General features: G+C 54.2%; 84 protein-coding genes, 1 tRNA gene, 2 rRNA genes and 2 pseudogenes (1 of these 89 running past the window's edge). 41 read left to right on the forward strand and 48 right to left on the reverse strand.

The features are described from left to right. The 4 genes from ACHQGU_RS09395 to ACHQGU_RS09410 form a co-directional block, all read right to left on the reverse strand. On the reverse strand, positions 1-1031 hold the 5' portion of the coding sequence (locus ACHQGU_RS09395; RefSeq protein ID WP_253551108.1) for an acyl-CoA dehydrogenase family protein. Its footprint begins 112 nt before the window's first position; only the first 1031 of its 1143 coding nucleotides appear in the window; it begins with the start codon at positions 1029-1031; the stop codon falls past the left edge of the window. A gap of 95 nt (positions 1032-1126) precedes the next feature. Next, positions 1127-2698 (reverse strand): acyl CoA:acetate/3-ketoacid CoA transferase, encoded by a 1572-nt coding sequence (locus ACHQGU_RS09400; RefSeq protein ID WP_395494853.1) that lies wholly within the window; start codon positions 2696-2698, stop codon positions 1127-1129. 123 nt (positions 2699-2821) lie between these two features. Beyond that, on the reverse strand, positions 2822-4417 hold the full coding sequence (locus ACHQGU_RS09405; RefSeq protein WP_395494855.1) for a GMC family oxidoreductase: 1596 nt from the start codon (positions 4415-4417) through the stop codon (positions 2822-2824). After that, positions 4414-5913: an aldehyde dehydrogenase family protein gene (locus ACHQGU_RS09410; RefSeq protein WP_395494856.1), complete on the reverse strand. Its 1500-nt coding sequence runs from the start codon at positions 5911-5913 to the stop codon at positions 4414-4416. The genes ACHQGU_RS09405 and ACHQGU_RS09410 overlap by 4 nt, the downstream gene beginning before the upstream one ends. A 251-nt stretch (positions 5914-6164) precedes the next feature. Here ACHQGU_RS09410 and ACHQGU_RS09415 point away from each other — a divergent pair, with 251 nt between their 5' ends. Further along, a complete protein-coding gene (locus ACHQGU_RS09415; RefSeq protein WP_395494857.1) occupies positions 6165-6827 on the forward strand; it encodes a TetR/AcrR family transcriptional regulator in 663 nt (220 codons plus the stop codon). A 234-nt stretch (positions 6828-7061) separates the two neighbouring features. On the opposite strand, the gene ACHQGU_RS09420 is transcribed toward ACHQGU_RS09415, so the two are convergent. After that, on the reverse strand, positions 7062-7970 hold the full coding sequence (locus tag ACHQGU_RS09420) for a LysR family transcriptional regulator (RefSeq protein WP_395494858.1): 909 nt from the start codon (positions 7968-7970) through the stop codon (positions 7062-7064). 101 nt (positions 7971-8071) lie between these two features. Here ACHQGU_RS09420 and ACHQGU_RS09425 point away from each other — a divergent pair, with 101 nt between their 5' ends. Further along, complete coding sequence (locus tag ACHQGU_RS09425; protein ID WP_395494859.1) at positions 8072-8839, forward strand: SDR family NAD(P)-dependent oxidoreductase; 768 nt, start codon at positions 8072-8074, stop codon at positions 8837-8839. A 92-nt stretch (positions 8840-8931) separates the two neighbouring features. Here the strand turns inward: ACHQGU_RS09425 and ACHQGU_RS09430 are convergent, their stop codons facing one another. The 13 genes from ACHQGU_RS09430 to ACHQGU_RS09490 all read right to left on the reverse strand — a co-directional run bounded on the left by ACHQGU_RS09430 (position 8932) and on the right by ACHQGU_RS09490 (position 22774). Further along, positions 8932-10704 (reverse strand): AMP-binding protein, encoded by a 1773-nt coding sequence (locus tag ACHQGU_RS09430; protein WP_395494860.1) that lies wholly within the window; start codon positions 10702-10704, stop codon positions 8932-8934. 14 nt (positions 10705-10718) lie between these two features. After that, on the reverse strand, positions 10719-11966 hold the full coding sequence (locus tag ACHQGU_RS09435) for an MSMEG_0569 family flavin-dependent oxidoreductase (RefSeq protein WP_395494861.1): 1248 nt from the start codon (positions 11964-11966) through the stop codon (positions 10719-10721). A 16-nt stretch (positions 11967-11982) separates the two neighbouring features. Then, complete coding sequence (locus tag ACHQGU_RS09440; protein ID WP_253542221.1) at positions 11983-12270, reverse strand: MSMEG_0570 family nitrogen starvation response protein; 288 nt, start codon at positions 12268-12270, stop codon at positions 11983-11985. Beyond that, on the reverse strand, positions 12258-13436 hold the full coding sequence (locus tag ACHQGU_RS09445) for an MSMEG_0565 family glycosyltransferase (RefSeq protein WP_395494862.1): 1179 nt from the start codon (positions 13434-13436) through the stop codon (positions 12258-12260). Before ACHQGU_RS09445 ends, ACHQGU_RS09440 begins: the two co-directional genes overlap by 13 nt. Next, a complete protein-coding gene (locus ACHQGU_RS09450) occupies positions 13433-14407 on the reverse strand; it encodes a sll0787 family AIR synthase-like protein (RefSeq protein WP_395496413.1) in 975 nt (324 codons plus the stop codon). The genes ACHQGU_RS09445 and ACHQGU_RS09450 overlap by 4 nt, the downstream gene beginning before the upstream one ends. Beyond that, positions 14404-14967: an MSMEG_0567/Sll0786 family nitrogen starvation N-acetyltransferase gene (locus tag ACHQGU_RS09455; RefSeq protein WP_395494863.1), complete on the reverse strand. Its 564-nt coding sequence runs from the start codon at positions 14965-14967 to the stop codon at positions 14404-14406. Before ACHQGU_RS09455 ends, ACHQGU_RS09450 begins: the two co-directional genes overlap by 4 nt. Continuing rightward, a complete protein-coding gene (locus ACHQGU_RS09460) occupies positions 14964-16073 on the reverse strand; it encodes an MSMEG_0568 family radical SAM protein (protein WP_395494864.1) in 1110 nt (369 codons plus the stop codon). The genes ACHQGU_RS09455 and ACHQGU_RS09460 overlap by 4 nt, the downstream gene beginning before the upstream one ends. Further along, positions 16070-17053 (reverse strand): Nit6803 family nitrilase, encoded by a 984-nt coding sequence (locus tag ACHQGU_RS09465; RefSeq protein ID WP_395494865.1) that lies wholly within the window; start codon positions 17051-17053, stop codon positions 16070-16072. The genes ACHQGU_RS09460 and ACHQGU_RS09465 overlap by 4 nt, the downstream gene beginning before the upstream one ends. Before the next feature lie 23 nt (positions 17054-17076). Further along, complete coding sequence (locus tag ACHQGU_RS09470; protein ID WP_063908307.1) at positions 17077-17559, reverse strand: MSMEG_0572/Sll0783 family nitrogen starvation response protein; 483 nt, start codon at positions 17557-17559, stop codon at positions 17077-17079. A gap of 337 nt (positions 17560-17896) precedes the next feature. Then, a complete protein-coding gene (locus ACHQGU_RS09475; RefSeq protein WP_395494866.1) occupies positions 17897-19300 on the reverse strand; it encodes a PLP-dependent aminotransferase family protein in 1404 nt (467 codons plus the stop codon). A gap of 304 nt (positions 19301-19604) precedes the next feature. Next, a complete protein-coding gene (locus ACHQGU_RS09480) occupies positions 19605-20852 on the reverse strand; it encodes a M20 family metallo-hydrolase (protein ID WP_395496414.1) in 1248 nt (415 codons plus the stop codon). 34 nt (positions 20853-20886) lie between these two features. Next, positions 20887-21828 (reverse strand): 2-hydroxyacid dehydrogenase, encoded by a 942-nt coding sequence (locus ACHQGU_RS09485; protein ID WP_395494867.1) that lies wholly within the window; start codon positions 21826-21828, stop codon positions 20887-20889. 73 nt (positions 21829-21901) lie between these two features. Continuing rightward, complete coding sequence (locus ACHQGU_RS09490) at positions 21902-22774, reverse strand: dimethylarginine dimethylaminohydrolase family protein (protein ID WP_395494868.1); 873 nt, start codon at positions 22772-22774, stop codon at positions 21902-21904. Positions 22775-23162: 388 nt separating this feature from the next. Here ACHQGU_RS09490 and ACHQGU_RS09495 point away from each other — a divergent pair, with 388 nt between their 5' ends. The 9 genes from ACHQGU_RS09495 to iolG all read left to right on the forward strand — a co-directional run bounded on the left by ACHQGU_RS09495 (position 23163) and on the right by iolG (position 34879). Further along, the gene (locus ACHQGU_RS09495) at positions 23163-24143 is read left to right on the forward strand and encodes a LysR family transcriptional regulator (RefSeq protein ID WP_082779454.1); all 981 of its coding nucleotides are present in this window, start codon (positions 23163-23165) and stop codon (positions 24141-24143) included. 29 nt (positions 24144-24172) lie between these two features. Further along, the gene (locus ACHQGU_RS09500; protein WP_395496415.1) at positions 24173-25747 is read left to right on the forward strand and encodes an ABC transporter substrate-binding protein/permease; all 1575 of its coding nucleotides are present in this window, start codon (positions 24173-24175) and stop codon (positions 25745-25747) included. A gap of 43 nt (positions 25748-25790) precedes the next feature. Further along, a complete protein-coding gene (locus ACHQGU_RS09505) occupies positions 25791-26516 on the forward strand; it encodes an amino acid ABC transporter ATP-binding protein (RefSeq protein WP_156482817.1) in 726 nt (241 codons plus the stop codon). A gap of 238 nt (positions 26517-26754) precedes the next feature. Beyond that, on the forward strand, positions 26755-29088 hold the full coding sequence (locus ACHQGU_RS09510; protein ID WP_395494869.1) for a TonB-dependent receptor: 2334 nt from the start codon (positions 26755-26757) through the stop codon (positions 29086-29088). Between the two features lie 59 nt (positions 29089-29147). Next, a complete protein-coding gene (locus tag ACHQGU_RS09515; protein WP_395494870.1) occupies positions 29148-30011 on the forward strand; it encodes a sugar phosphate isomerase/epimerase family protein in 864 nt (287 codons plus the stop codon). Between the two features lie 2 nt (positions 30012-30013). Beyond that, positions 30014-31051: an isopenicillin N synthase family dioxygenase gene (locus ACHQGU_RS09520; protein WP_395494871.1), complete on the forward strand. Its 1038-nt coding sequence runs from the start codon at positions 30014-30016 to the stop codon at positions 31049-31051. Between the two features lie 15 nt (positions 31052-31066). After that, complete coding sequence (locus tag ACHQGU_RS09525) at positions 31067-31807, forward strand: class II aldolase/adducin family protein (protein ID WP_395496416.1); 741 nt, start codon at positions 31067-31069, stop codon at positions 31805-31807. Positions 31808-32106: 299 nt separating this feature from the next. Next, the gene (locus ACHQGU_RS09530) at positions 32107-33324 is read left to right on the forward strand and encodes an alpha/beta hydrolase family protein (protein ID WP_395494872.1); all 1218 of its coding nucleotides are present in this window, start codon (positions 32107-32109) and stop codon (positions 33322-33324) included. 547 nt (positions 33325-33871) lie between these two features. Beyond that, the gene (iolG, locus tag ACHQGU_RS09535) at positions 33872-34879 is read left to right on the forward strand and encodes an inositol 2-dehydrogenase (protein ID WP_395494873.1); all 1008 of its coding nucleotides are present in this window, start codon (positions 33872-33874) and stop codon (positions 34877-34879) included. A gap of 109 nt (positions 34880-34988) precedes the next feature. Here the strand turns inward: iolG and ACHQGU_RS09540 are convergent, their stop codons facing one another. The 7 genes from ACHQGU_RS09540 to ACHQGU_RS09570 all read right to left on the reverse strand — a co-directional run bounded on the left by ACHQGU_RS09540 (position 34989) and on the right by ACHQGU_RS09570 (position 42668). Further along, a complete protein-coding gene (locus ACHQGU_RS09540) occupies positions 34989-36446 on the reverse strand; it encodes a sugar porter family MFS transporter (protein ID WP_253559277.1) in 1458 nt (485 codons plus the stop codon). Positions 36447-36617: 171 nt separating this feature from the next. After that, positions 36618-37124 carry a VOC family protein gene (locus ACHQGU_RS09545; protein ID WP_253559275.1) on the reverse strand — a complete coding sequence of 169 codons (507 nt, stop codon included), beginning with the start codon at positions 37122-37124 and terminating at the stop codon, positions 36618-36620. Beyond that, entirely contained in the window at positions 37121-38245 is a 1125-nt protein-coding gene (locus ACHQGU_RS09550; RefSeq protein ID WP_395494874.1) for a Gfo/Idh/MocA family protein, read from the reverse strand. The genes ACHQGU_RS09545 and ACHQGU_RS09550 overlap by 4 nt, the downstream gene beginning before the upstream one ends. A 35-nt stretch (positions 38246-38280) precedes the next feature. After that, entirely contained in the window at positions 38281-39459 is a 1179-nt protein-coding gene (locus ACHQGU_RS09555) for a Gfo/Idh/MocA family protein (RefSeq protein WP_395494875.1), read from the reverse strand. Then, positions 39456-40418: a hydroxyacid dehydrogenase gene (locus ACHQGU_RS09560; protein WP_395494876.1), complete on the reverse strand. Its 963-nt coding sequence runs from the start codon at positions 40416-40418 to the stop codon at positions 39456-39458. The genes ACHQGU_RS09555 and ACHQGU_RS09560 overlap by 4 nt, the downstream gene beginning before the upstream one ends. Beyond that, the gene (locus ACHQGU_RS09565) at positions 40418-41230 is read right to left on the reverse strand and encodes an HpcH/HpaI aldolase/citrate lyase family protein (RefSeq protein WP_395494877.1); all 813 of its coding nucleotides are present in this window, start codon (positions 41228-41230) and stop codon (positions 40418-40420) included. Before ACHQGU_RS09565 ends, ACHQGU_RS09560 begins: the two co-directional genes overlap by 1 nt. 1 nt (position 41231) lies before the next feature. Continuing rightward, positions 41232-42668, reverse strand: coding sequence for an NAD-dependent succinate-semialdehyde dehydrogenase (locus tag ACHQGU_RS09570; RefSeq protein ID WP_395494878.1), 1437 nt, complete (start codon positions 42666-42668; stop codon positions 41232-41234). Between the two features lie 379 nt (positions 42669-43047). Between ACHQGU_RS09570 and iolD the strand changes: the two genes are divergently transcribed. Genes iolD through ACHQGU_RS09585 form a run of 3 tightly spaced genes read left to right on the forward strand, consistent with a single transcriptional unit; the run spans position 43048 to position 46654 of the window. Then, entirely contained in the window at positions 43048-44919 is a 1872-nt protein-coding gene (gene iolD, locus ACHQGU_RS09575) for a 3D-(3,5/4)-trihydroxycyclohexane-1,2-dione acylhydrolase (decyclizing) (RefSeq protein ID WP_395494879.1), read from the forward strand. Positions 44920-44924: 5 nt separating this feature from the next. Continuing rightward, positions 44925-45824 carry a myo-inosose-2 dehydratase gene (gene iolE, locus ACHQGU_RS09580; protein ID WP_395494880.1) on the forward strand — a complete coding sequence of 300 codons (900 nt, stop codon included), beginning with the start codon at positions 44925-44927 and terminating at the stop codon, positions 45822-45824. Beyond that, complete coding sequence (locus ACHQGU_RS09585; protein ID WP_395494881.1) at positions 45821-46654, forward strand: SDR family oxidoreductase; 834 nt, start codon at positions 45821-45823, stop codon at positions 46652-46654. Before iolE ends, ACHQGU_RS09585 begins: the two co-directional genes overlap by 4 nt. Before the next feature lie 29 nt (positions 46655-46683). On the opposite strand, the gene ACHQGU_RS09590 is transcribed toward ACHQGU_RS09585, so the two are convergent. The 5 genes from ACHQGU_RS09590 to ACHQGU_RS09610 all read right to left on the reverse strand — a co-directional run bounded on the left by ACHQGU_RS09590 (position 46684) and on the right by ACHQGU_RS09610 (position 52449). Beyond that, positions 46684-47583: a MurR/RpiR family transcriptional regulator gene (locus ACHQGU_RS09590; protein WP_253559069.1), complete on the reverse strand. Its 900-nt coding sequence runs from the start codon at positions 47581-47583 to the stop codon at positions 46684-46686. Between the two features lie 595 nt (positions 47584-48178). Beyond that, entirely contained in the window at positions 48179-48871 is a 693-nt protein-coding gene (locus tag ACHQGU_RS09595) for a fumarylacetoacetate hydrolase family protein (RefSeq protein WP_395494882.1), read from the reverse strand. Positions 48872-48959: 88 nt separating this feature from the next. Continuing rightward, on the reverse strand, positions 48960-50273 hold the full coding sequence (locus tag ACHQGU_RS09600) for a CapA family protein (RefSeq protein ID WP_395494883.1): 1314 nt from the start codon (positions 50271-50273) through the stop codon (positions 48960-48962). 3 nt (positions 50274-50276) lie between these two features. Next, on the reverse strand, positions 50277-51539 hold the full coding sequence (locus ACHQGU_RS09605) for a Zn-dependent hydrolase (protein WP_395494884.1): 1263 nt from the start codon (positions 51537-51539) through the stop codon (positions 50277-50279). 46 nt (positions 51540-51585) lie between these two features. Then, positions 51586-52449, reverse strand: coding sequence for a LysR family transcriptional regulator (locus ACHQGU_RS09610; protein WP_395494885.1), 864 nt, complete (start codon positions 52447-52449; stop codon positions 51586-51588). A gap of 315 nt (positions 52450-52764) precedes the next feature. Between ACHQGU_RS09610 and ACHQGU_RS09615 the strand changes: the two genes are divergently transcribed. The 18 genes from ACHQGU_RS09615 (at position 52765) to ACHQGU_RS09700 (ending at position 74567) form a co-directional block, all read left to right on the forward strand. After that, the gene (locus tag ACHQGU_RS09615; RefSeq protein ID WP_395494886.1) at positions 52765-54021 is read left to right on the forward strand and encodes an MFS transporter; all 1257 of its coding nucleotides are present in this window, start codon (positions 52765-52767) and stop codon (positions 54019-54021) included. A gap of 48 nt (positions 54022-54069) precedes the next feature. Continuing rightward, on the forward strand, positions 54070-54666 hold the full coding sequence (gene pxpB, locus ACHQGU_RS09620) for a 5-oxoprolinase subunit PxpB (protein ID WP_395496417.1): 597 nt from the start codon (positions 54070-54072) through the stop codon (positions 54664-54666). Continuing rightward, the gene (locus ACHQGU_RS09625; protein WP_395494887.1) at positions 54663-55640 is read left to right on the forward strand and encodes a biotin-dependent carboxyltransferase family protein; all 978 of its coding nucleotides are present in this window, start codon (positions 54663-54665) and stop codon (positions 55638-55640) included. The genes pxpB and ACHQGU_RS09625 overlap by 4 nt, the downstream gene beginning before the upstream one ends. Before the next feature lie 26 nt (positions 55641-55666). Further along, positions 55667-56431, forward strand: a complete 765-nt coding sequence (locus ACHQGU_RS09630; RefSeq protein WP_395494888.1) for a LamB/YcsF family protein — start codon at positions 55667-55669, stop codon at positions 56429-56431. Beyond that, on the forward strand, positions 56428-56886 hold the full coding sequence (locus ACHQGU_RS09635; RefSeq protein ID WP_395494889.1) for an acetyl-CoA carboxylase biotin carboxyl carrier protein: 459 nt from the start codon (positions 56428-56430) through the stop codon (positions 56884-56886). Before ACHQGU_RS09630 ends, ACHQGU_RS09635 begins: the two co-directional genes overlap by 4 nt. Next, entirely contained in the window at positions 56879-58225 is a 1347-nt protein-coding gene (accC, locus tag ACHQGU_RS09640) for an acetyl-CoA carboxylase biotin carboxylase subunit (RefSeq protein WP_395494890.1), read from the forward strand. Before ACHQGU_RS09635 ends, accC begins: the two co-directional genes overlap by 8 nt. After that, positions 58222-58629: a hypothetical protein gene (locus ACHQGU_RS09645; protein WP_395494891.1), complete on the forward strand. Its 408-nt coding sequence runs from the start codon at positions 58222-58224 to the stop codon at positions 58627-58629. The genes accC and ACHQGU_RS09645 overlap by 4 nt, the downstream gene beginning before the upstream one ends. Before the next feature lie 64 nt (positions 58630-58693). Then, positions 58694-59671, forward strand: a complete 978-nt coding sequence (locus tag ACHQGU_RS09650) for a hydroxyacid dehydrogenase (protein WP_395494892.1) — start codon at positions 58694-58696, stop codon at positions 59669-59671. 72 nt (positions 59672-59743) lie between these two features. Then, positions 59744-61048 (forward strand): MFS transporter, encoded by a 1305-nt coding sequence (locus ACHQGU_RS09655; RefSeq protein ID WP_253550678.1) that lies wholly within the window; start codon positions 59744-59746, stop codon positions 61046-61048. A gap of 209 nt (positions 61049-61257) precedes the next feature. Continuing rightward, positions 61258-61701, forward strand: coding sequence for a VOC family protein (locus ACHQGU_RS09660; protein ID WP_395494893.1), 444 nt, complete (start codon positions 61258-61260; stop codon positions 61699-61701). A 615-nt stretch (positions 61702-62316) separates the two neighbouring features. Further along, positions 62317-64884 (forward strand): TonB-dependent receptor plug domain-containing protein, encoded by a 2568-nt coding sequence (locus tag ACHQGU_RS09665; protein ID WP_395494894.1) that lies wholly within the window; start codon positions 62317-62319, stop codon positions 64882-64884. 568 nt (positions 64885-65452) lie between these two features. Then, positions 65453-66313, forward strand: a complete 861-nt coding sequence (locus tag ACHQGU_RS09670) for a LysR family transcriptional regulator (protein WP_062274457.1) — start codon at positions 65453-65455, stop codon at positions 66311-66313. A gap of 194 nt (positions 66314-66507) precedes the next feature. Next, positions 66508-67905: a carbohydrate porin gene (locus ACHQGU_RS09675; RefSeq protein ID WP_395494895.1), complete on the forward strand. Its 1398-nt coding sequence runs from the start codon at positions 66508-66510 to the stop codon at positions 67903-67905. A 47-nt stretch (positions 67906-67952) separates the two neighbouring features. Then, a complete protein-coding gene (gene oxlT / locus ACHQGU_RS09680) occupies positions 67953-69167 on the forward strand; it encodes an oxalate/formate MFS antiporter (protein ID WP_395494896.1) in 1215 nt (404 codons plus the stop codon). After that, complete coding sequence (locus tag ACHQGU_RS09685; protein WP_395494897.1) at positions 69167-70123, forward strand: bile acid:sodium symporter family protein; 957 nt, start codon at positions 69167-69169, stop codon at positions 70121-70123. The genes oxlT and ACHQGU_RS09685 overlap by 1 nt, the downstream gene beginning before the upstream one ends. Continuing rightward, complete coding sequence (locus tag ACHQGU_RS09690; RefSeq protein WP_395494898.1) at positions 70123-71715, forward strand: gamma-glutamyltransferase family protein; 1593 nt, start codon at positions 70123-70125, stop codon at positions 71713-71715. Before ACHQGU_RS09685 ends, ACHQGU_RS09690 begins: the two co-directional genes overlap by 1 nt. Positions 71716-71747: 32 nt before the next feature. Further along, entirely contained in the window at positions 71748-72953 is a 1206-nt protein-coding gene (locus ACHQGU_RS09695) for an OprO/OprP family phosphate-selective porin (protein ID WP_395496418.1), read from the forward strand. A gap of 270 nt (positions 72954-73223) precedes the next feature. Next, a complete protein-coding gene (locus tag ACHQGU_RS09700) occupies positions 73224-74567 on the forward strand; it encodes an IS1182 family transposase (RefSeq protein ID WP_395494532.1) in 1344 nt (447 codons plus the stop codon). Between the two features lie 295 nt (positions 74568-74862). Here ACHQGU_RS09700 and ACHQGU_RS09705 read toward each other — a convergent pair whose 3' ends face one another. The 7 genes from ACHQGU_RS09705 to ACHQGU_RS09735 all read right to left on the reverse strand — a co-directional run bounded on the left by ACHQGU_RS09705 (position 74863) and on the right by ACHQGU_RS09735 (position 84850). Continuing rightward, on the reverse strand, positions 74863-75810 hold the full coding sequence (locus tag ACHQGU_RS09705) for a LysR substrate-binding domain-containing protein (protein WP_395494899.1): 948 nt from the start codon (positions 75808-75810) through the stop codon (positions 74863-74865). A gap of 627 nt (positions 75811-76437) precedes the next feature. Beyond that, the gene (locus ACHQGU_RS09710) at positions 76438-78759 is read right to left on the reverse strand and encodes a TonB-dependent siderophore receptor (RefSeq protein ID WP_395494900.1); all 2322 of its coding nucleotides are present in this window, start codon (positions 78757-78759) and stop codon (positions 76438-76440) included. Positions 78760-78858: 99 nt separating this feature from the next. Further along, the gene (locus tag ACHQGU_RS09715; RefSeq protein ID WP_395494901.1) at positions 78859-79758 is read right to left on the reverse strand and encodes a hypothetical protein; all 900 of its coding nucleotides are present in this window, start codon (positions 79756-79758) and stop codon (positions 78859-78861) included. A 5-nt stretch (positions 79759-79763) separates the two neighbouring features. Continuing rightward, the gene (gene trxA, locus ACHQGU_RS09720; RefSeq protein ID WP_395494902.1) at positions 79764-80093 is read right to left on the reverse strand and encodes a thioredoxin; all 330 of its coding nucleotides are present in this window, start codon (positions 80091-80093) and stop codon (positions 79764-79766) included. Positions 80094-80150: 57 nt separating this feature from the next. Then, positions 80151-81602, reverse strand: a complete 1452-nt coding sequence (locus tag ACHQGU_RS09725; protein ID WP_395494903.1) for a metallopeptidase TldD-related protein — start codon at positions 81600-81602, stop codon at positions 80151-80153. Between the two features lie 25 nt (positions 81603-81627). Beyond that, positions 81628-82983, reverse strand: coding sequence for a TldD/PmbA family protein (locus ACHQGU_RS09730; RefSeq protein WP_395494904.1), 1356 nt, complete (start codon positions 82981-82983; stop codon positions 81628-81630). 1 nt (position 82984) lies between these two features. Next, positions 82985-84850 (reverse strand): ABC transporter ATP-binding protein/permease, encoded by a 1866-nt coding sequence (locus ACHQGU_RS09735; RefSeq protein WP_395494905.1) that lies wholly within the window; start codon positions 84848-84850, stop codon positions 82985-82987. Between the two features lie 458 nt (positions 84851-85308). Between ACHQGU_RS09735 and ACHQGU_RS09740 the strand changes: the two are divergent. Together ACHQGU_RS09740 and ACHQGU_RS09745 are read left to right on the forward strand one after the other, a co-directional pair. Further along, a pseudogene (locus ACHQGU_RS09740) lies at positions 85309-86066 on the forward strand (IS5 family transposase). A 414-nt stretch (positions 86067-86480) separates the two neighbouring features. Continuing rightward, positions 86481-87668: pseudogene (locus tag ACHQGU_RS09745) on the forward strand (OB-fold nucleic acid binding domain-containing protein); the annotation flags it as partial. On the opposite strand, the gene ACHQGU_RS09750 reads toward ACHQGU_RS09745, so the two are convergent. The 5 genes from ACHQGU_RS09750 to ACHQGU_RS09770 all read right to left on the reverse strand — a co-directional run bounded on the left by ACHQGU_RS09750 (position 87651) and on the right by ACHQGU_RS09770 (position 91838). Then, the gene (locus tag ACHQGU_RS09750; RefSeq protein ID WP_395494906.1) at positions 87651-88646 is read right to left on the reverse strand and encodes an LLM class flavin-dependent oxidoreductase; all 996 of its coding nucleotides are present in this window, start codon (positions 88644-88646) and stop codon (positions 87651-87653) included. The pseudogene ACHQGU_RS09745 and the gene ACHQGU_RS09750 overlap by 18 nt on opposite strands. 476 nt (positions 88647-89122) lie before the next feature. Continuing rightward, entirely contained in the window at positions 89123-89674 is a 552-nt protein-coding gene (locus tag ACHQGU_RS09755) for a hypothetical protein (RefSeq protein WP_395494907.1), read from the reverse strand. A 100-nt stretch (positions 89675-89774) separates the two neighbouring features. After that, the gene (locus ACHQGU_RS09760; RefSeq protein WP_395494908.1) at positions 89775-90731 is read right to left on the reverse strand and encodes a hypothetical protein; all 957 of its coding nucleotides are present in this window, start codon (positions 90729-90731) and stop codon (positions 89775-89777) included. A gap of 5 nt (positions 90732-90736) precedes the next feature. Then, complete coding sequence (locus tag ACHQGU_RS09765; protein ID WP_395494909.1) at positions 90737-91585, reverse strand: hypothetical protein; 849 nt, start codon at positions 91583-91585, stop codon at positions 90737-90739. 1 nt (position 91586) lies between these two features. Beyond that, positions 91587-91838, reverse strand: a complete 252-nt coding sequence (locus ACHQGU_RS09770) for a hypothetical protein (RefSeq protein WP_061506553.1) — start codon at positions 91836-91838, stop codon at positions 91587-91589. A gap of 157 nt (positions 91839-91995) precedes the next feature. Here ACHQGU_RS09770 and ACHQGU_RS09775 point away from each other — a divergent pair, with 157 nt between their 5' ends. The 3 genes from ACHQGU_RS09775 (at position 91996) to ACHQGU_RS09785 (ending at position 97034) form a co-directional block, all read left to right on the forward strand. Next, on the forward strand, positions 91996-92676 hold the full coding sequence (locus ACHQGU_RS09775; protein WP_395494910.1) for a helix-turn-helix transcriptional regulator: 681 nt from the start codon (positions 91996-91998) through the stop codon (positions 92674-92676). A gap of 137 nt (positions 92677-92813) precedes the next feature. Further along, positions 92814-96149 carry a Hint domain-containing protein gene (locus tag ACHQGU_RS09780; RefSeq protein WP_395494911.1) on the forward strand — a complete coding sequence of 1112 codons (3336 nt, stop codon included), beginning with the start codon at positions 92814-92816 and terminating at the stop codon, positions 96147-96149. Between the two features lie 342 nt (positions 96150-96491). Next, on the forward strand, positions 96492-97034 hold the full coding sequence (locus tag ACHQGU_RS09785) for a hypothetical protein (protein WP_395494912.1): 543 nt from the start codon (positions 96492-96494) through the stop codon (positions 97032-97034). A 442-nt stretch (positions 97035-97476) separates the two neighbouring features. On the opposite strand, the gene ACHQGU_RS09790 is transcribed toward ACHQGU_RS09785, so the two are convergent. After that, positions 97477-98292, reverse strand: coding sequence for an SDR family NAD(P)-dependent oxidoreductase (locus ACHQGU_RS09790; RefSeq protein ID WP_253542210.1), 816 nt, complete (start codon positions 98290-98292; stop codon positions 97477-97479). 102 nt (positions 98293-98394) lie between these two features. On the opposite strand from ACHQGU_RS09790, the gene ACHQGU_RS09795 reads away from it, so the two are divergent. Next, positions 98395-99288, forward strand: coding sequence for a LysR family transcriptional regulator (locus tag ACHQGU_RS09795; protein WP_395494913.1), 894 nt, complete (start codon positions 98395-98397; stop codon positions 99286-99288). 171 nt (positions 99289-99459) lie between these two features. Here the strand turns inward: ACHQGU_RS09795 and ACHQGU_RS09800 are convergent, their stop codons facing one another. Next, positions 99460-100323, reverse strand: a complete 864-nt coding sequence (locus tag ACHQGU_RS09800) for a LysR substrate-binding domain-containing protein (RefSeq protein ID WP_395494914.1) — start codon at positions 100321-100323, stop codon at positions 99460-99462. A 48-nt stretch (positions 100324-100371) separates the two neighbouring features. Between ACHQGU_RS09800 and pdxA the strand changes: the two genes are divergently transcribed. Genes pdxA through ACHQGU_RS09815 form a run of 3 tightly spaced genes read left to right on the forward strand, consistent with a single transcriptional unit; the run spans position 100372 to position 102458 of the window. Continuing rightward, positions 100372-101406 (forward strand): 4-hydroxythreonine-4-phosphate dehydrogenase PdxA, encoded by a 1035-nt coding sequence (pdxA, locus tag ACHQGU_RS09805; RefSeq protein ID WP_395494915.1) that lies wholly within the window; start codon positions 100372-100374, stop codon positions 101404-101406. Further along, positions 101403-102083, forward strand: coding sequence for a 4-hydroxythreonine-4-phosphate dehydrogenase (locus tag ACHQGU_RS09810; RefSeq protein ID WP_395494916.1), 681 nt, complete (start codon positions 101403-101405; stop codon positions 102081-102083). Before pdxA ends, ACHQGU_RS09810 begins: the two co-directional genes overlap by 4 nt. 12 nt (positions 102084-102095) lie before the next feature. Continuing rightward, positions 102096-102458: a cupin domain-containing protein gene (locus tag ACHQGU_RS09815; RefSeq protein WP_395494917.1), complete on the forward strand. Its 363-nt coding sequence runs from the start codon at positions 102096-102098 to the stop codon at positions 102456-102458. 183 nt (positions 102459-102641) lie between these two features. Here the strand turns inward: ACHQGU_RS09815 and ACHQGU_RS09820 are convergent, their stop codons facing one another. From ACHQGU_RS09820 to ACHQGU_RS09835, 4 genes are all read right to left on the reverse strand, one after another. Continuing rightward, positions 102642-103511: a hypothetical protein gene (locus tag ACHQGU_RS09820; RefSeq protein WP_395494918.1), complete on the reverse strand. Its 870-nt coding sequence runs from the start codon at positions 103509-103511 to the stop codon at positions 102642-102644. A 201-nt stretch (positions 103512-103712) separates the two neighbouring features. After that, positions 103713-103789, reverse strand: a tRNA-Met gene (locus tag ACHQGU_RS09825). Between the two features lie 27 nt (positions 103790-103816). After that, positions 103817-103932, reverse strand: a 5S ribosomal RNA gene (gene rrf / locus ACHQGU_RS09830). Positions 103933-104052: 120 nt separating this feature from the next. Continuing rightward, a 23S ribosomal RNA gene (locus ACHQGU_RS09835) occupies positions 104053-106794 on the reverse strand. Positions 106795-106815 lie beyond the last annotated feature (21 nt).

Genomic DNA, 106815 nt, shown 5'->3' on the forward strand with positions numbered 1-106815 from the left:
TCAAAACCACGAATGTAGCCGGAACCGCCGAACACCTGCACAGCATCGGCTGTACGGGCAACAGCAATATCCCCGGCAAAACATTTCGCCATGGAGCAGGCACGTGTGGCATCCAGCCCGCGATCAATTTTCATAGCGGCAGAGTAAACCAGAAGACGGGCGGCCTCGATGTCCTTCGCCATGTCAGCCAGCAGCCACTGCACACCCTGAAATTCAGAGATATGTTTGCCAAATTGCTTGCGCGTGCCCGCATAATCTACTGCGGCTTCAAGACCCGCTTGCGCAATCCCTACAGCCAGAGCGGCAATGCCGACGCGCCCTTTGTCCAGAACGCTCATCATCATATGAAAGCCGCGGTTCATCTCGCCCAGCAGGGCATCAGGGCCAAGACGCACATCCTGAAAATCCAGTGCGCCTACCTGACTGGCACGCTGCCCCATTTTGTGCTCCTTAGGCCCCCGTTCCACACCTTTGGCGTGCAGATCCACGATAAAAATGGACATCCCCCGATTACCGGCTTCTTTATCCGTACGGGCCAGCACAAACCCTGTGTCCGCCACGGGCGCATTATGGATCCAGATTTTGCCGCCATTCAGCACCCAGCCATCCCCATCTCTGACGGCGGTTGTGCGAATGCCAGACACATCCGTTCCAGCTTCCGGTTCGGTAATGCAATAGGCGACCTTCCGCTTCATGGACATGACATCAGGCAGCATTTTCTGCTGCTCCGGCGTTCCATGCCGGACGAGCAAAGTGGAAATAAGTTCCACTAACCCACACTGATCCGCCACACTGGCGTAACCACGGGAGAGTTCTTCCATCACCACAGCATAGGTCAGCGTATCAAAGCCAGGGCCGCCCAATTCTTCTGGTACAGCAATGCCGAACAGGCCGAGCTTGCCCATTTCATCATAAATTTCAGTCGGAAAGCGTTCTTCGCGGTCCAGAGCTTCTGCTGCCGGACGAACAACGTCATTCACAAAAGAACGTGTTGTTGAACGAACTTCTTCTTGTGTTTCGTTAAGGAACATGACTGCCTCCTTGTTTTATAACCATGCAGTTACTTGTGAGATAAACAAAACCAGCGCTTCTAAAGACGTTGGTTTTTTCTTGAATATTTATAAAATCAGAGTGACAGACCCACTGGAGAGTCTCTGAACAGAGCGGCATTCATTTCCTTAAGGTCGGGCGCAACATGCAGCGTGCCGGAAGCCTGAGAAAGAATATCTCGCTCTATATCAATTCCGGGAGCAATCTCCGTAACCGTCAGCTTTCCGTCCAGAAGCCTGATAACGCAGCGTTCGGTTACATAAGTAATGTCCTGCCCGTTCTCTGTCGCTTTACGACCGGAAAAACTAACCTGGGCAACTTCGGGAACAATTTTGGCGATCTTCCCCTCTTTATCGATGACCAGCCGGCCATCCTCTATGTGCATTTTGGCGCCTGCATTAAAATTTCCAGAAAAAATAATGCGCTTTGCCCTGCTGGTAATATCAACAAATCCTCCGGCCCCTGCTGTCCGATGGGGTGTTGCAGCCAGACGGCTGACATTCACAGAGCCATCTTCCCCTATTTCCAGAAAGGACAGTAAAGAACAGTCAAAGCCACCTGCCTGAAAATAAGAAAACTGATGCGGCGATGCGACGAAAGCTTCCGCATTGCTTGCACATCCGAATTTGAAATCAAGCAGAGGAACGCCCCCCACAGCACCCTGCTCAATCACCCAGGTGACGGCACCATGCTGCCCTTCTTCGAGTAAAATACGGGGAACATTAGCGGAAATTCCAAAACCGATATTAACGGCCCACCCTTTTTTCAGCTCCTGCGCAACACGGCGCGCCATAACCTTGGAGGGGCCAAAGGCGGGACACTCAAAACTGGAAAGAGGACGGAAAATTTCGCCGGAAATTGCAGGATCATACAGTGTTGCGGTTGTCTGCAACTGATCGGGAGCCTCGACCACAACATCCACCAGAATGCCAGGGACCTTTACATCATGCGGCTTCAGCGTCCCCTGAGCAGCAACACGACGCACCTGCGCAATAACCAGCCCACCGTTATTGTGCGCTGCCAATGCCATTTCCATGGCTCCCAGAGTCGCGCCCTCCTGCTCAAACGTCAGATTACCTTTTTCGTCGGCGGTGCTGGCGCGAATAATGGCCACATCTGGCTTCAATGCAGGAAAGTAGAGCCAGTCTTCCCCTTCAAACTGCATGACCCGAACAATGGACTGCTGCCGTGCCGTTCCATTCATGGCGCAGCCTTCGCGCCGCGGATCGGCAAAGGTGTCCATTCCGACTTTTGTCAGTACACCCGGCCTTAAGGCCGCTCCTTCCCGTAGCATGTCAAAGATGATGCCGGATGGCACATTATAGGCTGCCAGATCTTCACTCAGAATACGCTGCCAGATCAGCGGAGGCTCTGCATTGCTTGGGCCGGAGGGATAGGAGCCACCAATTATACGGCTGATCATCCCCGGTTGTGCAAGGTGGTCCACGCCCTTTGTGCCAAACATATCTCCCGCACAAATGGGATGGATGGTTGTCAGGCTGGCAGGGGCTCCCTCTGCGGCATAACGCTGCCCTAGCGCCTCCAGCACCGCATCTGGACACAGCAACCCAGAGGAGGAGTTGACCGCAATGGTAGCGCCGTTTTGTATGAGGCCTACAGCTTCCGCGGCGGTTCTGATTTTCGTCATGGAATCCGGTCCGTTTTTATTATTATCTAACCAGTTGGTTACTTAAGAAAGTGAATACGAGAATTTGTCTCCACGCAAGAGCCAGTTTCATGGTCTCGGTAACTTTCCGGGCATTAACCGGTATCAGTCTCCTGCCCGGATAAAATCAGCGGCTCTTTCGGCAATCATCACAGTTGCAGCATTGGTATTCGACCCGAGCAGAGACGGCATGGCAGAGCTATCGCAAATCCGCAGTCCGTCCACGCCATAGACCTTCAGAAACGGATCAACCACAGCGCCCTGCCCAGAGCCCATACGGCATGTGCAGGTAGGATGATAAGATGTGCGCCCATACTGCCGCGCATAAGCCTCACACTCCTGCAGAGACGGCGCTTTATCCTTGAAAAAACAAATCTCGCGGATGTGCTTTTGGAGGGAAGATTGAGAGAACATCTCGTAACTCAATTTGACCCCTTTTGCAGCCAACCGCAGGTCATCGGGATGAGACAGAAAATTTGGATCCACGAGCGGACTCACTCGTGCATCGGCAGAGTGAAGCCGCACTGTTCCGCGCGATTTTGGGCGCAAAAGATAACTGTTCAGGGTAATCCCTGACCGCCCTTTTGGAACGGTCATAACGCCGGCTTCCGCCCCTGCCCCTGCAAGAAAATGGAACTGGATATCAGGAATATCGACAGTCGGGCTTGTGCGCCAGAACGCCCCCGCTTCCACAATATTGGAGGCTGCGGCTCCAGTCCCAAACACTGCATATTGCAGGCCAGACCAAGCCATATTGTGCAGCTTGTTGTATTTATCCAGACTAATGTTCTTTTTTATTTCCGCAACAATATCAACGCCATAATGATCTTGTAAATTCTCGCCCACTCCGGGCAGATCCTGAACAACAGGAATGCCATGCTGTTGCAGATGGTCCGCTGGGCCAATACCCGAGAGCAACATGAGTTTAGGGGTTCCTATTGCCCCGGACGTGACAAGAATTTCGCGCTCAGCGGCAGCCGTGATAACTTTGCCACCGACGACATACTGCACACCTGCCGCACGCCGACCTTCAAAGAGGATGCGCAAAACAAGAGAATTTGTCACAACCGTCAGATTTTTACGGTCCAGAGCCGGTCGCAAATATCCAACGGCTGTAGAACAACGCCTCTGGTTCCGCACGGTCAGCTGATATAACCCTGCCCCTTCCTGCGTAGCGCCATTAAAATCACGATTATAAGGCAAGCCCATTTCCTGGCAGCTTTGCACAAAAGCCTGCGTGGTTACGTTGGGTGCAGTCACGTCCGAGACGCCCAGAGGCCCCGATGTGCCGTGCCAGGCCCCCGACAAAATAGTATTCCCCTCAGACTGCAGGAAATACTTCTGAACGTCCTTAAACGCCCAGCCAGTCGCCCCCTCCTGCTCCCATCTGTCAAAATCCGATGGGTGGCCACGCGTAAAAACCTCCGCGTTTATAGACGAACCGCCTCCAAGAACACGCCCCTGAACATAGGGAATTTTGCGGTTGTTCGCATGTTTCTGCGGAACGGTCTGTAATCCCCATGTCCAGGGGCCGCCCGTCATTTTCGCAAAGCCTGCCGGAATATGGATAAAGGGGTGGACATCCCGCTTCCCGGCCTCAATCAGGCAGACTTTTACCATCGGATCCTCGGAAAGGCGGCTTGCTAGAACACATCCCGCAGAGCCGCCCCCTACAACAATGTAGTCAAAGCGCGCTGTCATGATGCAATCCAGTGCGAACGTCTGTCCGTATCAATATGCACCGTTTTGAGCTGCGTATATTCTTCCACTCCGGCAAGGCCAGCTTCACGCCCCCAGCCAGACTGACGAAAACCTCCAATAGGCGTTTCCGGGCCACCCGTCATAATGGTATTGACCCAAAACCGCCCTGCTTTGACCCGCCGGGTCACAGTCAGAGCTTTGCTGATATCCTGCGTCCAGACGGAAGCGGCAAGCCCATACACGGTGTCATTCGCCAGCCGGATTGCATCTTCTACCGTTTCAAAACGGAAGGAAGACAAAACAGGACCAAAGATTTCATCACGCGCAATCGCCATGTCTGGCGTTACATGCGTAAAAAGAGTTGGCGCAATATAACGCCCTTTTGCACACGCGATTTCCATTCCGCCACATTGCAAAACAGCACCTTCCAATTTACCTTTTGCAATATAGTTAAGAATTGTCTCGTTTTGAGCATCCGTTGTAATGGCACCAACCTGCGTCTCAGGATCAAACGGATTGCCAACCCGAATTTTTGCCATTTTTTCAGCAACACGGCGCTCAAACTCATCCGCTACAGACTGTTCAACAATCAACCGGCTGGTCGAAACGCAGCACTGGCCAGTGTTAAAACTCACCCCAAAAGCGACTGCATCTGCGGCATCATCCAGGTTGCTATCTGCAAAAACAATAATCGGATTTTTGCCGCCCAGTTCCAGTCCCAGTTTTTTGAGGTTACTCTCAGCAGAAGCCTTAATGCAGGAGCGTCCAACTTTGGTTGAGCCTGTAAAAGACAGCATATCAATATCGGTATGCTCGGCCATAGCCTGCCCGATAACGCTGCCGGAGCCCGTCACAACATTATAGACACCTTTGGGCAGCCCTGCCTCGGCCAGAATGTCGGCCATAAGCAGGGTTGTGGCACTGGTCACCTCAGCAGGCTTAACCACCACAGTGCACCCGGACGCGAGAATAAACGGAAGCCTCTCGCACAAGATCATAAAAGGGAAATTCCAGGGCGTAATAAGCCCGACCACCCCGATGGGCTCCCGCAGAACCATTCCAAAAAGGGAGGAGCCCAGATTGTTAAATGTATTGCCATGCAACAAGCGGGCAGCACCGGCAGCCGTCTCAAAACAGGCAATCGCGTGGGTAATTTCTCCCTTAGCCTGAGTGAAAGGTTTTCCGTTCTCCAGCACCTCCCAGTAAGCAATGTCTTCCGCTCGTTCACGAAGGAGAGTAGCTGTGCGCAGAAGAACATCTGCACGCTCTGCCCCTGACTGTTGCGCCCACGGCCCCTCATCAAACGCTTTACGGGCCGCGGCCACGGCATCATCAAGGTCCTGTTTTGTACAGCAGGCTATACGCGTCACACTATGTTCATGAGAAGGAGAAAACCGTTCATACATCTCCCGTCCATGCCGCCATTCGCCATCTATAAAAAATCCAAAATCACGCGGCTTGGCAGGAGTAGAAAAACGATCTTTCGTCGCTGTCATCAAATTCAGCCTTCCATTCGTATCGCACTGAGTCCTTTCAAAAGGATGCTTTGCCTTAAGAAATGGTCGGCTCTGTGCGAGGGGGCATTCCGCCTCTCCGTTGTGGTCGCCTGGCTCAGAAGAGCAAAAAGCGTTCTCGACTTTAAACGAAGAAAGAACCAATTAGTTACTTAAATCTGTTGCAAAAAAGTTTGAACACCTTCACCTTCTGTTGAAGGCGTATGCCCTTTCCTTTTTGATTTAGCAGGCTGATGTCATTGACGCGCGCAATTCAAACCGCACGATCCCCTTCTACGCCACGTATTCGGGATGCTGAGGCAACAAAGCTTCGAATTCTGGAAGCCGCAAAGAAGGAATTTGCTCAGAATGGGCTGGAAGGCGCACGCGTTGATGCGATTGCACTTGAGGCTCAAGCCAACAAGCGTATGATTTACCACTATTTTGAAAGCAAAGAAAATCTCTTTAAAGTCATCATAGAACAGGCATATCTTGATATCCGTTCCGAAGAAGCGCGCCTGAAGTTAGAAACACTCCCCCCGAAAGAAGCGATTACAGAATTTGTACGCTTCACATGGGAATATTATCTTAAAAATCCGGAATTTATTACTCTGGTCAACAACGAAAACCTCAACAAAGCGCGTCACATCAAGAACTCTTCCACACTTCGTGAAGTCAGTAAAAAATTTGTTGCGCGTATTCAGGCTATTCTTGACCAGGGTGCACAAGAGGGCACATTTCGTCCAGGGCTGGATGCTGCGCAAGTCAACATTACCATTGCATCAATCGGCTATTATTACCTGACAAACAGCTATACTGGCTCAGTCATTTTCAATCGAGATTTTCTTTCAAAAAAAGCCCTGCAAGAACGACTGGCTTTTAACATAGACACAATCCTGAGGCTTCTCTGCGCTTAGGATTTGGACCACCCCTTGATCACAAAAATAAAAATGGCATAAATATATTTTTATACTAAAGGTTTTCTTCTTATTATTACGATATTTTGATTATTCATTTAAGGGAAAACACCGAATTACATTCCTTACTTGGATTAATTATTTTTAGAAACTTGATGAGTGGAGCAAGGCAGGCCTTACCAAACCTGTAATTCTCAATTCCGCTGATTACGCTCTACCCATCTTTGCATCGACTTAGGGATCATCGGCATTTTGATAAAACCTCGAACCAATACTCTCCACCAGCCAGTCCGCGAACACCCGCACACGTGGAGAAAGCTGCCGGTTGCTTGGATAAAGCACTGAGAGCGGGGTTGGCGTAGGTGGGAAATCGGGGAGGACTTCGATCAGTGTGCCCCTATCGAGGTCCTCCACAAAGCCATAACGCGGAACCTGCACGAGACCGAACCCCTGTCTGGCGGCTTCAGCGTAAGTATCCACACCTCCAACCAGCAGACGCGCCGGAAGCGAGACCTCAATTACCTCCTCTCCGCGCGTAAACTCCAATGGCAGGGACTGGCCGGTGCGTGAGGACACGAAGCCGATCATCTGATGCCCCCCAAGATCCTCAGGAGAGGCTGGCGTTCCATACCGCGCCAGATACGCTGGGCTGGCAACCGTCACCTCCTCCATAACGCCAAGTGGTCGGACAATCATATCGCTGTCCGGCAGTTTTCCGGCCCGCACAACGCAATCCACCCCCTCGCGCACCAGATCGACAAATCGCTCGCCTTCGCCAAGATGAACGGTCAGCGCTGGATGCCGGGCCAGAAAATCGGGCAGCGCGGGCAGCAGAAGCATCCGCGCCAGACGTCCGATAACATCAGCACGCAACAAACCCGCCACAACGCCACTCGCGCCACGATCCGCATCTTCAAGGTCCGCCAGGATCGCCACACAGCGGCGATAGTAAGCTGCGCCTTCCTCGGTTGGGCGCACGTGACGCGTCGAGCGGTGCAGTAGGCGCGTCCCTAGCCTTTGTTCCAATGCCTTGATCGCAGCGGTCGCAACCGGGCGGGAGACACCGCAAGCGGCTGCCGCGGCACTGAAGCTGCCGCGGTCTACAATGCGGATAAAGAGGTCGAGTGTCGCAAGTCTGTCCATAGGATTATTCCATTGCGCAAAACAATGCTGACGGAAAGAGCACTCTTATCGGAAGGATGACAGTGTGAGCAGAATTGCTCCTTCACCAGATGGAGAGTCCCATGCCTGCAACGACCCCGAATCCCATTGCCATCGTCACCGGCGGAAGCCGTGGACTGGGCCGCGCAACCGTTGAGGCTCTCGCCCGGCGCGGCGTTCCCTCAATCTTCACCTATCACACTAACAAATCTGCTGCTGATGAGGTGGTCGAGACTGTCGAACGCTACGGAGCTCGTGCGGTCGCTCTGCAACTCGACACTGGCGATACGCATGCCTTTCCAGCCTTCGCCGAGGAAATTCGGCGCGTGCTGGCCGCATGGGGTGCCGAGCGTTTCAATTATCTGGTCAACATGGCCGGCACCTCCCATGAGGGGCTATTTGGCGAAGTGACCGAAGAAGATTTCGACGCCGCTTATCGGATTCATGCCAAAGGTCCGTTTTTCCTGACGCAGACCTTGCTGCCGCTGATCGCGGATGGAGGCCGGATCGTCAATATTTCATCCGGCCTGACGCGTTTTGCCTACCCCGGACGAATTACCTACGCAGCCATGAAGGGCGCAGTAGAGGTGATGACGCATTATATGGCTAAGGAACTTGGCGCGCGCCGCATCGCCGTCAACACGGTGGCACCCGGTGCGATCCAGACGGATTTCTCCGGGGGCATAGTGCGGGACAACCCGGACGTCGCCCACCACATTGCAGAAACAACCGCGCTGGGACGCCCCGGACTACCAGACGACATCGGCCCGATGATCGCCTCGCTGCTGTCTGAGGACAATCGCTGGGTGAACGCGCAGCGGATCGAAGTCTCCGGCGGTCAGGTCATCTGAACGATGGCGATTACGGCACTCTCGCATACAGAGTGCCGCACGCCCCAGTGTTTGAGCGGGGCCATAAGAAGGACCCAATGCGACTGATACCATCAGGAGATCAGCAGGCGTTTCCGCGTAATCTTGCCTGATACGGTGGTCGGTAATTGCCTGACGAAGCGGATTTCCCTGAGGCCAATCCACCGACCAAGCACGTCATTCACCTGCCGGATAATCTCCTCGGACGAAGGCGGGCATTCCCTCCCCGCTTCAATCACCACATAGGCAACTGGTCGTTGCCCCCGCAGTTCGTCGGGGGTCGCGACCACAGCGCAGGCATGAACAGCAGGATGCGCCGCAATGATCTTTTCAATTTGCACGCCTGAAATGCGACGCCCAGCAACCTTGATGACGTCATCAGAACGCCCGAGCATATGCACAGCGTTCATCGGGTCGATCATGCCTTCATCGAAGGTACGATAATAGCTGCCTGTCTCATCAAGACAGGCCGTGGGAACATGGATCTTCCTATCCTTCCATACACCTGCCAGACAGCCCGGCGGCAACGGCAGGGACAGGACAATCTCTCCGCACCGTTCATCGGGCACGGATGGCACTATGGCCGGGCGGAACCCCGGCGCAGGTCGTCCGATGTCATTCATGAGGGAGACTGGCTCACGCTCAGGCAGGCCGAAGAAATGGGCGGTTATGCTCCACCCGGTTTCCGTCTGCCACCAGTGATTGACGACAGGTTTGCGGAAATATGATCGCGCCCAATCCAGTAAAGTTGGGTCCGCATATTCCCCGGCCACGAAGACGCCGGCGAGTGCGGGCAGGATAACCCCTGACAGGTTACGACTTTCCTGCCGCATGAGCCGCATCTGGGTTGGGGTGGTAAACAGGCATTTCACCGCGTGTTCGTGACAGAGCGCACGGATGGCGGAAGCAGATGCACCGCCTTCGACAATCACGCTGGTGCAGCCGCTGATCAGCGGCGCGTAGACCCCATAGGAATGGCCAACAACCCAGCCAAGGTCCGATGTGGTGAAGAAGGTATCACCGGGTTTGCACCCATATATCAGGTCCATAGACAGGGCGAGGGCTACGGCATGACCGCCATTGTCGCGCACAATGCCCTTCGCGCTTCCTGTCGTCCCAGATGTATGAAGAATATACAAGTGATCTTCGGAACGCAGCATGACCGGTTCTGCTGGCGCGGACTGTTCCAGCGTGCGAAAATCATGATCCCGCACTGGCAAAAGCGGGGCCGGAGAGGCTTCACGCTGCACAACCACACAGGCTTGTGGTCTGTGCGTCGCTGTGGCCAGTGCCTCGTTGAGGACGGATGCAGACGCGACCGGCTTCTGCCCCTGAAAGCTGCAACTCGCGATGATGACGACTTTCGGGGCCACATCATCAATCCGCCGCGCCAGTTCTGGCCCGGCATAACCGGCAAAAACCACGACATGCACGGCACCGATCCGCGCACAGGCCAGCATGGCGATGGCCGTCTCGACCATGGTCGGCATGGCGATCAGGACGCGGTCGCCTTTCTCCACCCCCAGCGAGCGCAGGCCACCGGCAAATCCGGCTACCCGGCCTTGCAACTCCCTATAGGTTACGACCTGATGTTCTCTGGTGGCGCAGGAATGCCAGATCAATGCTGCCTGCGCGCCACGCCCGTTTTCAACATGCCGGTCTACAGCATTGTAGCAGGTGTTGAGCGTGGCATCAGGAAACCAGTCATGCCAGCCATCCTCCCGCGTCCTGCATGCCGTCACAGGCGGCTGCTTCCATGTCACATGCTGCGCCGCAGCCAGCCAGAACGGCTCTGGCTGATTCAGCGCCGCATCGTACATCGCCTCGTATGTCGTCCATGGAAGCATGCCGTTTACTCCGTTCAGGCTACAGGCACGTCTTTGCCGGTGATCTGGCTGGCCAGCCACGCGGCATCGCGCGAAACGCCTGAGAACCGTCCCGATCCCCATGTGTGCAGCCATGGCAGGCCGAGGAAGTAGAAGCCCGGCGCATCCGTCACGCCCCGATGCCAGACCGGCTTGTTGGCCCCGTTGAAGACGGGCACGTCGATCCAGCGATAATTTGGTCGGAAGCCAATGCACCAGACGATTGATGTGATGCCGGCTGCCTTCAGGTCCAGCGGCGTATTACTGCCATCAGGTTCCCATACGGGCACATAAGGGGCTTCCGTCGGGACCGTAATCCCTTCACGGGCGATGTAGGCGTCGATGGATTTCTTGATGTCGGCATTCGTCTTGTCTGCATCATCAAGGTTTTCCTTCAGATCGGGCCTGAACGCCGCCACCTCATCCCGGATTGTCTCCAGCGTGCCGTGCAGGCCCACCCCTTCCTTTGCAAAAAGGCGCAGATCAAGATCATGCCCTCCGTTGCGGCCCGTGACGTAATGATTGGTCTTGTCACGGGCTCCGTCACGAAGAGGGTGATTATCCACCGTCAGGTCATAGAAGTGCATATCCGCCAGCCAGTCCACCACGTCGCGCCCGCGATAGAAACGCGAGACACGCGGGGCTGAACCAACGCAGAGATGGACCTTGCGTTTTTCAAGAAACAGGTCCTCGACAATCTGCGCGCCTGACTGACCACTCCCCACGACCAGAACCGCTCCCTCCGGTAACTGGGCCGCATTACGGTAATCCTGTGAATGCACCTGAAATATTGAGCGATCAATGGCGCTCGCATAGCCGGGGATCACCGCGTCCTGATACGCGCCCGAGGCGATGACCACATGCTTTGTGTGCCAGGTCTCACCGCCCGCCACTACACGATACCCACCGGCTTCGTGACGTGTGATGGAGGTAACCGCTGTGTGTTCGTGCAAAGGCGGGTTAAACGAATTAACAAAGCCTTTGACATAGTCTATTATTTCCTGCTTCACCATGAAGCCGTGCGGATCTTTTCCCTCATACGGATGGCCGGGGAGTTCGCATTGCCAGTTCGGTGTGACCAGGCAGAAATTGTCCCAGCGCTCATCGTCCCATGAGTGGCAGGCTGTCTTTGCCTCAAAGACAATGTGTTCCACCTTCTCGCGGCAGAGATACCAGCTCATGGAGAGTCCGGCCTGTCCGCCCCCTACGATGATGACGGGAATGCTTTTTTCGTTCTGTATCATGGTCGTTCTTTTCGTCTCAGGATCTGAAAGACAGGACGCGCACCTGCGCATCGGGATGTGTGAGGAACGGAACACTGGCCTGCCGGATGGCCTGAAGCTGGCCAAGGGCACGGCTGCACGGAAAGCCGTAGCGTGCACGCACGCGCTCACTAGCTTCCGTCAGGGCCGTATCCGCCTTTTCCAAAAACTCCCGGACCGGATAATCCTGACCGGGCGTGAAGTGGTCCCTTATGACCAGCGATGGGGAGTAACAGTCGGTCTCTTTCCCATCGGGCCAGCGCACGCGAAAGGTCATTTCGGGCATGGTGATGACGCTCCGGAATTATGGACATTGGCATGTGGCAGAGCCGCCAGACGCCGATATGCGGGCAGATGCCGACTAGCCACGCTGCGCCAGTCGAAACGGCGCCCCGTTGCTGGGCCGCTGACCTGAAAACGGTCGCGGGTTTGGGCGCTGAGGGCCTCACGCAATGTTAAAAGCAGAGAGTTGGGATTATCCGGACGGCACCACAGCGCATCCGCTCCCGAAAGGTGCTCCGTGAAAGGCGCAATCTCCGGCACTACGGCAGGCGTGCCACACGCCAGAGCCTCCAACGGACACAGACCAAACCCTTCCGTTGCGGACGGATAGGCCAGCACGGCCGCCTGCCGGTAGAAGGACGGCATGTCTTCATCCGCAACAGGCCCGGTCACGGTGACATGGTCGCCTTCCCCGCTTTCGCGCAGCCGCGTCGTAAACTGAGTGCGGTAGGACGAATGATCCAGTAGTGAAGCGCCGCCCACCACAAGCAGATGCACGTCAGGCTGCTCATGGCGCAGGGACAGAAAGGCTTCCAGAAGGTGCAGGGTATTTTTGCGACGCTCAATCCCACCTACGGCCAGGATCAGACGGCGGTCGGCTGGCAGATGATATCGCGCCCGCAGTGACGCATCCTGCATGGTTGGTACGGGCGAAAAGCGCAGCGGATCGACGCCATTGCCTACAACGGGGGCTTCACGCCTATGGTCGTCGCACAGGGTGCGTTCCCACAGCGCACTGACCGTGAACAGTTCAGTCGCAGCCATAAATCCCCTCTCCTGCCGTGCCGCAAGGACAGGATGGGAAAAACGATCAAGATGGTGGATGGTGCGCGCAAAGCCCGCTATCTGCCCTTCTTCCATCAGATCAGCCAGCGCATTGGCACTGATAGGGTCCTGCGCATGCAGCACATCAAAGTGCTCTCCACGCAGAGCGTCCCTGATCTCACCAATGCGGCGTTCCACCAGCGTCGGCAGATCCTGTTCGGGCAGAGCGGGAATGCAACGGGTGGTGCAACGCGGCGTGCGGAAGAAGCCGTTCCCTGTCGTGTCTGGCGCAATCAGAGTGGCAGTGTGCCCGGCGTCACACAGAGCTTCCGCCAGCGCCATACCATGCACCACGCCACCACGCGGGTTGGTGGAATGTGTCAGGATGCCGATGGAGAACGTCATGGCGCTACCCCCATGAGCGGCGTCCGTGCGAGATCCCAGAAGGTTTCCTGCTCGTCATCCCATGTGACATCAAGCAGCAGCGTGTCCGTCACCTGACCGATCACAGCCGCAGCAATCCCGCGCTCTTTGAACCGGTCCATAACGGCCCCCGCATTTTCGGGGCATGCCGTCAGCAAATAGCCATAGCTGGGGAAAGCCGACAGCCAGCGCTCCATCAGTGCACCCTCAGGACGCGGGATGTCGTCAAGCCTGATGGTCATACCCACGCCAGAACATTCGGCCAGCATAAGGGCAGTCCCCAACAGCCCGGCCATACTGATGTCCTTGGCAACACGGCTCAGACCGTCCTCAGCAATCGCTGGCAGAAGTTCGATATCGCCGCGCAGGCGCACCGCTTCATCAGTGCCACACAGGGCGGAACTGGCGTCCCAGAATGGATGCGGTTCATGCCAGCGGCCCCGCAGATCGATCGCGGCAATCAGAACCTCACCCGGTCGGGCATCAAAGCTGGTCAGCAAATGACGGGCACGGCCAAGGATCGCCACCGAGAGCGAATTATGGGTGCTCCGCATATTGGTATGTCCGCCAACAACCGGCACACCATAGGTATTGGCACCATCATGAAGGCCTGTCAGGATTGAGGCCGCAGCCTCAGACGTGTCACTCCACAGCGCATCGACCACCGCCAGCGGACGACCGCCCATAGCCGCAATATCACTGACATTGACCATCACGCCGCAATAGCCTGCAAACCACGGCATGGACCGCACAAAACTGTCCTGAAACCCCTCACTGGCCAGCAGGAGATAGCCCTCGCCATCCGGGATCGCGGCGCAGTCATCGCCAAGCCGGATACCCTCACAGGCATCACGCCCCAAAACCGCAACGGCTTCAGAAATATCCTGTTTGGCGGCAAGAGCCCGACCGTTACGGAGCGCACGCAGCAATGTGGCGAGTTCCCCAACCATCACGCCACCTGCCGTGTGCGTGGCTGCGGGCGCAGTAACCATGTCTGGTCCTGCCCGTGTGCCGGATAGCGCGAAAGGTCAGCCTGCATGTCATGATGCGGCAGGCCGTGCAGGGTTATGGTGCCTAGGCTTTTCCAGTACAGGCGGCGGAAAAACAGTACATTCTGTTCCTGCACCTGCGCCAGAAACCGGGTCGCCCCAAGCCCGTGCGCCGTGCTGACCGCCATGCGGATGAGTTCCGTCCCGATGCGCCCCAGCTTGCGATGCTCTGCATGCACAGCCAGACGAGATCCTCGCCAGACACCGGGTTCAGCTTCATGAATGCGTACTGCGCCCACAACCCTGTCCGGCATCCCGGCCATGCAGCAGGCCGCAATGATAGGAATGGCAACGTCGTCGATTGTATCGCGGTCATCCTCTACAAAAACATGCTGTTCTGTGCAGAACACTTCGCGGCGCAGTGCATGATAACCTGCCCGCTCCCACGGCGTGCGGGCAAGACGCACGACATATTCTGTAGGGATGAATGGCCGGTTTTCCAGGCCTTCGAAGATTTTACTCATTGTTCGTACGCCGAAAGCGAGGAACAGGCACCACACCGGCCACATCCTGCCCGGATATCGGTGGATTTCATGTTCGCTTCCCGCAGCATACGCCCAAGAGGAGCCAGAACGGACTTAATGAAATCAGCTGAAGGAGGCGCATGATTTTCCAGAGGCGTTCCGGAGATTGGCACAAATGGCACCACAAAGGGATAGACCCCAAGCGCAATCAGCCGCTCGGCCAGCGCCAGAATGTCTTCGGCACTGTCGCCAAGACCAGCCAGAATGTAGGTATTGACCTGCCCCCGCCCGAAAATGGGCACGGCACTGGCAAACGCGTCCATATAACGCTCAACGCTGACCGTGGCCTTGCCAGGCATGATCTTCTCACGCACAGCCTGCGTGGCGGCCTCAAGATGCATGCCCAGACTGTCTGCTCCGGCATCCCGCAGGCGCTGGAACCAGCCAGGGTCCCGTGGCGGCTCACACTGAACCTGAAGCGGCAGATCAACAGCCGCCCGGATAGCACGGGCTGATTCCGCCAGCACGGCAGCCCCCCGGTCCACCACATTTGGGGTGCCAGTTGTCAGCACCATATCCCGAACGCCATCCAGCTCCACAGCGGCTTTGGCAACTTCGGCAAGCTGTGCCGGGGTCTTGTAAGCGATCGTCCGATCGGCCTCTAGCGACTGGCCAATAGCGCAGAACTGGCAGGACGTGCGCCGATCAGCATAGCGGATGCAGGTCTGATGCACCGTGGTGGCCAGCGTATCTCGCCCATGCAGGAGGGCAATTTTCCAATAGGGAATGCCGTCCGCTGTGGTCAGACCATAAAAGCGCGGGGCGGCTGGAAAATGAATCGTGCCGAGTGTTTGCCCGTCCCGCTCCAGCGTGCTGGCCCCGTTCTGGTCCGGCGGACTTGCCTGAAACGGAGACTGACGCGCACCGGATGTATAGACCGGGACCATGACAGTCTGGCCCGCAATGGTAATTGTCTTGTGGTCAGAAGGACCAGCCCCGCCTTTACGGGAAATCCCGCCACTTTCCGTGCCAATCTGCAACCCGAATGACTGGAGATCGGTAACAAGCTTACGGCCGGAAAGCGTGCCGAGTGTTGGGACGGTCATGGCTTGGCCTCATCATTGGATGGACCAATCGGCTCAGCGGCTCCGTGCTCACCGACATAATGCACCGTGCGCGCCGGTCGCCGGTCCTGAAGCAGGCTCAGCAGTTCAGGGCGTGCGTAATGCCCCACGGAATCCATCATCCGCTTGCGCTTGGTGATCAGGGCGAAATCAAGATCGGCAATCACCATCCCCTCACCTTCCGTCAGAGGCGTGCCGAGCAGTTTCCCTTCGGGAGAAACGATGGCCGTAAAACAGCCGCCTCGCAGCGGCCCTTCCAGTGCGGGATCCCGCGCGATTTCCTTGATCTGGTCTTCCGTCAGCCACCCCGTGGCGTTCACGACAAAGCAACCGGATTCCAGTGCGTGATGCCGGATGGTCACTTCCATCTGATCGGCAAAAATCTGCCCGACCAGTGAGCCCGGAAACTGGGCGCAGTGGATTTCCTCATGCTGGGTCATCAGCGCGTAGCGGGCGAGCGGATTGTAATGCTCCCAGCAGGCGAGTGCGCCAATACGGCCAGCTGCACTCTCCACCACTTTAAGCCCTGCCCCGTCACCCTGCCCCCAGACCATACGCTCATGGTAGGTTGGTGTGATTTTGCGGCGCTTGAGCAGGATTTCTCCCGTGGCATCAAAAATAATCTGCGTGTTGTAGAGAGTGCCGAAATCCCGTTCATTCACGCCCAGCACCACAACCATACCGGTCTGGCGTGCGGCCTCCGCCACCATGTCCGTCACCGGACCGGGGATGACCACAGCGCGTTCGTAGAGTTCCAGATGCTCGCCGCCGAAGCGGAAAGCGGGCTGGATAAACGAGAAATAGGGGTAATAAGGCACAAAGGTTTCAGGAAAGACCGCAAGCGCAACACCTTTTTCGGCGGCATCGCGGATGGCCTGACAGACTTTCCGGGCAGTCCCCAGACCATCGTCACCAAGGACAGGGCTGATCTGAATGGCTGCGGCGCGAACGATACGAGGCATGGCTTGCGGTCTCACTTCCGGCTTCAGAGAGTCCAGGTATTGAGGATGAAGGCGTTATCGCGACGCGCCAGCAGAATGATGTCGAGCACATCCTGCGGATTGATGGGCGTAATACCCGGGATCAGGTTCTGCTCACCGTAGCCGTAAAGGGCCTGAAGCGCGAAGCGGCAGGCATAAACCTTTCCGCCTTCTTCAAGGATTTTCGCGATCTGCTTGTTGCAGTTCATGTGTCCCGGAAAGGCTTCATCCCCCAGACGGGGAAAACCGCGCTGCACGCCGAGGGTCACACCCGGACCATACAGAAGAACTGACGTTTCAAAGCCTTTGCGGATCAGACGCGTGGCCTGCAGCAGATTTACAAACCCGACAGACCCTTCATTGGCGACGGTATGAAAGGTAATGAGGGCTTTTTCTCCGGGATTAGCTTTAACGTCCTCGAAAACCTTGTTTTCATAATTGACGAAGCAATCACCATCTTTATGCGGAGCGTGTTCGACTTTCGGCATGGTATCTCTCCCGTGTGCTGCGGTCCCGGCGAGAAACCGGGGCTAACCGCGTTGCTGAAGCGAACGTGGCACGGGATGACGAACAGGCAAAATATTGTATGCTCATTAACGGCAATACAATCAGATCAAATTATGCCGTAAGGCACCTCTTAATGAGAGCAGTACCATACAAAAATATGGCTATCACCATACAATGATGAGTTGTTTTCATAACTCTCTGTTTTAATGGGCTTTATTTATCACGCATTCGTGAACTGATGGCCTTTTTGTTTTTCAGAGCATGCACCTGCCACTCCAGAGAATCAGGGTGCTCCATCGATTTCAGCCCCCACTCAGGTCATACAATATCGGCAAAACCGGGAGAGCGTTTGTGCTGCAGGACTGACAGAACTCCTTGCAGAGATTCCTCAAGGCTTGCGGCATCCGGTGCGCTACCCAGCGCAATCCGTGCCCGCTGAGGTGGCTCTCCACTAATGGTAAAAACAGTGCTGGGAACCAGTGCCAAACCACGCCTGCGGGCATAGGCCACAAAATCCGCACTCCCCCACCAGTCCGGCAATTTCAGCCAGACATGCGGGCCATCGGGGTTCATGCAGTGCCCCTCCCCCAGAACCTTGCGGGCGATAGACTGGCGCAGGCGCAGTTCCTTGCGGATGGCATGCAGGATTGTATGCGCCTGCTCCGTCTGCATCCACCGCGCCGTGAGCGCACTGAGCAGGCCGGCATTGGTCAGAGCAATCGCTCGGATAGCGGCAGTCACCCTTCGGGCCATGTCTGCATTAGGTAAGGCAACGTAAGCGGTACGCAGGCCCGGGCTGAGCGTTTTGGCGAGGGTGGCCACGTAGCTGACACGACTATGATCGAGAGCCGCCAAGGCAGGCAGCGGATCGTCCATCAACAGACTGTAAGGGTCATCCTCCACAATATGGAGATGGTGACGTTGCGCAACTGCCAGAATATCCTTTCGTCTTTGCAGGGACATCGTGGCGGTGGTGGGATTGTGAATGGTCGGAATGCAGTAGAGCAGCCGAGGATGGTGTTCAGCGCAGACCCGATCGAGCTGCTCAGGCATCATGCCTTCCACGTCGCTGTCCACCCCCACCAGAATAAGATCGAACTGCGCTGCTATGGTCCGGATGCCAGGATAGGCAATACGGTCGGTGACAATAACATCACCGGGCTGGGTGTGCGTGCTGACGATTGCCGCCAAAGCACTCTGGGCCCCCGGTGCAACAAGAATTTCGTCTGTTCGCCGCTGACCGATGACGGGAGCGATCCATTTCGCGCCAAGCTGACGCTCCTCCAATGTCCCACCCGTTACGCGGTAGGACATGAGGCTGTTCAGATCCTGCTGCTTCAGAATGGCCGTAATATCGTTCTGGATGATCCGCTGCAGCGGCGGATCCTGCGGGATGGGCGGCAGATTCATGGTCAGATCGACCACAGCCGGACCGGTATGACGCCAGTGACTTTCCCCCGCGCCGACACGGATAAAGGTGCCCCGCCCGACCGTCGCATCAATCAGGCCGCGCCGCCTTGCCTCGGTGAACGCGCGGGTGATTGTCGTTAAATTGGTACCAAGATACTCCGCAATCGTGCGCTGTGGTGGTAGCTTGTCCCCTTCCCGAAGGTCACCCTTGCGGATGGAAAGCGCCAGAGCATCGGCCACAGTCATGTAAAGCGCGTTCGGACTCCGGCTGATCTCTTCTTTCCAATGAGCCAGATAAGGATATGCGGACATGGGACGGAATTTCCATACATTCAACGAAATTCCATTAGACCATACGCCATACAATCAGCGCAATCTTAGTGCTTCTTAAAGAGACAGCAGTCGCCCTCTCTGCCCTCTACGACGTCCAGGCTCATCCATTTTCCTGCACTGACCGAAATTTAGCAGGAATCAGCTACAGAGTAGAAATTGCGGCCATCGGTCTCAACCGAGATATGAGACCTCCTACCAACACTCTTCTTGCCTGCGTCATAAGCATGCATTTTACGGAAAACGCCAGAATACCCGGACTGTCAATAATGCGCTGACCAGGTCATCATACCATTTCAGAATCAGCCTGCAACACGGCATGTAACAAGACATTCGCGCCCGCCGTAACGTCATGAGGCTCAGCACTTTCCGCTTCATTATGGCTGATACCTTTCCAGCACGGAACAAAAACCATCGCTGTCGGAACCACCCGCGCAACATAGACGGCATCGTGACCAGCACCCGACACAATTCTGCGGGCGCTATAGCCAAGATTTTGAGCACTTTTTTCAATAAAAGACACGCATAAGGGGGCAAAATGCACGGCGCCCGATGTCCATGTTGAAGAGGTGCTGAACTCCACCCCACAGGAAGCCGCAATCGCCTCCAGTGTCTGGTAAAATTCTTTCTCCATTATTTCCAGAGTGCCGTCCGATGGGTGCCGCAGATCTACTGTGAAATGAACACTCCCCGGCACAACGTTACTACTGCCGGGCAAGCATTCGATGATACCCACTGTACTTAAGCCATCAGGCGCGTGATTCATTGCCACCTGATGCACCCCATCAATCATACGAGCTGCTGTCCATAATGCATCAGACCGCATCGTCATGGGGGTCGTTCCAGCATGAGCGTCCTGGCCTGTTACCGTCACATCATACCAACGCATGGCCTGCACGCCCTGCACCACGCCTATGGTCTTTTCCTCAGCTTCCAGAACCGGGCCTTGTTCAATATGGAGCTCAAAATAGGCGGATGCAGGATGCTTCCCGCAGTCTTCCTCCCCGACAAACCCCGTTTGCTCCAATGCTTCCCCTAGCGTGATCCCATTTTTATCGGGCCGGCTGCGCGCAAACTCTTGAGTAAAGGCACCCCCAAAAACACCGGATGCCAGCATCGGTGGAGTGAAACGGGCCCCTTCCTCGTTGGTCCAGTTCACCACTTCTATGGGGTGACGCGTCGAGACATCAGCACTATGCAGCGCACGCAGCACAGCGACGCCGCCTAAAACCCCGAGAATGCCATCGAATTTCCCACCAGTAGGCTGGGTATCAAGGTGGCTGCCAATCATGATAGGCGGCAAAGTGTCACAAGTGCCGGCTCGTCGGGCAAATTGGTTGCCCATTGAATCATACGTTACAGTGCAACCCAAAGCTTCACATGTCTGCGCAAACCATGTTCGCACGCTTTTATCTTCATCAGACAAAGCAAGACGACAGATGCCCCCTTTAGGCGTCCCACCAAAACGGGCCGTTTCCATGAGATCGTTCCAAAGAGCAGGACCGTCGATGAGCATATTGCTTTGGGCAGACATTTTTCCGTCCTTGTTCTTAGATAGTGAGGAGAATTCAGTATCCTCTTTGAGGATCACACAATAACGCTGGCTTTTCGCCTCGTTCCATTTGCCCAATCACCTCTGCAACATACTGTGCCTGCATCAAAGGAGACGCTTCTGAAGCAACATGCGGCGTGATGATGATGGAAGGATGTGTCCATAATGGTGACGTGGCAGGCAAAGGTTCCGGCGTCACCACATCCAAAACGGCACCACACAAAATACCGGCATTCAGTGCATTGATAAGATCCGTTTGAACAACATGGCGGCCGCGACCAACATTGATAAACCCCGCTCCACGCGGAAGTCTTTTAAGGAACTCCTTCGAGATGATCCCATCTGTCTGAGGCGTGCTTGGCAGAAGATTAACCAGAATATCAGCGGTTTCTAAAAACGCCGGCAATGCCTCCTGCCCGGCATAAACCGTCACACCAGTCAGAGTTTCTGGAGACCGCTTCCAGCCCGAAACCCTGAACCCAACACGCGCCAGATGGGTCGCAACATATCCGCCTAAATGGCCCAGCCCCATAACACCAATACGCGTTGTATCTGTTGTACGTGCAATCGTATTGGAAGCCCATCGCTGTTCAGCTTGCTGAATCGCCCATGTTCTGGCCTGCCTCAAAAGAGCAATGGCTGCCCATGTGACATAATCAGCCATTAATTGGCCGGTCTGTTCTCCCCCCATGCGAACCAGAGGGATATGACGAGGAAAGCCGGGGGCATTCAAGAGATGATCGACCCCTGCCCCCGTGCATAAAATAGCCTTTGCGGTCGCCAATGCAGGATAATGGTCTGCCTCCGGCGACCAGACCAGCACATAGTCACTGGGTTGGAGCCGGGTTTGAGACTCATACCACGACAAAACTGACAGGTCCGGCGCAACTTCGGCAAAGGCTTTTTTCCAGATATCAAATTTTTCCGGGCCATCTGCACTGATAATAAGCCGCGCCATACTCTACCTTTCTTTCCTCACGTCATAATAGAAGAAAAACCCTATGATCTTGTAAAAATCATGGAAATTTTTCTTACGCTGACAGTAAAGATTTCCGACGCAGCGGCATAGTCATGCAATGAACGCTCCCACCACCGCGGGAAAACTGGTCCAGTTTCGGATCAAAAACTGTCAAACCCTCTGCTCGCAACATGCTGTTGATGCGCGTAGAATGGTGGGGACTAATGACACGATCCTTACCCAACGCCAGGACGTTACATCCCATGTCACGCATGGCTTCCTTGTACGTGACGGGAAGTAGACGAATACCATTCGTCTTGAACCAGTCCAGGTCTTCATCCGCCAGACAATCCACGGCTGCAATGGCCAGATTTTCCGCCACCATTGTGAAAATCACGTCAAGATGCAGAAAATGCTCCGGGAAGCGTATCATGCGGCACGTCCATCCAGCCTCTTCAAACCAGCTGATAAACTCCGCAGCCCCGGCTTCATCCGTGCGGCCACCACTCACACCTACGGCTAACAAACCGGGGCGAATGATATGAATATCCCCCCCTTCTATGTGCCCTTTCGTACAGCTTTTCCAGATTTCATCGGGCGCATAAAATGAGCGGATCTCACCTTCTTCCGCGACACGCTCCTTACGCATAAGCCGCGTTACAACGGTACCAAATGGCGTGGTTTGTGAACTATCGCGCGTATAAACCTGATACGGCATATCTGGATGCGGCTTCAGGAAATGGCATGAAACATCGGCGCCTTTCAAAGACGAAACCAACTCGCCAAATTGTTCGGTCAACGCCGTGCGATCAATGGTTCCACCGTTTGCCATCGTCTGAATGGCAATATCGTTACTCGGGATCCACTGATAGTACTCTGGAGGACAGAGGAGCACATCAGCCAATTCACCGGTCTCGCTATCAATAAACCAGCGGTTTGCTACCATTACCCGAAATCCTTGAGATTGCTACGTTCATCAAGACTGTAACGAATAAGGAATGAGAGCAAAATTAGAATAAACCGGAGTTCACTTTATAAAAACGTTAATTATCTAAATTTGCTACCAAACACGCTAACTGGACGGGATGCTCAAATCGATTTTCTCCGCAGAAAACCAAGGCATGAAACACTTTGATCGCCTATTAAGGCTCCCATCCTCAGAGAAATAAGGCACTGTTTGAACCGCCACCGCCTACTTCCCGACCTTCCCTTCTTACGATAGGGTAACAGACCCAAGCGGGTTACAATTGAGGTGAACACTTGCGCACAGCCTGCCCTGAGCACCAAACGTTTCACGCAACCTGGCCGACTGAGAGAGAGGTTAGACAGATCAGATGCCCCGATCAGCCAACCCCCAACCAGCCCCCCTGCTTCCCACATCTCGCAAAGCAAATGTGCGGCGATCAAAAGGTTTTCGAGGCCAGGTTTCAGAGGTCGACCTACGCTTATTGCGCGTTTTTCATACTGTTGCTGCACAGTCTGGTTTTGCTGCCGCCGAGATTGCATTAGGAAAAAGCAAGTCTTCCATTAGCCTTGATATCTCGGCCCTTGAAACGCGGCTGGGGCTCAAACTCTGCAAACGGGGACGCAGTGGCTTTTCTCTTACCAGTGAGGGTCAGGCTGTTCTGGATGCAACACTTACTCTCATGCAGGACCTCCAGCATTTTCAGCAACGGATCAACCAGATAAGTGGCATTTTATCCGGCACATTCCGGCTGTATGTACCAGATAATCTGCAAACCCATGGCGAGACACCCCTTATCCGCGCAATAGGAACGTTCACGAGCCTCCATCCTAACGTATTCATGACCGTCCATTCCGCGTCTACGCGGGATGTTGAGGTCGCCGTGACAAATGGACAAGCCACCGCGGGTATTGCGCTCTACCCTCAGCATATGCCCGGGATACAAAGCGTCCCGCTCGTAGCAGAGGCGCTTAACCTGTATTGTGGAGCCCGACATCCACTTTTTGAAATGCCGGAAGACGACATTACTCTGGACCTTCTGGCTGCCCAGCGCATAATTGCGGTCTCTGACGCCGCAACATCACCACGATGGAACGAAATACGCACCCACCTTTCTTTCCATGCCTCTGCAGAAAATGTTGATGCACGCGCTTTGCTTATTCTTTCTGGAAATTTCATTGGGTTTTTACCAGAAGCTTTTGCAAAGCCACTCGTTGATCGTCAGCTGCTCAGACGTATCAGTTTCGATGATCTGCAACTGATAACCTGCTTTCACTTTTTGGCCAGACTCTCTCCAGAAACAGAATTAATGGTTGAGACGTTTCGTGCCCTGCTGGAAGAATCCTACTAATGAGCGCCTTTTTCTCATTCATGAAGACTATGGTTTTTCTAGAAAAATATAAGCCTGCGCGACTTACCACTCTCTGTTTGCTCGGTATCGGTCTGGGATTGTCTTCCTACCACTTAGCGTCTGCCCAGACCTCTGGAGAAGAAACGCCCTCCTTTGTGCAAAACGGCACGCTGACGGTTTGCACAAACCCGACCCTGCCGCCCATGACATTCGTTCAGGGTTCAGACGCAAGTAAGCCGGAAGGCATAGATATTGATCTGGCACGAGCCCTGGCAAAATATTGGCATGCATCACTCAATCTGGTCACCATGGATTTCACTGGCCTTTTCCCAAGCCTTGCGGCACAGAGGTGTGGAATTGTATTAAGTGGCATCATACAATTACCGGACCGTGAGAAGAATTTTGATGCCGTTCCTTATCAAGAGACTGCCTTAACCGTCGTAGCACGCGCCAACACGCTTCCTATAAAAAGCATGGCGGAGCTATCTGGAAAAACCATCGCAGTTCAGTCCGGCACGAGCTACGCCGCGCGCATAGAGCGTGAAAATATTGCTCTGAGTGCCGCGGGCAAGCCTCCCATCACCATTCAACAATATCCGACTGAAGATCAGGTTGTACAGCAAGTGCTCATCGGGCGCGTTTTTGCGTTTGTCAGTCAGGACGTTGAGCTTTATTTCAGACAAAAGCAACTCCATGGCAAAGTCACGATTATTCTTAAGCCTGATTACTCCGATTATCGCCATTTTGCGGCCTATACACGCAAAAACCCACACGACCACGCCCTGATCGCACAAGCCATTTCTGAGCTGGAAAGCGACGGTAGCCTTGCTGGGTACAGACAAAAATGGTCCCTTTCAGCTCAAAGTGAACAAGCCCTTTCGACTGATGAGCGTGGGAGTGCCTTTAACTGGCAGGCTTTTTTTGCCGCGCTAACATCGCTAGCTTTCCTAAAGGGTGCAGCTATTACGCTGTCTGTCGCTCTGCTTTCTCATTTCATTGCAATTGTTATCTCCATTCCGATGGCGATAACGCTTAACAGCCACGGGAAGTCGGCTCTCAAAGTCGTGCTGAAGGCTTATGTGTCTGTTTTCCGAGGTGCCCCGACACTGTTGCAGCTTCTGTTTATCTGGAATGCGCTTCCCCAGTTCTTCCCTATTTTCAGAGAGCAATGGTTTACGCCGTTTTTGGCCACACTTGTTGCGCTTTCCATTAATGAATCAGCGTATCAGGTAGAGATCAATCGTGCGGCCCTAAGCGCTGTCGATGGAGGCCAGGAGCTTGCTGCCGACGCATTGGGTATGACGCGCAAACAAGTCTATCGATATGTTATTTTCCCGCAGTCTCTTCGCGTGGCTCTTCCGCCAACCATTAATGAATTTATCAGCCTTTTAAAAACAACGTCTCTGGCATCAGTTATTTCTCTGCAAGAGCTCCTTGCAATCACACAAGTTCAGGTAGCACGCACATTCGAATTCACAGAATATTATGCGGCTGCACTCATATATTATCTTGCTATGGTTTTCTTCTTTCTCTTCTTACAAAAACGTGTGGAACGCCGTTTCTCCTGGGCCGACCGTAAGAAAGCTTCCGCCAATGCAGCCTGATACATTCCCCGTTCAAAACACCCCGCCCCACGACGACACCTCTATGATTTCCGTGCGCAATATGAGCAAATTGTACGGAGAATTTGTCGCTTTGGACCGCCTGAATTTTGAAGTGCAGAAGGGTGAAAAAATCGTTGTTCTTGGTCCGTCAGGCTCAGGAAAATCAACCCTTATCCGTACGTTCAACCGCATCGAACCTCATGACAGTGGTAGTATCCTTATCGATGGCAAGGTTATCAATGAAAAAACCAGCCTGACAGAGCTTCGCTGCATGGTGGGAATGGTCTTCCAGAATTATAATCTTTTCCCACATCTCAGCGTGCTGGATAACTGCACCCTTGCTCCCCAGCTTGTGCGCAATATTCCCCGTAAAGACGCCCAGGACATGGCGCGTCATTTTTTGTCGCAGGTGGGGATTCCAGAACAGGCAAACAAATACCCTATCCAGCTTTCAGGCGGTCAGCAGCAGCGGGTCGCTATAGCACGAGCACTCTGTATGAAACCCGAGATCATGCTGTTTGACGAGCCAACTGCGGCTCTCGATCCTGAGGCGATAACCGGAATTGTCAGCATTATGGACACTCTGGCCGAACAAGGCATTACCACCCTGTGCGTGACGCATGAAATGGCGTTTAGCCGCCGCATTGCTGATAAAATTATCTTTATGGATCAAGGTCGTATTCTTGAAATAACACCGCCTGAGGTTTTTTTCACAAATCCCCAGACTCAACGTGCTCAAAGCTTTCTGGACCAGATGATACGGTACTGAGGTCACACACCAGCCCTTGTAAAAGTAAGATTTACAACATTCCAAACGAAAGAGCCCCTCGTTTCATTATTAAATTGAAATGAAGTCGTTACCCGGGTGGATCTGTCCACCCCAGTAGATAAGGGGATCTTATGACCGCCCGCTCTTTCCATTTGCCGCTAACAGCGACTTTAGCCCGCAGAGTATCCCAGCAGACTGCACCCCTTCCCTCACGCACCTTAACGCAAGGAGTGCAGGCATGACACGCCGTTCCCCAGCCACCATCCCGAATGCTCTTATCAGGGGCAGTCAGAAAACAGTTCGGCGTAAACTCGCTCTGACAGCGCTCCTTTTGGGTACGACGTCAGCTCTTCCTGCTTTTGCAGCCAAAGCTGATAATCAACTTCACACTTACAGAAGCGGTACCGCGCAAAACAAATCTGTTTCGAAAGTATCCACAGCGTCTCGTTCTAAAGTGCGCGCCCCCCGCAGAAGCACCTCTTCTGAAGATATTCAGGTCACACAAACGCGTACGGCGCATTATCATTCTCAGCCTGGCACAGTGAATGTCATGAGCGGAAAAGAGCTTCGTGAGCTGCATGTGGAAAGCCCCAAAGAAATTGCGGCTTACACCCCGGGTGTGACGGCTGTAAATGCGACCTCTGGCAGTTCGCCTATTTTCTCCATTCGAGGCGTCGGACTGGATGACTATGTGGGCACCAATATGGGCGGTATTGGTATCTATCTGGATGGCGTGTTTGCACCATATGCTGCGCTTTATAATGGGCAAATGCTTGATATTGAAAATGTTGTCGTGGCAAAGGGGCCGCAAGGCTTCGATATGGGCCGCAGCACAACAGGCGGTAGCGTCAACATTACGTCCGTCAAGCCATCTGACAAGTTTGGCGGTTATCTGGACTGGGGATATAGCAGCTATAATACCAGTACCGGTAAATTTGCCGTAAATGTTCCCATTACAGATAAAATTTCAAACCGAACGGCCTTTAGCTATACTAAAGGGGATGGCTGGCAGCATGATCTGAACACCAATAAACGTTATGGTGCGCAAGATATTCTGGCCATTAGAAATCTAACAAAATTCCAAATTGATGATAAGACATCAGCACTTCTGAATATCCACTATACGCGGGACAGAGGCACCCCCATGTCCCCACAGAATACACAAGCTGATGCTGTTAACGGCTTTCCTGTTGGCACGATTGGGGTAAGCTCAAATGCCTATTACAACAGGGTCAATGTTGGGCAGAACCGGGTTGGCCGTAATGAAAATGGTGGCGGTGCCTCCCTGTCTTTCGAACGTATTTTTGATTTCGGTGTTTTCACTTCACAGACTGCCATAGATTTGTATCGCAGAAATATTTATGACAACTACGACGGTGAATCTGTCCAGGTTTCTGACTATCACTGGAATGATACTTACCTGGCACAGTCACATGATATGCATCTGCGCACCAATATTGCTAAAATCTTTCATTTGACAGTTGGTATTTACGAATCTTACGATAAAATTGATGGTGATTATACAAGTAGTCGCGGCTTCCTGTTTGACATGCCCGAAGAAAACATGACCAACCATTTCAGCCAGCAAAATCTCTCTACCGGGGTGTATGTCAACACCGTAACCAATATTACCCATAACCTGGACTTCATCGCTTCGGGGCGCTTCTCTTATGATGAGCGTGGGTTCCATGGGGGCACACGGGATATCAACGGTGCTGTGACAGGCACTCCGGGAGGTACCCTGTCTTACCTCAACACGAGCCATAACTATGAACGCTTCACTGGCCGCGTCGGGTTGCGTTATACGGTCGTGCCCGGTACCTACCTTTATGGTACGATTTCTAACGGATATAAGGCAGGAACGTACTTTGCTGCACCTGTCTCCGCATCGCAGGCCCTTGATTACGTGCGTCCGGAAAACCTGATTGCTTACGAAGTCGGTGTTAAATCAAGTCTTTTCAAAAACAAGCTGATGATTGAAGGCTCTTTGTTTGATTATGAATATCATAACAGACAGACCCTGTTTGTTGCGGAAATGCCGGGAAATATCACGTCCCTGAGCCTGGGCACAATTTCACGGGCCCGAACCAGAGGTGGTGAGGTTTCTTCCACCATACATGATCTGATCCCTAATCTTGATCTCAGGGGATCCTTTGCCTACCTCGACGCTCAGGCCACGTCCCCAGTGAACAATATCGGCGGCCTCCCTCTGCTTTCCAATGTTAATGCCCACTCAGCCCTGCCGTTTGCTCCCCGTTTTTCATGGAGCGCCGTTGCACGCTACGGTATTGATATCAATCGCTACCGCGTGACATTGCAGGCCAGCTACACATGGAAAGACAATATGCTGGTGGCGTTGGGAGACCCCAACGGTCAGACCAACAAAATTGGCTCCATGGGGCTTCGTATGGAATTCGCTCCAAAAACCAGCAAATGGTCGGCAGCTGTTTACGTGGACAATATGCTCGACAAGCACGGTAATGTTTATTCCTTCACAGGGAGTGACAACAGCCGGGCGCAGTATTTGCAAACACCTCGGTGGGTTGGTGTCGATCTGCACTATAATTTCTGACCCTCTTCGCTGGGTTTAGTGATCCTTATCTGAACCCAGCTTTTTCCCAGGAATTTTCTATGCGCCTTGAGGTATTTAAAACGTTATGGGGTGACAATCGCCCTTGGCAATTCGCCACCGAGGAAGCGAAAGCTGCTGGCTTTACTGGTCTTGAGGGCCGAATTCCCTCCACCCACACAGAGGCATGCCAGAACTCTCAAATCCTGACGGATGAGAATATGCCTTATATTGGCATTATCATGACAGGTGGTGGCGTTATACCCAAACAGTCGCGCAGCATAGAAGAGCATCTGGACGATCTAAAGCGGGGGCTCGAGTGTGCAGCCCTTATGTCCCCTCGCTTTATTAATGTTCTTGGAGGGAATGACCGTTGGTGCGCCAGTAAGCAGGCAGACTTCATAAACAAGTCGCACGCCATCGCACAGGAATCTGGAGTTCTTTGTGTGTTTGAAACACACCGTTCCAGAATTCTGGCAAACCCATGGGTCACGCTTGATGTTTTACCTCAGCTGGAAAGCAACATTCTGTTCACACTGGATATAAGCCACTGGATTGTCTGCTGTGAACGGCTGCTCAATGAGCAGGAAGATGACTTCAGTGCATTTTTCGAAAGGGTGCATCATATACAGGCCCGCATCGGCTATGATCAGGGGCCACAAGTCCCGCACCCAGCAGCGCCTGAACACGCTGCCGCCCGACAGTTCCATCAAAACGTGTGGGAACAAATCTGGCTGTCTCAACAGAAACGGGGTTACAGCACCTCCACCCTCACACCAGAATGCGGACCGGATGGATACGTCCATACCCTCCCTTTTACCAACGCTCCCATAGCCGATCTATGGGACCTGAATAAATGGATTGGCCAGACAGAACAGGCCCATTTCAAACAAATCTTCTCTTCACAAGCTGAACTGGACAGATGATTATGACAGAAACCGCTACCTTCACATCCATTCCTGTCGTCGATATCGCTGGACTTTACAGCGATGCTTTGCAGGACCGTATGGCTGTCGCTGAACATCTGGGAGACGCCGCCCGCAATGTAGGTTTCCTGTATATTGCAGGTCACCACGTCCCGACAGATGTCATTCAAGGCGTGCGTGATGCAGCCAAGGCATTTTTCGCACAGCCTTTTGAGCGGAAGATGGACTACTATATCGGCTCTTCTGAAACACATAAGGGGTTTGTGCCTGAAGGCGAGGAAGTCTACGGCAGTGGCCGGCCTGACCATAAAGAAGCTTTTGATATTGGTTTTGAGGTCCCCGCTGACAATCCGCTGGTTCAGGCAGGCACACCTCTGCTCGGCCCCAACAAATGGCCGACTGTCCCCGGTTTCAAAGAGGCTGCACAAGCCTATTACAAAGCTGTTTTTACTCTCGGCCGCACACTATTCAGAGGCTTTGCGCTCGCTCTTGGTTTGCCCGAAAACTATTTTGACGATCACGCCAACTTCCCACCGTCAAAACTGCGTATGATCCATTATCCTTATGACGCCGAAGCGCAGGATGCCCCCGGCATCGGGGCCCATACTGACTATGAGTGTTTTACCATCCTGCTTGCTGACCAGCCGGGGCTGGAAGTTATGAACGGTAACGGAGAATGGATTGACGCTCCTCCCATTCCGGGAGCCTTTGTCGTCAATATTGGTGACATGCTGGAGGTTATGACAGCTGGCACATTCGTCGCCACCGCACACCGGGTAAGGAGCGTCAAAGAAGAACGCTATTCTTTTCCGCTATTTTACGCCTGCGACTACCATACTCAAATTCGGCCGTTACCAGCCTTTGCCAGCGGCAGCCAGGAGTATGAAGCCATCACTATTGGTGAACATATGTGGGCACAGGCACTCCAAACCTATCAATATCTTGCGCGTCGCGTAGAAGCTGGCACATTAGCGCTTCCTGCCGGTGCACGTAAAACAGCAACTTTTGGTCATTTCAAAAAGACAAAAGAAGTGTCCTGAAGAAAGAAGATGACAATGCCGAATACCTCCTCAACAGAACAAGCCCTGCGTGAAGATTTAGCCGCAGCCTACCGGCTGATGGCACACTTCAACATGACAGACCTTGTTTATACCCACCTTTCCGTCCGTCTGCCGAGTGATGACCATCGGTTTCTGGTCAATCCATATGGACTGTTGTTTGAAGAAATTACGGCTAGTTCTCTCGTCGTTGTGGATGCGGATGGCCAGCCAAAGCAGGAAACATCCTGGCCTGTTAATCCAGCAGGTTTTGTCATTCATTCCGCCGTGCACCGTAGTCGTCCGGATGCCGCCTGCGTGATGCATACCCATACTGTGCCGGGTATGGTTGTGGCCGCACAGGACACCAATATTCTGCCCTTGAATCAGATCAATATTGAGTTTTATGGCTCCGTCGGGTTTCACCCCTATGAGGGTATTGCCGCTGATGATAATCTAAGCGAACGCGAACGTCTGGTACGTGATCTTGGCATAAATAGCGCTCTCATTTTGCAAAACCATGGTTTGCTGACGGTGGGGGAAACCGTTGCGCGGGCATTTTACCGCATGTATTATCTCGAACAGGCTTGCCGCATTCAAATTGCGGCACAGGCAACGGGAGTGCCTTTATACACCCCGTCTGAAGATAAAATTCTCAGAACCAAAAAACAATTTGATGAAGATCCGGATCAGGGCCGCATGATCTGGGCCGCGTTAAAGCGTAAACTCGACCGAGAGCAGCCCGATTATAAGATGTAAATTAACAGTCTCTGCTTAAAAACCTGGAAAGTCTGCGGCGTGTTGCTACCAGATGCGACCAATAAAAGAACAGTCCGGAAGCAGGTCGTATCCTCTGCTTCCGGTTTTTTTTAAACATAGATGCATTTTTACAAATTCTATGGTTTCATACCGTTATCAAAACAGAAATGGCGTGAAACATGTCTTTTACAATGCCGGAAAAATTTTCGAAAACATGTCTTCTGCTGGCTCAAAACCTACAGTGGGCTCTTTCACGCAAATCCAACGCTCAAAGATATAGCGGGAAGAAAACCGCACGCATGGCGTTAGCTTCGGGTGCCGCACTCATGGCGCTCAGCGCAGGACAGCAGGCATTTGGGCAGACAGCTCTCCCAAAAAATATTCCTGAAGGGCTCAAGCTGGAAGCCGATCAGGCGCTCCCCATTACCCCCTTCTATACAGATACTGCGCCAGCCAATGCACCGTCATGGCCGGGGGCCCTCATCCGTGCAGAAAAAGTAACAGATTACGCTATCCCTGCAGGAATGACAGCATGGCGCATCCTGTATCATTCCCTTGATGCTGAACGTCATGACGTCACAACATCCGCGTTCGTGCTGCTGCCAGCAGGGCCTGCCCCGGCCGGTGGCTGGCCAATGGTTGCATGGGCTCATGGCACCAGTGGGGTCGCCCAGCCTTGCGCTCCCTCATTAATGAAGGATCTTTATTACGGGGATGAAGGACTGTTTGAATTCCCCAAAGCAGGTCTGGCAGTCGTCGCGACCGACTATCACGGTGAAGGTACACCGGGCGCTCACCAGTATATGAACAAGTTAGCGCAGGGCTATGATGTCATTTACTCTGTTGCTGCCGCGCATGAAGCACTTCCGGGCATATTGAACCAGAAGTGGGTGGCTGATGGCCATTCACAGGGCGGTATGGCCTCCTGGAGCGTGGGGGAAATGGAGCAGCAGATAAACAACCCGGATTATCTGGGAACCGTCTCCGTGTCCGGCACGGTCGACATGCTCGATTTCATTGCTCCCAAGCCCGAAGAAGTTGGAGCCCCCTTCTACTTCCCCATGGTGGCCTATGGTCTGAAAGCCCGCTATCCGGACTTTGACGTCAAAACTGTTCTCACTAAAGAGGGCTATGAACATTACCCTCTGATTGCGACAAAGGCCTGCTGGTTTACTGGCTATGCGGCATATCTGGGCAAAACAAGCGCACAGATCATGAAACTCAACTGGACCAAATCACCCGCTGTGCAAGCCATGCTGAAAGAAGACCGTATTGGGGATGCCCCCGTCAAAGGACCGTTGATGATCCTTACCGGTGGCGGAGATGTCTCTGTCCCTCCTGGCGGTGTTAAGAAAACAGCTCACAAAGCCTGTAAAAATGGTATTAAGCTGTTTTTCCACCTTTACCCTGGCCTGGATCATGACCCGACCATGATCAATTCTACACAAGACCAAATTGCGTGGATTAAAGACCGCTTTGCAGGCAAACCCTTCAATGAAAATTGTGGCACATTCTAATTTTTAACGATCACCTGCCTCGCTCTCAGGAGCAGGTGATCACCCAAGCCCTTCTATAGGACTTATGAAACGAAATATTTTCGTGTTTTAATTCTGACTTAGCATCTGCGCGGGCAAGAGCAATGCAGACTAGGCCGGACGTTCGATGGTCAGAACCGAGCGCTTGATCGCGGACTATGACGCTCTGCGTCTGGTTCGTGACCGTCTCTCTCGCATGGAAAAAGAAGATGACGATTGATAGGAATTGACCCGATCAACGGAAGGCTGACGAGGCTTCACAGCACGATATGATCGCTGTGCTCATACATTCACGTCTACAAGCCATATCGATATAAGCTTCGTCTCCCGCCCCAAAAATGCGTCCTGCATCTGAGAATTGTTTCTGGAATGCAAACTGGCGTGGCAGCAATTCTCTCCCTCTCCACCTCTCTCCTTTTGCAACCAGGATGGGAACAAACCACATTTCAAACTGTTCTTTCCTATGCTGAAAAACAGCTGGATAAATATCGTTTTTTATCCATCATTTATCAAAACAGGAAAAATTCTCATGCTTGGAATTGGAGTTCTGGGCTGTGGCCGTATTGGTGCCATGCATGCCGCCAATATTGCTGCCCATGCCAACGCGCGTGTTGCAGCAGTGTTTGATATCAACCAAACCGCAGCACAGGCAGTATCTGAGGCAACGGGCGCACCTGTGCTGGCGTCCGCAGCCGAGGTTTTTGCCTCCCCCGATGTCGATGCCGTGCTAATCGCCACCGCGACCGATACCCACGCCGACTTGCTGGAACAGGCCATTGCGGCAGGCAAGCCGGTGCTGTGCGAAAAACCGATTGACCTCAGCCTTGCGCGGGTAGACCGATGTGCCGCAGCGATCGCGCATACAACCCTGCCGGTTCAGATCGGGTTCGTGCGGCGTTTTGATCCCGGCCATAGGGCTGTGTTCGAGGCCGTTCGTGACGGCACCATAGGGGAACTGCACCAGCTCGTCATCACCTCACGTGATCCCGGCTTTCCGCCTGAAGCCTATCTGGAAAAATCAGGCGGAATTCTACGGGATATGACGATCCATGATTTTGACATGGCCCGTTACATTTTGGGTGAAGAGCCTACTCGCGTCTTCGCCGTGGGTTCGCGCCTTGCCGCACCTATCCTTATGAATGCACTCGACGATGAGGATACGATCACGGTTGTCATGACAACCCCTTCGGGCAAGCAGGCCATCCTGATTAATTCGCGTGAGGCGACATATGGCTATGACCAGCGCGTTGAAGCCTTTGGCAGTCTGGGAATGGCCATTTCCGAAAACCGTCGCCCTCACCATATGGTGCTGTCTGGCAGCGCGTTCACCGAGCACGCAGCTCCCCTGCTAAACTTCTTCATCGAACGCTACCGCGAGGCGTTTGATGCGGAAATTGACGCTTTTGTCGATGCCGTGGAAAATGGTAGCCCCGTTACCGTAAGCTATCATGACGGACGGCAGGCACTGGCCCTTGCTGAAGCGGCGCTGAAATCTCTACAGGAAGGACGTATCGTGGATGTAAGCGAAATCGGGTAAGCGCATTCAGGCCATGCGGAGGAAACCGCATGGCCATCCAGGCGAATGCTCATTATCAGCACTCAGGCATGCGGCCATATCGGCCACAGACCCTTCTCCCCCGATAAGTTCATTTTTGACCGGGAATATCCGTCAGACTTTCTTTCGAAACCGTAGAAATATTACCTCTACGCTGACGCTTTGGGGTTAGCATGACGCTTTCGATCTTCTCCAGCGCAATACCTTTGGTTTCCGGCACATACCGTTCCACAAACCACCACGAAAAGAGTGTAAAGAGCGCGAAAAGCCACATCGGCAGTGCGCCGTGAAAAAGTGAATCAAGCCTCTCGTTCTGGGCTATCATCGGAAAAAGCTGGCTGACGATAAAATTCATCACCCAGTTAGCCGAGACCGCGATGCTCATACCGACGCCACGGATGCGGTTTGGAAAGATCTCGGCGATCAACACCCATGTCAGCGGGCCCCATGACAGACCAAACAGCAGCATGTAGACCAGCATACCTGCCAGAGCGGAATAACCCTGCGTCTGCGTATAAAGGGCCCAGGATGTCGCCAGCAGGCCAATAATCATACCGATCGAGCCGAACCGGAACAGCGGCAGCCGCCCCTTGTGGTCAATCACCCAACTTCCCAGCACCGCACCCGATACGGACGCCACACCAATCCATATGGTCTGGAACAAAGCATTCTGCACGCTACCACTGACCGAACCCAGCACCAGCGGTGCATAGTACATCATGCTGTTCACACCCGTCAGTTGCTGCAGCATGGCAACGGCAGCTCCCACGAAAATAATCCACCGAGCCCCCTTAGAGGCAACAGCCCGGCCTATGTCAGAGGTCTCGATCTTATGCTCCAGTGAGTCCTTGATTTCTGTCAGGACTGATCGCGCATGGTGCTCATTGGAAATGCGCGTCAGGGTTCGCATCGCATCATCATCCCGTCCGCGCAGGACATGCCAGCGCGGAGATTCCGGCATAAAGAAAATCGCCATGCAGAATACAACGCACGGAATGACTTCCGACCCCAGCATCCACCGCCAGCCCACGTTTGTAAGCCATGTCTCGGTGGCACTGCGAGCGATCAGATAATTGACGATGAAGACCGCCAACTGCCCCCCGACAATGGCAAAGGATTCCATGTAAAGCGCTCGCCCACGCATATCTTTTGGGGAAACTTCCGACATGTACATGGGTGAAACGGAGGATGCCACACCAACCGCGACGCCGCCAATAAAGCGATAGAGCACGAACCATGAGAAACCCGTCGCCAGCGCCGCCCCAACGGCTGACGCGGTAAACAGCACAGCGGAGACCGCCAATGTGGGCCGCCGGCCAAAGCGGTCCGCCAGCCAGCCGGAAACTGCGGCCCCCAGAATACAGCCAAGCAGCACGTTGGAAACGGCCCAGCCAATTTCTGCCGGTGAAAGGTGGAAATAGGACTGTAACGCCCCGACCGCGCCAGAAATAACGGCGGTATCGTAGCCGAACAGAATGCCACCGAGTGCTGCAATCGCACATATTCGCAGAACGTAGCCCACATCATGCTTATCCGATTGGACAAACATAACATCCTTTATGGATCTTTTCATTTTTCACTACTCCAACAGGTCTTTGTTCTTGTTGTTCTGTTTCAGCAGAGTGACGCGGAAAGAACTCCTGCGCCTTTTAGTGAACTCAACCGTAGAATACGCTGCGTGGTGCCGGGCTTTTTTCGGAAACCACGCCTACGGCTTGTGCTATGAGGACTTTACTTCACCACCCACGCGCCATCCCTGAACAATTTCATAAGAGTGGGTGTGAATTTCGATAATGGTGCCGAACGGGTCACGGCAGTACACCATCCGATAAATCGCAGACGGGGGGCGGTCATCCCAAATCTCTGAAATCTGACTGCCACCGGTTTCGACAATCTTGCTGATCAGCCCCTCTATGTCCGGGTCCGTAACGCATATGTGGAAAGGGCCTGGGTGATCAAACCGGATATCGGTCGTGTGAGGCCGTGAAGCAGGCAATACTGGCTGAAACAGTTCAATACCCACTCCCCCACCCGTGGACAGATGCGCAATGCGCACATGCTCACACCGCTCCCCCAGCGCATCCTGAAACTGAGCCACCGCCGGTGGCCTGGCGACCAGATCGAACGGACCACTGAACAGCCGATAGCCCAGAACGTCCCCATACCATGCAATGGCACGGTCGATATCCGGCACACTGATGCCGATATGATTAAGGGGCCGGGTCATGAAACAGCCTGCGCCATGACGCCGATCAGATCACTTTCCGATGGTTGCTCGACCGGCGGCAGAATAACCATCTGGTCCTGCTCTATCCCTTTCCGCGCCGCAAGAGGGGGCAGCGACTGAGATTTCCCGGTGCGCAGCGCTTCCTCTACCGCAACCAGAACACGTACATCCCGCAAGCCTTCTTCGCCATCCGGTTCAGGATTCCGGTCATTCAGAATACATTCCGAAAAATAGAAGGTTTCTCCGCCAAACTGCTCAACGGGGCCATAAGTATGCTGCTCTTTTTTCCCATCAATCAGCGTGGAGTACGTAATGGCGGCGGATGGGCCGAAAGCATAGCATGGGTCAACTTTAACGCTGCCCTTGCTCCCAAACAGGCTCATCCCTTCCACCGGAGCGGAGGCATAACTGACCATGAAATCTGCAATCTGGCCATCAGCAAACCGTAGAACGACCGAAACCGTATCGTCAAAATTGAAGTCCCGACCTGGCGTGCGTGTACCAACAGCCGTGACCTCCACGGGTTCAGCCCCAAATAGATGGCGCACCGCGTTGATGGGATAATTGCCAAGATCCGGCACCGGCCCAGACCAGTATCCCCCACGGGCACGATGGTTTGATTGCGGCACATCCTGCCCGAACACCGAACTGAACCCGACAAGCGTACCGAAGTCTCCCTCGCGGCAGCGTGACACCAGCTCCACCGTTGTGGGCTCACAATGCAGACGGTAGGCGATCATAAGCTTGCCGCCACCGCTACGCTGGGCCTGCAGGATTGCTTCGCAATCTTCCACGCTGGTTGCCATGGGTTTTTCAAGCAGAAGATGCAGGCCCGCCTCCAGCACCGGCACCGCATACTGCCTGTGCAGCCCATTCGGCGTTGCCAGATAGACGGCATCAATCTCTCCTGATGCCAGAAGCTCAGGCAGATCATCATAATGCCAGACCGGCACACTATAGCGGGCTTCAAGGGCTTCCGCCTTCTGCATGTCGCCTGTTACCAGAGCCGCCAGGGTCGAATTAGCAGCCCGCTCGATACCGGGAATAAAAGACTGCTGAGAGATTTGCCCGCAGCCGATCACGGCGTAGCGAATTTTTGTGTCATGGATAGGCTGGTTCATGGTCGTTTCTCCATGAAGTCATGGGATATGGGGCGTTATGCCTTCTCGTGCTGCCGGGATTTCTCCTGATGCGGCATCTTGTCTGTGGGCACGGCGCGCCAGGCAGCCGACTTGCTCGAGGCGTGAATGGCTTCCACCAGTGTCTGGATACGCAGACCCGCCCGGAAATTGAACGGTTCAGGCTGATGGCCAGCCAGTGCCTCCAGATACCGTGCGACTTCTATCGCCTTGAGGTCATTAAAACCCAACTGATGTCCAGGTGCTACGCAGAACAGACCATACGGCGCATGCTCTGGCCCCGCTTCAATACGGCGGAACCCTTTGCGGCCTCGCGCATCGGTGGTCGAGAAGAAATGCAGTTCGTTAAATCGCTGCTGGGTAAAGGCAAGCGCACCCTTTGTGCCGTATATCTCAAAGTCATGCTGCATAGTGCGACCGGTGGCAATCCAGTTCCCCTCAACAGATCCCGTCGCCCCATTCTCGAAGCGCAGAAGCGCGCGACCAATATCGTCCACCTCTACGGCACGCGTACCCCCCTTACCGTCCGGCCGCGTCTTGATAACTGTCACACAATCCCCCATCACCTGTGTGATAGCGCCTGCGGCTGGTGCCATCAGAAATTCGGCAGTTGCAAGGGCATGGCTACCAATATCAGCAAGAGCCCCACCACCCGCCGGGTCAAGACGGAACGTAAAGGGAGACGCGGCGTCCGCCATATAATCTTCCGCATGCAGGCCGCGGTATCCTCTGATTTCCCCCAGTTCACCCGCCGCAATCATGTCTCGGGCCAGGGCGAGCATGGGATTGCACAGATAGTTGAAACCGACCTGTGTTTTTACGCCCTTCGCCTCCGCCGCTTCGGCCATTTCCCGGGCATCGTCTGCAAGCGGAGCAAGGGGTTTTTCACAATAGACATGCTTGCCTGCAGCAATCGCCGCTAACGCCATTTCCTTATGAAAGGCATTAGGTGCAGTAATATTCACCACATCGATTTCAGGATCGTTAACCAGCGTGCGCCAGTCACTGGTGGAGCGAGCAAATCCCAGAGCATCTGCGGCCTTCGCGGCGGCCTCATCGGAAATATCAGCCAGACACGTCAGTTCCGGCTGAAACGGAAGGTCAAACACACGGGACGCAGTTGAATAGCCAAAGGCATGGGTCCGGCCCATAAAGCCACTGCCAATCAGGCCAATGCGTAGTTTCGGTTTGGTCATTTCACAAATTCCCTATTCACAATAAGGGCGGGATCCAGTGCCCCTGCAAAAAAATCCAGAACGTTTTTTACGGAATAGACAGCCATGCGTTCGGCCGCCTGCATGGTCAGCCCGGCGATATGGGGGGTCAGGATAACCTGATCCATTTCCAGCAACGGGTTATGGGTGGACGGGGGTTCGGGGTCGAACACGTCCAGGCCGGCGGCAGCAATGTGCCCGCTAGACAGGGCCTCAGTCAGAGCAAGCTCATCCACCACGCTACCGCGCGCGGTGTTGACAAGAATGGCTCCCGGCCTGAGGTGCTGCAATTCAGCCGCTCCCAAAAGCGGCCGGTCCCCCTTGGGCACGTTGACCGAAATGATATCCGCCCACTCCAGCCCTTCCTGCAGCGTTTCAACGCTGCCAACCGTGCCGGGCGGCCATTTGCCCTGGGCAGCAAGGTACGGGTCATACGCCCGGATTTCCATGTCAAACCCAGCTGCCATGGTGGCAAGATGGCGCCCCGTGCGGCCATAGCCGAGGATGAGGAGCCGCCTGCCTCCCACCTCCCCCGCCATAAGCTTGTTACGCCACTCCCACTGCCCATCCCGCACCGCCTGATCTGCCCGGACCAGATACTTGGCGCAGGCAAGGATGAGCGTCATCGCGTGTTCGGCGACGGAGACAGAATTAACATCCCCTGCAATACACAGGGTAATGCCACGGACCTCCAGCGCCGGCAGGTCAACGGCGTCATACCCAACGCCATGACGGGAAACGATTTTCAACTTCGATGCCCTTGCCACAGTCGCAGCAGAAAGCGGCTGGGTTCGCAGAACCAGTGCGTCGGCATTCGCTATAAACGGAGCGTAACTGTCTTCCGATATTTCTTCGATATAATCATAGGTTATATCCGAAGCGCGATCGAGCAGAGCAAGACCTGCTGAATGGAGGTGCCCTGCAACAAGGATATGGGGCATCAGTACACGCCCCCCTCGACAACCCGCACGCTATCGCGGCTGAGCAGCTTGCGAAACTGCGCAACACTGGCACCCGCCGCAGCCGCAAGCAGCCGGGAATCCCCCGATACGGTGGTCATGTTGAACCCCCAGCCTATGGCGCGGACGGCGTATTCGGGCGTGCCACAATGCAAGGCTGCGCGAATGCCACTATCCTGACAGGCCCCAAGGATTTCATGCAGGCTTTCAATGATCTCCGGTTCTTCACGGTCAAAACCGGGAGGCAGACGTCCTGCAGCCAGACTGAACGTCAGGTCCGCAGGCCCAACGTAAATGCCGTCAAGCCCCGGCGTTGCAGCAATTTCAGCAAGATTGTCCATGCCTTGCTGCGTCTCGATCATGGCAAACGCGAGAATTTCGTCATTCGCGCCACCGGCATAGTTACTGCCCGCAGCAAACGAGACCCGGGTGGGGCCAAAGCTGCGCTGCCCATAGGGCGGATAGCGCATGTAACTTACAAATTCGGCTGCCTGTGCCGCCGTATTGACCATGGGACAAATAATACCGTAGGCGCCAGCATCAAGCATTTTCATGATGATGCCGGGTTCCCTCCACGGCACACGGACCATAGGCACCACGCCAGATGCACGCATGGCCTGCATCATGGGCAGCGCACTGGAGTAATCCAGCGCACCATGCTGCACGTCTATGGTGACTGAATCGTAGCCTTGCGCCGCCATGATTTCAGCCGTGAAAGGATTGCCAATGGAACACCAGCCATTCAGCGTGGGTTTTCCCTCGGCCCAGAGTTGTTTGAGACGGTTGGGGATCATGTCAGAACACCACCTGTGCCAGTTTTACATCCAGATAATCCAGAATGCCTTCGCTCCCCCCTTCCCGGCCCATGCCAGAAAAGTTGGTGCCACCAAAAGGGGCCTCTGCTGCTGCAAGTGCTGCGGAATTGATGCCCACCATCCCCGCCTTCAACTCCGCAATTGTGCGCCGGGCTCGTTTGGGTGACCGGGTAAAGGCATACGCGGCAAGCCCCATATCTGAGGCATTGGCGCGGGTCAGAACTTCGTCATCGCTTGAAAAACGGGTAATGGCGGCAATGGGACCAAAATTTTCTTCTGCCATCACGCGCATGTCATCCGCGACATCGGTCAGGACCGTCGGTTCATAAAAATAGCCACTATTGAACCCTGACGATCGTTGGCCGCCCGTGCGCACCTGCGCGCCACCGGCAACAGCATCGGCAACAATAGTTTCTATTTCCGCCAGTCGGTGCGCATTGATGAGTGGCCCCATGCCCACATTTTCATCCAGCCCGTCACCGAGCCGGATGGCCTTTGCTCGCCCGACCAACCCGTCTACAAACGCCTCATACAAGCGGTCATGGATAAAAAAGCGATCAGGCGCCACGCAGACCTGACCAGTATTGCCAAACTTTGCCTGCGCCGCCGTATTGAGGGCGAGATCCAGATCCGCATCATCGTAAACAATCAGCGGTGCGTTACCGCCGAGTTCCATCGAGACTTTCTTCATAGTGTCGGCAGCATCACGGATCATCTGCTGGCCGATGCGCGTGGACCCGGTCAACGAGACCTTCCGCACGGCTTTGGTCGCCATAATCGGCCGGTAAGTGGCATCGGTTGATCCCACGACCAGATTAACAACGCCGGACGGCAAATTTCCGGCCCGACAACAGTCAAACATGACCATGGCCGTGCCCGGTGTCTGGGACGATGGACGGGCGATGACGGAACAGCCCGCAGCCAGTGCCGGGGCCATCTTGCGGGCCAGCAAAGATGCGGGAAAGTTCCACGCTGTAAACGCAGCAACCACACCGACCGGCTGATGGCTGACATCAAATCGGCCGCCCGGCACTCGGCTTTCTATAATGCGGCCATAAATACGGCGGGCTTCTTCTGCATACCAGCGGAACTGGTCGATACTCAGCCCCCATTCACGACGCGACTGCGCCAGAGGTTTGCCTGTTTCACTTGAAATCATTCGCGCCGCTTCTTCCGTGCGCCGGATCATTTCATTGGCAATCGCATGCAGGGCATCCGCGCGTTCCTGGGCGGGTGTGGCAGACCACCTGAGCAACCCGGCCTGCGCGGCTTCTATGGCAGCCTGCGTGTCCTCAACGCCTGCACTTGGCACGTCTCCAAGGGAGTTTTCCGAGACGGGGCTGATGACGGGTTCGGTCGCTTCCTTAGCTGCCTTGCGCCATGCACCATCAATAAACAATCCGAAATTCGTGTACATTATTCGGTCCCTGTTATTATTATGACACGACCTGCAACGATTGACCTGATCGCCGCTACGGTAAAAGCAGACAGGTATTTCTGGTTCCCCGTCTCAGTAAAACCACACTCTTTGTTGTTGGTTCTTCTGCCTGAATCCAATCAGTCAACTTTGTAAGAGCAGAAGTATTTTTTCACGAACCAGTAAAAAGCAGTCAGGTGGCGTTTCACTATCCCAAAACGGGGAGAATGACGGCCTGAAAGCAGAGTGAACCGACCTCTCCGTTCACGCTCCTCTCTTCCTTGTTTACAATTGCAACTAATGTTGCTCATTTATTTTATTGTCAACATATATTGCGTTTGGATATGGTGGCCATAACCCGTCAAGGGAGGAAATAAAAATGAAACAGGCGACAATCCGCCTCACTACGGCTCAGGCTATTGTTCAATGGTTAGTCAATCAGTTTACAGAAATAGAAGGTCAGCGCGTTCCGCTTTTTCCCGGAGTCTTTGGCATTTTCGGGCATGGAAACGTCAGTTGCCTTTCTGAAGCGCTCGAGGCGGTGCAGGACAGATTGCCCACATGGCGCGGGCAAAATGAGCAGTCGATGGCACTTGCCGCAACGGGTTTTGCAAAAGCTCAAAGGCGACGGCAGATCATGATTGCCGCATCCTCCATCGGACCGGGTGCGTTGAATATGGTGACAGCCGCCGGCACAGCACATGCGAATCGTCTGCCTTTACTTTTGCTGGCAGGTGATACCTTTGCCTCCCGCCTGCCCGACCCGGTTCTGCAACAGGTCGAACATTTCAATAATCCCTCAATAACCGTCAATGATGCCTTCAGAGCCGTAACCCGGTACTGGGACCGGATCATGCATCCGGCGCAAATCCTGCCATCTCTGCCGCAAGCCACGGCTACAATGCTTGACCCCGCCGATTGCGGTCCGGCCTTCATTTCCCTGCCGCAGGACATTCAGGAAATCGCTTTTGATTATCCCGTCTCTTTCTTTGAAGAAAAAATCTGGAGCATTCCCCGTCCGCGCCCGGACCGACACAAACTCGCGCAGGCAGTGGAACTGCTAAAAACTGCCAAAAAACCACTTTTGATTGTAGGCGGTGGGGTACGATATTCTCAGGCAGAGGACGCGGTTGCGGCTTTTGCAATCAAGCATGGCATCCCAATTGTGGAAACAATCGCAGGCAAGGGTAGCCTTACCCATCATCATGAAGCCCATGCCGGGCCGATTGGCATTATCGGTTCCACCTCGGCCAACGCGCTGGCGGGGGAAGCTGACGTGATTGTTGCAATCGGCACCCGGCTGCAAGATTTCACGACCGGATCATGGACGGTCTTCAGTCAGACAGCACGGTTCATATCCATCAACACCGCGCGATTTGATGCGGTCAAGCACCGCGCAGTTGCGGTTGTGGGCGACGCACTGGAAACCGTAACCGAATTCGATGCCCTGTTGGGAGACTGGAAAGCCGACCCGCAGCACATGCAGCATGCGCAGCATCTGTTTGCTGAATGGGACAAGCTCCTGACACAATTGCAGACCCCGACCAACGCCCCCATCCCCACCTATGCGCAGGTTGTGCATGTCGTGAATGATGCGGCGAGTGAAAACGATACCATTATTACTGCGGCGGGTGGTCTGCCCGGCGAGGTGTGTAAAGGCTGGCGGGTTAAAGCCCCCAATACTTTCGACCTCGAGTTTGGCTTTTCATGCATGGGATATGAGATTGCCGCTGGCTGGGGCCATGCGATGGCAAACAAAGGACCAGGAGGAACGGGCGGCACACCCATCGTCATGATTGGGGACGGCACCTACATGATGATGAATTCTGACATCTATTCCTCCGTGTTGACAGGCCACAAAATGATTATCGTAGTCTGTGACAATGGTGGTTTTGCAGTCATCAACCGCCTTCAGCAAGCTAAGGGGGTTCCCGGTTTCAATAACCTGCTTGTCGACTGCCGGGTGCAGCAGCCAGCCAATCCTCTTCATGTCGATTTTGTCAAACATGCGGAATCAATGGGCGCACTTGCGCGCAAGTGCGACAGTCTGGCTGAACTGACATCCGCCCTTGAATGGGCAAAAACTACAGACCGGACAACTGTTTTGACCATTACCACGGATGCCCATGCCTGGGCCCCCGGTGATGCAGACTGGGATGTTGGTGTTCCGGAAGTCTCCTCCCGCGCATCCGTACAGGCAGCAAGAAAACAACAAGAAGAAATCCGCGCGAAACAGCGTGTTGGAGTGTAACAGTCATGAAAGCAAAACTGGGTATCGCGCCGATCGCATGGTGGAATGACGACCTCGCAGAACTTTCGGATGATGTCAGTCTGGAAGAATGTCTCCGTCAGGCCAGTGAAGCAGGCTTCACCGGCATGGAAACCGGACGGCGTTTCCCAATGGACATGAACGAACTCGGGCCAATCCTGAAACGCTACGACATCTCAGTCTGCGGGGGATGGTTTTCCGGTCTGCTGCTGGATGGTGATCTGGAAGCGGAGAAAGACCGCATCCGTGCTCAGATGGATTTTTTCATTGCCGCGGGCGCACCCTGTATCGTGTATGGCGAAACTGCACGCTCCATTCAGGGGATTCGGTCAGCGCCTATCGCGACTAAGCCGTGCCTTTCGGAAGAAGATATTCGGACCTATGGGCGCAAAATGACAACATTTGCCGAATGGTGCGCTGATGAGGGCATGCCCCTCGCCTATCACCATCACATGGCCGCCCCGATTGAAACCGAAGCCGAACTTGACCTCCTGATGCGGCACTCGGGCAAGGCGCTGCATCTGCTGTTTGATACGGGACATATGTATTTTGCGGGGGGCAACCTGCTGCGTGTCATTGATAACCATCATGCCCGCATCAGCCACGTCCATACCAAGGATGTACGGAAAACTGTGATTGATCGCATTGACCGCAAAAAAGAGAGCTTCCTTGATGCCGTCGTAAAGGGAGCCTTTACCGTGCCGGGAGATGGTTCGATTGATTTCCTGCCCATTTTCGAACGACTTTCCTCCTATGACTACGAAGGCTGGTTTGTTGTGGAAGCTGAACAGGACCCGACCCTCAACCCGCCGCTGGAAATGGCCCGCAAGGGACATGCTGCCCTCATGCAGCTTATGGCGCAGGCGGAATATAGCGTAGCGTCATGAACCGGATAGATAACAAAATCTGCGTGGTTACAGGGGCCACGCAGGGCCTTGGAGCGGCGATTGCGCGCCGACTTGCCGCCGCAGGGGCCAGGGGGATTACCATTACCGGACGCAACGAGCCCCGCGGGATAGCGCTTGCGCGGGAGGTTACGGACAGTTCCGGCGTGCCGGTGTTGTTCATCCGGGCCGACCTTGAATCCGTCGCAGACTGTCGGGCTGTCATTGCCCAGACTCACCAGCATTTTGGGCGGGTTGATGTACTGGTCAACGCGGGCGCGCTAACACAACGGGGCACCATACTGGATACACACCCGGAGTTGTTTGACCGCATATTCGCAACCAATGTGCGCGGCCCCTATTTCCTTATGCAGGAAGCAATCCGGCATATGATCCATGACGGCATTGAAGGAGCGATCTGTAATATCGGCTCGATCTCGGCACTTTCGGGGCAACCGTTCATTAGCGCCTACTGCGCCTCGAAAGGCGCATTGGCAACATTAACCGCCAACACGGCATTTTCCGTCGCGGGCAACCGGATCCGCGTCAACCAGCTTAATATCGGCTGGATGGCATCGGACAAGGAACAAGAAATTCAGATAGCGGAAACGAATGACCCTGCCTGGATGGAAAAGGCTGCGGCCACGCTTCCGTTTGGACGACTTGTCTCACCCGAGGAGGTGGCACGGGCCGTGAACTTCCTCGTCTCCGATGATGCCGGGCTCATGACCGGGGCTATTGTCAATTTTGATCAGTCCGTATGGGGCGCTGCAGCCCGTGGCATGCCCACACCTGAAGGGCCGATGCACTGGCCCGCAAGCTCCGGAGTCTGAACTCTTCCAGCTCCGTGCGCATCCTGTCGCTATTTCTGTGTAGCGACAGGTATCCGGGGCTTGCTGGGGTTGTTTTGTAAGCGCGACGCCAAAGCTACAACCAATGCCTGCGTTAAGCACATCGGAGCGGCCAGCGAGCGTGAAAAAGTATATTCATGCTCTGGCACGCAAAACAGCACGCTCGCACTCCGCCCCAGCGGGGAAAGAGTGCTATCGCTGATCGCCACGACCGGGACACCTCGTGCGGCGGTTTCCTCCATGATATTGACAACTTCGCTGGCATAGAAGCGGAAAGAAACTGCGAACAGCAGGTCAGAGTTACGAATAGCCTTGGCCATATGGGTAGCAAGCCCCCCCGCACTGTCCAGCAGCACTGTCCGCTTCCCCAGCATTGTCAGCGTGTAACGCAGAAGCTCGACCACAGGAGCGGAACGTAACTGGCCTATCAGGTAGATCGTATCGGCCTGCTCCATAAGGTCGACAGCCTGCACAATCTGCTCAGGGCCAATATTTGCCAACAATTCCTGCAATGAGGAGATATCGCGCCCGATCAGATCCTGCAGAAAACCCATCTCGGTGCGATCTTCGCAGGTATCCAGCTCGTCTTCCAACGCCCTGACACGCGCGTTGAACCCCAGCGCCGCCGTAGAAAGACGATGCCTGAAGATGGCCTGAAGATCCTTGAAGCCTTTATAGCCCAGGGATTGGGCAAAACGGACACACCCCGAGGCATGAACACCACATTTTTCGGCCAGAACATGAACCGAATCAACCGCAATATCATTCGGGTTTTGCGTAATATATAAAGCAATTTTCTGATATGACTTACTCAAATCAGCATATCGGTCATGAATGACACGGATTAACTCTTCATACGTGGAGGGAGGTTCCCCTACGGTCGCTGCCTGCTTCTTTTCCGATACCTTCATTCTTTCCCGACTATCCATTCCAAAAGACGTAACTCCAACCGATGGTTCTGATTATGCGCGAGATAAGGCTCCCGTGCCTCTTTCACCCTCCGGATCGCAATGCCATTCTTTCCAGCAAAGACAACGTAGCAGCATAATATTTTCTAGCTAACCAACGATTGATTCTACACAATAAAACGACATATTCATGTCATCCTACCACCTTGTAGTAAACAGTCGTTATGATTAGACTGCGTCTCTGTCTCCTAAACCATGATGAGGCCTTTCAGGGGCAAGATATATTTTTTATTATATAATCTTAAGATTTTAGAATTTTTGATTGAAAGAATTCTCAAACCTTGATGTAGGGAACGCTATCTTCACATGAAGGGCCACTGATATGATTGTTTCATCTGGCCTGCCAGATATCTAGACAGCGTATCTGGTGTGCCTGAAGCGGTCCGAAATTCGGCTAGGCCATCAGGCTTCTCATACACCAGGTTTCATCAAACGGAAAAAAGCTGCACCGACCGCCATCAAGGGGCTCGAGCTCAGAGAGAATACTCCGCCATTGCGCCTCATTTTCATAAATAGAAAAATCAGATTGCTTTTAATACTACTCATACCGGATTGTCAGTTGAGCAACATTATCACAACTGGCTTCCAATACATCATGCACGTCAACTGAACCGACACCAGCAGGCGTGCCAGTCATGATCAGATCACCCGCACGCAGGGTCACACTATGGGATAGCGCAGAGATCATTTCCGGTATGGACCATATCAAATCACTTATGCGACCAGCCTGCCGCAAGACGCCATTGACCTTGAGGCTAAGAATACTCTGATCCAGGCCTTCTACCTGAGTAGCCGGTCGGATAGCGGAAATCGGACAGGCGTTGTCAAAACCCTTGGCAAGACTCCATGGACGCCTGTGCTTCTTAGCTTCTTCCTGCATGTCACGCCGGGTCATATCCAGTCCCACTGCATAACCATAAATGAGTTGAGAGCCTTCCTCTGGCGTAAGATTAGCTCCGCCTGCATTGAGCGCAACAACCAGTTCGGCTTCATAATGAAATTTCCGTGTCTGGGGCGGAAAGGGCAGCACGGAAAGTGTTGTAATACTATCAGCCGGTTTGGTGAAAAAAAATGGTGGCTCACGCTCGGGATCACTCCCCATTTCACGACTATGTTCCGCATAGTTGCGACCAACGCACCAGATGCGCCCAACAGGAAACCTTGCGTCCAGACCGTCTATTGGCAGTGTCGGAATTGCAGGCGGGAACAAAAAGGAAAAACTTTCAGTCATGAAACGCGCTCCGGGGCCAGGTTAGGAAATACTGCCAGAACAATACGCTGGGGGCCGCTGTTCGATAAGTGACCCCCATAACCCTTCATCAATCAAATTTCAGTGTCATATGGTCACCCTGAGCCCCAAAAGACGTACCATATGGCATGGAAAGATCCCGGATTTTTGCCTGGATGCGCATGTTATCATCCTCTTTTGCCAGATACGGCACGCCGCGCTTATGTGCCGACAGTCCTAAACCCAGCGTGACAGGATGAATATCTACAGCTTTCAGAGTGCCGTCTTCAAAATGACAGACTGGGAGCATGCTGTCCCAGAATCTCTGATCCGATGGGAAGCCTTTTGTATCATTCTCGCTTCGGCCTTTGTAAAGGCGATGTGGCGTCATCTCCGGCGTGTAGCGAAATGCCGTATATGAATCCATAGGCAGACGCGACACCAGTTCGTTCTGACCAATAAAATTACCCATCCCATGGAAAATAACAGATTTTTTGTAAGTCTCTATCCCGCGCAGAAGATGCGGACCATGGCAGACAACAACTGACGCGCCCGCATCGACCACTGTATGTGTAAATTCACGCAAAAAGGATGCAGGAACTTCAATGTCGGGAACTGCGTCGGCATTGTAATCGCTCTCATGCGCATGGATGCTGACCATGACCACATCAGAAACAAGCTTTGCTTCCTCAACCCATTTTACAATATCGGCAATATCCTGCTGATTTGCATGCGTTTGCATGCGCGTCTGTTCACCCGTTGTAAATTGTAATCCATCAAACGGCAGAGTGCCTTTAGGGGGATGGAAGGAAAAGCCCTGCCGGATCTTTTCGTCCAGAATGTCCTGCAGTCCGAGACGCCCGTAAATTTCCCGGATTTGCGACATTTCTTCCGGCGTGACCTGATAGGTCTTGCGGAAATGCAGGGGATTAACGCCCGGCCGACCTGCCATGAGGCCCGTCTGGGCTGCCGCCTCCTGCCCACGAGCAAAGGTAGAAGCGCAGGACAGCAGCGCTACCGTACCTGCTGGTGTTGTCGTGTAAGCGGGCCTGCGGGCTTCCTCCAGATTGACACCAATACCTGCGTAAACCATCTCCCGCTCATTCAGAGCCTGCATCATCTTCCGCAGACCCGAAATGCTATAATCCAGACTATGGTTGGTTGCTGCCGCATACAGATTGAACCCGGCATCATTCAGTTCATCCAGCACCCAGCAGGGCGCACCAAAATGCGTGCCACCATGATCCAGAGCAGGATCTCCCTCAAAATCGTTCGCAACAAATTCCAGATTGGTAAAACTGACGTCACACTCGCGGATCAGATCAAACAGTGGCGCAATATCGGTATCTTGCAGACTGTTCAGGCGGCGAAAAAGAATGGAATCACCGGTTAAAGCTAAACGCATGAGTCAGATCCTTTCTGCACGAAGTTTGAGAACGCCATCCAGAACCGTGGCCGCCGCAGCAAAATCAGTCATTTCGAGATGCTCATAGGGATTGTGGCTACCGTTTTCATTTCGCACAAACAGCATTTCTGTCGGGACATGTCGGTTGGCAAAGGTTGCGGCATCGTGGCCTGCGCCACTGGCCATGGTAATGGCTGGAATATTCAGAGACCGGCAGAGACCAAGCGCCATGCTCTGTAGTTCCGCATCCATACGGGCGGGCGCGCTTCCGGTCCGCTCGCCCAGATCGATTGTGACATTATGCCGCTTTGCAACCTCTTGCGCGACATGCTGGATGTGCTGATCCACCTCTTCCAGTAACGCGGTATCCTGCGACCTGACATCAAGCGCAAACGAGACCTTACCAGCCACAGCACTGAAGTTGGCCTGCTGCGCATCGGTGTGGCAGACCCCAAAGGTCAGGGTAAAAGCCTTGCCTTCGCTTTCCTGTGTTTCCCAGTAAGATTGCAAGGTGGTCACAAGGTCCGCCATAGCCACCACTGCATCAGCCCGAAACTGGCGAGGCGTCGCGCCTGAATGCGCATATTGCCCAAAGATGTTGCCCTGCCGGTAACGCATGCTGCCACAAATGCCGGAAACCACCCCAATAACAGCATTGTTGCTGGGCAGGACCGGCCCTTGCTCTATGTGCAACTCCAGAAAACAATCTATAGTTTCTGGCTTCAAAATATCCGTATGGGGCCATTGCGGGTTGCCACCACATTCCACCATATGTTCGGCTAATGTGCGCCCCGTATCGGAACGTCGGGCCTGCAGATCCTCTTCCGTCAGCAGATCAAAAGCCGTTCTGCTGCCAATGTAGGAAACGGGAAACCAGACGCTCTCTTCCGCACGGATCGCTATCACGGTTGCATCCCTTTCGGGAACAAAGCCTTCCTTTGCCCAGCGGCATAAAACAGACAGGCCTGCCACAACCCCCGCCGCGCCATCATAATTCCCACCTGACGGGACCGTATCCATGTGTGAGCCAGTCATGACGACAGGCTTGCTCCGGTCGCGCCCCGGCAGCGTCAGAAACAAGTTACAGGCCCAGTCGCGATGAATTTCCAGCCCATGGTCCTCAGCAATCTTGCAGAGCATTGCATGGGCTTCGTTTTCTTTTTCGCTAAAGGACGGGCGCGTCATGCCCAGGCCGTCAAAGCTCATGGCATACAGGGCATCAAACAGTTTCTGCCCAAATGCCTGATGAAAAGAGGTTACACTCATTATCCGACAAGACTCTTTGTTCTGGATGTTGAAGGAAGGAAACGCGTCAGGTGTATTGATCTGAAAGGAACGAGATAAACTTTCCAACAGAGACTTTTCTCTTGCTGCTAAAAGCCATGACACCGATTTCTCTTTTTTGAGTAAACTCGGGAATCTCGAGACACTGTATATTGTTGTATTTGTTTATTATCTGACATGAAGGAATAATGGCGACTCCAATATTCTTGGAAACCATATCAAGAATAAGGCTGATTTCTTCCGTCTCGGTAATATCATGCGGCGCCATACTGTGCATTTTCAAGAAACTGCTAATGCTACTGCCACCAAACGAGCGACTATCATACCGGATAAAGGGATTCTGGCCGAGAATGGTCTTCCATTCCTGTTTCTCAATACTTTCGTGCATCACCAGCACATAACGCTGCGTTACAAGCGGCACCCATTCCATATGAGGGATAAGGCTGAATGGCGGCTTTACCATGATCGCCATATCTATTTCTTTTGCCTCAAGTTTTTGCAAGAGGGCAAGAGAAACATCGACGCTGACCGACAGCAGGACATCGGAAAAAATTCTTAGGAATCCGGCCATGGCGGGCGCCAAAAGCGCCGTATATGCCGTAGAAATGACCCCTACCTTGATGGTGCCGCTGATTGTGTTGTCTCTAGGGATGTCACGCATGCGGTCGAACAGCACAATAATTTCGGCCGCACGGTCCACCGCAATCAGTCCGGCCTTGCTCAGATGCACCGCGCGCCCTGTTCTCTCAAACAAGGCATAGCCGAATTCCAGCTCCAGCCGCTTGATCTGCGCACTGACAGCCGATTGAGTCAAACCGACTTTTTCAGCCGTAGCCGCGAAACTTTCAAGCTGAGCCGCAACCAAGAATGTGCGCAGTTCCGTTATCATCATACAACACTTTTTTTGTGCCTCAGAGGCAAAAATTATCGATATTTTTGTTGCTCTTTTTTGTTCTATAATCGAAATTAAAGGGAATGCAAGAGATTTCGGAGAAAGGCAGGAGAACAAAAATCCCCCTTATATTAAGGGGAAGTTAAAAAACAAACATACCAAACCAAAGGTCCGATAGCCCATTTTTCCAGGAGAGAACGCAATGCCGCGCAATCTTGAAATCATGCCAGAATCTGCTTGTGGGCAAGCGCGCGCGTGCCATCCATCCATTCCAGCCAGAACGCCGGAATATTGATGCAAAAGGAAAATCAGAACGTGATTCTTTCCTCGTCCCTATCCCCAGATTCGGAGTGCATGGGATGGCGACGGATTGCGATCTGCGCAGCCACAATCACGATGTGCGTGATCTGTTACGGAGACAGGGCCGCACTTTCCGTCGCACTACCCGATATTGTGCGGGACTTTGACCTGAACCCCAGCCAGGCTGGGTGGGTTCTGTCCAGTTTCCTCTGGTCCTATTTTTTCCTTAACCTGCCCTCCTCCCTTCTGCTGGACAGACTGGGGCCGCGCCTTGTTGGGATTCTGGCTGTTGGCGTGTGGTCTGCCGCCATGGTGCAGGGCAGTCTGGCCCTGACTCTCCCGGCCTTTCTGCTCTCTCGCGTCGTGCTTGGAGCAGGAGAAGCTCCCACCTTTGCTTTGGGTGCCAAAGTCATGCGCCTATGGTCATCTCCCCGGCAGCGTGGGTTGATGATGACCCTGTTCACTAGCGGCATTTCCATCGGACTTGCATCTGGCGCCATTATTGCTGGTTACATGGTGGCGCATAATGGCTGGCGAACGGCCTTTGATGTGCTGGCTGGCGTCGGCTTTGTGTGGTGTCTGGTGTGGTACTTCCTTTATCCTGCTCAAGCGGCAAAAGGTCACGCGCCTTTGAACAGAACGCGTTTTTCCGTCGCCCCCTTTTTCGCATCCCGCTCCTTCTGGGGCGTGGTTGTTGCCCAATGTTGCGTGAACTATGCCAATTTTCTTATGATGTCGTGGCTGCCAGTCATTCTCAGACAGCGAATGAACCTCTCTGTCTTTGATGCCAGTGTCCACACCGCATATTGTTATGCGGGGGCCGTTGTTATTTCTCTGGTGGCAGGCCGAATTGGAGAGAGCCTGCACAGTTCCCATGCACACGATCCGGCCCGCAGGAAGCGTGTAGTCGCTCTATATCTGTCCATGGTAGCCACTCTTGGCGTTCTGCCATTTATCCAGTCAGTGCCATTCTCCATGGCCTGCCTTGTCCTGAGCATGGGGTTCGTTACTGCAGGTAGCGGTGCCAACATGGCATTGCTGGCAGACCTTCTGGTAGAGCAGGATGCGCTGGGCGCAGCCAATGGCCTTGTGCTGACCTTCAGCAACGGCACAGGCATTCTGGCTCCGGTCATAACCGGTTATATCCTTCAGTTCACAGGAAGTTTTGAATACGTATTCTATATGGTGGCGGCTCTGGTTCTGGTTGGAGCGGGGGCAGTCCTGACGCTTCCACGTTCATCCATAAAACTCCACGCTGTTGCAAAAGGATAATTGGTCATGCGCATCAGTTGTGCTGGAGTGGATGCTTTCCTGCTGGACATGTCTGAGGGGGCATTCCGCAACGATATACAAGGCAGAATATGGAGTTTGGAGAAACTCCTTTCTGATCGGTCTGAAATTCAGACCGTTATTCTGGGAGCCAATAATCTTCTGGTTGTGTTTGACTGCGAAAAGCATGACGCAGCAACAATACGCCCCATGCTACATGCCGCATGGGAACAAACGGTTTCAGCCCAAATCACTCCCCGGGAGCACGTCATACCTGTAACATATGGTGGAGCGGGTGGAGAGGATCTTCCCTTTGTCGCGCAAACAGCCGGCCTTTCAGAAAGCGAGGTTGTTGCCCTGCACACAGGCGCTCTCTATCGGGTGGCGATGGTTGGATACTCTCCCGGTTTTGGCTACCTGACAGGCCTGCCGCGCCAGTTATGCATTGCCCGCAGGGCCTCTCCCCGTCTTGTCGTGGAGCAAAAATCCGTCTGCCTTGGAGGTGAATTTACTGCAGTCACACCCAGCAATGGACCGTCTGGCTGGCATATTCTGGGAAAAGCTCATTGCTCTGCCCTGTTCGATGCAACGGCAGAAGATCCCTGCCTGCTAAGAGCAGGCGATATCGTCCGTTTTGCGAGCGCATGATGCTGGAAGTTCTTACCAATGCCCCGCTGAATACCGTGCAGGATCTGGGCCGCCCCAGAGCCGTATCCTTTGGAGTGTCCCGAGGGGGCGCCATGGACCGCGATGCCCTGGCTCTCGGCAATATTCTGGTTGGAAACACAGAAGACTCAGCCGGGCTGGAAATTGTGTTCTTTCCTTTCAAAATCAGATTTCGCAAGGAATGTGTTTTTGCCATTACCGGCGCGCCTGCCAAGGTCAGGCTTGATTCAGCCCCCATGCCTTCCTGTTGGAGCATGAACGCACGCGCTGGACAGACACTGATCATGGAAGCGCCAGAAAAGGGCATGCGTTCCTATCTGGCTGTTTCAGGCGGCGTGGACGTGCCCATTGTGCTTGGTGGCCGTGCTACCGACATCAAAGGGGGATTTGGCGGTTTTGAAGGGCGCGGCCTGCAAAAAGGCGATCTTCTGCCTTGCGGAACAGGGAGCCTCCTCCCCCTCCCGCCCAGCGGCATGGGTCTTTCCGCGCTACCTCTACTACCCGACAAAGACGGTGTGGAACTGCATCTGTTACCTGCTGCGGAATATTCTGAGTTTACAGAGCAGGCGCAAGCGTGCCTGGTAGAGCAACCCTGGCGCATTACCACACACGCCAACAGGGTAGGATACAGACTGGAAGGCACAATGGCCTTGCAGACCCGGCAACCGTTGAGCCTGCTGTCGCACGGCCTCCTGCCCGGAACAGTGCAGGTCCCTCCATCCGGTCAACCCATCATCCAGATGGCAGACGCCAACACATGCGGCGGATACCCCAAAATAGGAATTATTGTTGAACCGGAGCTCGGGATTCTTTCACAAATGCCACCGGGTGCCAGCATAAGTTTCCGCATGATCAATCAGGAACAGGCTCTGGCGCAGGCCAGAGCGCACCGCAAGAACCTGCGTATGCTGGCGGCACAAATTGCTGCGACAAAACCCCATATCTTAACTCAATAGTTTCAAACCTTTCTGGAGGCATAGCCATGACAAAAGCAACAATTGATATGAATGCTGATCTGGGCGAAAGCTTTGGCCACTATAGCATCGGTGATGATAGTGCGATGCTGAATATCGTCACATCTGCAAACGTGGCTTGCGGTTTTCATGGTGGTGACCCGGAAGTCATGGCTCAGACGTTCCAAATTGCTCGCGAAAAAAATGTGACCGTTGGTGCCCACCCGGGCTACCCGGACCTGTGGGGCTTTGGTCGCAGACTGATTCCCTTTTCAGCAGGGGAAACAGAACGGCTAACGGCTTACCAGATTGGCGCGGCCCAGGCCATGTCAGCCTATGCTGGCCACCCCATAACCTATGTCAAAACACATGGCGCTATGGGAAATCTGGCCGAACGCGATGCCGAAGTTGCAACAGCGGTGCTGAACGCTATTGAAGCGGTTGATCCGTCTCTGGCTCTTGTCGCTGGAGCCTTTGGAGAGCTGGAGCGGCTGGGACGTGAGCGGGGCATGACCGTTTACACGGAAATTTTTGCAGACCGCGCCTACACGGAAGAAGGGCACCTTGTCTCTCGTAAGGAGCCGGGAGCCGTGTTGCATGATGTGGATTTTGTTTCGGACCGCGTCATAAGAATGGTCAAGGCAGGCGCTATTGAAACCCGCTCAGGCAAAATGCTTCCAACCCAGATGGATACAATCTGTGTACATGGCGATAATGCAGAATCTGTTGCAATTGCCCGCACCATACGCACTCGTCTGGAAGGCGCTGGCGTAACCCTGAAGGCTTTCATATGAAAGGCCCAGCCCCATCTGGCCCGATAGACATGGAGCAACTGACGGCGCTCATGTCCTGCATGCAGCAACTTGGCGTGCGTCTGCTGGACTATACTGCCCCCGATGGCACGCATCTGGTCCTGCGCGCTCCAGAACCTTCCCAATCGGACCAGCTGGCTCTGAGCGAGGGAGCTTCTGCTACGCCATTGCCTGCACCTGATGCTGCTCCCTCCAGCCAGCTTCTGGCATCCATGCATGGCGTGTTCTACATCGCGCCCTCCCCCGGAGAAGATCCCTATGTACAACCTGGCGACGTGGTGGAGGAAGGGCAGCCCATTGGTGTTCTGGAAGCCATGAAAACACTGACGCGCCTGGAAGCTGATTACCGCTGCCGCATTCTTTCGATTCTGGTGAAAGACGCCACGCCCGTAGAGCCGGGCATGCCACTTTTTAGCGTGGAGAAACTGGATGACTAAACCCATGCGCATCCTGATCGCCAACAGGGGCGAAATCGCCTTGCGCATTACACGGGCCTGCGGCCTGATGGGACTAGAGACTATCGGCGTCTATTCCGAGGCAGATGCCGGTCTGGCTCATCTGGCATGCGTGGATACCAAGGTGTGCATTGGCCCAGCCAGTGCCGCACAAAGCTATTTGGATCAGGAGCGTATCCTCCGCGCTGCCCGGTTATGTAGCGCGGATATGGTCCACCCCGGCTATGGCTTCCTGTCTGAAAACGCTGCCTTTGCAGAAGCCGTAGAGCAAGCCGGACTCATCTTTATTGGTCCGTCTGCGCAGGTCATGCGGCTGATGGGGGACAAGATCAGCGCAAAGCAGGAAATGGTTGCTGCAGGCGTGCCCTGCCTGCCTGGTTCCGATGGCGCTCTTCCCGAAAATATGCCGGACACACAACGCATTTGCGATGCCATCGGCTATCCTTTGATCGTTAAAGCCTCTGCCGGTGGCGGTGGCCGGGGCATGCGTATTGTTGAAACATCTAAAGATGTGGCAAATGCTGTATCCAATGCCCGTCAGGAAAGCCATCTGGCATTTGGGAAACAGGATGTTTACGCAGAACGCTTTTTAAAATCCCCTCGGCATATTGAAATCCAGATTGCGGCCGATCACCACGGGAACGCGGTCTGGCTGGGTGGACGGGACTGCTCCGTGCAGAGACGGCATCAGAAGCTGGTCGAAGAAGCTCCCCCGGCGGGCATTCCCGCGCATGATCTTGCCACGCTTGGGGCCCAATGCGCAAAGGCCTGCCAGCAGATAGGTTATGTCGGCGTGGGCACTTTCGAGTTTCTGTACGAAGATGGCCAGTTCTGTTTTATTGAAATGAACACCCGCTTGCAGGTTGAGCATCCGGTAACGGAAATGACGAGTGGGATCGATATTGTGCGGGAGCAGATTGCTGTTGCGTTAGGCCACCCCCTTTCCTTTACTCAGGCTGATATTAAGTGCGCAGGACATGCCATAGAGTGCCGGATCAATGCAGAAAATCCGGATACGTTCCTGCCTCACCCCGGTAAGATTACACAATGGTGGCCTGCTGGCGGCCCCGGCGTGCGCATGGATAGCCATATTTATGAATCCTACGTCGTGCCGCCTTATTATGACTCCCTGATCGCCAAACTGATTGTGCATGGAAACACCAGAGAAGACGCCATTGAACGCATGCGTGCCGCACTGGATGAAACGCATATTGGCGGCATCAGCACCACTATTCCGTTGCAGCAGCGGGTTCTTCAGGCAGATGCATTTCTTGATGGTACGGTCACCGTTCATTCTCTTGATCAAGGACTGATGAAATGACCATACCCCGTGATGAAAATCAGCTGGTTGATATACTCACGAGCCTTGTGCCGCGCATGCGCCAACACGGCATGGTCTTTTGCGATGTACCGCTGGGACAGGCACAACTGAAGCTTGAACTGGCTCCACAAAAAAGCAGTGAAACCCTGCATTATGCAGCACCTGCAGCGGACGTCATTGTCCAGACGGTTGACGCACTCAGCCCGGAAATGGGGATATTTGCAGAAGCGGTGGTGGAGGAAGGTCTCCATGTTGCCGAGAAGACCATTTTAGGTTTTGTCGATGTCGGCCCGCTACGTCTGGCGCTGGAAGCCCCCGTTTCAGGCACTATCATGCTCTGCCTTGTACCAGTTAATTCTGTGGTTGGGTACCATCAGCCTGTCTTCCGTATCCAGCCGGATTGAACCGTATTTACCTCTCGATTTACCCCGAGATGAAGTCATACAGCGCATAAGAGGACCATCCCCGGTGGAATGTTTTATCACCCAGCCTGTGCATGAAGCAGCGATTGCGTTCCTGAACAGCCATGGCGTCAAAACGCGCTATGCTACCAAACCGGACATGCAGACCGTCATTCAGGAGATCGGCACTGCGGATGCAGTCATCACCCGGGATCTGGGGTTCGACAAGCAAGCTATTCAAGCAGCTCCGAACCTGAAGATCATCTGCTGCCACGGAGCAGGAACCAACAGGATTGATGTTGACGCAGCCTATGAACGAGGCGTTCTGGTAACCAACACTCCCGGTGCCAACAGTCAATCTGTTGCGGAACTGACGGTGGGACTCATGCTGGCAAGCGCGAGAAGAATTTGCGAAGCAGATCACGCCGTAAGGGAGGGCCGCTGGTCCTTTCGCTATGCGGCCCAAGGTCTGGAACTGCATGGTAAGACACTGGGGCTGATTGGATTTGGCGCCATAGCCCAAAAAGTAGCTACCATTGCAGGCAAGGGTCTCGGCATGCGTCTGATTTCCTGGTCTCCTAGCGTGCCCGCTGCGGTATTTGCAGAACATGGCGTGGAACAAGCCCTTTATCTGGAAGAACTTTTAGAAAATGCGGATGTGGTCTCTGTTCATCGTTCAGGCAAGCCAACAGATAATCCTCTCATTCAGGCTTCCACGCTGGCACTCATGCGGCCACATGCCATTCTCATCAACGTAGGACGCGGATTTGCCGTGGACAGTGACGATCTGGCTCATGCACTACAAGAAAAGCGCCTGCATGGTGCCGCTCTGGATGTGTTCCAGCAGGAACCACCTCCCACAGATACTCCCTTGCTCCAGGCACCATCGCTGATTCTGACCCCACATCTTGGCGGAACAACGCAGGAAGCTCTTCAGCGGTTGGCTCTGATCTGCGCTCATCAGGTGCTGGATGCTTCGTTAGGGAAAAAACCTGATCATCTGGTTCTACCGCCGGAATACCCTCAGCCTGGCGTGCGGCAATAGTCTTTATTCATGACACACTCAACTTCCGCGTTCCCTGAGGGCGGCCTTTATGGGCGAATGCGACTGTGGGCCATGACTGCCATTACACTGTCCATCCTGCTGTCCATTCTGGATTATTCATCAGCCAATATTGCGCTCCCGGTCATGGCGCAGGATCTGGGCGTCTCGCCCGCAGGGTCGATATGGATTGTGAATGCCTACCAGTTTGCGTCCCTGGTAACCCTTCTGCCCTTTTCCGCACTTGGCGGACGCATTGGCTATGCGCGTATGTGCGAAATTGGCATTATCGTCTTTCTGCTGGCCTCCATTCTGTGCGCGGTTGCCTCGTCTCTTCCGTTCATGATGTTTGCACGCGCCCTGCAAGGCCTGGGCGGAGCATGCATCATGAGCGTCAATCTGGCTCTGGTTCGTCTGGTTTATCCCACGGCAGAACTTGGCAAAGGCATTGGCCTGAATGGTCTGATGATCGGGCTCGGCGTGGCTGCCGGGCCTAGTCTGGGTGCCTTCATTCTTGCTGTTGCCAACTGGCACTGGATTTTCTGGATCAATATTCCCCTCGGGGGAATGGCATTGCTTCTCGGTATAGTGGCCTTGCCAAAGGCGCAGCATTACACTCAAACATTTAATCTCCTGCATGCCCTGCTTACGATTGCCGCCTTAGGTTGCCTTGTGATCGGATTGAATATGTGCGCGCACGGGCAGCACATCCTGCCGGGAAGCGCGCTGTTATGCGGCGGGTCCGTCCTTATCATCCTGTTATGGGGACAACAGAACAAAGTTGAGGCTCCCCTCTTCCCTGCCGATCTGCTCTCCCGCCCCGTCATGATGCAGGCAAGCTTCGTGGCAATTCTGAGCTTTATCGCCTCGAATTTTTTCCTGATCTCCATATCTTTCACATTGCAAGAAGACTTTGGGCGCTCATCCGTCGTCTCTGGCCTGCTCATAACGGCATGGCCTATTGGCGTCGTTCTCGCCTCCCCCGTCTCCGGCAGGATGGCAGACAGGTTTTCCAGCACAGTCCTGGCATCGTTCGGACTACTGATTATGGCCAGCGGTTTTGCATTTTTGTTGTCACGACCGCTTACAGCAGACAATTTCTCCATTGCTGCCTGCATCTTTCTAGCTGGCATGGGTTCGGGTGTATTCCAACCTCCCAATAATCGCATCATCATGAGTGCTGCACCCAAAGGGCGCGAAGGCGGCGCAAGCGGCGTGGTGTCCTTGTCACGTTTGTCCGGCCAAACGCTTGGAGCAACAGCTGTTGCGCTGGTGTACCGCCTGCAGACCGTTCATGCCGCACAAATCTGTCTGATCATGGCGATGGCGATAGCTTTCGTGGCGTCCATGACAAGTTTTTGCAGAATACGACAAAAATAGTCGGCTCCCTGCCCGCGCAGAAGGTAGTCCAGGCACAGCCAGAAGAAAGCGCATCCACCTATGCTACAGAGCCCCCATTCACACAGGAGGAGTCTTTTAAGAAAGCCATCAATCTGCGGTATTTTTTGATCTTAGCCTTAAAAAAGATCATTTTTCATAATAGTTTTCCTTCTTTACTATTTTACGCTTCCATGAGGAGTGTAAAATAGATGTCGGCCTTAGAAACAACACAACAACCTATTCCGCCTTTTCATCTTGCCTTCCCAGTCGATGATCTGGAAAAAGCACGGGCATTTTATGGTGACACGATGGGATGCGGCGAAGGACGCAGTTCCTCCGAATGGATCGATTTTGACTTCTTTGGTCATCAGATCGTGGCGCATATGGCTGATTGCTCACACAACAGGCTTCACCTGAGCAGTGTAGATGATCATGCCGTGCCGATTCCGCATTTTGGCGTTGTTCTGAACATGACTCAATGGGAAGATCTGGCCAAAAAGCTCAAGGCTGCAGGAACAGAATTTGTAATTGAGCCCTATATTCGCTTCAAGGGCCTCCCTGGCGAGCAGGCAACGATGTTTTTCCATGATCCTTTTGGCAATGCTATCGAAATCAAGGCATTTGCTGACCTGAAAAGTCTGTTTGCAAAATAAGAGCGGATTTTCTGCTCTCTGCTCCACTCAGCAAAAAAGGCAGGAAAATTAGTATTAAAAACTAGTTAGCCTGCCGTTCAAACTGTATTTTCATAAAAAATATCAATTCCCCTGTCATGAATAATGATCCTCGTTCTCGAGGTTTGCTTCCGAAATAACGCTCTTCACAATGGAGAGTACAACGAGGAAGCCAAAAACAATACAGAAAAATCAATTAGTTAAACACCATAACGCTCACAGCCGAGCCTTTCTCTCCGTCAAAAGCACGCACGATATTGATCATCTCTTTCTTCAAGGCACAAAAAAATAATCTCTTGGGCTCAAAAAATATCGTTTTCCGAATTTGTCCACCAATAATATTATTATTCCGAAACGATATTGTCGGGAAACGAGATCAGCCTATATACAGAGAGATATTCATACTCATCTGTGGGCAAGATCAGCTTCCCTAAAACATTGCTATCGTAACGGTTTATCCAGTTCTCACCTTTCGTCGAGCTGGACCAGGTTCTCGGTTGTTTCCCGTCGCAGTTACGCGGTGTCTTGTTTAGCCATGGAGTATGTTTGATGCGACAAAAGGCCCTCCCAATCGATAAAAAATTGTGGATCAACGCCGTGGCGTTCATCACAGTTTTTTCAACACAGTGCGCTACGGCCGCAACCACGGCAGGCAACATCAAGAAAAATACCTATCATAACAAGACAGTTGCAAAAAATTCAGCCTCCTCATCTCTTGCAAAATCAGCGGCAAAACCGGCATCTGTCACGACAGGCAAGGCGTCCTCACATCGCAGCGTGAACAGTCGCTCCAGCGAAGAGGTGATGGTGGCCGCCACTCGTTTCATCGGAAGGTCGGCAACCTCCCCCTCCACCCCCCTGCATAGCACAACACCGGTTACCGTCATCAGCGGCACGGCGCTGGCCGAAACCGGGCAGAGCAACGTCATGCAGGCGCTGGCGCAGCTTTCGCCAGCCATTACATCCCCTGCCGTGCCGGGGATCGGCGGGAATGCCTTTACGCAGACAATGCAGCTTCGCGGCCTTTCCGCCGACCAGACTCTCATTCTTATCAACGGCCACCGTCGGCATATCGGAGCAAACTTCAACGCAAATGCTGGCCCGAACTGGGGCACGGAACCGGCTGACATCGGCCTTATCCCGATGAGTGCCATTGATCATGTTGAGGTCATTACCGAAGGCGCGACTGCCCTGTATGGGCAGGATGCTCTGGCAGGCGCGGTCAATATTGTTCTCAAATCAGACCGCCACGGAGGATCTGTCAATTTCAAGAACAGCGGCTTTTATGGTGGAGACGGACAAAGCATTGATGGCACGGCAAATATGGCGTTTGCCCTGGGCCATCGGGGAGGATATCTGGACCTTGCCGCCCAGATTGTCCACCAGTTGCCTGCATTCCGCAACGGTGATTACAAGAACACCAGCCGTTACCCGAACGACATGTACTACGCTCTGCCAGATGGCAGCACAGACCCACGCTCCAACCGCAGTCGCGACGTACAACGCTCGAACGGCTTGCCAAAGAAGACTACAGAAACCCTGTCTGCCAACATGAGTGTTCCGATCACAGACAGAATCAATGTCTATTCCACGTCCACCTATGGCCACCGTAATGTCAGCGTAGGACAGGCATACCGCTCCGCAGCAGATGACCTGACGGTAACGGCCCTGTGGCCGAATGGCATGCAGCCTTACTATCTGATGGAACAAAATGACCTCGAAGTTGATAACGGCTTCAAGGGGCATAATCTTGGCTTTGCCTGGGATACTTACGTCAACTACGGAAAGGACATGCAGTCCTACGACCTGAAGGATACGGACAATGCTTCCTACGGCACGGCAAGCCAGACACGCTTTCATACCGGCTCCGCCACATCAAGCGAATTGACTGCGGGTTTCAAGGCTTCACGCAATATCAATGTCGGCTTCCTGCCCAAGCCAGTTGGGCTGGAATTCGGCGCAGAATACCGGCGCGATACCTTCGGACTTGGCGCGGGTGAATACGCCTCTTACGCCGCTGGAGACGTGCCCATCCTGACAGGTCCCGACGCAGGAAAAACCGCGGCGCCTGGTGCTGCAACCCATGCCGGCAACCCCGCCTATGTTGCCGGAAAATACACACGCGACGTTTTTGACGGACACGTCAATTTGGACTTTTACGTCACGCCCAAATGGGAGTGGACGTTTGGCGGCCGCACGGTTGCGTATCACAACTATCCTGTTGTCTCGACCGGCTCTGTTGGAACGCGCTACAACTTCAATAAGCGGTGGGCTATCCGCGCCAATATCAACACTGGCTTCCGGCCACCAACCCTTGGCCAGACCTATTATTACTACAATTCTCCACAGGCGACCTATTCCACACTGTCCCTGCCCAATAACAGCGGAGCCGCGCAAGGGCTGGGTGCGGGCAAGCTCAAGGGAGAATATTCTCGCAGCTACACCATCGGGATTGATGCAACGCCTCTGGATGACTGGCACGTAACGGGTAATCTGTACTACATTGCCATCAATGACCGTCTTGCCAGCACAACCACGCTGGGCGGCAACTTTGTTGCCCAAACGCTGGCAGCCTATGGCATGGGCAACGCCACTTACGCTTCCTATTATACAAACCCCGTCAACACCAACACATGGGGCGGTGACCTTTCGACAGATTATACACTCAAAACCAAGCTGTATGGTGCATTCCGGTTTGCCTTCAGCGTCAACTTCTCAGACAACGAAGTCCGCAGCTTTAACAAGACCCCTTCTGTTCTCCAGTCCAACGGATTATCTTCCTACAATGCCTATGCTATAGCAGAACTGATTCATTCCAGCCCCAAAAACAGGGAGACCCTGAGCGTAAACTGGACTAAAGGGAAATGGTCTGTGTCGGTTGAGGAAATGCGTTATGGTTCCAGCGTCTTTATTGCTGCCCCCAATCTGCCCACCAGTCTCTGGACCGACATCCAGCCCTCCTTTATAACGAACCTGGAAGTTGGCTATAAGATTACGCCCAAATGGCGCGTTGCGGTTGGGGCCGATAACCTTGGCAACAAATATCCAAGCCGGGTCAAGGCTGCCGCTGCCGCATCGAACAATAACCTGTTCAAATACCCCACCTCTTCTCCATATGGATATTTTGGTGGCATGTATTACGTGAATACATCACTTAATTTTTAAAACACATACCATATTACACTTAACTACCGGTGGCAGGATTTTCCTCCACCGGTTTTCTTATTCACCTGCGCCTCATTGCCAGAACAAGACGGTGTGTGTGAACTCTGTAGCCAAGAAAAGAATTACCAAAGATCTATCGTAGAGGAGTACGATCCGCCGCCACTCCTTGAGCTGTGCGGACATAATTCCGGTGCAGCTACAATGTTTGCATTACCACTTGTCGCAGCAATACGGACTTTGGTTCATTGATATAAAGAACGCAGCGGAGAAACACGTCCGCACATTTTGCGTTACGTGAATTACTTTTTCACTCTCAGCATTATACTAAGACTCATTTTCTCAATCCATACTGATTTAGATTCAATCTTGTATACAAATAATAAGTCCAACCTCACAAATAAACCACAACGGCAGCGTTATTAAACTCCCATATCCCTGTCATAACACCGAAACGACATTAAGTATTTTTTACACCCCTCCCATTTCTTTATCGCATCGTTTTCCTTGACGATTTCATATCCATATCGCATCAATCGGATATAGCGATTCCGTTTCGGTGTTTATCTATATGCTCGATAAATCTAATCTAGATCTACAACATCTTCGGTCTTTTCTGGCTGTTGCGGAGACGCTTCACTTTACATCTGCGGCCCATCGCCGGGGGGTTAGCCAGTCGACCATAAGCCTGCACATCAGCCGGCTGGAAGAAGCGCTTGGCATCTCTCTTCTTTCGCGCTCAACCAAAGTGGTCGAACTCACCAGTTCGGGTCATGCTCTCATCCGTCTGGCACAAGATGCCCTTCAGTCTCATGACAGAATTTTCCAGCTTTCAGAAAAACTCGAAACACAGACACAAATAAGACTGGGGTTAACAGAAGATCTTATTCTTTCAGATCTCCCTTTATTGCTAAGAAATTTTAGAAAACAGAACAACAAAACTCAGGTCAGTCTCATTACGGGGTTAAGCCACCAATTACGCGATCGCCTTGCAACTGGGGACATTGACCTCATGTTTGGGATGCAAGCCCCACACGAAACGCATGGCACCTTGCTCTGGCAGGAAACTCTGAAATGGTACATGCATCCCGAAGAAACCCTCGATAAGGAAAAATCCATACCTCTTGTGGTTTTTCCAGAAGGAAGTGTTACGCGCCGCATAGCACTCGAAACCCTTAATCGACACAAAATCCGTTGGCATATTGCATTTTGTAGCGACAGCCTCAGTGCTCTGCTTGGAGCCGTCAAAGCAGGTTATGGCTGCACACTGCAACCCGGCTTTCTCCAGCGGAGTGCCCTTGCCTCTCCCATCGTTATGCCAGACTTACCAGAAGCACTGCCTGTTGGTTTCGTCGCACTGAACAACAAACAAGAGTTCAGTTCCCTTGAAAATATGCTGATCCAGGCAACGAAAGATGCCTTTCCAGGCTGAGATCAGCACAGACAAACAGGCCCGCCATGATCCTGCTCAAGAAAATCCTCCGCCCGTTTTGTTTTGGCTTACCCCTCTTTGGTGTTGTTCTTCAGACGGAAGCCCCCTCTTCCGCTTTTGCTGAAAACGACGCTACACCAGCCCCTAACGTCGTTGTACACGGAAAAAATTCGGATTATGGACAGGCACGCAGCATGACGGATCCTTCCGTGCCTGCGTATGTCCCGTCCATCAACACACCGGGCGGTATACCATCCGCACCATCTGCCAATAGTGCTCACTCAACTGCGCCGCAGCCCTACCTCTTTTCCATGCACACCCAGCCGGTCATGTCTGCCGGAAAATATTTAGCCAAAAATGGTGTTTATATTACAGGCTGGAATGTTTCCGAATATTCCGGTGTTCCTGCTGGGGGCATAAAACACGGCTCATTTTTCAATAATTTTGCAGGGATTGGGCTGGATCTGGATATGCAGCGCATTGCACATATCCCAGGCGCAAAAATCCATTTCCTGGCAGATGATGTTGCCGGTCAGGGGCGCGCAGGCGGTGCGACCGGTTCCAGTTGGGGATTTGTTTCCTATTACGGAAATCACAATGGTTTTCAGGTGAGAGAATTTACGTGGGATCAGGCTCTTTTTAACAACCGTCTCTTTATTCTGGCAGGCCGTTCCATGCCTAAAGGTGGCGAGTTTGACGGGTCTGAACTCTACTGCATGTTCCCGTCTTTCCTCTGCTCTGTGCCAACCACCCTCACGGTTAACGGCTCCATGCCGTCCTTTGTCACATCCTCTTGGGGCGCACGTTTCCTGTATAAACCCACGGAAAAAACCTACATCAAGACAGGAATATGGGAAGCCGAGCCCTGGCTGAAAGCCAGCAACCATAATAGCTGGCCCGGCCCGGACTGGGGTTTTGATAAAGCTGAGGGCGAATATATCCCGACTGAGGCCGGCTACCGCACAAACTTCACCAATGATCTCTATCCCCGCGCTTATGATCTCGGGTTTGTTTACGATACCGCCAGTTATTCTGACCCTCTCTACAATAACCATGGCCAGTCCCGCCCTCTTTATGGAGGAACGGCCATGAACCGTCGCGGTCGCACGCAGCTCTACCTTCAGGGGCAGCAGATGATCTGGAAACCTGATGAACATGGAACCCGAGGTCTGATCCTGTTTGGCGCAGCCAATCTCATGACATCAGGGAATGCCGCCATCAAAGATGGTTTCGTCGCGGGTCTGTTTGACTGGGGGCCATTTGCCAGCCGCCCTCGTGATTATTTTGGTCTGGTTGGTCAAAGCTTTATCTGGGACCACCGATTTGTTGAAGGCATGAACGATACTCTCGCCGCGCATGGTCACCATGCCAGATGGGCAAAACAGGAAACCATGGTGGAAGTGAACTATGGTCTGAACATTGCCCCTGGCGTTATGTGCACGCCCTATTTTGAATATATCTGGAACCCGGATCAGTTGGGACGCAAGACCATTCTGCCCAACCTGAACACTGCGGTACAGGCAGGCATCATGATCAACGTGCAGTTCAGTCCGGCCTTTGGCCTCCCCACCCTGCATCGCACACGTAACTAGCCCGCAATGACCGAGCTACGCGGCAATTTCCACAAAGGATACAGAAGATGATCGCAGCAAAATGGCGCCAGATGATAGCCGGTCTGATCTGCATGGGAGCCATTTCCTCCCCGCAATATGTGTGGACCCTGTTTACGCCCATTCTGAAAACAGATTTTAGCGCCAGCGCCGCAGCCTTGCAGGTTACTTTCTCACTGCTGATTGTACTGCAAACCCTGTTTTCGCCCATCCAGGGCTGGATTGCGCGCCATGTCCTGCCGCGGAACCTTATTATTGCGGGCATTGTTCTGACCGGCTTCAGCTGGGTTGCCTCAGCGCAGGTCCATTCTCTCACCATGCTCTACCTGACCTACGGTGGCCTGGGAGGCATTGGTACGGGTATTGTCTATGTGGGCGTCGTCTCGCTCCTCATGCAGTGGTTTCCTAAAAACCGCGGTATGGCAGCCGGGGCTGCTGCGGCAGGCTATGGCATGGGGGCCATGCTCACCACATTTCCCATCTCTCACCTGCTGGCTGCCTCTGACTGGCGGAATACCATGACGGTGTTTGGCATCATCATGGCCGTCGTAGGCGTTGTCGCAGCCTGTTTCCTGAAAACACCGGAAAATGACGTCACAGCCGATCCTTCTTCGGCAAGCACGGGATATCTGACCTCTGATGTCGTAAAAACCCCACTCTTCTGGCTAATGTTTTTTATGATGGCGACCATGGCGACATCAGGTCTGATGGTCACCTCTCAACTCGCCCAGATTGCTACAGATTTTGGCGTAGCACACCTTACTATTCTGGGCATGGCCGCCCTCCCGCTGGCCATGACGCTTGACCGTATTGCGAATGGTGTCACACGCCCGTTGTTTGGCTGGGTTTCCGATCATCTGGGGCGTGAGCAGACTATGGCTTTCGCGTTCTCTCTTGAAGCAGTGGCCCTGACATGCTGGCTCGCTCTGGCCAATCACCCTGTCGCTTTTGTGCTGCTTTCCGGCATCGTTTTCCTCGGCTGGGGCGAAATTTTCTCGCTTTTCCCCGCGACACTCACGGATACGTTCGGCACACGTGATGCCTCCCGTAATTACGGACTGCTCTATATGGCACAAGGCGTAGGAGCTGTCTTTGGCGGCCCACTGGCCGCGTGGCTGCATCAGGCCAGTGGCAACTGGCACCCGGTCTTTGCACTGGCCATTGGGGGTGATCTGCTGACAGCCATTCTGGCTCTTGCCGTTCTGCGCCCCATGCGCCGCCGTTTTATGCAGCGTGCATCCTGATGCGTAAAATCGACCCGTTTCTGACAGCCCTTATTTGCGCCGTTCTTCTGGCAACAGTCTTTCCCTGTAAAGGAAATGCCACTCTCATTCTGGAATATGTGACCGATGCCTGCATCATGGTCATGTTCTTCATGCAAGGTATCAAGCTTGAACGGCGCGCCATTCTGGAAAACATGCGGAACTGGAAATTGCAGGGGCTGGTGCTGGCATGCACCTTCCTGCTTTTCCCCCTGTTGGGGGTAGCACTTCATGCTTTGGCACCGGGGCTTCTGGACAGCAATACATGGCTGGGTGTGCTGTTTCTGTGCTGCCTGCCCTCTACGGTTCAGTCCTCTATAGCCTTGACGTCCCTTGCCAACGGGAATGTCGCAGCCTCCATCTGCGCGGCAACTCTCTCCAACATTGCAGGCATCTTCATCACACCTGTTCTTGTTTCGGTGGTTCTGCATACGCAGGGCGTGTGGTCTGCCCAGGCCATAACTGATATTGCCGTGCAACTTCTGCTTCCTTTTGTGGCGGGCCAACTCCTGCAACCCGTTTTGCACAAATGGGCACACCGCAACAAAAAGATCATTTCCATAACAGACCGCTCTTCTATCCTGCTTGTCGTGTATACAGCGTTCAGTCATGCCGTGGTGGAAGGCATCTGGTCTCAACTAGATTTGCAGAGCATTATCTCTCTGGTGGCCATAGATGTCGGAATCTTGCTGCTTGTATTGCTGATCACACAGCTTCTGGGAAAAGCCTGCGGTTTTCCTTCCCGCGATGAAGTCTCCCTCATTCTGTGCGGCTCCAAAAAATCACTTGCCTCGGGCGTGCCTATGGCAAACGTCCTGTTCCCTGCCTCTATCGCAGGTTTCATTATTCTACCGCTGATCCTGTATCATCAGATTCAGCTCTTTCTCTGCACACTCATTGCGCGCCATTATCACACCAAACATTCTTCGGACGTCTAATGCTGCATACATTTCATGCTACGCGCGGAATGGTGACCTCCCCGCATCATCTCGCAAGTCAGGCTGGTCTTGATATTCTGAAAAAGGGCGGCACAGCGCTGGAGGCCGTGGTAGCGACGGCGGCCACTCTTTCCGCCGTCTATCCGCATATGACAGGACTTGGCGGGGATGCTTTCTGGCTGATTTCCTATCTGGATGGCCGCACCTGCGTTATCGATGCCTGTGGCGCTGCGGCTGCCAAAGCCAGCCTCGCTCTTTATCAGGACGCTGGGCATACTGAAATTCCATGGCGCGGAGGCCTTGCCGCCAACAGTATGGCTGGTACTGTTTCCGGCTGGCAGGAAGCCCTGCGTCAGAGTGCGACCCTCAAGCCTGGTCTTTCTTTATCAGAACTGCTCAAGGACGCCATTTACTACGCTGACGCAGGTTATGCTGTTTCAGACAGTGAAGCCGCACTTCTCCGTGAAAAGAAAGCCGAACTGGCTCACAATCAGGCTTTCATGGCTGCGTATGCTGGAAGAGGCGGCCTCGTTAGTGAGGGAGAAATCCGGCGAAACCCGGCATTAGCTCAGACTTTGCAGCATCTGGCCGAAGATGGGCTGAACAGCTTTTATACTGGACGCACCGCGCAGGCCCTCGCGCATGACCTCCAGCAGGCAGGAAGTCCTCTGAGCGCTGAAGACTTTGCAAGCTACAAAGCGACGCTTACGGCGCCATTGCAAACCGACATTCACGGGGTAAAACTTTACAATACACCGCCCCCGACACAAGGTGTTGCGTCGCTCGCTATTCTCAAACTGTTCGACCAGCTTCCTGCACTGGAAGCTGAAGGTTTTTCCCATATTCATGGACTGGTTGAAGCGACCAAAAAGGCTTTCCTTTTCCGGAACGCGCACGTAGGTGACCCTGCCTACATGACGGCGTGTGCTCAGAGCTTCCTCAATGATACAGCGGAAATTAAAAATCTTGCAGACAGTATCGACATGACACGCGCCATGCCCTGGCCCGCCCCATCCCAGCAAGGAGACACCACATGGATGGGGGCGATTGATTCAAATGGCGTTACTGTCAGCATGATCCAAAGTCTTTATTTTGAGTTTGGCTCTGGCGTTTTCCTGCCAGAAACAGGGCTAATCTGGCAAAATCGCGGCTCATCCTTCCGTCTGGCAGACGAGGGCTGGAATACGCTCAAACCCGGACGGAAACCATTCCATACCCTTAACCCCGCCATGGCCCGCTTCGATGATGGGCGGACCATGGTTTACGGCACAATGGGGGGAGAAGGCCAACCACAAACACAGGCGGCCATTTTTACGCGTTATGCTCGCTATGGTATTCCGCTCCAGCAGGCTGTTACTGCACCACGATGGCTGCTGGGCCGCACATGGGGAGCAGAAAGCGTCTCCCTCAAAATGGAAAGCAATTTTTCTGAGCCCCTCATACAACAGTTGAGGCAGGCAGGACATGACGTGGAACTTGTCCCGCCCTTCTCCTCAATGATGGGACATGCCGGGGCTCTCGTCCGTCATGGCAACGGTATGATAGAAGGAGCCGCAGACCCCAGAAGCGATGGTTGTGTTGCTGCATTTTGATTATGATTTCTGAAAACAGGATAAATGCTGTGCTGCAATACGCTCTGCGCTTCTCCTGCGGCTGTCTGGCTGTATCACTGGCCTACACACCAGCGGCGTTTGCCGGTACGGTCCCGACTTTCACGTTTGATGGTATCACCATCAAACCTTATGCCACTGACCAGCTGGATATCGGCGGGTTTCCCCAGACCAGCCAGCCTGCCCCGGGCGTTGGGGCACGAGGCGGACGCATACGAAATGGTGCGCGCGTTACCATTCATAATCAGGTTGAACTGGGCGGCATCTGGGATTTCGGCCCAGCCCCCGGTGGACAGATGCGTCTGTTTGAAGGTCAGATCAGCTATATCGGGATAAAACCCTTTGTGTTCACAGTGGGCATTTTCAAACCGAGCTTCGGCCTTGAATCCATGCAGGCACAAGGCGACACGGCCTTTATTGAACGTTCCAGCATTTCCACCATTACCCGCAATATTGCTGCTGGTATTGAGCGACAGGCTGTTCAGATAGAAGCCCATGGCAAACGATACCATCTGGCGATTTCTGGCACCGCCGGAACAGCTGGTCCGGGAGAAAATGGAAACCAGCGCGCTGTTGTCTTCCGGCTGGTGGGTGTGCCGATCCGCACACGGGATCTGTTTTTTCATGTCGGGTTTTCAGGAGAATGGGTCTTCAAGGTGGCACATGGTCGCGGACAGGAACCTGCGGCAACGTTTTCCGACTATCCAGAAATGAATGTTGGCCTGACCTCCAAATATCTGAATACAGGTGAAATAAACCTCAGGAGCGTTGGGGCTTTTGGGCTGGAAGCTGCGGCCGCCTGGAAACGCCTGCTGCTCCAGGGAGAGGCATATGAAATTATTGCGAATAAAGAGATAGAAAATACGTCTCAAAAACTACATTTTTCCGGCTGGTATGCGCAGGCCAGCTACACATTGGTCGGGAAGCCCCGCAGCTGGAAATCCCGGACAGCGGCTTTTTCTTCTCCAACATGCGCAAAAAATCAAAATTACCTTTGCAATGGTATAGGACTTATCGAGGCGTCAGCACGATATTCAGAAGCCAACCTGAGATCCGCTTCCGTCGATGGGGGACAGCAGAAAGCATGGTCTGCCAACCTGAACTGGTGGCCCATGGATATTTTAAAAGTCGCTCTGCAATATGAATATGGCACGATAAAAGGCGGCCGTATTCCAGAAAATTTCCATGCTGTTCTCTCCATGATCCAAATAAAATTCTAAAATATAGTTCTCGAATCAGCGCATGAATCAAGCTCTTGTTTCTAAGAACGTAATGTGCGACGCACATTTCTTGAAGAGCTTCGATTTAAAGGGAAGTCTGGTTGCGAGGGCGAGATGTGCTCTCTAGTTACGACAGTCGCAAATTAAGAATAAATCGGGCCTCCTTGCCAATATCATCGTCGGCCAAATTCGATCATCAGACGCGCAGAATCCCTAGCAGCCTGTCGGGTTGGGGTACCCTGTGAAGGGGTGAGGTTGTAAGGTGGTGAGATGAGCAGCTTCATCCCGTTTGACCGGTCTCAGCCGTATCTTCTGCCTCCTGATCTGAAGTCGTGGCTTCCTGCTGACGATATGGCGCATTTCATTGTCGCAGCCGTTGAGCGGGTTCCGATGAGTGCGTTCTGCGTGCCAGTGCGCACGGGTGGCAAGGCACAGTACCATCCGCGTCTGATGTTGGCCCTTCTGATCTTCAGCTATGCGAACGGGTTGTTTTCCTCACGCCGGATCGAGCGGGCGACATATCGCGACATCGGGGTACGCTTCGTGGCGGCGAACCTGCATCCGGATCATGATACGATTGCGACCTTCCGCCGGACGAACCGGACAGCCATTGAAGCTGCATTTGCGCAGGTCCTGCTTCTGGCGCGCGAGACGGGTCTGCTGCGTCTGGGTGTAGTATCGATCGACGGCACGAAAATTGATGCCGACGCTTCGAAATACCGTTCCCTGCGCTACGACCGGATCAGGGCGCTGCGCGAACAGCTGGCGGTGGATATCGCGAAACTGATGGACCAGGCGGAGCACGCAGATGCCACAGACAGCGATCCGCAGGCATTGCCGGAAGCGCTTGCCCGACGGGAAACACTGAAAGCGAAGCTGGACGAAGCCTGCGCCCGGCTGGAAGCAGATGCGAAGGCGCAGGCCGAGGCGGCGCGATCGGCATACGAGAAAAAGAAGGCGGTGTATGACGCAAAAACAGGGCGTCGCGGCCGGGCGCCCAAACCGCCCGATGATGAACCACCACCCGACCGGCAGATCAGTCTGACCGATCCCGACAGCCGCCTCATGCGGCGTTCGGACGCTCACGAGTTCCGGCAGGCTTACAATGCCCAGGCCGTGGTCTGCGCCGAAGGCAGTCAGTTGATCGTGACAACCGACGTTGTCGCCACATCAGCGGACGCGCCGTCCTTTGCCAGCACCGTGCTGTCGATGGAAAGCACGATCGGTCTCCCAAAGACAGTGCTCGCCGACACCGGTTACGCCAACGGGCAGGCGGTCCGGGACCTGCGGAAAAAAGGCATCGATCCGCTGGTCGCCATCGGACGGCCTCGCGCCCGCAGGCCATATGATTTCCGGCCACCTCCTGAAAACACGGAGCCACGCCGGATAACCGAACCCTGGCGGCTTGCCATGAAGGACAGGCTGGAAACCACAGAAGCCGGAGATGTTTACAGACTACGAAAACAGACCGTTGAACCGGTCTTTGGAATTATCAAAAGCATCATGGGGTTCAGAAGATTCAGTCTGCGCAGCCTTGCAAAAGTCACGACCGAATGGACACTCGTCGCTCTCGCATACAACTGCAAAAGAATGGCACGGCTTCACGCAGCATAAGCCGGGTCAGCCTCGGCGTTATCAGCCGCAAAATGCCCAACCCGACAGGCTGCTAGAAAAAATGACTTTGCTAGCGGGCGCAGCAGCAGTCATGCTTCCTCTTCCTGCATGTCCACTTCGCGGATTGTCGGGACCCTATGGCATGTCCGAGACGAAGGCGAAAGTCATACATAAGTCTGGAGGTTCCACGAAACAGATATTAAATTATAATCTACCATCCAATAAATAAAAGTTAAGAAGTTATTTATATTTCTCTAGCATGTGGTTTTCATTACATACAAGTAAATCATAAGTATCATTCTCTTCCATGTGCAATTGCGCGCGCTTGGCGATGTGTCTCTGTAAATCCGCTCACATGGGCCATCAACCAGTGATGTGCAGGGTCAGACGTGCGGTGATCGGGCCATTGTGCCAAAACAGCGGTCTGTTCAGTGGGAAATGGTAAGGGAAGAACTTTCACAGGGAGCATCGAAGCATAATACTGAAGCACCCAACTGCTTCCTGTTGCCACAAGGTCCGTCCCAATTATGAGTTCAGGAAGTGTCCCATACCGGCTTGTCGTGGCGACGATCCGTCTCCGGGAGAGTATTTCCCCTGAACGAGAGGACAAATCCGAAGTGTCGGACACAGCTACATGACGGGCCGCCAGATATTCTTCAAAAGTAATATTGGATTTGATAAGAGGATGATGTTCCCACACCATGCAGGACAATCGATCCATCATGAGTTCCAGAGACGGGAAATTTGGGTCAAAACCTGACTGGGGAGTAATCACCATATCTACTCCGCTTTCAAACAATTCGGCCTGTATTGTCTTATTCAGAGATGAAACGATAACATTGATATTTTCGGCCTCCATGAGCATCCGGGGTACGACCCGCCCTAAAAGCATCGTAGCCAAGCTCTCCGAAGCTGCCAGTCGAAATGTTTTTCTGCTGGTTTTCGGATCAAAATCAATTTGCAGATTGAATGTCTCATTCAAGTCCATAAGGAGCCTCTTGACACGCGGCCTCAATTTTTCAGCCAGAGGTGTCAGAACCCGGTCACCCGCAAGATAAATGATCAGTTCGTCATCGAACTGGTCCCTAAGCTTCTTGAATGCAACGCTCATCGCAGGCTGACTGAGCCTGATATGGCGCCCTGCCTCTGTGAGGGAATCCGAATTCAATATGGCATCAAGAGTGTAAAGCAGATTCAGGTTCAAACGCCTGAGATGCAAATGATTCATATCGGGTTTTGTCATTTCAGAGCCCATTTTCTCATAGGAAACTACATATCTTGTGATGTTGCAGTTTGACCAATGATATCACGACTACATGAACTTACCGTCTGGTTGTTGGTGACAAATATTCTGAGGATTGAAATAGCACGCCTTCGTGAAAAGTTCTTTGTCTCTGAACGCTTTCGAGACAAAAGTGGAATTTTGTAGACAACCTTTTCAGAGATGTTAACCAACTATCTCCTGCGTTTGACTATTATCTAACCGGTTTTCGGGGGTGTAGCCGAATTTGAAGCCATATCTGGCGATGGCGATATGGAGCAGCTCATGAAACTGACGGCGATTTGGTCAGCTAGGAATAACGACTTCGATGTTGCGTTTCGCAAGACCCGTCCTGATGGCATCGGCATCATGGCTCTTCAAAACACACTACTCCGCCTTATGCAGATCGCCTCGGCTCAACCCTTCGTCCTGCATCAACCCATTCGTCCATGCCGCCTAGCAAAATCCCCCCGTTCCTCTTCAGACCTCATACGAAAAGCAGGATAGCCCGGCGCGCTTTGACGCAATCTTTTCATGACGCAATGACCTTGCGGTCTCCAACAAAGAAAGAAGACCGCAAAGCATTTCAAACAGTCAGATCTTGCTGCTTTAGAAGAAAGAGTACGACATCGTACCTCGGAACATGCGGGGCCCATTGACCGAAATATAAGTTGAAGTACTGCTTACGCCATAGATATTGCGATTTTCGAGATTGGTAATACCGAAGTTGAATTTCATTTTCCTGTAAGTGTAGAAGAAGTTCAGATCAATTTCGTGCTGTGATCCCAACGTATATTTTGGATAATAAGACGACGCCGAGCTGCTGCTGTTTCCATAAACTCCGAATGCCATTCCCGCACGTTTGAACATTCCGTCCTGGATGACATAGCTTGTATAGAGGCTGTATTTAATCTTTGGCTGTGCCGGAACAATGTATTTCTGAAGAGCATTGCTGAGAAATTTAAACCCTGCATAAGTAAAACTTCCAGAAATCTGCCATCCTGGCAAAATCGTTCCGCTCAGATCGATATCGATACCCTGAGTACGCATACCGGGCAGAACCGTGTACCTGTTCGTGTATCCCGCTGCCAGCACGGAATAATTGCTCTGGTCCAGTCGATAGACGGATGCAACAAGATCCAGTTTTTTCTTGAAGAACTGCGCTTTTACGCCAGCCTCGAAGTTCGTTGTCGTCTGGGAGGGCAGAAGTTTGTTGTCCGTCCCTATGCTGTAGTTCGGAGTAAATCCCTTCACCCAGCTTCCATAAATGGAAACCTGTTTTGTCAGGTCTATAACAACACCCGCAATGGGGGTTATCTTGCCAATCGTAACAGGAGCGGAGTTGTTTCCCCAAGAGCGGTAACTGGTATGACGGATGGCCCCGAAAAAATGGAAGCGCCCATACTCGATCAGATCCTGACCGTAAAATCCCAACTGCCGTGTTCCGAGACGATACTCGAATGTGTTAGCGGGTTGGAAGGCCGCAAGATGCGTGCTGGAGTTGAGTGGACCAACGGTAAATATATTATTGTCAGTTGCATCTGCACCATAGTCCGATACCATATACTGAGAATAATTCATTCCGGTTGATATTGTATGCTTTACATTGAATGTTTTGAACTTAGCACGCAGATAATCATCGGTCGCCTGCTGCGACGATACTTGTTTGTCAATTGTCTGCATAATCAGGTAGTTATTATTGCCTTCATAGGCAGCCGTACCATACATATCAACCAGTGTTGTTGTATTGGATAGATGGCTACGACTGACAAATGTCAGCCAGCGGTTGATATTCCAAGTTGCTTCGTAGTACCATCGTGTGTTCCACATGTCGATGCCCTGATTGTCAGGCCCGAAAGCATGCCCGTAAGTTACGATCTGCGGATCATCGCCAGGCGCCTGAATGACGGCATATCCCGTCTGCGGCTGGCGGACCTTCGAGTTTTCGACACCGACCGTGACATCGACATTCCGGTTCTTAAAGCGGAGCGACGGCGCAACTGAATATTCTTTGCGCCCCTTGTATCCGGCCCACGTGCGGTCCTGATCTGCATAATCGCCTACAATACGCGCGCTCAATGTTTTGGCGCGATTCAGCGCTGTGGACCCGTCTACCGTGATCTTGCGATCATCATATGAGCCATACATGCCTTCAATATTTAGGAGAGGAGTAGCAACTGGCTTCTTCGTAACAATATTGACCGAACCACCCATGTTATTCCCACCCGAGAGAAGGGCAGCGGGGCCTTTGAGAACTTCGACACGTTCGACATTCGCTAGAGGCTGCATCGGGCCCGTCGGATCTAGCATACCATTCGTCATACCAGTGGCTGTCCAACCACGAACGGTGTAACCGTTTGCCCCTTGGAGATTGCTTTTGTTAACGGTCATACCACTCGCGTTTCGCATTGCATCCGCGACGGTCTGTATTTGCTGATCCGCTATTAACGCACTGGTGATAGTCCGCGATGATTGCGGAAGATCACGGACTGAACCGCCGGTCCGCGTAGATGAGGCAGATGAATCCACGTTGTACTGAGTCTCAGCTTCATTACGCTTTGCGATAACACTAATATTTTCGGGGTTGGCTGGCAAAATATATGTTTTGCCGAGCTTGTCAGTATATACAGTATAAGCTGTTCCAGCGAGGGCTTGCTGAAGCGCTTCCATCGCTATTCTGGATTTGACCGGTGACGCATAAACCGTATCAGGAACTTCCGAACCAATGATCACCGGTACATGAGTCCGACGAGATATCTCTGAAATTGTCATTCGCAAAGGCTGACGAGGAAGAGCAATCACTGTATCAGCAATCTGACTACTCTTCTGTTGAGCCGGCAGAGCTTCAGCTGCATAGGCAGAAGCACAAGTCCCCAAAAGTCCTGCAGTAAGGCATAAGTTTACGTTCCGATACAGCAACGAGAAGTTCACTTTATTCCTCCCATTCTTCGAGACTACGTGAGATATTTTCAAAGGGTGGTCAGATCCGTATAAGAAATCCGAAAGAATTATTCTGAATAAGTGATTTTGTTAGCATGTACATCGAAACAAAGAAGAAGAGCTTTTGAGACCAGAAATAATTATATCCAGCCCTTTATTTCGTTGCTTGACTGCCTCCTCATGCTGAATACGGTGAAAACTCATCATATCCTTATGTTCTTTGGGGTATCGCTCCTCCATAATCCCAAAAACATGTATGAACTCCTTAGGGTCTTTCCTCTTTTTTCTTTCTTCCGCATGAATCTTGTCCAGCAGAGCTTTTGTTTCTTCGAATGTAAGTAAACCTTGGTCAGCCACCTTTTGCTGAACGACAACATCCCGTCGCGCATTGACCCAGGATCGGAACGTATCCGCGACAACAGAGCGTGACGTCCGGGGATCCCAGGCTGCCGCTTCGATAACGGCTCCAAATTTTGCTTCAAGACTATCTGGCGCAGCCTGATCCGTTACTGCGATAGCCTCGGATCGTGCCTTGCGCCATTCGGCAGGCTTTTGCGATTTTCCCAACATTTCAGCTTCATGCAGCTCCATGACGCCTGCCAGAATTGCCCGTAGAGGGTGATTCGTGGGGAGAAACGACAAATCCTTTTCCGTCTCCTTCAGGAATCGGGAGAGAACAAGGTTGCCGTACTGATCCAGGTCGACACCCACAGGCAGAGCCTCCAGAAGCGAAATCTGAGCTGCTTTCGCCTCTTCTGCGGAAGGCTGCATTACGGCAACCATGTCCAGCAGCAGGGCCGTCCATTTCGGCAGCGCAAACTCGCGGGTCCATTGATCGAGATCTTCACTGCCCAGCAGACCGCCGACCAGACTGCCCCCTTTTCCATCCCAGTAGACTGGACGAGTGGTCCAGCCATCGGATGCTTGGAAGGTCTGGGCTTTCTGCAACAGGGAGCGCTTGAGGGCAGGATTGTCCAGAAAAGACTGCATGACGCTCAACCCCCGAGATTACGGACGATGAAAGCGGAAATGCGGCTCTTGGTCTGCAGACCAGAGAAACGCTCACGCTCCTCGCCATCAGAAAAAAGAATGACGGTCGGCAAGCCGCGGACATTGTATTTTCCGACGATGTCCGGGTTCTCGTCGGCGTTGACCTTCGCAACCACCACTTCTCCCGCATAGGTCTCGGCAGTATCATCCAGAATGGGCATCAGCTGCTTGCAGGGCGAGCACCATGGTGCCCAGAAGTCCACGACAACGGGGAGTTCGGAGTTCAGAACCATATCGTCAAAGTTATCTTCTGAAACGGCGATGATGGTGCTCATGGATTTTCTCTTTTCTGGATCTGGATTTTTCGGAACGATCTCGGTGCGGAAAAGGTGTCATGATCCCTTCCCGCCCACGATCAAGTCGTCCACACGCAATGTTGGCTGCCCTACCCCCACCGGCAGGGTCTGCCCGGATTTGGAACACGCACCGACACCACCATCGAGCATTCGGTCATTTCCGATCATGCTGATCTGTCGCAGCGTGTCCGGACCGTTTCCGAGGACCGTGGCACCGGCGACAGGCGCGGTGAGTTTTCCGTTTTCAATCAGGAACGCCTCGGACGCCTCGAACACGAAGCGACCGCTTGTCACGTCCACCTGACCGCCGGAGAGGTTGTCGACGTAAATTCCATGTCCTACGGATGCGATGATTTCCGCAGGCTCCATGGTTCCGGCTTCCATGTAGGTATTCGTCATGCGCGGCAGCGGAAGGGACGAATAGGACTGGCGACGACCATTCCCGGTCGGGGCACATCCCATCTGCCGTGCACTCAGCAGGTCGTGCATGTAGCCCCGCAGAATCCCATCCTCGACCAGAACCGTCCGATGGCTCCCGACACCCTCATCGTCCATGTTGAGGGAACCCCGGCCGCCAGGAACCGTGCCATCGTCAAGGATCGTAACGCCGGGAGCCGCGATCCGGTCCCCGATCCGCCCAGAGAAGGCCGAACTGCCGCGCTGGTTGAAGTCGCCTTCAAGCCCGTGACCCACCGCCTCATGCAGCAGAACGCCGTTCCAGCCTGCGCCGATGACAACCGTCATCGGGCCTACGGGGGCGGGACGACCTTCCAGCTTGGTCAGCGCGGAAGAGACGACCTTCCGGACCAGGGTTTCGACCGCATCGGGGGTCAGCACCTCGTATCCGGCACGTCCACCAAATCCGGAGCCGGACATTTCACGCCGACCATCGGCTAGAACCGTCACGGCGACAGCCAGCTTGACGAGCGGACGGATATCGCCGCTAGAAAACCCGTCATACCGTGTCACCCAAACCGTCTCATGCGAAGCCTGCACGCTGGCGTTGACCGACACGACCCTCGGATCCAGCGAACGGGCGAGTTCGTCGATCGACCGCAGCAGCGTAATCTTGCGATCCGCATTCCAAGACAGCAGCGGATCCGCAATCCCGTACAGATCCGCCCGTTCGGAACTGGTCTGTTGCACGGGGCCAACCGGCGCTACCGGGGAGGCATCGCCATATCCTTCGGTCAGTTGGCGCGCCATCGTCTCCATGGCAGCGCGATCAATCCGCTGGGACGAGGCGAAAGAGACTTCCGCATGCCGCATCGCGCGCATGCCATATCCGAGGTCAATCTCGAAGGTCCCGGCCTTGATCCGGCCATTCTCGATCCGCCAGTTTTCGGACGCACGAGACTGGAGATAGATATCCGCAAAGTCTCCCCATCTTCCCAGCGCGTTTTCAGAAACCTCCTGCAGAAAGGCCTCATCCAGCCCATAGCGCTCCACGAGGGCCGCACGTGCGCCTGCAATACGACTGCTCTTCATGCTGTTTTCCGCAAGACCCGACATCTCAGACGCTTCCCCCAACGGACATATCAGCGAGTAGCCACGATCCTGTCCGGAATGGCCCGCGCTCGACCGTATCCGCACCGACTGCGACGAGACCCGAGAACATCTCCCGCAGGTTCGAGGCGACCGTAACCCCGGCAACCGGATGCACGATCTTTCCGTCCTCCACCCAGACCCCTCGTACCACCCGGGAAAATGTTCCGGTGGTCAGGTCCGACGAACCGGCCATATGGGTGATCAGAAGGCCCGTATCGAGCTTCTTAAGCATCTCTTGCAGGGTGTCGGACGGGGCTGTTAGCGCACTGACGATCTCCATGTTGTAGGTCTGTCCGCCATTTCCGGTCGGCGCCATCTTCAGCGAGCGGGCCGAATACAGATCCAAAAAATATCCGCGCAGCACCCCCCGATCCACCACGTTACGGACCGTTCCGGCGATCCCATCTGCATCATAAGGCGAACTGGAGCGCCCTCTCAGGCGGAACGGGTCCTCGGAAATGCTGATATGCCCGGGGAAGACGGCGTCCCCCAGCATGCCGGCAAGGAATGAGTTTCCCTGCCGCAGCAGCGGCCCCGAAACGGAGCGCATGAACTCACCGAGCAACCCCGTTGCCGTGGGTGCATCGATCAGGACGCGATAGGTGCCGGTCGGGATCTGCTGGCCGCCGATGGCGCCGAGCGCACGTTCACCCGCGATGCGGCCGATATCCACTACCGTTTCAAGCTGCGCCGCGCTCCGCTCGCTGCTGGACCAGCCTTCGACCTGACGCGCGCCATCGCGCATGGCGATGGGAGAGCAGGAGATGCCATGCTGGGTCCACGGAACGGAGCCCATGAAACCCTTGCTCGACGCCAGAAAGGACAATCCGGTCGAGCTCCACAGGGACGCGCCTTCCGTCTGCTGGATGCAGGGATCGACGGCCAGTGCGCTTTCTTCCGCTTCAAGCGCCAGTGCCAGCGCGTCCGGATAGCTGATGTTCCAAGGGTGATACAGGTCCAGATCACGGACATCGGCGCAATAATCAGAGACCTCGGCAAACGCGGCAAGATCGTCACGTTCACCATATCGGGCGATGTCGATCGCGGCATTCAGGGCACGCTTTACAGCATCGGATGAAAAATCCGTTGTAGCGGCGGACGCACGAATGCCGCTGCACCCCACACTGATGAGAGCATTACGGCGAATGGAGTTGTTCCGCTGAAGCGGTTGCCGGTTCCGGGCTCCCACAGTCCAGCTTTCGGTTTCCTGCAATGAAATCTGAACATCGTCGGCACCAGCTGTCTTCCCGAAGGAAAAAGCCTGGTCTGCAATCTGTTCAAAGTCCTGCCGGAGACGGACGATCTCGCTGCGATGACGCATGTCAGAACTTCCTGTTTGAAGAGAGAAGAGAAACTGGCGATGTCTCCACAATTTCCGAAATAATGCCTGCTCCGTCCGCAATATGCAGACGCTTACTATGCAGCATCACGATGTCAGGAGTGTGCGCCACACTGATGACAGTCAGCTCTGGGCGATCCAGAAGATTAGCGTAAATGGCACCGGCCGTGTTCTGGTCCAGCCCGGATGTTGCTTCGTCCAGAATGAGGATGTCAGGGGGTGAGACGAAAGCCCGCGCCAGTGCGAAGCGCTGCTGCTCACCGGGAGAGAGACGCTGGTTCCAGTCTCCCCCAATGTCCAGCTGGGCCACGAGCCAGGGGAGACGGAACTGGCAGAGGAGATCCGCGCAGAGTTCGCGCGCCTCTTCGGACAGCGGCTGCGTCTGGAGCATCAGTTCCAGCAGGGTCCCTTGTGGCAGGTAAGGCAGCTGCGGCAGGAATGTGATCCGAGCATCCTGCGGAAGGATGATCGTCCCCTCCCCGATCCGCCACAGGCCTGCCAAAGCCCGCAGAAGGGTGCTCTTTCCGCTGCCAGAAGCCCCTGTGATAACCCATTTTTCTCCGGGGACGATCGACCATGCCCCAATAGTCACAAGCGGCTTGCTTTTGCTGGGAAGGTGAAGATCCAGGTTGGCGACAGAAATTCCGGAATTTGACGTTCGGCTTAGGATAATGCCCGGTTCCTCAGGCATCCGGATGGCATCGAACAGAACGAAAAGTCGGTCAAACGAGGCATTCGTCTCAGAGTACATCGGATACATCTGCATCAGCCACGTCAGGGAGGAACTCAGAGTTCCGAACACGGATTGCGTCTGCGTGATATCGCCATACGTCATCCGGCCTGCCAGATAACGCGGAATGGTCAGGGCCAGCGGCAAAACGCGCTGGATATGGGTGACGATCTGCGTGGAAAATGAAACGATCACTCCCATGCGCTGCTGGGCAAAATAATTGTGCATCAGGCTCGAAAGAGCCGTGACGATACGAAGATGCTCGATCCTGCCACGGACCATGAAAGCGATCTGCTCCGCGTGCTTCCTGATCGATACGAGCGTGAAGCGCAGGTCAGCTTCATAATGCTGCTGACGCATGTTCAGGCGCGTCAGCTTGCGGCCAATTCGGAAAATAATCCCAGTTGCGAGGATGGAAGAAACATAGGCGGCAAGCAGGATGTCGTAACGCGTCGTGATTTCATGCCCGAAAAGATGAAACGTCACAGGCACAGATCGGTGGATCAGCAGGGCTGTAAAAACCACGATCGTGTAAAGGGAGCGCAGGCTCCCCATGAAAATGCCGGACACGCCGCTGATAACGAGCCTGACGTCCTCGGCAATACGCTGGTCAGCATTCTCAACGCGCTCGGCTCGCTCAATGAAATAGAACCTGTCGTTACTCAGCCATTCTTCGGCAATCAGTCCCGAAATCCTGTTGCGCCAGAGCATCTCCAGAACGTTTTCGAGATAAACACCCAAATAGGTCAGGCTGTAGACAAACGATCCGACTGCCACGAATTCGAGGGCATACCGGGGGATAACGACGATGTTCTTGTACTGAAGTGCGTCAAACAGCTTCTTGTTGATGCCGGTCTCTAAAGAGAAAACATACACAGCACCGAACTGGATGGTTAGGCAGAACAGCAAAAGCGGCCAGGCCTTCTTCCATTCTTTCGATACAAAAAAGGCACCTGCAATCCTGCCCAGGAAAATGATTTTCCGGAGGAACCGGCTTTTGGCTGCCCATTCAGCTCCAGACCCCACAGACAGCGAAGTCACTCCTTTAACTGTCATATCAGTCAGACCTGAACTGCCCTGCAGGGAGTCCGGCACTTCAAAATGATCATCACGTGTCATGGCCGCCTCCCTCTTTTCAACTCAGAACCGTTTCTCCACATCGCTTCCGATATGGAGGGAAACATCAGCCCTCGACAGCCCTGCAAACCAGCAGGTTTTTCTAAAAGCCAAATTCATCACCCTGCTTCCGTTGTGATGGAGCAACAAAGAATCCATTCTTTCAAATAAGAAATACATATATCGAGTATTATTTTTTTATATGGAGACGTAAAAATGAGCCCCGTATGGGCTTGCACGCAACCATCCTCTGTCATGACCAGCCGCTGTTCGCGGCAGCTCAGATCACGCAGGTGGCGGGGCTGTTTCTGGTCCGGCAACGCCCTCTTTGCAGACATCTTTCTTCACCCTGAGACTATCGGTGCACAGGCGAAAGTTACCTAGGGCCAATCGACATTCAGCATTCCCAAATAGATTAATCGCTGCTTTATAGGTCTCCGTGTTGATGGGCGGAGCGGTCGATGGGGATCAAGCGATACGAATTGAGCACAGCACAGTGGGAGCAGATCAGGGTTCTGTTGCCTGGGAAAGCGAGTGATCCTGGGCGGACTGGATCGGATAACCGTCTGTTCGTAAACGGATGTTTATGGGTATCGCGATCCGGCGCCCACTGGTGCGACCTGCCTGAACCCTATGGAAACTGGAAGACTGTCCACCGGCGCTTCAGTCGTTGATACCATGCCGGCGTGTGGGAGCGGGCATTCACTGCGCTGACCGCCGATCGCGACAACGCGTATCTGATGATCGATAGCACCATTGTCCGCGCCCACCAGCACGCGGCGACCGGAAAAGGGGGGCGCAAAATCAGGCGCTGGGGCGTTCCCGAGGTGGATTGACCACCAAGATCCACATGCTGGCCGACGCTCTGGGTCGACCGTTACGGTTCATTATCACCGGCGGTCAGGTTCATGACGCCACCCAGGCATCTGCATTGCTCGAAGGCCAGACTGCGGGCGCGGTCATCGCCGATAAGGCTTATGACAGCAATGGGTTCCGCGAACAGATTGCTGTCATGAACGCAGAGGCTGTCATTCCGTCAAAACGGAACCGCAAGGTGTTCATCCCGCACGATCAGGCTCTTTACAAAGACCGAAACCGTATCGAGCGATGCTTCAATCGCCTCAAACATTTTCGTCGTTTCGCAACGCGCTACGATCGCAGAACTATCCATTTCACAGGCTTCATTTATCTCGCCGCAGTCATGATCTGGAGCGCTTGAATGTCGATTAGCCCTAATACAAACACGATCCGTAGCTCGGCATCAGCAAGTATCCAGTGGTTTACTGCTACACAGAGCTACGCATCAGCCAAGCCGTGCTTTGTCATCGGCTTCCGAAACGGGCGCGGGCAACCTCAGTTACCGGCGTGAACAGGCTGATGATCGTGCCCTTGGGATCGCGGAACTGGACCATGGGGTTACCCCAAGGTAGCGTTTTTGGTTCTATCACAACATTCGCCTTGCCTTGCAGACGCGTGAACTCAGCATTCCAGGATGGCTGTGCGGTTTGCACCTGGTTCGGCACTCCCTTCCATGAACAGCGCTACCGTCTCGGCACCACCGATCGCAAGTGTCGCACCAAGGGTTACGATTTCGGCAAACTGGGGGGCAAGCCATTCGGCAGACTGTCCGGTTACCGCCGCCGAAGCGGATCAGTTGCGCCGCGCCATGGCGACGTTCAAAAATACCGGCACCGTCTCACAGTTCCAGAGACGTCTAATCGAAGGCATGCGGGCCAACGGTTACCCGGAAGAATTTGCAGAACGGATCTATCAGCAATTGGAAGGCTTTGGGTCTTACGGATTTCCCGAGAGCCATGACGCCAGTTTCGCCATTCTGGCCTATTCGTCGTCCTGGATGAAATGCACCCATCCGGATGTGTTTCTGGCATCACTTCTGAATTCCCAACCCATGGGGTTTTACGCACCGGCACAACTGGTCCGCGATGCGCGGGAACATGGCGTGGAAGTCCGGCCCGTTTGCATCAATGCCTCGCGCTGGGACAGCACGCTGGAAGGACCGGAAAGCCCCAACGGAATGTTCGTCGTGCGACTGGGCATGAGTCTGGTCAAGTGGCTGGCCAATGACGATGCCGCCCGCATTGTTGCCGCACGAGCCTCCCGTCCCTTTACATCTGTTGATGATCTGTGGCGTCGGGCGGGTGTCAAAGCAGCAGCCCTCACCCATCTGGCCGAGGCAGATGCCTTCCGGCCCTCGCTCGGACTGGCACGCCGGGAGGCTCTGTGGGCGATCAAGGCACTCCGGGACGAGCCACTGCCACTGTTTGCGGCAGCGCAGGTCACCCGAGAAGCCGAAGAACCGGATGTGTTGCTCCAGCCCATGCGCGATGGTGCCGAGGTCATACGGGACTATAACCGGCTTGGCCTGAGCTTGCGGGACCATCCCGTTACCTTCCTACGTGAAGACTTACAGAAACAGGGCATCCTCTCCTGTCGGCAGGCATTAAATGCCAAGGATGGGAAGCGCGTGAGCGTGGCGGGACTGGTGCTGGTCCGGCAGCGGCCCGGATCCGCCGAAGGCGTGGTGTTCCTGACACTGGAAGACGAGACGGCGACCATGAACGTCATCATCTGGCCGGATCTATTCGACGTCAACCGACGGGCGGTGTTGGGCGGACAGATGCTTGCCGTAAAAGGCATGCTGCAGAAGGAGGGCGAGGTCGTGCATCTGGTGGCGAAGGAGATCAGGGACTTATCGAGATTGCTGACGGATGTCGGTAACCGCTCTTTGCAAAATGCTTGCATAGATCAGCAGGAGTCCAGATCCGAACATCTGGTGGTGAAATCACGAAATTTCCACTGACTGACGATCTATCAGCCTCTGCGCAATCCCGGTAAGGGTTGCCCGCCTCGCAGCCTGTGAGAAGAGAGGCGCTCCAATCATGAGTTCGTCGGGCTGGTGCTGTTTTATGAAAGAAGAAATGCCTGCGGCCACAACATCTGCCGTTCCCGTAAACGTATAACGCAGGGTTCTGTCGATAAGAGCCTGCTCTGGTTCGCTCCAGGAAACAGCGCGAGGTGTGGGAAATTGCGTTGGGCGCCCTCGGCGCAACGCGACAAAATGCTGCTCCAGCGAAGTCGCTGCATGCTGCGCCTCGACTGGTGTTTCTCCAATAATCGCATTGACGGCCAGCATGGCATAAGGCTTCTCTAGACGTTCTGACGGTTCAAAACGCTGGCGATAAAGTGCCAGAGCCTCTTCCATCAGATCCGGTGCGAAGTGACTGGCAAACGCAAACGGCAGGCCCATGATTGCGGCCAGATGCGCGGAAAACAGCGAGGAGCCGAGCAACCAGACGGGCACATCCAGCCCAGCTCCCGGCACAGCAAAAACCGTCTGACCCGGTTGAGTCTTCTCAAAATAATGCAGTAGTTCCGCAACATCCTGAGGGAAACGATCAGCAGAGCCCGGATCACGCCGCAGTGCCCGCATGGTCGCCTGATCGGAGCCTGGGGCCCGCCCCAATCCAAGATCGATCCGTCCGGGATAGAGAGAGTCCAGTGTCCCGAACGCTTCGGCGACGGCAAGCGGTGCGTGATTGGGCAGCATGATGCCGCCTGCCCCCACCCGAATGGTTTTCGTCGCTCCCGCAACATATCCAATAGCCACAGCAGTCGCGGCAGAAGCGATACCGGGCATAGCATGATGTTCCGCGAGCCAGAAGCGACGGAACCCTAAACTCTCTGCATGCACAGCAAGGTCCGCGCTGCGATGTAGCGCATCTGCAGCAGAACTCCGTTCATTGATGAATGCCAGATCAAGAATTGAGAGCGGAATCATGGGAACAGTCCTTTTATCCAGTCCTTCTTCACATGGGACTGCAGACAACATACTCCAAGCCGCCAGATGAATATCCTATTCTTACCAATCTGTTGAAGGAGAAGAGAGCATTTTTAAATGCGATAGAACTAAAAGAAAAAAACCAGCAATTTCATATGCATACGAAGTGTGCGTACGAAATTGCGGTAGCGTGCCCTCACATACCCCCGAAAGGACGAAAAAGAGACAAAAACGGGACAGAAAAGGAAAAAAAGGCGGCCATTTTTACGGCCCAGACAGTCTGACGCCATTCATGACAGCAGTTTTGAAGTGTCATGACCCCGTCGGGGACGATGACAGGACGGGAAATGGCGTCATTGTGACGTCATTTCTCGTTATTGGCTCAGACTATCGATCTCATTTACGGTCGCAGGCCACGTTCATGATCGTGCGGGGATATCCACCAGTCTCAGCATCGTCATACGCCAGATCTCTGGTCAGAACGGCGTGCCCACCGACGTGAATTTGCTCCATGTATGAGAAGCAGGCTGCCACCTGTTGATGACCCACCCGGGATAGGACAGTGCAGACGCAAAATCATGCACACCTGCATTTTCTGTCGGCAGAATACGGATCTCTGGCGCCTCACTCTCCCACAACACCTTATGCTGCGCGTCAGTCAGCGCAATATGCGTCCCCACGGGACCATAATAATTGGAATAGGCAATCAGCACCGTCACATGAGGCTGTGACGGTCCGAAACTGACATCCACAATACGGGGTGCCTTTTCAAGCGCCTGAGCATCTGGATCGGACGCAGGATCGGATGGGTAAAATGACCCTTTGGCAAATTTTATTCCCTGCGTTTGTGCGAAGAACGGTGCATCAACTGATGTCGCCGCCCTCCCCGGCTGCGTTCCCTGCTCATTGCCGTACGAATGCGATGCTGCTGCATCGACGAGCTTCTGCCAGTTCACAGCATGTGCCTGTTGCGGATGACTAACAGTCAGCCCCAGGGCGACAGAAAGTCCTGCAAATACCTTTTTCATGAAATACCCTTTCCAGAGACGCCTTATTATAAAAAAAGTGTTTTAACTCTGATTTTTCTCAAACGCGCAAAACACCAAGGGCACGTTATCCGAACGCTTATCACTCTCCGGTCACGTGCCCTGATTCAGCAAGATCTTTCAGAAAAGTCAGGTTATTTTTGTGCCAGCCATCGCCATAGCTGTCATAGGTACCAATGCGAACATCCCGAGGCACCACAAAATGGCCTTTCAGCACCTGCAGGATACGAGGATCCTGTGCCCAGGTCGGTGCTCCCTCTGGTGTCATGAGCAGAACGACTGTTATCCGGTCATGCTGTGGCGCCACAGACTGCAACTGACCATATTCCAGAACTTTTTGGGCTGTAAGACCGTAACAGAGCCGGGCTGGCACCCGCACCTCGGACGGCGCGGTATCTCCAGCGAGAGGAGGTGCCTTCAGACTATTTTGTACGCTCTGGTCTTCTGAAGGTCCGTCAAAGATCGCCATGGCTTCTGGACCTGTGGCCAGAAACAGATCCCCTGCAAAATGCTGCGTGGTTTCTTCCTGACCCGGTGGACCTTCCTCAGGCTTTGGTTCCGAATTATCGTCGAGGTCATGAAGCCCGAGTTGCGCTGCAGTTGGCATTGCAGGATGCTGAGCATGGACACGCCAGGTCACAGGAACCCGCTGCACAAGGCCAGCGTCCATCAACGCCTGAATGAAAGGACCTGGTTCCACATTGCGCGGTCCTTCCCCAAACAGCACGCCCTGTGTCGAGGCATTATACCCTGCACCGGGCTCAATGCCTTTCTCAACCCGATTGGCCACATCTATCGAACGCGGATAGGCCGAAAGGCTCAGAAAGGCCTCTGACCCGATAGAAAGACAGACCCGCCGACTGTCGCCATTTTCGATCTCTCCACGATCTGCCGGATCATGGCGAACCTGCTCCAATATGGCATCAGCTGCCTTGGCCGCCTCAGCATCTGAAGCGGCATAACTCCGTTCCGGCAACGCGCAGGCCAGACAACTCATGGCAACAAGACAGATTTTTAGGGAAACGCCCTGAACGCGCATGACACTCATCCTTCCGGCTGCTCGGCAAAAAGCGTCAGGCCATCAGTCCCTTTGCGATAGATCAGATGGTGGCGCACTTCCGCCCCGGCCTCCAGCCCGGCAAATGTTCCCGCCATGCGTCGAAAGACAGGTGTCCGCATCCAGTCTTTCGGGCCGTCGCTGCGATACACAGCCGTCGCCGTAATGATCTCCCGTCCGGTCGGGTCATGCTCCGGATGCCGGATATCGACAATCCTGCGGAGCGTCAGACCGACACAGACCCCATCAACCTCACTGATCAGATAGGGATGAAGCAGCAATGGTTCATCACGTTCTTCCTCCCCTTTTTTCGACACCTGTTCAGGATAGGCCAGAGTCGCAATCGGAATATACCCGTCGAAGAGGCGCCCGGGCTGGCGCAGCGTATAGCTAAAATCCGGATTATTCCGGGATGTCGTGTAAAATACGGCCTCTTCCGTTGCGCCGGACGTTTTGAATGTGACTGGCACGACATGCCGTTCCAGAACACCACGCTGCGTCAGATCCGTCACCAGATCCGAGGGTGCCTCGTCTGCTGGTCCGGCATGAAACAGAAACGGATGGGCCGTGGGAGCCGTCCAGGGCGACGACTGCATCCAGAACCGTTTATTGGACCATTCACGAAAGTCTATCCCCGCACCAGAGCGTAACAGCATGCAGGACCGCATGCCCTGAGGATGACGCTCAACCAGCACCTTCTGCAAATCGCGAGTTTCACCGTGCGGCCCGGAGAACAGAATAAAACTCAGGCCGCCTGCGCCGGCGACAGCAAGCAAGGCACTCAGGCGCGGGGCCGAACGGATCATCCCTGACAGCGACGAGATCAGGAACGACATCTTACAGATCTCCTGCGTCACGGCAGAGCGCGAGCAGATGTGTCAGTTTCTGATGCACCACGCTCCCCAGAACAATGACGCCTTCGAGGGTTTTTACACCATCCGTATCGGCTCTGAGGGTATCAAGCCGCCCCCGAAGGACCTGATGCTCCAGTTCCACCAGCCGCATGACATCATGCAATCCGGCGTGGAGGTCTTCGAGCCGGCGATCCCGGGGCGGCCCGGAGGACAGGCAAGGCGCTTCATGAGACATGACAAACCCTTCGACAGACCGCGCTGTTCATGCGAGAACAGGCCCATGAGACACGGAGACCCGCTTCATATGCCCTCTATGGAACTTACAGCTCCCCGACTATACATGCAAGCGCTTCGTCGTATAATGACGAATTTTTCCGTTATGGAGCGTTCGCATGCCACCGCCCCGACCCAGAAAGCGCAAGCTCATGGATGAGCAGATCAAACTGATGCGCGAGCGCGGGGAACGGCTGCGTCAGGCTGCCCAGAGCATTGGCATTACACATGCCGCAAAGGCTGCGGGCGTGCCTTACACAACTTTGCGTGACTACATGAACGGCAGTGAGATGAAGCTCTCTGCCGTTGCCTCCCTGGCACGGGTCTGTGGCGTGACACTGGACTGGCTTGCCTATGGCGTTGGCGAAACACCCCTGAGCCAATCTCCCTCCCGCCCCGCTCCGCAACGCGGTGGCCACCAGATTGTCATCCCCTGGCTGGATGACCGGGAAGAAGGATTGCGGGTTGGCAAAATCTGGCTGGAGACGACTTTGACGCGCCCGTCCATCGCAGCACTCCGCCTGACAGATGTCACAGGCGATGCCATGGCACCGACCCTGCTCCATGGAGATATCGTCATGATCGATACAGCCTCGACCCAGGTTCAGGGCGGCGCACTTTACGCCCTGAAAATCGATGAGACCGTCATGCTGCGCCGCCTTGACCTGCGCCTGGGTGGCGGCATACGCGTTCTGGCTGACAACGATCGTTACCCCCCGCAGGACCTGTCGGCAGAAGACATTCAAAGCCTGAAGGTTGTCGGAGAAGTGGTCTGGTTTGGCGGTCTGCCACGAGGATAAGTGCGCCTTTCGATCTACGAAAAATCACACAATAAAAATTGTACGTGTTCCCGCTTGTTTTTCTACAGTTCCTCACCTAATCTTTCCTGAGAAACACCGCGCCTCGTTGCGGTTCGTCCGGGAAGGATTTCAGTGTAATGGCCAAGGTGACGTCAGCCTCATCGTCAGGAACACATCTCGTCAGTTCGGATGTTCACATCGTGAATGGTGCCGTGTGGCAGGACACTGAGCTTGGAGATGATGGAGAGTTATGGGTTGAGAACGGCGGCACAGCCCTCAATACCCTTGTCGATCAGGGCGACCTCACTATCAGCGCTGGCGGCCTTGCCTCCGGCGTGACCGTCACCGGGGATAACGACGAAAACGGCTTTCTCGAAGCCTATGGCGGTCTTCTGGAAGACGCTACTTTTACCAGTACAGGTTGGGGAATCATCGAACAGGGCGGTACCGCCCATACCGTTCTCCTGACAGATGGGGGATACATCGAAGTTGCCGGGACAGTAGACGATGCGACCCTGCGCGGCGGGAGCATGCGGGTTGATTCCGGGGCAACTATCAGGAATGTCACGCTTGAGCAGAACGGCGGCATGCTGATTGAATCAGGCGCGACCGTTACAGGTGTGACCCTTGGGCAGGGAGCCTCTTTCTCTCTGCAATCAGGTGCCACATTTACGAATGTGACTGTCGCAAGCGGCGGTCGTCTCGACGTTGACTCCATTCCTGCGGACGGCGTCACGATTGACGATGGTGGCAGTCTCGATTTTTCTGCTCTGAGCTGGGACGATACTGCAACAGCCCAAATCGTGGGTGACCCTATTCTTGACGTCACTGCAAAGGGTGTCACCTCATCCGTTACACTGGACGGAGAGTATACAGGCGAGCATTTCGTTCTCTCGAGCGATGGACATGGCGGCACATTGGCCACCCTGGAGGTTGATGATGGCACACCCTGTTATTGCGCCGGGACCCTGATCACCACCGATCATGGCGATATCCCCGTAGAAGCGCTGCAAATTGGTGACCGGGTTATGACAGCATCCGGGGAGACACGCCCCATCCACTGGATTGGCCACCGAAGCTATTCCGGACGTTTTGCCTCCCGAAACCCCTCTGTTCTGCCTGTCATTTTTACAGCCGGGTCTCTGGGTAACGACCTGCCACGACGCGATCTCTGGGTCTCCCCGCTGCATGCAATGTTCATCGATGATGTCCTGATTCCGGCCGTTCTGCTGGTCAACGGCCAGACCATCCGGCAGGCGGAACGGGTTGATCGTGTCCAGTATTTTCATGTTGAGCTTGAGAGTCATGATATCCTGCTGGCCGAAGGCGCTCCTGCAGAAAGCTTCATCGATGATTCCTCACGCGGCATGTTCCACAATGCCCCGGAATACGCTGCGTTGTATCCCGACACCCAGAAAAAACCGGCCCGATATTGTGCCCCGCGGGTTGAAGAAGGTGTTCTTCTTGAAACTATTCGAAATCGTCTGAACCAGACAGATGGGCCAGACAACACGGAAAAACCGTCCGGCTCAGGGCATCTGGAAGGCTACCTGGATGCTGTGAGCCACACGGAAATCAGGGGATGGGCGCGGCGGTCTGACAGCGCCGAACCTGTTCTTCTGCGCATTCTGAATAATGGCATCTGTATTGGGGCCATCACGGCCGATCTGACACGACAGGATGTCGGGATGGCGTGTGGTTTCCGGTTCATTGTTCCCGGCGGCCTGTCTCCGCACCAGCGCCATATGATTGATGTTCAGCCACTGCACGGAACAGGTCAGCTCGGACATGCTCCCTGGGGCCTTGAACCTGTGGTTGAAACGCAGACCGAAACTCGAACCACTCACCCCGCTTGTCCGAACTCTCTTCGCGGCTGGGTTGATCTCGTGTCGCGGGACCGGATTGCAGGCTGGGCCTATAACCCCACCACCCCGGACGTGCCCGCACCCCTTCAGATCGTGGTCAATGGGCAGCTTCGTGCCAGCACGGTCGCAAACGGGCGTCGCCCCGATGTGTTGCAGGCTGGACAGGGTCCTGAAGGCTGCGGGTTCGACCTTCTTCTGCTGCCTCCCCTCTCTCCGCTGACGCGGCACACCATAGAAATACGCTGGGCCGCCAATGGCTCTCTACTGGGTGCGCCCGCTATTCTACCATCCGCAGACAGCTTTGATCCGGATCTGAAGCAAGTGGTGCAGACCGCAGTCTCGTCGGCAGAAAGCCTCGAAACACAAAACCATGTCTTATCCTTCCTGCTGGAGCAGGTCGATCGCCTGAAGCAGGTGCATGCAGACACAGCCACAGACCACACCCGTATGGCGCTGACCCGGCAACTCACCAGACGAGGATATACTGAATCCGTTACCCCTGCCCCGAAAGCGCTGGTCATCGACAGCGCCCTGCCGGACGGCCAGCGGGATGCCGGATCAGTGGCTATTCTGTCGCATATCCGAGCCCTGCAAACTCTGGGGTATCAGGTCGCCTTTGTCGCCGCTGACGGGATGGGAACGCGGGCTCCCTTCCCTGTTCCGGATGTCATGCTTTGCAACGTGCCATTTTATAATTCGGTGGAAGAGGTTCTGACGCGGCATGCCAACAGCTACGACGTTGTTTACCTCCATCGGCAACATGTGGCATCGCGTTACATGACCCTTGTTCGCCAGACCCAGCACCGGGCCCGGGTTGTTTATGCGGTAGCGGATTTGCATCATGTTCGCGTCGCCCGTCAGGCTGTCATTGAGGGCCGTCCCGAACTGCTCGCAACAGCACGCCGGTTGAAAGCGTCCGAATATGAGATGGCCCGCAAGGCAGACGTCGTGCTGACTCATTCTCTTGCTGAACTGGATATCCTATGCCGGGACGTGCCGTCTACCACTGTTGTGCATGCACCATGGGCGGTCCCTGTCAGAAAACGTGTCCGGGGCTTTCAGAAACGTACGGGCGTTGCCTTTATCGGCAATTTTACTCATGCGCCCAACGTTGATGCTGCTCACTGGCTGGTCGACGAGATCATGCCGCTGGTGTGGAAACAGGCGCCGGACATCATCTGCCATCTTGTTGGCAGCGCCATGCCGGAACGGATCCGGCGTCTTGCCAGTGACCGTGTCCATATTCTTGGGCACGTTCCCGATCTTTCCTCCATACTGGATCAGGTTCGGCTGACGGTTGCCCCATTGCGGTTTGGTGCAGGCATTAAAGGGAAAGTCCTCGACAGTCTTACTGCAGGCGTGCCGTGTGTCATGACGCCGATCGCCACCGAGGGACTGATCTTACCCGAAGCACTGACAAAGCTTGTCGGCACCGGAAATGCAAATCTGGCACAGCTGATTGTTCGCACGCACACCAACCGCAACCTGTTTAATCAAAACTCGAAGGCTGGCCAAAACTATATCCGCGATCAGCATAACGAGCAGTGTGTCGTTCAGAGCTTGCAGATGGCCCTTCGCGCAGCAGCAGACACGCAGAGGGCGGGATAACCCAACTCACGGAAAGAGAGCGAAGCAGATCTGCGACCGTAAGTGTGACGCGAAACGGCGCAGATGCAACGCCATACGGATGACGGCAAAATCAGACGATTCGGATCAAAAATAGCGAAATTTTTTATAGGAAATAAATTTTTTTCTAACAGTCGACGTTGACTGTACCTCCTCCCCTTTGCTTGTCAAGTAAAATGATATGACCCTCTTGCCGTAACAATATTCGGATAATATGAAGAAAAGACGCAGAGAAACAAAATACACAACGGGCAACATCAGGTGAAATCCGTTCCATTTTCTGTGTATCGCCAACAATTGAAAAATAGAACAAAAGGAAAATCTATGAATATTTCCAGTTTTATCAAAGAACTCGTCGAAGACGAGTTCAACAGGGGAAATGTCCCCGCAAGTGGCTACTCTTCTGATGGAGTATTCGAAATCATAGACGACTGTTTTTACGATACAGACACAGCAGAAAAACTGGCGACGGTTCAGGCCCCTGAGTTGTGTGGTGATGATTTCGACTACTATCAGGAAGAGCTTTACCGCACAGAAGGAGGTGCTTTCTTTTTGGTGGGCCGGGGTCACGGTTGCACCCCCTGGACATATGGTGGATATCCCGGTCACCTGGTTATCCCGATGACGGACGCTTCTGTCCGTCGATGGCTGCAGGGACGAAATCTGAGTTACCTTTACATCCGCCTCTTTGGAATGCCTCCTGAAGCCGGACGAACGGAACCCTTCTCTGTTGTACTACCTAATGATCTGACAGAAGAAATTTTCAGGAAAGCATCCACTGAGAATATTTCCGTGCAGATTTGGGTCGGAAACCTTCTGAGGGCAACACTTCAGCATGAGAGCGATCAGGGAGACACACTGCCGTAACGCACCTCATGAGAGCATGGTGCCTCTCCTCACAGGAGAGGCACTTGCGTGTCGACTGTTAGTGTATTTTTAGAATACATACATCATACGCAATCACATTATACTATCTTATACTTGATACTAATATTCGGGACCACAGTTATCCCCCAACAAAGGGCGTTTACACGATTTGATAGCCACTCCCTTCATTCAAACTGAGCAGACAGACTGCTGTCGCCTCATCTCGGCCGTTCCGCCGTCTCACCGGACGTCCCGAAACCGGCCGTCTGGACACAAAGCACTTTTCTCATTTCCCCCATCTGCCTGGAAAGCTTAGCCCGGACTGTGCCTGGCAGGCCTTGCCCGCGCATTTCGGGCTTTGCATTCGTTCTTGGAAGCGCCCGAGGGTCACTGCTGGCGCCAAGTAATAACCTCCCCTGGCCCGTGCCTTTGTTTTCTCGTGTCAGCCGTAATCGGCGGACTGGGCGATCTCCTGTCGCAACTGGTCGACTTTAGCACCGACCCACTCCCGGGCGTCGGCGCCGAACACGAACCGCGATGGCACCTCGTCCTGGGAAGCAAGCTCCAGGATCCGCGCGGCGAGCAGCTTCGGATCGCCCGGCTGGTTGCCGCTAGCCTCGTCCACGAACGCGCGATACTGCGCGATCGCCTCGGCATAATCTGGAATGTCGATGCTGCCGAAGCTCGCCGACTTGCCATCCATGAAATCTGTGCGCAGCATCCCCGGCTCGACCAGGAGCGAGCGGACGCCCAACGGTGCCAATTCCTGCGCAAAGCCCTCCATCCATCCCTCGACCGCGAACTTCGACGCGGAGTAGACCGCCCCCCCGCTGTTGGAGACCAGCCCGCTGACCGAGGAGATGGTGACGATGAGGCCTGAGCGACGCTCACGCATGTGGGGAGCGACCGCGCGGGCCACGTTCATCGTGCCGAACAGGTTGACCTCGAACTGACGCCGCACCGCGGCATCGGTGAAGGTCTCGAAGAAACCCAGTTCGGCATAGCCAGCGTTGTTGACCAGCACGTCGATCGCACCCAAGCGTTCGATGGTCTCGGCAGCGACGGAGTTCGCGGCTTCAGCGTCGGTGATATCGAGTGCAAGGACGTGCAGGCGATCGTGTTCGCCCTCGAAGGCATCGCGCACGGCGTCGGCGGACCGCGCAGTTGCCACTACCGTTTCGCCCGCATCGAGCGCCGCGCGCGTGATCTCGAGTCCAAGCCCCCGGCTTGCACCCGTCACCAGCCAGATCTTGCCCATCGCCTGCTCCTCGTTTCTTCCACTGTTGCTGTCTAAGTAGTCATGTTAATGGATCGAGATAAGCGTCTAATTAATAATGGACCCCAGTAGCAGAGATTATCAATGCGTCCGGATCAGCTTGGCGACCTCGCCGTCTTCGCCGCGATCGCCTCCGACCGCAGCTTCACGCGTGCCGCGAGGCGGCTCGGCGTTACGCAGTCGTCGTTGAGCCAAACCATGAAGCGGCTGGAGGGCCAACTCGGTTTTCGCCTGCTCTCCCGCACGACACGCAGCGTCGCCCCGACCGCGGCCGGCGAGCGTCTGCTCGCCACCCTCTCGCCAGCACTGGCCGAGTTGGACGACGAGATCGAGACGCTGTCGCAGACACGCGGTGCAGCGATCGGCACCGTCCGGATCACGACGGGCAAACACGCCGCGGACACCGTGCTGTGGCCGATGCTCCCGACCTTCATGCGTCTGCACCCCGGCATCGAGGTGGAGGTGTGCGTGGAGAACGGGATGACCGACGTCGTGGCGGGCCGCTACGATGCGGGCATCCGGCTCGGCGAGCGACTGGAAAAGGACATGATCGCGCTGGCGGTCGGGCCTCCGCTTCGCGTCGCGGTGGTGGCCGCTCCCGGCTATTTAAGCAACCATCCGAGGCCGATGGAGCCCGCCGACCTCACGGCGCATCGTTGTGTCGCCTACCGCAACGCGCATGGCGAGCTGTCTCCCTGGTCGTTCGAGCGCGACGGTCGTGCGGTAACGGTCACGCCGGGCCGCGGGCCGGTGTTCAACGACGCCGATCTGCTGGTGGCGGCCGCCCTTGAGGGGTTTGGCATCCTTTACATTCTGGAGGATCTGGTGGCGGCGCCGATAGCCGATGGCCATCTCATCCGCCTGCTGGAGCCGTGGTGCGAGCCTTTCTCAGGCTACCACCTCTATTACCCCGATCGGCAGGGGACGATGGCCTTCGAACTGTTCAAGAAGACGCTTCGAGCAAGCAGGGCCGCATAAAGGGTTGGCCAGGCGTCGGCGTCGATTCTCGAAACTCGATCGTTTTTCCGGAAAGCGGAGCATTTGGTTGTGGCACCTTTCGGCATCGGTTCGCCCGAAAGCCGCCCGTCAGCTCTCCCCCCCACTGCGACATTATGACTGCGTAACTGCGGTAAGCCCACTCCATTAGGGTTATGGAACCTGTTTGATGATCCATTTTTCCAGGATGCTGACGCTGTCTGTTATTTCCATGCCACTTGGCCAGATCAGCCCATAAGATGTTCCATCCGCGTCGAACCCGGCCGGTGCCACAAGCCGGCCGGTCGCGATATCGTCCATAGCGATGATACGGGGCGACAGAGCAACCCCCAAACCATTGGCGGCGGCTTCCAGCATCATGAAATGATGGTCGTACAGACGGACGTCGCGCGGTGTAGGCATGTCGGGCCGGGACGCCAGCCAGTTTTTCCATGCCTCGGGCCGGGTGCGCGACCCGAGTGCCAGATAGCCCCCGTCTGCGAACCTCTGTGCCATGTCAGGACGCATGACCGGCCCAACCGCCTCCTGCTCGATTGTGGTGACAGCCCAATTGGGAGCAAGCGGGAAATCAAGGCGTCGGATTGCCAGCGTAATGCGGTCACGTGCGAAATCCAGCGCGCCGCCACCGGTCGAAAGATGCACATCAATTCCCGGATGATTGTCATGAAAATCGGACAGGCGTGGGATCAGCCAGCGCATTGCCAGCGAGCGCTCGCATGACAGCACAATCGGCTGGGCATCAGATGACGACCGGATCTCGGTTAGCGCCGCCGCGATCCCTTTTAGGGCATCGGTTGCCGCTTCAGCCAGATGCGCGCCGTCACGGGTCGGCCGCACACCTCGCCCGTCCGGCTCCAGGATCTGGAGTTTCAGATCGTCAGCCAGCTTGGACACCCGACGGCTGACAGCCCCATGAGTCAAAGCCAGCTCTGTTGCTGCCGCCCGTACCGAACCCAGGCGCACAACCGCTGCGAAGGCACGCAGATCGTCCAGTGAGGGAATGTCAGAACGCTTCATTGGTCAGTTTTTATCACCAGAATAGGTCAGTTCATATCGGTTTTCCTCATGAACCATTTCGTTATTCTCACTGGAATGATGGAAAAAGCCTTTCACACAATTTTGCCAATGGCGGTCACGATGGGAGATCCCGCCGGTATCGGCCCCGAGATCGTGGCACGGATGTTCTTGCGGCGACCGGCACAAAAGCGCTGGATTGTCATCGGCGATCCGCTGGTGATGCACCAGACGTTGACAACACTTGCCCCATCGGCGCGGGTAAGTCGGATCACGACGCCGGCCGAAGCTCGGTTCGAAGACAGAGTGCTGAATGTGCTGGTCTCGTCGGAATGCGTAGAATTGCCCCCTATGGGTCAGATCAGTGCCGAAAGTGGCCGCGCCGCCTATGCGGCAGTCGTGACCGCAACTCATTTGGCGAAAGCGGGGACAATCCGGGGTATCATTACTGCGCCGATCAACAAGGAAGCACTCGCCGCTGCCGGACTCCACTATCCCGGCCATACCGAAATTCTTGCCGAGCAGGCTGGTGGCTCGCGTGTTGCCATGATGCTGGCGAACGAGGACATCCGCGTCGTGCTGGTGACCATCCACTGTTCTCTCAGGGAAGCGATCCTGCGCGCCGATTTTTCCGCCCAGATAGCAGCAATCCGGCTGGCTTACACAGGGGCACGCGCACTGGGTATCGATCGCCCGCGCATCGCCGTAGCAGCCCTCAACCCTCATGCGGGAGAGGGTGGCCTATTTGGTGACGAAGAGGACCGTATCGTCGGTCCGGCCATCGCCCAAGCCCGCAATGAAGGCATTGACGCATCAGGCCCCTGGCCCGGTGACACTGTCTTCATGCAAGCGCGCGAGGATCGGTTCGATGTCGTCGTCGCGCAGTATCATGACCAGGGACTAATTCCTGTCAAATACATGGGGCTGGCGCAGGGTGTGAACATCACCCTTGGTCTACCCTTCACGCGTACGAGCCCCGATCACGGCACGGCCTTCGATATTGCAGGACGGGGCATCGCCGATCCGTCCAGTCTGGAAACGGCATTCGATTATGCTCTTCGCCTCACCAATGGAGCCTCAGTATGACCCCACCCGAGTTCATCTTCATGCTGACCCGCCATGATCGGACGGTGGAAAACGCAGTCGATCTGGTTGAAACTGCTCGGGAGGCAGGCGTCCGGCATATCGGGTTCAAGGATATTGGTCTGCAGTTTACGGCGCTTCAGACGCTGGCAAGCATCATCCGCGGGGCCGGAGCGAAAATCTATCTGGAAGTTGTCTCACTCGATCGCGACAGTGAACTGCGCTCAATACAGGCCGGGATAGCCCTCGGTGTCGATTATCTGCTGGGTGGCACGCATGTTGATGACGCGTTAAGACTGCTTAAAGGTACAACGATCCGCTATTATCCCTTTCCCGGCCGGATCAGTGGGCATCCGAGCCTTCTCGAAGGAACCGAGACAGAAATCATACGCAGTGCGGTCGATCTCGCCTCGAGGGCCGGTGTTCATGGACTGGATTTGCTTGCCTATCGGTTCGAGGGAAACGTGCCGGATTTGATCCGGAGAGTATGCGCCGCTGTACCGAACAAGCCTGTAATCGTAGCGGGTTCGCTCGATCGGGCGGCGCGTATTCGCGCCACTGCCTCTGCGGGCGCTGCGGGTTTTACGGTCGGCACAGCTCTGCTCGACGGCGCTTTTCCTGCATCACCCGATCTGGCGCAACAAATCGGCTACGTCCAGACTATCATTCGACAATTCTGACGGAGGAAACCAATGGAAAAAATAAACCTGACTCAGGCTTTCACGGCATTTTCCGATTACTGGAGCCCCCGTGTGGCGGGTGACATCAACACATCCCAGATCAAACTGGCAAAATTCAAGGGAATGTTCGACTGGCACCATCACGAGCATGAGGACGAACTGTTCCTAGTCGTTGCCGGGACATTGCGCATGCATTTCCGGGATCGCGACATTGACATCGAGGCCGGTGAATTCATCATTGTTCCGCATGGTGTCGAGCATTGTCCCGAGGCTTTAGGTGACGAATGCCACGTTGTTCTACTGGAGCCGAATACGACGCTTAATACAGGCAATGTGACCACCGACCGGACCGTGCATACGCTGTCGCGGTTATAACCTGAAATCCTACTACTGAGCGTCTCAGGACTGCCTTAGAAAACTGAAGATTATCTATGCGAGAAGTGAGCCAAACATATGTCCGGTTCTACCCTCGGATAACCCAAAAGCAGACCTGCCGCTGTCCCCCCCATAAGTGCCCTTCCCCACTGAATATTTTCACGAAGAAGGGCTATATTTTCCTCAAGTGTTTTTAATCCAGAATCTCGTGGTCGCATTTCTGTGCGATATCCATCCAGCCTGCCGCATGGCTTGAGCGAGTGCCCGTTGATGGATCGTAGATAATGGCCATTGATAATGAAGCAGATCTTCGACCACCAATCGTGAGGTGATGTAGCCTGTCTGAGAGGCAGCCCAGATTTCAAGCACTTCGGGCATCCGGGCGTCCAGTCGCTCCTCGAATGTCGGAAGTTGCGGAGAAGGAAGAGGTGCCTGCTCCGGCTCTTCCCGTGCGGGATCAAACTCATCTACGATGATCGAGATACGCTCATCGGGAGTTTCAGGGGTTTCGGGCAGTGTCCCGAACAAATGTTTGGCCAGAAATTCAGCATGCTCACGAAGGGTCAACTCTGCTTCCGGGTCAGCAATCGCCCCGGTCTCGATTTCTTCCCATGCTTTACCCAACCCGATGGGTTCCCAATAGCCGCGGGCGTAATGCTCCGTCAGGTTCTCCTGAGTGACTGCCATCCACCGGCCTTGTATCACGCTGAAAATTTCAATGCGTTCGGGAAGGCATTTTCGTCTCCTGCTTTCTCTTAGCCATTCCCTGCGTTTTTCCTCATTATGTACGGGAGTGTCGCCGCGCTGCCGCGGATCATAAGACCGCCTGCTGGCCTTACTCCGGACGTCCGTCCAGATGTCATTCGGATCCCCAAAGCCCCTTACACTCAGAGGACAAAGCTCCATGATATTCTCCGAGGTGGCCGGACACCATTCCCATGTAATGATATTCCAGACCATAAGACTTCCGGTCTGTGAATTATATCTGGTATTTCTTGTCAGCCAAGCCTCCCGGGCCGGGCGTGACAGCATTCTCAGGGCATCATCGCGCATAATATGATTGTCCTCATTGGTTTTCCAAATTTCGTTCTAAACGGATATGGAAACCTGTTGAGGCGGCCCAGTGGGCCATGGCATGATGAAGACGCGCGAGATCGCCCGGCCCTCTTTCGAAGGTCGAGACGCGTGTAACTGTCTGATAAGCCAGCATTTCATGGCGATCAGACGTCGATTGTGAGTGAATTATGATGGAAGTGGTTGCGGGGGCAGGATTTGAACCTGCGGCCTTCAGGTTATGAGCCTGACGAGCTACCGGGCTGCTCCACCCCGCGGTGGTGTTGATTAGGGTAGACTGGAAGACCTGGCGGCGACCGACTTTCCCACGACTTAAGCCGCAGTATCATAGGCGCTGGGGGGTTTCACGGCCGAGTTCGGGATGGGATCGGGTGGATCACTCCCCGCCATGGCCACCAGGTCATCCAGTCCACCCTGAGTGGGGTGGTGTGGATGCGGTTGGTAAAGAGAGAATTTTTTTGTGTGTGACGCGTGCATGGATGATTTCTGTGCACGGGCTGTCCTTTTAAGGGGACAGTATGAGAGTGAGCCTATAGAGCGATTAGGACCAGTTAGCTACACGCATTACTGCGCTTCCACACCTGGCCTATCAACGTGATGGTCTATCACGGCTCTCAGGGAGATCTAGTTTTGAGGTGGGTTTCCCGCTTAGATGCTTTCAGCGGTTATCCCGTCCATACTTAGCTACCCGGCGGTGCCGCTGGCGCGACAACCGGTGCACCAGAGGTATGTTCATCCCGGTCCTCTCGTACTAGGGACAAATCCTCTCAAATCTCCAACATCCACGGCAGATAGGGACCGAACTGTCTCACGACGTTCTAAACCCAGCTCACGTACCACTTTAATCGGCGAACAGCCGAACCCTTGGGACCTGCTCCAGCCCCAGGATGTGATGAGCCGACATCGAGGTGCCAAACCTCCCCGTCGATGTGGACTCTTGGGGGAGATCAGCCTGTTATCCCTAGAGTACCTTTTATCCGTTGAGCGATGGCCCTTCCACGCGGGACCACCGGATCACTATGGCCGACTTTCGTCTCTGCTCGAGCTGTCACTCTCGCAGTCAGGCGGGCTTATGCCATTGCACTCAGCAGCCGGTTTCCGACCGGCCTGAGCCCACCATCGCGCGCCTCCGTTACACTTTGGGAGGCGACCGCCCCAGTCAAACTGCCCACCATACAGGGTCCCGGATCAGGCTAACTGACCGCGGTTAGACATCAGAAAAATTCAGGGTGGTATTTCAAGGATGGCTCCACAGGAACTGGCGCCCCTGCTTCAAAGCCTCCCACCTATCCTACACAGAATGTCTCTGATGCCACTGTAAAGCTGCAGTAAAGGTTCATAGGGTCTTTCCGTCTGACCGCGGATACCCCGCATCTTCACGGGGAATTCAATTTCGCTGAGCCGATGCTGGAGACAGCGGGGAAGTCGTTACGCCATTCGTGCAGGTCGGAACTTACCCGACAAGGAATTTCGCTACCTTAGGACCGTTATAGTTACGGCCGCCGTTTACCGGGGCTTCAATTCAGTGCTCTCACACCTCCTCTTAACCTTCCGGCACCGGGCAGGCGTCAGGCCCTATACGTCGTCTTTCGACTTCGCAGAGCCCTGTGTTTTTACTAAACAGTCGCTACCCCCTGGTCTGTGCCACCCGCCAATGGTTGCCCACTAACGGGTCTCGCTTATCCCGAAGTTACACGAGTAATTTGCCTAGTTCCTTCAGCATCGTTCTCTCAAGCGCCTTGGTATTCTCTACCAGTCCACCTGTGTCGGTTTCGGGTACGGTCTATATGCCAGAGCTATTTCCTGGAATGCGCCAAAAGCCAGTCCAATCCGATAAGGACTGACAACATATTGCATTCGTCACTTCTGGCAGGTTCAGGAATATTCACCTGATTCCCATCGACTACGGCTTTCGCCCTCGCCTTAGGGGCCGACTAACCCTGCGTGGATTAACCTTGCGCAGGAACCCTTGGACTTTCGGCGACAGTGTTTCTCGCACTGTTTGTCGCTACTCATGTCAGCATTCGCACTTCCGATATCTCCAGAAGGGGTCACCCCGCTTCCTTCACAGACCTACGGAACGCTCCGCTACCGCGCATATCATAGATATGCACCCACAGCTTCGGCACGTGGCTTGAGCCCCGTTACATTTTCGGCGCAGGGTTTCTATTAGACCAGTGAGCTATTACGCTTTCTTTAAAGGATGGCTGCTTCTAAGCCAACCTCCTGGTTGTTTTGGAATCCCCACATCCTTTCCCACTTAGCCACGATTTAGGGGCCTTAGCTGGTGGTCTGGGCTGTTTCCCTCTCGACAATGGACCTTAGCACCCACTGTCTGTCTGCCAGGCTAATACTTCCGGGTATTCGGAGTTTGGTTAGGTTTGGTAAGGCTTTGGGCCCCCCTAGCCCATCCAGTGCTCTACCCCCCGGGGTAAATTCCTGACGGTCTACCTCAATAGATTTCGCGGAGAACCAGCTATTTCCGAGTTTGATTGGCCTTTCACCCCTAGCCACAGCTCATCCCCGACTTTTTCAACAGGCGTGGGTTCGGCCCTCCAGTGCGTGTTACCGCACCTTCAGCCTGGCCATGGCTAGATCACTCGGTTTCGGGTCTTCTGCCAGCAACTAGACGCCCTATTCAGACTCGCTTTCGCTACGCCTACACCTACCGGCTTAAGCTTGCTGCAAACAGAAACTCGCTGACCCATTATACAAAAGGTACGCCGTCACCCCATAAGAGGCTCCGACTGCTTGTAGGCATTCGGTTTCAGGTCTATTTCACTCCCCTCGTCGGGGTGCTTTTCACCTTTCCCTCACGGTACTTGTTCACTATCGGTCACCAGGGAGTATTTAGGCTTGGAGGGTGGTCCCCCCATGTTCAGACAGGGTTTCACGTGCCCCGCCCTACTCAAGGATCTTCAGAAGCGCTACGCATACGGGACTATCACCCACTATGGCCACCCTTTCCAGAGTGTTCTGCTTCTCTTCCAAAGACCACTGGCCTGTTCCGCGTTCGCTCGCCACTACTAGCAGAATCTCAATTGATGTCTTTTCCTCCAGGTACTGAGATGTTTCAGTTCCCCGGGTTCGCCTCATAGTCCTATGTATTCAGACTACGATACCCTTGCGGGTGGGTTGCCCCATTCGGATATCTACGGATCAAAGCCTGCTCGCGGCTCCCCGTAGCTTTTCGCAGCGTGCTACGTCCTTCATCGCCTCCTGGTGCCAAGGCATCCACCGAATGCCCTTATCGCGCTCACTCGCCCCATGCACAGAAACCATC

The sequence above is a fragment of the Acetobacter sp. KSO5 genome (genome assembly GCF_044094635.1).
Taxonomy (GTDB): domain Bacteria; phylum Pseudomonadota; class Alphaproteobacteria; order Acetobacterales; family Acetobacteraceae; genus Acetobacter; species Acetobacter cerevisiae.

Coding starts and splice junctions, on each gene's coding strand:
- ACHQGU_RS09655 (WP_253550678.1), top strand. CDS start 59,744: ATGACTGCCATTACACTGTCCATCCTGCTGTCCATTCTGGATTATTCA.
- pdxA (WP_395494915.1), top strand. CDS start 100,372: ATGAACCATTTCGTTATTCTCACTGGAATGATGGAAAAAGCCTTTCAC.
- ACHQGU_RS09735 (WP_395494905.1), bottom strand. CDS start 84,850: ATGACACGTGATGATCATTTTGAAGTGCCGGACTCCCTGCAGGGCAGT.
- ACHQGU_RS09500 (WP_395496415.1), top strand. CDS start 24,173: ATGGTTTTTCTAGAAAAATATAAGCCTGCGCGACTTACCACTCTCTGT.
- ACHQGU_RS09420 (WP_395494858.1), bottom strand. CDS start 7,970: ATGGACAGACTTGCGACACTCGACCTCTTTATCCGCATTGTAGACCGC.
- ACHQGU_RS09760 (WP_395494908.1), bottom strand. CDS start 90,731: ATGCGCGTTCAGGGCGTTTCCCTAAAAATCTGTCTTGTTGCCATGAGT.
- ACHQGU_RS09540 (WP_253559277.1), bottom strand. CDS start 36,446: ATGTTTGTCCAATCGGATAAGCATGATGTGGGCTACGTTCTGCGAATA.
- ACHQGU_RS09595 (WP_395494882.1), bottom strand. CDS start 48,871: ATGACTGAAAGTTTTTCCTTTTTGTTCCCGCCTGCAATTCCGACACTG.
- ACHQGU_RS09490 (WP_395494868.1), bottom strand. CDS start 22,774: ATGGTAGCAAACCGCTGGTTTATTGATAGCGAGACCGGTGAATTGGCT.
- ACHQGU_RS09475 (WP_395494866.1), bottom strand. CDS start 19,300: ATGTCCGCATATCCTTATCTGGCTCATTGGAAAGAAGAGATCAGCCGG.
- ACHQGU_RS09425 (WP_395494859.1), top strand. CDS start 8,072: ATGCCTGCAACGACCCCGAATCCCATTGCCATCGTCACCGGCGGAAGC.
- ACHQGU_RS09715 (WP_395494901.1), bottom strand. CDS start 79,758: ATGCAGTCTTTTCTGGACAATCCTGCCCTCAAGCGCTCCCTGTTGCAG.
- ACHQGU_RS09750 (WP_395494906.1), bottom strand. CDS start 88,646: ATGATTCCGCTCTCAATTCTTGATCTGGCATTCATCAATGAACGGAGT.
- ACHQGU_RS09815 (WP_395494917.1), top strand. CDS start 102,096: ATGGAAAAAATAAACCTGACTCAGGCTTTCACGGCATTTTCCGATTAC.
- iolE (WP_395494880.1), top strand. CDS start 44,925: ATGAAAGCAAAACTGGGTATCGCGCCGATCGCATGGTGGAATGACGAC.
- ACHQGU_RS09730 (WP_395494904.1), bottom strand. CDS start 82,983: ATGCGTCATCGCAGCGAGATCGTCCGTCTCCGGCAGGACTTTGAACAG.
- trxA (WP_395494902.1), bottom strand. CDS start 80,093: ATGAGCACCATCATCGCCGTTTCAGAAGATAACTTTGACGATATGGTT.
- ACHQGU_RS09670 (WP_062274457.1), top strand. CDS start 65,453: ATGCTCGATAAATCTAATCTAGATCTACAACATCTTCGGTCTTTTCTG.
- ACHQGU_RS09705 (WP_395494899.1), bottom strand. CDS start 75,810: ATGACAAAACCCGATATGAATCATTTGCATCTCAGGCGTTTGAACCTG.
- ACHQGU_RS09550 (WP_395494874.1), bottom strand. CDS start 38,245: ATGAACCAGCCTATCCATGACACAAAAATTCGCTACGCCGTGATCGGC.
- iolD (WP_395494879.1), top strand. CDS start 43,048: ATGAAACAGGCGACAATCCGCCTCACTACGGCTCAGGCTATTGTTCAA.
- ACHQGU_RS09770 (WP_061506553.1), bottom strand. CDS start 91,838: ATGTCTCATGAAGCGCCTTGCCTGTCCTCCGGGCCGCCCCGGGATCGC.
- ACHQGU_RS09510 (WP_395494869.1), top strand. CDS start 26,755: ATGACACGCCGTTCCCCAGCCACCATCCCGAATGCTCTTATCAGGGGC.
- ACHQGU_RS09725 (WP_395494903.1), bottom strand. CDS start 81,602: ATGAAGAGCAGTCGTATTGCAGGCGCACGTGCGGCCCTCGTGGAGCGC.
- ACHQGU_RS09555 (WP_395494875.1), bottom strand. CDS start 39,459: ATGACCAAACCGAAACTACGCATTGGCCTGATTGGCAGTGGCTTTATG.
- ACHQGU_RS09690 (WP_395494898.1), top strand. CDS start 70,123: ATGCTGCATACATTTCATGCTACGCGCGGAATGGTGACCTCCCCGCAT.
- ACHQGU_RS09780 (WP_395494911.1), top strand. CDS start 92,814: ATGGCCAAGGTGACGTCAGCCTCATCGTCAGGAACACATCTCGTCAGT.
- ACHQGU_RS09485 (WP_395494867.1), bottom strand. CDS start 21,828: ATGGCGCGGCTTATTATCAGTGCAGATGGCCCGGAAAAATTTGATATC.
- ACHQGU_RS09605 (WP_395494884.1), bottom strand. CDS start 51,539: ATGAGTGTAACCTCTTTTCATCAGGCATTTGGGCAGAAACTGTTTGAT.
- ACHQGU_RS09505 (WP_156482817.1), top strand. CDS start 25,791: ATGATTTCCGTGCGCAATATGAGCAAATTGTACGGAGAATTTGTCGCT.
- ACHQGU_RS09495 (WP_082779454.1), top strand. CDS start 23,163: ATGCCCCGATCAGCCAACCCCCAACCAGCCCCCCTGCTTCCCACATCT.
- ACHQGU_RS09455 (WP_395494863.1), bottom strand. CDS start 14,967: ATGAGTAAAATCTTCGAAGGCCTGGAAAACCGGCCATTCATCCCTACA.
- ACHQGU_RS09400 (WP_395494853.1), bottom strand. CDS start 2,698: ATGACGAAAATCAGAACCGCCGCGGAAGCTGTAGGCCTCATACAAAAC.
- ACHQGU_RS09775 (WP_395494910.1), top strand. CDS start 91,996: ATGCCACCGCCCCGACCCAGAAAGCGCAAGCTCATGGATGAGCAGATC.
- ACHQGU_RS09660 (WP_395494893.1), top strand. CDS start 61,258: ATGTCGGCCTTAGAAACAACACAACAACCTATTCCGCCTTTTCATCTT.
- ACHQGU_RS09755 (WP_395494907.1), bottom strand. CDS start 89,674: ATGAAAAAGGTATTTGCAGGACTTTCTGTCGCCCTGGGGCTGACTGTT.
- ACHQGU_RS09570 (WP_395494878.1), bottom strand. CDS start 42,668: ATGTACACGAATTTCGGATTGTTTATTGATGGTGCATGGCGCAAGGCA.
- ACHQGU_RS09585 (WP_395494881.1), top strand. CDS start 45,821: ATGAACCGGATAGATAACAAAATCTGCGTGGTTACAGGGGCCACGCAG.
- ACHQGU_RS09460 (WP_395494864.1), bottom strand. CDS start 16,073: ATGACCGTCCCAACACTCGGCACGCTTTCCGGCCGTAAGCTTGTTACC.
- oxlT (WP_395494896.1), top strand. CDS start 67,953: ATGATCGCAGCAAAATGGCGCCAGATGATAGCCGGTCTGATCTGCATG.
- ACHQGU_RS09800 (WP_395494914.1), bottom strand. CDS start 100,323: ATGAAGCGTTCTGACATTCCCTCACTGGACGATCTGCGTGCCTTCGCA.
- ACHQGU_RS09635 (WP_395494889.1), top strand. CDS start 56,428: ATGAAAGGCCCAGCCCCATCTGGCCCGATAGACATGGAGCAACTGACG.
- ACHQGU_RS09515 (WP_395494870.1), top strand. CDS start 29,148: ATGCGCCTTGAGGTATTTAAAACGTTATGGGGTGACAATCGCCCTTGG.
- ACHQGU_RS09785 (WP_395494912.1), top strand. CDS start 96,492: ATGAATATTTCCAGTTTTATCAAAGAACTCGTCGAAGACGAGTTCAAC.
- ACHQGU_RS09530 (WP_395494872.1), top strand. CDS start 32,107: ATGGCGTTAGCTTCGGGTGCCGCACTCATGGCGCTCAGCGCAGGACAG.
- ACHQGU_RS09410 (WP_395494856.1), bottom strand. CDS start 5,913: ATGACAGCGACGAAAGATCGTTTTTCTACTCCTGCCAAGCCGCGTGAT.
- ACHQGU_RS09810 (WP_395494916.1), top strand. CDS start 101,403: ATGACCCCACCCGAGTTCATCTTCATGCTGACCCGCCATGATCGGACG.
- ACHQGU_RS09445 (WP_395494862.1), bottom strand. CDS start 13,436: ATGACGTTCTCCATCGGCATCCTGACACATTCCACCAACCCGCGTGGT.
- ACHQGU_RS09525 (WP_395496416.1), top strand. CDS start 31,067: ATGCCGAATACCTCCTCAACAGAACAAGCCCTGCGTGAAGATTTAGCC.
- ACHQGU_RS09465 (WP_395494865.1), bottom strand. CDS start 17,053: ATGCCTCGTATCGTTCGCGCCGCAGCCATTCAGATCAGCCCTGTCCTT.
- ACHQGU_RS09625 (WP_395494887.1), top strand. CDS start 54,663: ATGATGCTGGAAGTTCTTACCAATGCCCCGCTGAATACCGTGCAGGAT.
- ACHQGU_RS09645 (WP_395494891.1), top strand. CDS start 58,222: ATGACCATACCCCGTGATGAAAATCAGCTGGTTGATATACTCACGAGC.
- pxpB (WP_395496417.1), top strand. CDS start 54,070: ATGTCTGAGGGGGCATTCCGCAACGATATACAAGGCAGAATATGGAGT.
- ACHQGU_RS09435 (WP_395494861.1), bottom strand. CDS start 11,966: ATGATACAGAACGAAAAAAGCATTCCCGTCATCATCGTAGGGGGCGGA.
- ACHQGU_RS09700 (WP_395494532.1), top strand. CDS start 73,224: ATGAGCAGCTTCATCCCGTTTGACCGGTCTCAGCCGTATCTTCTGCCT.
- ACHQGU_RS09560 (WP_395494876.1), bottom strand. CDS start 40,418: ATGCCCCATATCCTTGTTGCAGGGCACCTCCATTCAGCAGGTCTTGCT.
- ACHQGU_RS09685 (WP_395494897.1), top strand. CDS start 69,167: ATGCGTAAAATCGACCCGTTTCTGACAGCCCTTATTTGCGCCGTTCTT.
- ACHQGU_RS09565 (WP_395494877.1), bottom strand. CDS start 41,230: ATGATCCCCAACCGTCTCAAACAACTCTGGGCCGAGGGAAAACCCACG.
- ACHQGU_RS09600 (WP_395494883.1), bottom strand. CDS start 50,273: ATGCGTTTAGCTTTAACCGGTGATTCCATTCTTTTTCGCCGCCTGAAC.
- iolG (WP_395494873.1), top strand. CDS start 33,872: ATGCTTGGAATTGGAGTTCTGGGCTGTGGCCGTATTGGTGCCATGCAT.
- ACHQGU_RS09415 (WP_395494857.1), top strand. CDS start 6,165: ATGTCATTGACGCGCGCAATTCAAACCGCACGATCCCCTTCTACGCCA.
- ACHQGU_RS09430 (WP_395494860.1), bottom strand. CDS start 10,704: ATGCTTCCATGGACGACATACGAGGCGATGTACGATGCGGCGCTGAAT.
- ACHQGU_RS09790 (WP_253542210.1), bottom strand. CDS start 98,292: ATGGGCAAGATCTGGCTGGTGACGGGTGCAAGCCGGGGGCTTGGACTC.
- ACHQGU_RS09630 (WP_395494888.1), top strand. CDS start 55,667: ATGACAAAAGCAACAATTGATATGAATGCTGATCTGGGCGAAAGCTTT.
- ACHQGU_RS09765 (WP_395494909.1), bottom strand. CDS start 91,585: ATGTCGTTCCTGATCTCGTCGCTGTCAGGGATGATCCGTTCGGCCCCG.
- ACHQGU_RS09795 (WP_395494913.1), top strand. CDS start 98,395: ATGCGTCCGGATCAGCTTGGCGACCTCGCCGTCTTCGCCGCGATCGCC.
- ACHQGU_RS09820 (WP_395494918.1), bottom strand. CDS start 103,511: ATGCGCGATGATGCCCTGAGAATGCTGTCACGCCCGGCCCGGGAGGCT.
- ACHQGU_RS09610 (WP_395494885.1), bottom strand. CDS start 52,449: ATGATGATAACGGAACTGCGCACATTCTTGGTTGCGGCTCAGCTTGAA.
- ACHQGU_RS09470 (WP_063908307.1), bottom strand. CDS start 17,559: ATGCCGAAAGTCGAACACGCTCCGCATAAAGATGGTGATTGCTTCGTC.
- ACHQGU_RS09520 (WP_395494871.1), top strand. CDS start 30,014: ATGACAGAAACCGCTACCTTCACATCCATTCCTGTCGTCGATATCGCT.
- ACHQGU_RS09480 (WP_395496414.1), bottom strand. CDS start 20,852: ATGTCTGCCCAAAGCAATATGCTCATCGACGGTCCTGCTCTTTGGAAC.
- ACHQGU_RS09590 (WP_253559069.1), bottom strand. CDS start 47,583: ATGAAGGTATCGGAAAAGAAGCAGGCAGCGACCGTAGGGGAACCTCCC.
- ACHQGU_RS09545 (WP_253559275.1), bottom strand. CDS start 37,124: ATGACCCGGCCCCTTAATCATATCGGCATCAGTGTGCCGGATATCGAC.
- accC (WP_395494890.1), top strand. CDS start 56,879: ATGACTAAACCCATGCGCATCCTGATCGCCAACAGGGGCGAAATCGCC.
- ACHQGU_RS09675 (WP_395494895.1), top strand. CDS start 66,508: ATGACGGATCCTTCCGTGCCTGCGTATGTCCCGTCCATCAACACACCG.
- ACHQGU_RS09405 (WP_395494855.1), bottom strand. CDS start 4,417: ATGACAGCGCGCTTTGACTACATTGTTGTAGGGGGCGGCTCTGCGGGA.
- ACHQGU_RS09440 (WP_253542221.1), bottom strand. CDS start 12,270: ATGCCCGAAATGACCTTTCGCGTGCGCTGGCCCGATGGGAAAGAGACC.